Origin of the sequence: Enterocloster sp. OA13 (assembly GCF_022440595.1) — a bacterium.
Lineage (GTDB): Bacteria > Bacillota > Clostridia > Lachnospirales > Lachnospiraceae > Enterocloster > Enterocloster hominis.
The window spans coordinates 4,729,066-4,844,408 of the sequence record NZ_JAKNTF010000001.1; the positions used below are offsets into that span (position 1 = coordinate 4,729,066).

Consider the following 115,343-nt stretch of genomic DNA (forward strand, 5'->3'; position numbering starts at 1 on the left):
CAGCCCACATCCCCCATGCCATACGCAATCTTGCTGATTAGGGATACTTTAACGTCCGTGTCCGCTTTCACACCGGTTCCTGCAGCCGCACCGCTGCCTGCAGCCGTACCGCATCCTACAGCCGCACCGCTGCCTGCATCCACACCTGTCTCCATATTCCGTCCGGCCCGTTTCATTTTACATCTTAACGCCATCTCCGTCATATCCCCACATCTCCTTATATCTACTCCTGCACGTTGATAATTACTTTCATGGTGCTTTCCCTGTTCCCATCTATGTACTGGTATGCCTTCAGATAATCCTTAAACGCAAAATGTTTGGAGATAAGGGGGGACAGGGCCACCTTTTTCTCATTCACAAGGCGGATTGCATCCAGATAATCCTCGTTCCGGTACATCATACTGGTATTCAGGTCCAGTTCATGGTCATTGAGCACGGCCAGATCAATCTGCCCCAGGCCTGCGAACACTGCAACCAGGATAATGGTGCTTCCCTTGCGGGCATACTTGATTGCCTGGCCCATGGTAATGTTGTTGCCTGCACAGTCATAGATGACGTCCGCTTTATCCGGCCCGAAGTTCTCTGTCATGGCCTCCCCGAAGTCCTTATCCCTGGTGTTCACGCAGAAATCCACGCCGCACTCCTTTGCTTTTTCAAGGCGCAGGTCGCTGACATCCGTAATCATCACCTGTTCCGCTCCCAGGCCCTTTGCCGTCTGTGCCACCAGTATCCCGATGGGTCCTGCTCCCAGCACTGCAATCCTTGCGCCCTTCACATCCCCGGCCTGCTTCACGGCATGGACCGCAACTGCCAGAGGTTCAATCATGGCCCCCTCGTCATAGCTCATGTCCTCGGGAAGCAGGGTAACCTTTGCGGCATCCACGGCAAAATAGTGGGAAGCCACACCCGTGGTCTGGAAGCCCATCACCTTCAGTTCCTCGCACAGATTGTATTTGCCATGGCGGCATGGGTAGCATTCGCCGCACACCACCTGTGGCTGGATTGTCACCTTCTGCCCCGGCACTAACCCGGCCACTGCCCGGCCAACCTTCACCACCTCGCCTGAAACCTCATGTCCCTGGGTTACAGGATAGCTTGTAAATGGGTGTTCCCCATGGTACACATGGATATCAGAACCGCAAATTCCTATCTTCATAATCTTTATAAGCACTTCCCCCTCACTGATTTCCGGTACCGGAACCTCACGAAACTCAATTTTACCTGGCGCTGTCATTACCTGCTGTAACATATCCCATCTCTCCTTTTTCTTTTCTATATAATCTTTTATAAAATGTTTTATTAAAGTAATTACATTATTGCACTGGAACATACTTTTGTCAATATACCAATTGCATTTTCATCAACATGATGATTTTTCCGCCGTCCTTTTGTGCAGTCTGCACAGAACACATGGAACCCATACAGAGAATGCGGTCCCTGTGCCTTACCAGGAACCGCATCCCATATCCGTCCTATATCATTGTCCGAAAATACTCATCCATGAATGTCATGGCGATTCCCACCGCAGACGCCTCTTTTTCATAACTGCAGTTCCTCAGATAAAGGGTATCATTATCAAACTTATTATGAACCATCACCTTCCTGCCCAGCTGTGACATATAAGGCCTTAGATAACCGCCCACATATCCGCCCAGCACGATGTCGCAGTCAAAACACATCCTGAGGTTGGTAATCACAATGGACAGGTCCTCAAGGTATGTGTCCCAGACCGCCATGGCATCCCTGTCCTTCTCCTTTACAAGCTGGAAAAACTCAGCCAGGCCTCCATCCTCCCCCACAAAGGAGGACAATACCCTGGCGGAACAGTAAGGATCCGCGCATCCCCGCTTCCCGCAGTAACACGGCTTGCCCTCCGGATATATGATCATGTGCCCAAACTCCGCGCTGCGGAAATGGTCCCCGCCGTAAATATCATTGTCCAGATAGATGGAACCGCCCACCGTGTTGCTGAGGGAAAGATAAACCGCATTCCTGTCCGTGCCCTGAAGCTCCGCAACCGCTGCGCTGTTTGCATCATTTTCAAAATGTACCGGATAAGGAATCAGCCGGCTCAGGACCTCCAGGTTGATGTCGCTGACCTGAAGGATATGGGAGCGTATCAGACGGCTGTTTTCCTTGTCTATGATGCCCGGCAGGGAAATGCCCACTCCCAGTATCTTCTCTTTGTCCACCCGGCCTGCATCCAGGAACTGCTCCAGTTCCGCTGCCAGGCCCTCATAATATTCCGCCGTGTTCTCAAACCGCCTGCGGACCCTGGCGCTGTGCACCGCATCCCCCTTAAGGTCAATGATTACAAAACTTACATGGTTGGCCGTGATATCAACCCCGGCCGCATACCTTATATTCCTCACGACAGACAATGCCTTGGCCTTGCGTCCTCCCGTGGATTCATATTCCCCCACCTCCTCCACGATTCCGGCTTCCTGGAGTTCCTTCACATTCTGAAGCACGGTGGGCATGCTGAGTCCCAGTTCAACGGCCAGCTCCGGCTTGGATATCTGCTTTCTGTGCAGGATATGGCTGGCAATCCTTGCCTTGTTCTGACGTTTCTTTTCCATTGCTTTCTCATTTATCTTCATAATAGGTCAGCCCACTTTCATAAACTCTTTTCTAAAAGTAATCATACATCTAAAAAGGGCGGATGACAAGGGGTAATTCAGGAAACCGGGAAATGCAATTATGGTCAGTCACATGAGGTCATGAAACGGAATGGATTGTTTGACATTTCCACTCGCTGATATTAGAATGGAAAAAGTCAGGTTGTATTTGTTACCTTTGGCGGATAGGAGAAAAATAATGAAGCAAAAACTGCTAACTGGCAACCAGCTAAAGATGATTGCTATAATTGCCATGACCATCGACCATTTAACAAGTGTGCTTTATCCAGACTATCCAACGGATTGGCGGATCATCACCCTGCATATCATTGGCCGGTTGGCAGCGCCCGTCTTTTGGTATTTTATAGGGGAAGGCTATTACCATACACACGATATCAAACGATACGCCATCCGGTTGTTTGCTTTCGCAGTCATCTCGCATTTTGCTTATAATTTTGCATTTGGTATTCCTTTTGTACCATTCCAAACCTCAGTGTTTAATCAAACAAGTGTCATCTGGTCTTTGGCCTGGGGACTGATGGCGTTAGCTATAAATGACAATAAAAGGTTTAAGCCGTGGCAGAAGACAGTCCTCATTTTAGGGATTACAGTGATTACATTTTGTGCAGACTGGAGCTGTATCGCAGTATTGGCGATTGTACAAATTGGAAGGAACCGCGGAAACTTCAAAAAGCAAATGACGATGATGATGCTGTGGGTATCGGCATATGCTGCTGTTTATGCTGTTTTTATAAATCCCATCTATGGTGTCCTGCAACTGTTTGTGGTGCTCACCATTCCCCTGCTAAATATGTATAATGGAGAGCAGGGGACCTGGAAAGGTATGAGATGGTTTTTCTATGTTTATTATCCGCTCCATCTGATCATCTGCGGTCTGCTCCGTCTTACATTGTACGGTAATACCGGCGTAATGATTGGCGGGTAACCGTTTTATATTACTCTTGGAAGTGGGACGCACAGCCGACGGAAAGCAATTTTCAAACACGCTCTGGAATGGAAAAAGCTAAGTTAGGTCTGGCCGCCTTTGTTGGAGAAGACGTACTCAACAAATCAAGCATTAACAAGGAGGATACTATTATGGCATTTGATTTTAAGAAGGAAATGAAAGAGTTTTATATGCCCAAGAATAAACCTGAGATTGTAACTGTACCAAAGGCAAATTATATTGCAGTACGAGGCAGCGGCAATCCCAATGAAGAAGGAGGAGCATATCAACAGGCAATCAGCGTATTATACGCGGTGGCGTACACAATAAAGATGAGTTACAAGAGCGATTATCAAATGGAGGGATTTTTTGAATATGTTGTTCCTCCGTTAGAAGGTTTTTGGTGGCAAGATGGTGTGAGTGGTGTGGATTATTCTGATAAATCGGCATTTAACTGGATTTCTGTAATCCGTCTACCAGATTTTGTGAAAGAAAAAGATTTTGAGTGGGCGAAAGAGGTTGCGGCCAAAAAGAAAAAGCTGGATTGCTCATCCGCAGAATTACTTACTGTCGATGAGGGCATGTGTGTCCAGATCATGCACATGGGAGCATTTGATGATGAACCTGGGACTGTTGCAATTATGGACCGGTTTTTAGCCGAGAATGGGTATGAAAATGATATGGACATGGAACGATTGCACCATGAGATTTATATATCTGACCCACGAAAGGTTGCACCCGAAAAATGGAAAACAGTAATAAGGCATCCAATTAAAAAGGGGTAAGGAATTTAGCCAGGCTGCCTAAATCAGGCCCTCCCGGTTTGGCGTCCGCAAAGTCTCATTCTGCAAGGCTTTTTTCTGGCCTAAAGCGTGACGCCGTTCCCTTTAGCGGCGCTCCCTTCCTGCGGCCCCATCCGCGTGTGTGTCCCCCCTGCCCGCCCCCGCCCGCAAAGGCCGTCCCGCCTCTTGCGGTTTTAGGGAAAGTGTTGTAAACCATGCACGTCAGCTGGCCGGACAATGGCTTGCTGATTTTGTATTTCGTGGTGCCCAAATGGTGCCCAACTTTACAAAACCATGCTGTTACAGATTATTCCGCTTTATTCGTAGGATTTGAGAAAGCGCCCATTTCATGCGGGTTTTCGTAGTCTGCCTATGAAACAATCTGCCATCTTATGACGGCCAAAACAGCCACACAGGCAATAAAAAATCCCCAGGCACCATGTTGTTCCCAGTGCTTTGGGGATTATCTTGATATTTCATCATTCTCATTCTGTCATTCTGATTTTATGATTCCCATATCATGATTTTCACTCTATGCTTTCCTTGTCATGATTCCCATACCATGTTCCACTCTATGTTTCCCATACCATGTTTCCCACTCCAAGATTCCCAAATCATGATACCTGCATCATCAACCTCACACCTGCGTCCCGTAATCCTTCAGCCACTTCCTGCGCCTCTTATAATCCGGCAGGATCCGCTCCACCTCTGCCCAGAACCTGGCAGAGTGGTTCATCTCTTTCCTGTGGGCCAGTTCATGGACCACCACATAATCCAGTACCTCAGGCGGCATGAGAATCAGTTTCCAATGGAAATTCAGGTTTCCCTGGGCGCTGCAGCTGCCCCACCGGGTCTTGGCTGCCCGGATGGCAATGCGGTTATAGGTCACGCCCATCAGCCCTGCGTAATAAGCCGTCCTGGCTTCCAGCTGCATCCTGGCCTTTTTCCTGTAAGCTGCTTCCAGTTCCGGATGGGACACATAGTCGGGCTGGGGCCTCTCATCCCTGGCGCGCCGTTTTTCTTCCATAAGGAACCATTTCTGCACAATCCAGTCCTGGCGTTCTTTTATGAAATCCATCACTGCCTGGTTTGGGATTCCTCCCGGCATCCTGGCGCAGACCCGCCCGTCTGCCTTGATTTCAAGCCCCAGGGTGCTGCGTCTGGAATACAGCACCTCCACCGGTATATTCCCTTCCTCATCACCGCGGCGCCAGCCGATTTCCACTTTGCGTATCATATCAATGCCAGCCTTCTTTCCACAATCCGCCTCAGGCACACTCCGAAACAGCTCCTTTACAGCACATCAGAGAAATGGGGCCTTAAGCGCTTGAACATTTTCAGGCCCGCCAGGAATACAACAATGGTGACTCCCCAATAATACAGGGTCAGGGTGGGCCTTTCCCAGAACCAGTTCCCGGTCAGCATACTGTCCCTGTAGCCTGCCGCAATATAGTAAAAGGGATTCAGCTTTAAAACAGTGCCTATCCAGGGGATACGGTCCGTAAACATGGATTCATGATACATGATGGGCGTCATCCAGATCCCAAACTGGATACAGATGGAGACAATCTGTGCCATGTCCTTGAAGAACACATTGACCGCAGAGGTAAAGAATCCGATTCCCAGGGCCAGCATGGATGCCGCAAAGGTATAGTACAATGCCTGAAGCCAGGTAAGCCTGACCGCAACTCCCGTCACAAGGTACAGCCCCAGCATGATGAGGACAAAGAAGCCATGGACCATGAGGCAGCTCATCAGCTTGATGATTGGAAGGATTTCCACCTTAAACACCACTTTTTTTACAAGATAACTATATTCCTGCAGACAGTTGGTAACCGTATTCAGCACCTCGCTGTAGAAGAACCAAGGCACGATGCCCGCTACCAGCCAGGCCACATAGGAAGCCCCGGGCACTGGCGGGGGCGTCCTGAAACCCGCAGGTCCAAAGATGATTGCATAGATGGCAATGGTCACAATCGGCTGGATAAACATCCACACGATCCCAAAATAAGAGCCCACGAACCGTTTCCGGAAATCAGCCTTGCCCAAATCCCATATCAGCTTTCTCTTCTCAATAATCTCCTTACCAAGAGACAGTACATAATTCATATATGATTTCCTTTTCTCCACAAGCGTGTCCAGGGCGTTGTTTAAATTCCCGTGAATATGGCACCTGCTATCGATTCACAGGAATCTGCTCAACACAGTACCAGACGCTGTATCAGTTGTTTCAATCCACGCTCGGTATATTGTCGAAGTGCGACTGCATCCTACGTAGATGCGTGGTTGACCTCATGGCAGTGGGGGATACCGATTACTCTCCGCCCACCACTGCCATTAAGTTTGTTTTTGGCAATTCATCTCACCACCTTAGAGGATGGGAGAATCCTTGCTAATATTTGTTGAATGTATCCTTGAGGCCGCCCCACTTCCTGTCCTTCTCTGAGATAATCAGCTCCATGCCATCTGATACCGGCCAGTCAACCCCGACTTCAGGGTCATCCCACTTAAGGCCGCCTTCATCGCCGGGATGATAGAAGTCCGTGCATTTGTATGCGAACTCCGCCTCATCTGAGAGCACCAGGAAACCGTGGGCAAATCCTTCCGGAATATAGAACTGCTTCTTATTCTCAGCGGACAGGACCACGCCGAACCATTTTCCATAAGTCTCAGAATCAGAACGCAGGTCCACCGCCACATCGAACACGGTTCCGCGTACCGCGCGGACCAGCTTGCCCTGGGGATACTGTTTCTGGAAATGCAGGCCCCTTAACACGCCCTTAACCGACATGGACTGGTTGTCCTGGACAAATACCATATCAAGGCCGGCTTCCCTGAAATCATTCTGGTTGTAGGTTTCCACAAAATAGCCTCTCTCATCCCTAAACACAGTCGGCTCAATCACATATAACCCTTTGATATCACAGGGTGTCACTTTAATCTTTCCCATTGTCATCTACTCCTTTTATCTTATATCCCCGGTGCACCGCTGCCCCTGTTTTGCAGTCATCAGAGCCTGATGTCCGCATACGGCGGGTATCCATCATTAAAAGCACAGGGTTTTCCACATCCATCTGGCAATTTTATCACTTTATCCACTGTATGGCAATACCTTGTCCACTTTCCAGCCCATCTTGACACTAAGACACACGCAGGCACACGATACTGAAAATCCGGATGACAACATACATATCCATCACCATCATGAGATACAGCAGCGGCCTGTCCCCGCAATCCGTCCGCACCACCTTGTCATTCTTAAGCGTGAGTAAAAACATGGGCAGCAGCGGCAGCAGATATCTCCCCTGTACACCGTTAATCACATTGGAGGTCACCGGAGTCCAGGCTAACAGCATGGAAAACATCAGGGCGCCAAGGCAAAGGAAGCAAAGGAACCATATCCATATGCGGCTTCCCATTTTCATCACAATGCTCTCGCCGGGTTTCCTGAATGCAAGCATCAGCAGGATGGCGGTAAGCCCCAATATGACCACATACGGGGTATTAAGCACAGCGTCCATGTTGCCTAGGGATTCCCCCAGCATACCGGAATACAGTTTCTCCCCCTGCCACATCAGGGTGTTGTAACACATCTTAAGGACCAGAAGCGGGCTGTGAAGCAGCTGTGCAAATGTATATCCTGTCTCTTCAGCCCAGGAGATATAGCCCTCTGACGCCTCCGTATACATGGCCACGGTCTGCCGGTTCACCAGCACCATGGCGGCGCCAAAGGCGCCCAGCACGGCTGCGGCGGACGCGGCCCATTTCCCCCACCCGCCAAACTTGCGGACCGGAATCAGCAGGCAGAAGCCAGCTATGACCCCATACACCATCTTGCAGGGGCCCATCACCCCCATGACAAGGGCCAGTTGGATCACATCCCATATATGGACCTTTTCCGCCTTATAGGCCAGGTGCAGGCAGACCGCAGCAAAATAACTGCTAAGGGAGATAATCATCACATCATAGGAAAAGGATGACGCCAGGTGCAGGGTCATGGGAAGCAGGAACACCCCTGCCGCCACTTCTTTTCCAAATGGCATCCTGCGGATGGTAAGGTATCCCATGGCTGTAAAGAACATAAGGTTGAACAGCCTTCCCAGATAGAGAAGCCCCAAACCGCCAAGGCCCATGACCCGCGCCAGGGTGATACCCAGGGCCTGGGGAACATATGCAAGGGGGGTTGTCCTCACAGGCGGCTGATAGGAAACCGCAGTCCCCTCTTCGCCGGTGCTTCCAAGCCCCCGCTCCCTTATGGTCCTGTAGGTCCCCTCTGTCAGTTCCTGTCCGAGAACAACTGCCTGATGGGCTGCGGCACCGCTGTCTTCGCCGCCCTCACTGCCCGCTTTATCACGGTAACCGCTTCCGTCATCTTCCATCACATTATATAAGTCCTCGATAAATGCATCCTGCACCCGCGTCAGCACATGTCCGTCCGCTGCATTAGCCGTCCGCCCCATCATATGGCTGGACAGCTGGTATGCGCTGATATAATGGCTCACCTCGTCCGGCGCGGACAGCGGCGGGAGGATGAACAGGAACAGGATTCCCAGGCTCAGGGAGGCGGCTGCGAATATCTGTTCCATTTTCCACTTATCCCGGACAAAAATAACATATCCAAGGCCAGACGCGGTCAGCCCGGCCCAGACGCATACAGCAGCGTACCAGCCGTACAGCCACCGGTCCCCTGTCTCCAGGACCCCGGCCCGCACATCCAGGAAATGCCAGGAGGCCAGAATAAGGAGCACAATGCCGCACCCAGTCCACAGTGCCAGCCGCTTCCTGTCTGGCATATGCTTCCTGACCGGGATGTCCTTCCTGTCCCGCACAGCCTTCTTTCCTGGCACGTCCGTCCTGCCCGGCACAGCCTTCTTTTCCAGCTTATCCGTCATGCCCGGAACAGCCTTCTTTTCCAGCTTATCCGCACTGCCCGGCACAGCTTTCTTATCCGGCTTATCCGTCATGCCCGGCACAGCCTTCCTTTCCAGCTTATCCGCACTGCCCGGCACAGCTTTCTTATCCGGCTTATCCGTCATGCCCGGCACAGCCTTCCTTTCCAGCTTATCCGCACTGCTCGGCACAGCCTTCTTCCCCAGCACATCCGTTCTGTCCGGCACGCCCTTTCCGCCCGGCTCATCCCCCCCGCACGGCATGCCATTTCCACCTTTCCTACCTGCCATCCTCATCCTCCCCGGCCCCTTCGCTCCCAAGAAGTTCCTGCATCTTAAGCTCCAGTTCCTCCCTTTCCTTCTGGGCCAGGGCGATTTTCTGCACCAGTTCCTTCTGCTTACTCTCCATCTGGGACACCTGGAGGGTCATGCCAAAGACTTTGACCATGAGAAGGAAAATCATGAACAGGAACAGGAAATTAGGCGTGGAATAGATTCCAAGGAGCCTGGCGCATGCATCAGCCACGCCGGGGAACAGGGAGAACACAACCAGGATCAGGGCCACAATGACCCAGAACATGGCGGCTTCAATCTGTACCTTTGCCTGGCGTATTTTCCTCATCATAAAAGACATAGTCAGCAAAGAGACTATAACCAATATGACCCTGAATATAGGTTGCATCATAGGCCCACCTGCTTTCTTTGGTTATTTCTAAATATTTCCGATTATTTCCAATATTCTTTATTCATACTGCATTTGGCCGCAAGGCCGGAGGGCAGCAGGCGGTAACACCTGCCCAAGCGGTAGCCCATGTACTTAAAACCGCTCTTCACAATCATCCCGGGCACCAGCCACGGGCGGCGCTGCTTCACCAGATAGCGGGCGGTCTGCTTCACCAGGCGGATTCCCTCACTTTCAGAGTGGATTCCCTGAAATACCTCAGGATGGTCTGTCTGGGACACGGCCAGGTCAAAATTCCTGTGGAACTGGGTCATGCAACCGTAATTGTGGGAGTGGATGACCCTTGCCTCGGCCACGTAGGCCACCGCGTAATCATCCTGCAGCACGGCCTTTCCGGCAAATATCATATCCTCATTAAAAATCGTCTTGTTGATGAATCCGCCCTGGAACCAGAATTTCTCCCTGTCATAGGCGCAGCACACATTGGATGCAAAAAAGGTCTTGATGCCCATGCGCCCCAGGTCATCCTTTGTCTTGATGCAGCTCTCCTCCGGATAATTAAAGGACCTGGTATACCGCTCTGCCAGGGGACAGTCCTTATCCGGCAGCTGGCGGGCATATGCCATGATGACTGATTCCCCCTGTGGACCGCGCTTATCAAACGCAGCCACCAGATGTTCAATCATCCGGTCATCCGCAGGCACCGCATCGTCCGTCATGAATACCATGATATCCGCCCTGCTGTAACGCGCGCCCCTGTTCCTGGTGGCCCCGTGGTCAAACTCAGCCTTGGGCAGGTGATGGACCTGAAGGTTGTCAATCCCCTCATACCCCTTATCGTTCCAGTAAGCCTTCTCCGTGTTCATCACGATGATCCTTCCTATGGGGTATGTCTGCCGTTCCAGCATTTTTAAAAGCCTGGAAAACTTCTTTCCCGGTTTATAGGTCGGTATGATAACATCCACCCTGCGGCGGTATGTGTTCTCTGATGTCCTATTCTTCACTTCCTCCATTACCAGCATACTCCTTTTTTTCGTTCTGATAAACACCTGTCATGAACAGGCCGAATCCCACCACCAACATAACCATCAGCAGCAGATAGCAGGATGCCGCCCCGTTTATACCGAAGCTTGAAACCAGCGTCCCTGACAATAACACTGCCGCTGCCGCCGCGCTCAGATATACGATGAAAATAGCCTTCTGCTTACGCATGATGACCAGCGAGTAGTACATCAGGTTAGCCAGGGCATAGAACCCGCCTCCCAGCACAATCACGATGAACGCGCCGTGATATTGCACCAGCATACCGTCATACCGGACGCCTAACAGGAATTCCATCACCGACAGCACCCATCTGCCAAGCACTGCCGTGGCCCCCACGGCCAGGACCGTAAGTCCCAGGATGACAACGCCGATTCTGGAAAGTTCCTTCTTAAAGCTGTCAAAGTCCCGGGCCAGCCACATATTGGTAAGCTTGGTAAGAAAGGGGCGGATGATAAAGTTGGCTACCATATAAATAACAGAGGTGGGCATAAAAATCAAGTTAAAGTATCCGGAAGCAGCATCATTTATTTTCGCATCAATGGCATACTTGGCAGCGGAAAACACGTAAAAATCCAGGAAGGTGGAAACAAACAGGAATACGGTGCTGCTAAACAGCGCCCTGTTCTTCCCCTCCCCCTTATTCCAGTCCACATGTACCAGCGCATGGATTACATCCAGATTAAACAGGGCCACCCCAAGCATCTGTGCCGCCACCGCCACAACGCAGGCCAGCAGCAGATGTTCAAATGCAGCCAGTGTCACCAAAAATGCGGACACGGATAGAATAGTCCTGAAAAAATTGGATTTCCCGGTCAGGTAAAGGCTTCCCTGACGCTGGAATTCCGACTCATATACATCAGCATACCCATCTATTACCTTGTATATGACAAGCAGGATGAGAATCATGCACTTGGATGCACTGTACTGCCCGGCGCCATGCCGGAAGGTCAGGAGCAGCGCCCCAAAAATCAGGGCCAGGATACAGGTAATGTTACGGTACTCCAGGTATTCCCCAAAGGTAAACTCGCCTTTATTGTCCGTAATCTGAAACGGCCTAAGCCCAAAATACGCCACAATGAACATCTGCTGGCCCAGGGTGGAGAACCCAAAGGAGAAAATCCCTCCCTGTTCATCCCCCACCATGCGGATGACCAGAAAAGACAGAACCATGCTGGCAAATGCATAGACAAAGCTTCCTGCAATATTCCAGACCACGTTCTGCCGGTCAATATCCGTTCCCTTATATAGTAAATGTCTTGTCAGTTTCTTCATCTATACTCAACGCTTTCTAAAATTCTGTATCAGCAGTATGGACAGCAGCATACGGGTCATGTAGCTTACGGCGGTCAGGGGCTTCAGATAGCTCTCCCCTTCCAGCCTTTCATCAATGGTAACCGGCACCTCGGCCACCCTGGCCCCCTGTTTAATCAGGAAGGACACGGTATCCGGCTCCGGGCCGTAATTCAGGTTCAGGGCAAACTCCTCTATCATCTTCCGGTCAAACAGGCGCATACCGGACGTGGGATCCGTAATCCTGGCCCCGGTGGTCAGGCGGATTACAGCCGCAATCAGACGGCTGCCCACCATGCGCATGGACCAGCCCTTTTTCCCGGAAATGAACCTGGATCCAATGACAATATCAAATCCCTGCTCCATCTTCTCCTTCATGGATCCGATGAACTCCGGCCTGTGCTGTCCATCCCCGTCAAACTGGATGGCATAGCGGTAGCCTTTCTGGTAGGCATATTTCATGCCTGCCTGGAAACAGCCCGCAAGGCCAAGGTTCACCGGCAGGTCCAAAAGGTTGTAGCCGTTCTCCCTGCATATCCGGGCGGTGCTATCCCTGGAACCGTCGTTGACCACCACGTAATCCAGCTCAGGGAAATCCCTCACCAGGTGGTCCACTACCTTCCCTATATTCTTTTCCTCATTGTAAGCCGGTATCACCAGCAGTACCTTATCCATATCAATTCCTCTGTCAGATTATATTACGCCTGTGCCGTGGGTCCATCCGTGCCTTTGGCATCCATATCACCATACCAGAAGCCGTATATCCTTCTGCGCCCTGACGCCGGGCCTGGCGGACAGCACCTCATCCCCCGGCTCCCTGCCCATGGCCCAGAGAACCAGGGCCAGGGGCAGGTCCACGCCTGCCGCATGGCTGAAGGGATATCCGCCCCCAAAGCGGGCGTTCATTTCCAGAACATAATATGAGCCGTCTTCCTCCAGCACATCCACATCCAGGTTCCCCCTGTGGCAGAGCAGTGTGCCAAGCGTCCTGCCAAGTGCTGCAAGTTCCTGATTGTCAATGGTCCCGGCCGAATCCGTCTCGCCGGAACGCATGGCCATCTTTTCCTTGACAACGGTGGCACGGTATCTCCCGTCCAGGTCGTTCATCACATCCAGCCCATATTCCCGCCCCTTGATCCGCTGCTGGAATATGACGCATGAATCAGGGTCTGCCATGGATTCATATCTCAGATAGGAGTCCTGTATGCCCCTGCGGCATTTGCCTGCAAGCACCCTCATCTCCTCCGGGGCATCCGCCTGGTATACGGACAGGGAGCCCATACCCCAGCGTGGCTTGACCATCACGGGCCAGGAAATGCTCCCATTCCCCACGGCCTTAAGCGCCTCATCCATGGACAGCCAGGAAGCAGGCACAGGGATTCCCGCCTCCCTTAGTACTGTAAATGTCCTCCATTTATCATTGCAGATATCCGCTGCTTCCGGCTCAGCCGTCACAACCACGGTCCCCATCTCAGCAAACAGGCTCCTGTTTGCCGCCAGCACCGGCACATCGATATCAAACAGCGGTATCAGCAGGCCGATTGCCTCCTTTTTACAGTATTCCAGCAAAAAGGGAATATATCCCTTATCGTAGATAAGAGGCGTAATCACCGAACGGTCAGCGCTGGCAAAGGCAGGGCATTCACCGCTGTTAGCCGCATGGACCAGCCCGCCGCAGCCCGCCGTCTTAAGGGCCTCTTTAAAATATCCTGCAAGATAGCCTCTCCTGCCTGCACTTGTAAGTAAAATATTCATAATCACGGCTCCTCGTCATATTTTCTTCCAGCACCGCGCTGTTATTTGCCCAGACTAGTGTTGCATTCCTTCAGAATCCTGCATATCCGGTCCACATCCTCCATCGAAAGGTCGGCATACAGGGGCAGGGTCAGCACCCGCTCCGCCATATACGCGGCCACCGGCGTATCCTCAGGCGAGAACCGCCCTTCGTAGCACTGGAACCCGTTGGTCAGGGGATAAAAATATTTCCTGGGATAAATGTCATTTGCGGCCAGGGCGTCGTATACCTGGTTCCTGTCAGCCCCAAAGCCGTCAAATATAACAGGGAAATACGCATAATTCGGCGTAAGCCCTTTTTGGCAGCGCGGAAGCTTAAGCCCTGGAATGCCGTCCAGATGTTCCATATAACGCTCCACCACTTTCCTGCGTTTCCCAATCTCCTCATCCACATGGCGGAGGTTGCACAGGCCCATGGCGGCCTGGAACTCGTTCATCTTGGCATTGCCGCCCACCCAGACCACATGGTCCTGGTCCACAATCCCGTAATTCTTCAGACAGTTAAGCCTGTGGTCCATCCATTCCTCAGCAAACGTCACCGCGCCGCCCTCGATGGAGTTAAACACCTTGGTGGCATGGAAGCTGAAAATGCTGGCGTCCCCGAACTCAGCCACGCCCTTCCCATTGTAACGCTCCCCAAAGGTATGGGCCGCATCATAAATCACCTTCAGGCCATGCTTTTTGGCAATGGCCCCAATCCGCTCCACATCACAGATATTGCCGTACACATGGACCGGGATGATGGCCGATGTGCGTTCTGTGATCAGGGCCTCTATTTTGTCCGGGTCCATGGTATAGTCCGCCGGGTTGATGTCGCAGAACACAGGCGTCAGCCCGTTGCGCACAATCGCATGGGTGGTGGATGCAAATGTAAACGGAGTGGTTATCACTTCTCCGGTCAGCTCCAGGGCCTGGATTGCCATCTCTAAGGCCATGTGTCCGTTGACGAACAGCACCAGCCGGTCTGTTCCCATGTATTCCTTCAGCTCCTGTTCCAGCTGTTTGTGGAAATCCCCCATATTGGTCATCCATGCGCTGTCCCATATGGGCTTAATCATCTCAATATATTCTTCGTACGAAGGCATTGAAGACCTGGTAACCAGAATCTTCTCCCTTTTATCTTCCTGTCGGTTCATGAAACATTTCCTTTCCGGGTGGCGCCAATGCATGCAGCACAGTTCGTCATTTTCCATCCATGCACAATCCATTTACCACCGCAGCCCGCACACAACCGTGAGGAACCATACCTCTGCCAGTATGATGTCCAGTACCAATCCGGCTCCCGCCATCCGGGCAGGTCCTGCGTGCAGGTATTCCTTATAATAGTACATCTTACTCTGGTGAAGCAGCCTCTGCTTATCAACAATCCGCTTCAGGCTCTTGTCAATGGTGACGGAATGCGCATGGACATAGGATTCGTCCGTTACCAGCACAGTCTTTAACCCCAGCTCCTGAAACTTCCGGCCCAGCACCTTTTCCTCATAGTACAGGAAAATATGGCTGTCAAACAGCTCCTCTGTATCCTGTGGTGTCAAAAGCCCCGGCTTCAGCATAAAAAAAGACCCGGGCACTGCATCCACCAGGCGGCTGTCCTCATCCCCCGCGTTCTGAAGGCGGTAGGACGGGGTATTCAGCATGGCCTTAAACAGCCGTCTGGTAATAAGCCCGGTGTCCAGCAGGTCTTTCCACAAAGGCAGCAGGGTCCAGTAGGAGAACAGATCCTTCCCCTGCGGATCCACCACCCGGGCCGAAGCCATCACCGCGTCCTCCGTGTTATCCAGGGCATGCTTCACCCGCTCGATGCACCGGGGCGTCACGTGGATATCCGGGTTGGCGATGATGATATAATCCGCTTCCAGATATTCCACCGCATAGTTAATGCCGGCCTGGTTGCCCATGCCGTATCCGCCATTTTCCTCGGTCCTCAATACGTGGATCTTGTCCGTGTGCCGCAGTGTCTTAAGCTTTTCCCAGGAATCGTCCGTGGAACAGTTGTCCACCAGCACGATGGAATCCAGGCACGGATACTCCCTTATCTCATTGGCAAGCGCCATGGCGGTGGCGGCATCGTTATAGTTTAATATAATACAGCATATTTTGTCCATATCAATCCTTGTTCCCACTTTATTTCCAGATTCTCCAGCATCTGCCTGTCCCCAATCTATCCCCGCTTCCTCCGGACATCTGCCTGTCCCCAATCTATCTCCGCTTCCTCCGGCTGTCCACCAGCTTCATCCCCATGCTGCGGCTGACCCACAGCCTGAAGGGCGGACAGAGCCAGGTCAGGCGGTTGAACAGCCACCACATGTGCATATACCGTTCTTTCCCGGTCTGCTTGGGCGTGTCCTTCCATGGCGTCTTGGCAAGATAATACTCATACAGCTTCTTAAAATGATTATGGTTCCCGGCAATCCATGGCCGCTCGTCCCCCAGATAATGGATGATGGCCGGTGAACGCCTGGCCTCCAGATAGGCCTCCTCACCAATCTCCCGGTAGGCCGCACACATGGAGCACAGGGTGGAATACCGGAAATAGCGGTAATTGGTAAAATAATTGTATTTCACCGGAAGTGTCTTTATTCTTCCTTTCAGGGCGCCGTTGATGGTATCCTGGTCGCATGCAAAGAGCCTGCCATGACAGCTTTTGTAGAAATCCAATAGTTTCTGAAGCACATCCTCCTGGCGCCACCTGTCAAGGGCCATGAGCAGTACTCCTGAATTGTAATACGGGTCGTCCTTGCCCATACCGATGGATTCCTTCATCTCCTTATACACCGTGGGTTCCATTACCATCCCCACCAGCGCATCCCCTAATTCAGTTTCATAAAGGGGCCTTATGCTCTTGCATACAATGGTGTCGCAGTCCAGGTACAGGGCCTTCTTCACGGTGCCGGGCAGCACCTGGGGCGCAAAGAGCCTGCCCATGGCGCTGATATCAAACCCCCTGGTATCAATATCAAAGTCAAACCGCTGCTTTAAGTCCCCCAGCTCCACCACATGAAGGGTCCTGTGAAATGCCTCCGCCATGCCAGCAAGCCTTTCCTTATATTCCTGGCACATCTGGGCAGATAGTATATAAATATCCATATTCCTTATATTCCGGTTATTATCCAGTAAAGAATACATGGATGCGGCCAGATGTCCGGCATACCCGTCATTGGACGCATATATGATATTGGCTGTTTCTTCATTCCATTCCATATTATGCCACCTGTTTCTTACGTTCTTTGGTCTTTCTAGTGTCATTTTGTTTACAATTTTACATTATCACTTCTAAAAAGTAAATCACATCTGGAATTTTTCCCTTAAATATGATAAATTAGGACATGTATGGTATCTATAAAATTTAGGAGGATTTTTCCAATGCATAAGTACATGAAACGTACTGCTGCTGCACTGCTTGCCGGAGTCTTCATCATCGGACAGGCATGTACGGCATTGGCAGCACAGGATGATTCCAATTACGGGCCTGCATTCGGCACCACCAAGGCAGAACAGACTGCACCTGGCGGCGGACAGGCTTCTGGCGATAATCAGGCTTCCGGTGACAGCCAGGCTTCCGACGGCAATCAGGCCTCCGGTGACAACCAGGCTTCGGGCGGCAGCCAGACACAGCCCACCCAGGGCGCTGCCACGGAGACTCTCCCCGGAAACGATGCGGCAGCCAATGCCCAGGCGGATGCGGATGCGGCGGCAGCCCAGGCAGCGGCCGAACAGGCGGCGGCAGCTGAGGAAGCAGCCATGCAGGCTGCCATCATTGCCAACACGCCTTATCTTCAGCTTCAGGTACTGCGTCCCGATACCACCTGGACCGACCCGGTCATTGGTGACACAACCGTTGTTTCCGAAGGAGGATTCCGTTCCCTCTGTATCTATCTGAACAACATCGTGGGCAATGTACTTTACAGGACCTACACCAGCGCACACGGATGGAGTGAATGGGCCATGAACGGCGACCATACCACGGTATGGGAGGACGGCGCCCTGGTAGAAGCCATCCAGATCCGGTTCACGGGATTTGTAGGCAACACCTTTGACGTTTATTACCAGACTACCCTGACCGACGGCACAGAACTTAACTGGGCGCGCAACGGACAGACAGCAGGCACCATGGGCACAGGAAAGGTAATGCAGAGCTTCCGCGTATCCCTTTGGGGTAAGAATGGCGAAGCCGCATCCTACAACATGGATAAACCTCTGGAGGCAGCTGCCCCGGACGGCATCCAGACCATTGACGGGGCTGTTGTGTACAGCAGCGGGACCGGCGTACCCTTCACCGGATGGGGCTGGAATGACAGGGACCGCTACTACTTTGTGAACAATGTCCCGGTTACAGGATGGCAGTACATAGACGGCTACAAGTATTATTTTGATGAGACAGGCAAGGTTGTAACCGACTTAGAGCCGCTTATCGGCGCCAACGGTCCCTTCCTTATCCGCATCAACAAGCAGATGAACACTACCACCGTGTATGTACAGGACGGCGGAAACGGCTTTATCATCCCGCTTAAGACATTCCTCTGTTCCACTGGCGAGGATACCCCATTAGGTACGTTCAAGACACCTGAGAAGTACCGCTGGAGGCTGATGAACAGCGGCGTTTATACACAGTATGCAACACGCCTTGGTTCAGGTTTGAGCTTCCTGCTCCACTCCATTATTTACGACAGCCCCAATGTGAACACGCTGAAGCCCGAGACTTATAACTTCCTGGGCGTGGTACGTTCCGCAGGCTGTATCCGTTACACATCCGGTGATTCCAAGTGGATTTTTGACCACTGCGCACTGGGTACCACGGTTGAGGTTTACAATTCCTCCATCCCCGGCCCATATGACAGGCCTGCCATTGAGCAGCCTATCTCAGCCGACCAGCACTGGGATCCCACGGACCCGGTTGCAGTGGCGGCCATGAACGGCGGGCAGTAGGGACATAAGGACAGTACGTATTGTGGACTGGCCCGGATACAAAGATACATAGGTAATCATAAATTCAAAAGGCCGCAGCACACCAATTAATTTAAAGAGTGCTACGGCCTTTGCTTTGTCTTTCTTTCCAATCACATCCAGTTTTTAACTCCACCGTTTTCTAGGAACCGGTATCAGATTATAGGGCTTTGCAAACCTACGAAACTCATCTGTATTATCATATAATGCGGCTAAATCCCACAAATCGATAATTTTATGAAGATTCCTCAAACTCTCCCCAAATCTTTTCTCAACATCTTTGTCCGGTATTCCGTGGCCTGCTATTTTCACTCATTCTGCAATTCTCTTTTTCGCTATCACCGGAGAATCAACACAGGCATAATGTAATTCAATTACATACCCCAATTGCTTTGCCCTATATATTGTCAGTAATTATCGAAGTAAAGGACATCCTGTTTCTAAATATCTAAACAATAAATTCATGCTACTATTTTAATAATAAAGACAATACCTTGGGCCTTGCGCCCTTTTCATATCTGAATTTCAACGCATGTCTGATTATTTCCGGCAAATAATATTTATCATTCTCAACCTTTAAATATCCTTCTTGTTTCATAATTTTTTCTTCTGCAGGAGTAAGATTGAACGTGTCATTATAGAAAGGCAAAATTTTCTTTTCTTCTGCGGCGCTGTCCAGCTTATCAAATATTGGCTCAAGAACTTTTATTTCTTGTTTGACCTCAGAAATTTTAGCATTTGAGCAGTCAGACACTGCCTTTTTTATTTCAACAGGCATTAAATACCTGTCATCATACACACGTTTCCCCACCTCTTTCGTTGCATATTCTAAAAATCTGATGATATCTCTCGCCTGAAGCTGCCCATTAAAGTCTGACAATGCCGCCAAAATCCATCTCGAAGAATAGGCTTCATTGGATGTGGCTTTACCTAATTTTCTCCCCCACAATTTTATAAGGTTCCGTTCAATTATTTCTCCTGATGCCAACTCGATTGCAACTTCCTCCTGATAAAACTCAGGTGCGGCTTGACTCACGAGCCAAACTACCAGCCTTAACGCTTCCGTACTTGACCATTTTAATTCAACAGAGTTATAAAGAGAATTAAACTGTTCAAAATTAACCGTTATTGAATCACGTGCCATGTCCTTTCTGAGAAATACCATCAGCCCAAAATTTTTGTACCTGACTTTAATTTCATTCATCATATCCCTGCACAATGCTACTATCGCGTTTTGCTCTGTCTGAAAAGAAATTGTCTGTGTAAATATTTCCTCTAATCCATCAATAAGGAATATTACCTGAATTTTATGTTCTTCTAAATCGCTTTCTAATTCTTCAAACGATTGGTATGCATGATTTAAAGACTGTAAAATAATTTCTTTCCAAATTTCTTTCCAGCCTAAAATATCATGATTCCCCCTGTCATAATTTAACACTAAATCATGATTGTCAATATACACAGAACTGTTGATTTTTCCTTTTAAGTTATACTGATTATAGTTCTGCACCGCTTCCTGCATGATTTCACCAAATCCGGTTGCCGTTGCTGATGCCAGTAGGGGAACCGCTATCGTTTTCTTTCCTGTCTCCCCCTTCTCTTTTTGATCTACACTTAGTATAAAATTTTCCCAATACTTATTTCTCAATATTTCCCGATATAAAAACGTCTTACCAGACCCTTTTGCACCCATAATTACCGTATTAGGTAGATTGCTTCTATATTTCCTGATTAAATTCTGAATCGGTTCTGTCATCAACACGTCAAATGCTGCATTTCCTTCAGCAGTAATCTGGTTCTTTGCTAAACTATGAATACTTTTTATTACTGATTTCCGTTTGTTAAAATCTACTTCTGTACTTTTTCCTTTATCTGAAAAATAGTTATTTTGCACTATCAAATAAATTCTTTTATAAAATTCCCTCCCCTCTAAATTTTTCATAATATGTTGCAACGACTCCAAATGCACAAGTTCGCTTGCAAAGGGAAGCTCTGTCACCAAATTATCCGTTAAAGAAATATTTTCATCCGTTTCACTCTTTTCATATGCAGCAATTAAGTCGCTTATGATATCGGATGGTTTCAATCCTTCCGGAACCATAGTCAATAATATCTCTGGCAACAATGTATTCTCCGACAAAGGAAGCCCCTTGTTTAATTGCTGTAACAAGATTTCCGTCCCTTTTACAGACTGATAAGAAGTTGATGTTACCAGATACTTTTTTACTCTCGGATCGAACAATATCGGTGCCGAAAATTCACTTAAACCTGCGCGTAAATCAATTAAAACCATATCTGCATTTAATTTTTCCCCTAACTTAGACAAAACCTCCGCAAGAATATATTTTTTATTATAGCTAAGTGCAAGACTTTCAGGGCTAGAATACATATCCAGTAATTGTTCAATATATCTGTAGGTCGGTAAAACGATATGCTCAACTAAACTTTGTTCCGTCTCAATCTTTACAGTCAATTCCGCCACTTTATCAGCAATCAGTGAAATAATCTCATCCACATTATTTTTTCCCTGTGTCACCTCCAGTAAGTCCAAATAACTAAATAGAGGCTCCTCTGACTTGGTAGTCAACCATGTAATCCCCGGCGCCTCTATATCCGAATCAATAATAAGCAGCCGCTTTGAATTTTTTAGATTTTTAAGAGAAGACCACGCCTTAACGAATGCCAATAATGAAAGCGTACGGCCTACGCCCCCTTTATATGAATGAAATGCAATTACAGGAACACCTGGCAAATCTTCACTTAACATCTCATTATAATAAGCTGATTGCTGATATAAAACCTTTTTAAAAAGAGGAGTCCCGGATACGTTATGCTCCACTATATCTCCCTGCTCAAAAAAAACGTCTAAATATTCGCCTTCAAATTCCAGGTTTATTTTTTTATTTTGTTGATCATACTTATGATCCATCAACTCACAAAGTAACATTTCCACATCATTTATTACATCCATGCTTTTTATATATATAATAATTTCAGAAGAATACGTTTCTATTTCTAAAATCTTATCTTCCCACACTTTTTTATTTAATAAAAGTTTTCTCTCTACATCTTTCCAGGTATACAATAACATTAATTCACATCCCTTCCTCAATCCAATTCGCAATTTTTCTTAATTCTTCCTCATACACCGACTCTACACTTTTATCTTTTTCCTTGATTCTGATACAATATCTATATAACTGATGATAATTTTCAATTATTATACTGTCATTATGTATTGTCAATAATTGTGGGAATTTAAATACCCCCTGCTGTCCTAATTCTTTCAATATTCTGTCCAAATTATGAGTTTTCAATACGTTTTTTTTCTTTTCGTCTTTTCCTTCCAATATATTTTTGGGGTTCTCCTCATGCCATTTATCTAATAGTAAATACTTCAGACCACATTCAACGCTATAAACCAGTAATAATCTTCGACTATTCAAATCATCATTATCATCTCGTAGGCGCTTATATGTAACATAATGTTTTCTATATCCTTGTTTATAATCTCTTTTGTCTGCTAATATCATCTATTATGAACACCTCCCAACGACATTCTTTTTTTAGTATACTATAATTATTGCTTTTAAAAAAGATATAGCCCCTAATTTGCTATATCTTTTCATACTATTTCAATATACTGATTAATAAATCATTGCACCCATGGTCCTGGCCCACGGCCAGTCTTCAATCTGCACCATCCTACTACAGATGACTGAGGAAAAGCAGACCATCCTTGGGAAATACTACCAGTGTAAAGAACAGATTCCCGCTGCAACGGCGGCATTGCAACTCAGCGGGAATAAAATAGAAGATGCATTATGCAGGATAAAAGATAAAACCGGATCTGACCAGACACTATTTCTTCCGCTTCACCATCCCAAGCAGATACGTAAAGCTCTCCACCCTGAACAGGGCGGCCGCTCCCCCATAGATAAGCGCCCCTGCGCCAATCTGAAGGATCAGCTTCATCCATGGACCGCCGGGCAATACGAACTGGAGGGCATACACAGCAGCGCACATTCCCACGGAAAGGGCCATGGACGGCATGATATCCATCCACTGGCTGGATATGCTGTATCCCAGCAGCTTCTTGTTGGGCCACGCATTGATGAAGGTACACAGGAAATCAATGACAGCCTTGATGGATACAAGGATGAACGGGCCGAACTGGGCCCCGATCACAAGTCCCAGGATACCGATGGTCTTCTTTATGACCTCCAGTTTCAGGAAGATATCGCTGCGCCCCACCGCGTTGATGGCCTGGAGGTTGGTGATGTGGATGGGCCAGAAGGAGTATGCAATACACATGATCCTAAGATAAGGCACGCAGATCATCCATTTCTCCCCCAGCAGCGCCAGCACCATGGTATCCGCCACTGCAAACAGCCCGAACAGCATGGGAAGCACCAGGAAGGAACTGGTCCTGATGGCCCTGCGCACCATGCTCCTGACCTGGGCAATGTCCCCCTGCCTGGAGGAAAATGCCGGCAGCAGCACGGCCTGTATGGCTGCCCCCAGGTTATTGACAATCAGCTTGGGGAACTGGTCGCCCCGGTTATAGGCGCCCAGCAGTTCCTCATTATAAATCTTCCCCATGATTAATCCGTAAAGGTTGTTGAACAGGGTGTCTAAAAGGGCTGCCAGCAGCAGCTTCCATCCAAATGAGAACATGGAACGGATACGGCCCATGGCAAACACCAGGCGCGGTTTCCAGCTGACCGTCAGGAACAGGGTGGTCATAAGCGCCAGATAATAGGCAATCTGCTGGCCCACCATGGCCCAGACGCCCATTCCCCTGTACGCCATGAAGATACTGGCCGCGCCGGATATCACCACCGCCGCCATGGTGGCCTTAAACAGGCCCTTGAACTCCATTTTCCTGGACACATAGGCGGTCTGCACTGAAATCACGGCCCCAGGGAACAGCACCACGGCCAGGACCCTGACAATGGGCACCAGCACATCGTTGTGGTAAAATCCCGCGATGGAGGGCGCTGACGCGTACAGCGCAGCATACATCACGCCCGCAATCACAAGGCTGAAATAAAACACAGACGAGAAATCCGCGTCATCCGAATGCTTTTTCTGCACCAGCGCCGTGCTGAAACCGTTCTGCACCACCACGTTGGCAATGGTGATGAATATCATGATGATACTGACCAGGCCATATTCCGCCGGGCTTAGAAGCCGGGCCAGGATGATGGCAATCACAAACTGGATTCCCTGGGCGCCGCCATTTTCTAAAATTTTCCAAAACAGGCCTTTCAGGACCTTATTCTTTATCTCTGTCTCCGCCAAATCCTAACTTCCTTTCCGTTCCCCTGGATTCCCCTGAATCAACCTGCCTTAATTGCTCCCACGCACCATCCTCTGGAGCAGCCGGTACAGGCCGGGAGCCATGATTTCAAACCGGATGAAGAACCTGGTCCTGAGACTCAGCTCCCTGTAATATCTCCGGTACTCCTTCTTCCTAACCTGGTCATAGTGTTTCGTGTTGACCTGTGTAAGGAAATAAATCCGCTTGGCAGCGCTCATGGCCTCATTATGGAACCGCCCGAAGGTGGAGCGGTCAAATGTCTCATACATTTCCTTCATCTGCTCATAGTAGCGCTTTTGTTTATTTTCATAATCCCCCTGTTTCATCAGGCTGGTCCAGGAGCTTGCCACGCCCACCCGGTACACGCACATAGGCTCGTCCATATAGTAAGCGTATCCGGCACATGCCATCATCAGCTGCATGGGGATATCCCCCACCGGGCAGTGCAGGTAGTAGTCGGGCAGTGTTTTTACGATCCGCGTGGGAAACACAAGGGACGCCGTGGGATATCCCGTGGATTTGTCTACGATGGCCTCCGGCTCCACCTTCCGGCTCTCCCTGTAAGGCCGCATCATCCCTTCTGCCCTGGAACCGTCCACACTTATGATCCTGCTGCTGTGAAAACACAGGGAACAGTCCGGGTTGGCCCGGAGATAATCCACCTGCTTCTGGAGTTTATGCGGGTCTGTCCAGTAATCATCCCCCTCGCACATGGCGATGTATTCCCCCCTGGCCCTTGGAAAATTGAAAATACTGATATTGGAAATCCCCTTGGAATACTGGTTTTCCTCCCTTAGGATCGGTTTTATGATATCCGGGTACCTGGCCGTGTACTCCCGGATGATATCGGCCGTCCCGTCCGTGGACGCATCGTCGTGAATCAGGATTTCGTATGTGAAATCCGTCTTCTGCATCAGGAATCCGTCCAGGGCGCTCCTTATATAGGGTGCATGGTTGTAGGTGATGCAGCAGATGCTGACCGTGGGCCTGACATTTTCCATTCTATAATCATCCATATCTTAATCTCCCATAAACAACATCTGCCCAATGGTCCGAAGGGCTGAATTTTTAGTAAATCCGTAACGTATCATAAGCGCAATCCTGCCAAGCCTGCCCTTTCCCGGAAGTTCCGTGAACGCAGCCAGTATCTCCCTCTGCTCCGGATCCAGCTTATCGCGGAACATGGCCAGCAGGCATCCGGCCTGTCCAAACATAAGCCTGTAATTTTCCTTTGCCCTGCTGCCGTCCCTGATGCGCTCCCCGGCTCCTTTGAGGCTGTCCCCTTTTTCCGCCCCCAGGGTGTTGTCCCTGTGCTGGCGGTACAGATACAATGGCTGCCCCACCCATCCAATCCTTCCAAAACAGCTGGCAAGAAGGGCCAGCCAGGCGTCATGCATCAGGCAGACACTGGGCAGCTGTTCCAGGTACCCAAGCATGGGTCGGTTCATCATGACCGCGCCTCCGGTGACATTATTCTGTACCAGCAGCTGTGAAAGCCTGGTGCGCTCCGGCGATATCTTCTGATAACAAAAAAAGCTGGGGGCAATCTCATTGAGCTGTTCATCCACCACCTTAAGGTCGGAATGGACCAGCACCGGAAGCCTGCTGTCCGGTGGGTTGCCTTCCAGTTCCTGCATTTTCCCAAGAAGCATCTGCACCTTGCAGGGCAGCCACACATCGTCCTGGTCGCTGAGCATGAAGTAGTCTGAGGATGCGGCCCTTATAAGCCTCCCGCCTTCCTCAGGCGTCAAATCGTAATTTCCCTCCCAGGCAGCCTTCCCCTGTCCGGCGGCCAGGGAGGCCATCATTTGAAGGAGTCCCAGGAAATGGGCCGCGGCCCCTCCCGAGCCGGTGCGCCGGTGGAGTACAAGCACACAATCCCTGTGTTTAAGCCCATACTGGTCCAGAAGCTCACCTGTACCGTCCGTGGAGCCGTCGTCTGATACCACAAGAAGGATTCCCCCCTGGCCCTGGGCCAGGATGGAATCCATCTGCTCTTCAATATAATCCCTGCCGTTATAGGCAGCCGCCAGTACCGTTATTCCGTGGTCCATACCTGCCTCATCCAACATTTCCAATGCTTTCACCCAAAGATTTCCTCTGCCCGTTTCATGGCTGATTCAATCACCTTATCCATGTCATAATACTTATATTCTCCCAGACGGCCGCCAAACAATACATGTTCCTCCGCCCTGGCCAGTTCTTCATAGCGGCGGTACAGCTCCTGGTTCTTCCCGTCATTGACCGGATAATAAGGCTCCATGCCCTCCTGCCAGCTGACCGGGTATTCCCTTGTGACCACGGTCTTTGGCTGGGTGCCGAATTCAAAATGCTTGTGCTCAATCATCCTTGTATACGGCGTCTCCCTGTCCGTATAATTGACCACTGCCACGCCCTGGTGGTTCTCCTCGTCAAGCACCTCAGACTCAAAGCGCAGGCTGCGGTATTCCAGCTTGCCAAAACAGTAGCCATAGTAGGCGTCAATGGTTCCGGTATAGACCACGGTACCTCCCATGCTGTCATAATGCTCCCTGTGCTCCAGGTAATCCACCCCGGTCTCAATATCGCAGCCCTCAAACAGCTTATCTATGATGGCATTGTATCCGCCAATGGGAATGCCCTGGTATAAATCATTAAAATAGTTATTATCATAGGTATAGCGCACGGGTATGCGCCTGATGATGAATGCAGGCAGTTCCGTACAGTCCCGGCCCCACTGTTTCTCCGTATATCCCTTGACCAGCTTCTCATACAGTTCCCGTCCCACCAGGCTGATGGCCTGTTCCTCCAGGTTGCGGGGTTCCCCCTGTACCTCTGCCTTCTGCTTCTCAATGATGGCCTTTGCCTCATCCGGCGTGGAGATTCCCCACATCCTGCTGAATGTATTCATATTAAAAGGCATGTTGTACATCTCGCCCTTAAAGTTTGCCACAGGGCTGTTGGTATAGCGGTTGAACTCAGCCAGACCGTTGACAAATCCCCACACCTTCTTATTACTGGTATGGAAAATGTGGGCGCCGTACTTGTGCACATGGATTCCCTCCACATCCTCACAATATATATTACCGCCTATGTGGTTCCTTTTTTCCACCACCAGGCATGTCTTCCCGCTCTTTTTCGCATACCAGGCAAACACGCCTGCGTAAAGCCCGCTTCCAACTAATACATAATCGTAATGCTTCATTCCGGATTCTCCTCCTTCGGACACCACCCCCTGCTTCAGAGGGGTTTTGCTTTCACAATTGTACTATGTTTTGGCGGAAATGTAAATGATGGCATGGCACATCAGCAATCAAATAGAGAAGCACAACACGCCACCAGACAGGCGGCGTTACCTATTCCCACACGGGATAACAGGAACGCCGCTTTTTATGCCCTCATCTCATGCAGTAGGGGCAAGGGGGGTATACCTTTTCCCTCAAAAACACCTTTCTACCGCGTGACAGGACTCGGAAAGCAGCGCCCGGTCTTATTATTTTTTCGAAACGCTGCTAATTTTAATTATAAAATTATTCTCGTGCCGTTCCCACTTTGATTGAGAAATAGATGGAAGATTAAAAACTTTCACCATATTATCTTTTAATTCATTAATCCGTGCGGACATTTCAGGGTTATCTAACTTTATACTAACTCTATTTAGGTTAATAGCACTATGAATATTTTTAAATTCAACTTTAGGTAACAATTTCCAACCGCCGCAATAATTTCTCAAAGCCTGCCACTTGGGGAATGAGCGCGTCAACGGCAATCTTTATCTTCCCTTTCCAACTCGTCCCCGTCTTTTCCGTTTGATACTCTGCATAGCTTTTACCCTTGCTGCCTTTACCCGGAACGACAACGGATAAGCCGTGTTCCCGGCACAGCTTGTCGCTCATGTTCCGTATGCCGTAATATGTCCGCTTGTTGGAATTATACTTCACTTTGTCCTGCTTCATATTTTTCACCCTATTACATTTTGCCGTTCATCTTTCTTATTTAGACATGAATACACATATCATAGCATTGATAAGAATAGAGCATATCATTAACTTTCAGAAATGCAAAATCGGCTTGAAGTGTATGAAACTTCAAGTATAATTATATGCAGATGGTGATAAGATGTTTAAAATAGGTGAGTTTTCAAAGATAGCGCAAGTATCTATTCGTATGCTTCGGTATTATGATGAAGTAGGGCTGTTAAAGCCGGAAGAAGTCGGCAAATGGACGGGGCACCGAATGTACTCGGTAACTCAAATACCCCGCCTAAATAGAATAATATATTTGCGTGACATCGGTTTTAATATTTCTGAAATTGCGCTTGCACTCGAAATGAATGATTGTTTACTACTTGAAACCCTTGAACAAAAGCGATTTGAAATTATGGATACCATACAGAATGAGCAGGAAAAACTACGGAAAATCGCGATTGCTAAAAACGAAATAAAAGAAAACAAAGGAGAACTTCATTACAACATTTCCATTAAAGTAATCCCGGAGTATCAAGTGCTTTCTTTACGAAGAATTGTTCCTACATACTACTCCGAGGGTGATTTATGGAATGAACTTTCTGCTTTTGCCAAAGAACAGAAGATAGAAATATCCAGTCATACTTTTTCTGTTTATCACGACACAGAGTACAAGGAACAAAATGTGGATATTGAGTTATGCGTCCCGGTAAGTAAGCTATGTAAAGATATTGCCCCATTCTGTTTCCGTATTATCGAGCCTGTCCCCGTTATGGCTTGCACAATGGTATATGGTGACTTTTCAAATATCAAAGGAGCGTATATTGCTTTTGCTGAATGGCTGCAAAAAAACAGTAAATATCGAATGTCAAGCCCTATGCGGCAAATTGTGCATAGGGGATCGTGGAATGAGAGTAATCCGGCAAAGTACCTGACTGAAATCCAAATACCGTTGGAACTTAGTTAGCAATGTCCTGCAAAAATGCAGGGCATTTTTATTTTACCTCTTGTATCTCACATGATGTGAGGTATTATACTGAACTCAAAGCAGAAAACGAGGAGGTACAACATGAATGATTATCAATTAAAACCTATTGGAAAGGTAAAGAATGATGACAGCGGAGCATTTATTGAATTAGAGCCGGAGTATATTCCCGGACTGCAGGCATTAAACGGATTTAGCCATATCAACGTAGTATGGTGGTTTAGTGATTGTGATAATCAGACAGACAGAAATATATTACAAACCGAACAGCCCTATAAAAATGCACCAACAGTAATGGGCGTTTTTGCCACAAGGTCGCCAGTCCGCCCTAACCCTATTGCTTTGACAACATCAGAAATTATCAGCATTGATTTTAACAAGGGAATTATTCGGGTTACTTTTATTGACGCGAATGACAATACTCCCGTGTTAGATTTAAAGCCGTACACACCGAGTTTTGACAGAGTAGAAGCTCCCGGTGTTCCTGCATGGTGCAGCGAGTGGCCGAGAAGCACAGAAGCGTCCGGCTGCTTTAATTGGGAGCAGGTATTCAATTTTTAAGGGGGCTTTATGAAACTGAAAGATTATGTTCAGAATAAACCGAAACTTGAAACGGACAGGCTTTTATTACGTCCTTTGCAATATGATGATGTTGCCGATTTGAAAGAATGGATAGGCGACAGATCATTATATCAATATTGGGGGAAACGTCCCGGAAAAAGCGACTTAAATCCCGAATTGCTATTTCAAAAAAAGGAGCGTCCTACAAAGAGTTTCCATTGGGGGATTGTTCATAAAAAGGACGATAAAGTGATAGGTGAAATGTGGGTATATCTCATTGAAAATGACCGCATGGCAAAAGTGGCTTACCGTCTTTCTCCAATTTATCAAGGACATGGTCTTATGGCAGAAGCCTTAAGAAACGTAGTGATTTTCTGTTTTGAAAAAACAGAATTACAACGGCTATGGTCTGATGTTCATGTTCTAAATATCGCGTCATATAAAACACTGGAAAAAGCAGGATTTAGGCGAGAGGGGCATATTCGGAGCGGAAAAATGGTAAATACTTATTGCGATTATTATTTATATGGTATGACGGGAACCGATTATCATGAAACAGAAAGTATGACACAGCCACCCAACGGGAAATAAAAAAACCGTTGTTGAGGCGGTGGGGTTTTCATGCACCCAAACAAAATAAGGCGAGCCTATTTAAGTATACGGCGGTATCAAAGAGGTATCGCCGTGTTGCTTTTGTATTAACGGCTTTTGCAAACAGGCGTTGAATCGGGAAGCTATGAACGCCCACAGGGACACAAAGCGTCAGCAGTTACGCGAAGTTACTTTTTCCGATTTGTTGCCACAGGAAGAACATCAGCTCCACGTTTGCGACCAGTATTTCGCAGATGATGAAGCGGAACAGTTCGCTTAAAGCTGCCTTTTACACAGCCATACAGGACGATTGTATTCGGAAAAATCCGCATGAGCGCAGCCGTATATGAAGCGTTCAAGCGTGTGCTGAAAAACAGAGGGCGGACAAAGCCTATCGTTATCGACGGGTACGGGAAATTCCCTTTCCTTAACCGAAACGGCTTGCCAAAGGTGGCAGCAAATTATGAAATTATGTTCAGGGGGCTTGTGAAGAAGTACAACAAGTGCCATGAGAAAGCATTACAGTATATCATGGGACATTCCAACATCAACATGACGCTACACTGAACTATAACGCTCATGCAACTTCTGACAGTGCATTAGCAGAAATGGAACGGCTGATTGCTTAGTAGTAAATAGAGGTTTTACTACTCTTTCTACTACCTTTGAACGCAGAAACATGAGGCGATATGAGAATATTTAAGAACATCTTCCGATATGAAAGGTGCCGGAAAGCCTGTAAATACAGGCTATACCGGCATATAATAACTTCTAAAAAGATAATCAAAAAGTATAGTTTGATTTAATAATAAATCAGGCGATAATCCGATATCTATAGGCATGTCTGGCGCTTACCTATTCTTATCTGATACAAATCCTGAAATTCCTTAACCGCATTACAAGACCAGTCTTCTTTGAAATTGAATATGCTTTTGCTACCGTAGCATCTGATTCCTTTGTGAAAGAGAAGTGTATTTCAAGGTTCGAAGGCTTATGACGGATATAGACAAGATGCTTAAAATATTTTTTATTTGTCACGCATATAAACAACGCTTTCATAAGGGCGGAGACATGTAATCATCCGGCTGTCCTGAGAACCGCCTTCCTGCTCCCTGTTTCCCGTCCCTGAAGCATCTCCCCCGTCCGTAATATCCGCCTCATCCGCAGCATCTGTTCCAACTTTAACATCTGCCTCATCCCTATAATTACTAACCAAAAGCCTCCACCCCGTCCGGTCAAAGGGTTCCGTCAGCCCTATCACCTCACCAGCCATGTTATGGAAGGCCATCAGCTCGCTGCTGCCGTCAAAACGCCTGTATGCCAGAATCTGTGGATGGCTGCGGTCCACGAATTCTATCTCCCCTTCAGCAATCACGGGGTACTCCTTGCGCAGGGCGATAAGACGTTTATAGTGGCTGAGGATGGAATCTTCATCCTGCTGCTCCGATTCCACATTGATATACGTGTGGTTACGGGGAATGCCAATCCATGGGGCCACATCCGAAAAGCCTGCCAGTTCTGAACCGTCCCACTGCATGGGCGTCCTGCCATTGTCCCTGGAGCGTTCCTGAAGCACATGGATGGCCTCCTCCCTGGTGCTCCCCTGGTCCTGAAGGATTTTATAGTAGTTAATGCTCTCCACATCCCTGTACTGGGAAATGTCATCATAGTAAGCATTGGTCATGCCCAGTTCCTCACCCTGGAACACATAAGGGGTGCCCCGGAACATATGGATGGCGGTCGCAAGCATCTTAGCGGATTCCTTCCAGTACTTCCCATCATCCCCAAACCTGGAAACAGCCCTGGGCTGGTCATGGTTACACCAGAAAACCGCGTTCCAGCCTCCGCCCTCCTGCATGCCTTCCTGCCATTCCATGAACAACCGCTTCAGTTCCCTCAGGTCCGGCTGCATCAGCTTCCACTTATCCCCGTCTTTATAATCCACCTTCAGGTGATGGAAATTAAAGCACATGGACAGTTCCCTGTCCTCAGGACGGCTGTAGCGGATGCAGTTGTCCAGGGAGGTGGAGGACATTTCCCCAACCGTCACCATGCCGTCAATCCCGGTATCCCTTGTCAGCTCCTGAAGATACTCATGGACATGGGGGCCATCCGTATAGAAACCGCGCCCATCCCCTATACTGTCATCCCCGAATATCTCCGGCTTGGATATAAGGTTCACCACATCAAAGCGGAATCCCCTGACGCCTTTATCCTTCCAGAACCGGATAACCTCCTTAAGTTCCCGGCGTACCCTGGGGTTATCCCAGTTTAAGTCTGCCTGGGTCACATCAAACAGGTGCAGATACCACTTTTTCAGGTGCGGCACATATTCCCATGCACTGCCGCCGAACTTGGACTGCCAGTTGGTGGGCGGGGCGTCCGGCTCCCCGTCCCGGAAAATGTAGTAATCCATATACTCAGGATCACCCTCCATAGCCCGTTTGAACCACATATGCTCCGTAGATGTGTGGTTAAATACCATGTCAAACATACATCCCATATCCCGCCTTCCGGCTTCCCCAATCAGTTCCTCCACATCCTCCATGGTGCCGAACATGGGGTCCACGGACAGGTAGTCGGCCACATCATAGCCATTGTCGTTCTGGGGGGATTTGAAAAACGGGGTCAGCCATATATAGTCAATTCCCAACTCCTTCAGGTAATCCAGGCGGCTGATTACCCCCCTTAAATCCCCCTGCCCGCTGTGCGTGGTATCCTGGAAGGATTTTGTATATATCTGATAAATTGTGCTGCTTTTAAAGTCTCTCATGGATGGCTCCTCCTTCATACATACAGTCCATGTACATTTTCCTTTTATGTTCCACTGCTTCCCGCCGTGCCGGGCCAGTGACCGTCAGACACATTCCAGAAGCGCCACCGGGTCTTTGCCCGCCCTGGCATGGATACCGGACTTCCAGTCAATGGACGAGGCGGTACCGGGGTTGGTCACTACCATGATGACCATGTCGGGATGTCCGGCAGCCTTAATTTTGTCCCGGCTAAAGCGGATAAGGCAATCGCCCGCATCCACCCGGTCACCGGCCTTGACCAGGGCCTCGAACCCGTCCCCTTTCATCTCCACCGTATCCAGTCCTATATGCAGCAGTACTTCCATGCCATTGTCAAGCATCAGGCCGCAGGCATGGAGACTTCCCTCCATGACGACCGCCACGGTCCCTGGGGCCGGTGCCCTCAATACCTCATTCTCCGGGATAATGGCAACGCCGTCACCCAGGGCCTTGGATGCAAATACCTGGTCCGGCACTTCTTCCATGGGAATGACCTGACCGCTTACGCAGGCGGTAAGCTGGCTGGCGGCACAGGAAGTTGCACAGGCAGCAGGCTGGCCGTCTGCACATTCAGCTGGCTGGCTGACAGGCACCGCCCCCTGGACAAGCCCTTCTTTTACAGCGCCAATCCCTTTCCTCTTACCAATTATGAATGTAAGAGTAAACGGTATCACAATCACGATTGCCATTGCGATTGAAAATATGCCCATATAATGCGGGTTAATGGACAGGATTCCCGGTATGCCGCCTACGCCGATTGCATTGGCCTTTACGCCGGATACAACGGACAGCACGGCCGCTACGGCTGAGCCAGTCATACCACAGATAAATGGGAATCCGTACTTTAAGTTCACACCGAACATGGCTGGCTCCGTAACGCCCAGATAACAGGAGATGCAGGCCGGAACCGATATTTCCTTTGCCTTGGCATCATTTTTCTGAAGGCAGACCATGGCAAGGACGGCTGAACCCTGGGCAATGTTGGAAAGTGCAATCATGGGCCACAGGGTGGTGCCGCCAAAGTCGGCAATCAGCTGCAGGTCAATGGCATTGCTCATATGGTGGAGTCCTGTTATCACAAGGGGCGCATAGAAAAAGCCGAATACTCCTGCAAACACTCCCTTAAATGAGGACGTCAGCCCTGCGTTGACAAGGTCGGATATCACACCGCCAATCTTCCATCCGATAGGGCCAAGGATTCCGTGGGCGACAATAACGGATATGAGCAGGGAACAGAAGGGGACCACTATCATGGAAATCACTGCCGGACATATTTTCCTGAAAAACCGCTCCAGGTACACCAGGGTAAATCCGGCCAGGACCGCAGGGAGCACCTGGGCCTGGTATCCAATCATATCCACCTGCATAAAGCCGAAATCCCACTTGGGTATCTCTGCCGCTGCCGTGGATGCCACGCTGTACGCATTCAGGAGCTGGGGCGAGACAAGGGTGATTCCCAGCACGATTCCCAGGGCCTGTGTGGTCCCCATCTTCTTGGTGATGGACCACACAATACATACCGGGAGGAAATGGAACACGGCCTCTCCAATCAGCCACAGGAAGCTGTTCATGCCAGCCCAGAACACGGATATCTGGGTCAGGGTCTTGGTCCCCCCGTCAAACAGTGCAATCTCCCCGATGATATTGCGGAATCCCAGAATCAGGCCGCCCACGATAATGGCCGGAATCAGCGGGGCGAATATCTCCGCCAGACTGCTCATGATTCTCTGAAGCAGGTTCTGGTTCTGCTTGGCCGCGCTCTTCACCGCCTCCTTGGATACGCCCTCTATCCCTGCAACCGCCACAAAATCATTGTAAAACGTACTGACCTCGTTTCCGATAATCACCTGGAACTGCCCTGCCTGGGTAAATGTCCCCTTGGCGGAGGGCAGCGCCTCAATGGCACTGGTATCCGCCTTTGACGGGTCGTTCAGCACAAACCGCATCCGTGTGACACAGTGGGAAACAGCGGCTATATTCTCCCGTCCCCCCACATATGCAAGCAGTTTCCTGGAATCCTCAGTAAATTTCCCTGCCATAAATACCTCCTCAGACTGAAATGTCTTTTCTTGAATAAAAAATTTAATGCATCTGCCTCTCCATCTTGTTTAAACAAGTTTTTCATATTTAAATTATATCTTGTTTAAACAAGTTTGTCAAGAGATTTTAAAATTTAATTACCGGATATATGGGACCAGACAGGGCCTAATGGACGGGGCCTTAAGACTTAGCAGGATAACAATAGGCTGCATGCAGACTGTGAAATGAGCTGCTGACAAAAATAAAAGAGGACTTGAAAAAATCAAGTCCCCAGTATATAATTTATTAAGAAGTAATCAAAGGACTTCGGACCGTCCGATGATTGCGCTTCGGATAACTGGGTAATTTATAGTTACACGCTATCCTCTATTGCGAGTAGAGGATAGCTATTTTTTGTTCTGATGGTTATCTATGTAAGCAAGTGCCGTGAAAATCACCAGCACCAACGTCAATACCTCAAGCGTATTCATGCCACATTTCCACCTTCGTTTATTTCCGAAGGAAACCATCAGACTATCCTCTGACTCCTGTTCAACTATACATAGATATCCTATCATGGATGATGCGCAGATACAATGATAATCATGATCATGAAGAGGTGTCCCAGGAATGTATACGTTCCCGGGACACCTCTTTTCTGAGGGATAAAAACGATCGATAGAGTTTCCGTCCTGCTATCGTAATGTTGATAAAATATCCTCAATCAAGGTCATCGCCTGATCCGCCGCAGTTTCCACCTTCGTGGAGTCATAGGAAACCACCTCCACCGCGTCAATCAATACCGCTGTTATCTCTGCATTCGTGGAAGCTGTATTTTCGTAAAGCCCGGCATTTTCCTGTGCATACTGTGTTGCAATGATAACACTTTCATTTAAAACACCGGCCTGCATACACGCATCCTGAACTGCCTTATAGGGAGGAACTCCTCTGCAATCCCCCAGTTCCTTGCCCGCTTCTTCATCAGTCAGAAGAAAATTCAGAAAGTCCGCAGCCACCTCCGGATGCTCACATGTCTTTACAATCGCATACAGTTGTGAAGGTTTTACAACAATGGATGTGTCCTTTGCATCCCGGTGCATGGGAAGTCCCGTAGGCACAAAGGTATCTTCGGAATCAGAGGTTTCACTAGCTATAAGAGATGTCCATGATAATCTGGAGGTCAGTTTCCCGTTAATCCAGTCCGGATTCGTCCAGGTTGCATTTAAAAAGGTATTCCCCTCAGCAGCCGGAACAGCTACCCCTTCGGTATACAGACTGGCGGCATACCCCAACGCATCCACCAGATTCTCCCTTGTAAAGCCAAGATTAAAATTATCGTCAATCAGGAATTTTCCGGTTTGCTGGATTATATATGGACGCATTACAAACTCCACCATATCGCTCTTATCGATATTCAGAAAATACATTTCCGGATTCTTATCGTGTACGGTTCTGCCAATTGTAATCAAATCGTCCCATGTCCAAGTCGTATCCAAACCAGACGGTATGTCAAACCCGTCCAGCTTGGTCTTATTCATAATGTAACATCTGGCATTAAGACCACTTGGAAGTGTTATCAGGGTTCCGTTATATGTACAGTAATTTTCAATCAATTTTTTATCAAATCCCTCAATATCAAACCCATACTGTCCCAAATCCACAAAAAAATCGCCATTGGAAACAAAATCCCCCATCCACGGTGGATTCAGCTGTACAATATCCGCCGACGTACCGCTGCCCAGTTCGGTCGCAACTTTTTCCCGTTCTGACTTTCCCCTGTATTCCGGCTCGATTGTCACATTGGGATGTTTGTCCTGGTACATTTCTATTACTTTTATAGTTTTTTCGTGCCGCGCATCATTGCCCCACCAGGCAAAGCGAAGCGTGACCGGTTCCTCTGTTGCAGGAGTTTCTGATACTGATTCTTTCCGTGTATCCCCTTCCTTTGTTTCAAAAGCAGCTGTTGTTTCCTTGGTGCCTGTTGTACATCCAGACATAGTGGATGCCAGCATGATTCCTGAAAGCATTATACATACCATTTTATTCATTTTTTTCATACATACCCTCCTGATTCAATTGTTTATTCCCTGTTTTTCAAATACCCAAGTTCCACAGCCCGATGGTAATAATGTAAAAGAGGGAGCAGGGTCTGGGCGCACCTCTTTGGTCCGGACGGACAATCATAAATCACTGTATACTCATCATATTTATACTTTGAAAAATCATATAAAGGCGGCTGGTTTTCCTTCGTTATCCATTTAAACATCCCAAGCCCCTTCTCCATATATATCTGTTCCCCAGTAAGCTCATAGGCAATGGCAAGGCTTTCCAATACCATTCCATTCAGATTCAAAAACCTAACAGCTGGAAACTGTTTTCCAAAGAACACATCTGCCCTGGGAATATAACAATAGCGTATGATATCATCCACCACGGTTATAATAGTCTTTTTTATATCCTCTGACCGACAAACCTGATAATATTGATAAAGTCCCACAATACCCACGTGCATCATAAAAGGAACACGATCCATATAATTATCAGGATATGGTGTTGTCCATGTCCCCAGCTCTTTTGCCCATTTCAGGTATACATCCACAATGGATTCACAGGCCTTTAACCATCTCTGTTCCCAAGTCTCACGGTAAAGAGCCATGAACGCCCTCATTGCCCAGCCAATCTCACGTGGTTCTACCGTGGCAGTAGCATGATAGATAGGTAACTCCATCAATTCCAATAACCCCTGACCAATGGAATTTGCCGCCTCCAAACCGCAAGGGTTACCTGTCAGGTGATAATAATCCAGAAAACCCTCAACCCATTGATGGCTCGGTACCGGCTGTCCGCTAACATGGTCTACACTATGCGTATACAAAAGCCCTGTCCTGTTCGTCTGGCCACTATAGTGGCAGAAATCCACATCATACCAGTGCTCCGCAGCAGCTTTCATGTAATCAAAGTATCTCCTATCTCCAGTTCTTGCCAACATGACCATAAAATTATGGGGCATATCATATTCGTTATTAATCCAAATCAGTTCTCCCTTGGATCTTCCCTGTTTGATATACTCCCATTCAGGTCCATCGCCAAAGTTCAAAATCCCCAGCCCCTTGGCCCTTGAATCCACATAACGGTATAAAAAACGTTCCGTTTCATGGTGATAACGGTTAGAAACATATGGGTCAAATACTGCCGCATCCATGTAAACTTCAGGCTCCAGCACAGGCAGCGGAGGCATCTCAAACTGATGCACCCTGTCTACAAGCATCCTGTCTTCCAATTCTACCTCATGAAAATACAAATAGAATCTGGAAGTTTTTGCCACACCCTGAGGTACCTTGAGCATAGGATTATATTCCGGAAGGAAACTGATGCTGATTCCTTTCCCAGATGTCTCTAATGCTTTGGGGAAATTCTGGTACGCCTGATGAATACCCGCCGTAACCGCATAATCCCGATTCCTCCAATCTGCTGCAAAAATACTGAAAAGCACTTCTGGAAACATCTCATTTGCAGTATCCATGATTGTATCCGCAGTAATTATTTCTGACAGCGGTTCTTTATCCCCCTTTTTTACATGGTAATTAAAGCTGGATGTGTAAATACCATATCTTGCCTCCTCTCTGCCCTCCCCATTCCCTGGCCTGATTTCCAGTTTCATTTCCCTTATTACCTCATAGGGATAATCCTTATTATATTTAAGGCCTGCCTGTTCATTATTGATAACCATGCCCTGTCTGCCTGCAGCGGATTTGTCATCCTCTGTGTTAATAATCTGATAGTCCGCCAGAATCCATGGTTTCCCAGCCCATATGGTTATTATCATGGAATAACCAAACCAGCTATTTTTTCCTGAATAATGCTTCCCACTGGTTCTCATCATCACCCTGACCGGTCCATTTTCAATCATTTCCCATCCGCCGGCTCCTATTTCTACCTTAAACCCTTCCCCCTTCTGATTCTTAATTACCGGCCCAATTACCTCGTCCGAACTATATGTATGTCCAGGTGTAACAATTCTATGGAACAAGCATCTTTGACCTGTTTTTGCCAGTTCTATACGCATATATCCATTATCAATGGACGTATACCCACCTTCCTGCTTCACATAAACAACCGGAAACCCTGTACTTTCTGCGCCCTTTTGCTCTTCTGACAGGCAAAGCTCATAATCAGCCTCTTTATTTGCAGGTAAATCTCCAAGGAAATGAACCAGCAGCCACTTAATAGTTCCATCCTCCCAAAAGGCTGTCGCAGAAAACTGCGCGGGATAACACCTGCCTTCAGGATGACTTTTTAATTTAAGATAGTTCAAATTTCCATGGGATAGTTCTCCCTTTGGAAACGGGACAGCCACTGTGGCCGGCTCCAATTTTTTATCATATCTGGATACAATTTCAAAATGTATTTTTTTCTTCATTGTCCCCTACCTCTTCTCTTATCCAGTCTCACCCCTTTAATCCCGTGGTGCTGATACCTTCAACAAAGTACTTCTGTGCAAAGAAAAACAATATAATTAACGGCAGGATGCTGATCATGGACATAGCCATCACTTTATCCCACTGCACTTGGGCAGCGGTGTCAAGAGAGGCCCTAAGTCCAAGTGAAACCGGGAATTTTTTAACTGAACTGATATATATCAAAGTATTAAAAAAGTCATTCCATGTCCACATGAATTGGAATAGACCGGCTGAAAACAATGCTGGCTTTATGAGGGGCAGCAAAATTTCAAAATAGACTTTCAGGGATGAACATCCATCAATATATGCCGCCTCATCCAGTTCCTTTGGTACCCCCCGGAGAAACTGTATAATCATGAAAATGAAAAACGGAAAGCAGGCAAATATGGCCGGAAGATAAAAAGGCCAGTATGTATTCAAAAGTCCCGCCTTATTAAAAATCAAATACCGTGGAATAATGATAACAGAGTTTGGCAGCATGAGCGTGGAAATCATAAGTGCGAAAAAAAACTTTTTTAACGGAAACCTGAACCTGGCAAAGCCGTAAGCAACAAACGAACAGGAGAATACCGTCAGAATCACGGTAGGGATTACCATCACAAATGTATTTTTAAAATAAGTGGCAAAGGTAATGTTACCCACTCCCTTCCACCCTCTCGCAAATGCTGAAAAGCCAAAGGAATCAGGAAACAGCTTCGTGGATCCCAGTATTTCTGCATTGGTTTTAAAACAGGCAAAAAACATCCAGATAAAAGGAAAGGTTATAATCAGCCCTACCGCCGCCAGAAGGACATAGGCTATTACATTGTGCTTTTTCATTAAAAGTCACCTCCATCTTCATAATAAACCCATGCATCGGAGGATTTAAAAATAAACATGGTAAAAACCAATATGATGGCAAACAGGACCCAGGAGATTGCAGATGCGTATCCCATCTTAAAGTTGCTGAAGCCTTCGGTATACAGTTTCATTCCGATTAAATAAGTGGACTTAAGAGGACCTCCATTGGTAATGACAAATGCGGAGGTGAAATTCTGCAGTGCATTGATTGTCTGCATGATTAGATTGAAAAATATAATCGGTGTTATGATGGGAAGGGTTATATAGAAAAACCGTTTCATCTTCCCTGCCCCGTCAATGCTTGCGGCCTCATGAAGATCAATGGGAATCTGCTTTAGTGCGGCAAGGAATAACACCATCGATGAGCCAAACTGCCAGACCTGCAGCAGGCATATGGTAAACATAGCCGTTCCTGCCTGTCCCAGCCAGTTGACAGCCGGCAGCCCTATAAGTTCCAGAAGCTTGTTCAAAATCCCATCTGACATAAACATCAGGCGCCATAGCGCGGATACCGCCACACTTCCTCCAAGAATGGAGGGAATATAATAAACCGTCCTAAAGCCATTGATACCTTTCAGCTTCATGTTCAGGATTAGGGCTACTATCAGGGCAAATAAAAGTTTACTTGGAACGGAAATCAACGCATATTCCATTGTAACAAGAATTGATTTCTTAAAATCCGGATCTATGGTGAAAAGACGGATGTAATTACCTAAACCAATGAATTTGGGCTGTCCCAGTACACTATATTGGGTAAATGAATAATATAGTGAAGCTAAAAACGGATACATCTGCAAGAACAAAAAGCCAATCAACCAAGGCATGATAAAAAATAAACCCCTATAGTCTTTTAGCCTTCTTTTTTTCTGATTATTGACCATATATTTTGTGGCTTTCATATAATATCCCCCCTGGCCATTATTTCTTTACATTTTTTATAGTATCTAATATAATAATGATATAATTTATCGCGAATTCTGACAAGAATTACAAACAACGAAATGGTATCATTATCTATCTGTTTGGAGGAATGTATGTACAAGTTGATTATCGTAGACGATGAAAGCAGTATATGTGAAGGCATAGCCGCCTGCTATCCATGGGCCGAGATGGGATTTGAGGTATCCGGTACATTCCCTAATGGAAAAAATGCTCTGGACTACATAGAACGCTATCTTGTGGATGTAGTTTTAAGTGACATCCGCATGCCCAAAATGGATGGTTTGGAACTGGCAAGCGCTATTTCTAAAGGTTATCCTAATATAACGGTAGTCCTTTTAAGCGGGTATGCGGAATTTGAATATGCCCAGGAGGCACTGCGTTTCGGGGTAAAGGAATACATCCTGAAACCAATTAAATATGATACAATCATACGGGTTTTTTCTAAAATACATGAAAACCTGGATAGTTCCCGGGGAATCCGCAAAATAGATGAACAATCACCAGGGTATTATGACCTAATTGTTGACCAGGTAACCCGGTATGTGGAGGAGCACTATCAGGATGCCAATCTGGAGGATGCCTCAACCCTTGTCAGCCTTAGCCCCAATTATCTCTCCAAAATTTTCAAGCGGAAAAAAGGAAAAAACTTTTCGGAATATGTACTTGATGTTAAAATGGAAAAAGCAGCAGGATTGCTGAGGAATATCACCTTAAAAACATATGAAGTGGCAACTGCGGTGGGATATGATAATCCCAAAAATTTCTCCCGTGCATTTAAACAATATTGTGGAAAGACCCCAAAGGAATTCCGGGAGCAGGAGTATCCTCTATGAAAAAACAATTTTTTCGGTTAAAATTCATCATGTTCATAAGCTTAACGCTGATACCCATCTGTATTTTCGGATTCATTTCTGTATTTTTCATCAATATGAAGGTAAAACAGGAAGCCGAAGCTAAAACCATGGCCATCACTGATTTAATGGAACAATCCTTCAGTGAACTGACAAATACACTGGAATTTTACAGGGTCACAATGAACTCAGATGCGCAGCTTCATCTGGCATTAATCCAGGCCCTGAATAACGAACATCTTGACATGGAAATGATACAGAGGCTGGAACAGTCCATGCAAAATATCTATTATTCCCAGAGCACCAAGCCCTATATCCAGTCCCTGTATATCACAATGCAGGACAGCCCTTATTATATCAATGGCCTTAACCGTGAACGGTTCTCTGACTCAATCGATAAAAACTGGGCCGGCATCATGGATGGACGGGAGGAATCTGCTTACATACAGATTCGCCACATTAAAAAAAATAAATTTGATACCCATACAATCCCAACCGTAACCGTATACCAAAGAATGAAGTACAACGAACTTATGGCCGTTAATATCAACCAGGATTATTTTAACAAATGGCTGAATTCCGTCGCTGATTACGATGGGCAGGTCCTTATGATTTTAAGCCCGGATGGGCAGGTGCTCTTTTTTAATAAGAACGCCGGTCTCCTTCCTGAGGACATTAAATCCCAGGCTCTTGCCTATACCGCCGGAACCCAGCCGGATAATCTTCTTTTAAACGGGTATTATATAAGTTCAGAAACATTTCCAGGAAACTATGGTTTCCGCTACGTGTCCATGATTCCCCGCAGTGAAGTGTTTGAACTTTCCAACAAAATCCTGCAGCTGACCATTGGCGCAGGCTTATTGAGTATTTTTGCCTCTTCGGTGCTGGCATATTTTTTTACACGTCGTGATTACCAACAGATTTTTCAAATCATCGAACTGTTTGACCAAGCGGAAAAAGGCGAATTCCATTCCCAAAATGAGTTAAAAACCGTTCCCAACAGTCCGTATTTCCACATTATCAATAATGTGATTCATCTATTCATGTCCCAAACATATCTGAACGTGCAGCTGGATGCCAAAAAATATGCCCTGTCAACCGCCCAGTTGTCTGCGCTCCAATATCAGCTGAATCCACACTTTTTATTTAATACCCTTCAGAGTATTGATTTGGAGATTTTAAAAGCGTGCAGTAAGCCCACCCCAGCCAATCAGATGATTCTGGAACTCTCCTCCCTGCTGCGCTATTCCCTTGACGCCCCCATGAAACCGGTAACCGTGCAGGAAGAAATAGCCGTTACCAAAAACTATATCGGACTGCAGTCTTTTAAGTACCGGGACTATTTCCATGTCACCTGGGAATATTCACAGGACATACTGGATTTTCCCATACTACGTCTGCTGCTTCAGCCCATTATTGAGAATTCCATCATCCATTCAGGCAAAGCCGCGCCTGAAAAATTATGGATTAAAATCAAAATCCGACGTAACAATGGATTTCTTTCATTTTATATTATTGATAACGGTTATGGAATTGACAAAAAACGCCTGGCAGACTTACAGCAGGCGTTGACGGAAGAACAGGTAGACAGCTCTGGAAAACATATCGGTTTGAAAAATATCAGCCAGCGTATACGCCTTGCATATAAGAACGGCTATGTCAGACTCCAAAGCAAAAAGGGAATGGGGACAATTGTTGAATTAGGCGGGATAGGGTATTTTGCGAATGGTGCAGCCGGAATATATCCATCCGCAAAACTCCCGCCTTCTATTTAAAATCCTGGTTCCAGTATCCCCAGTTCCATCACATACTTATAAAAGTGCAGAAATGGAATCAGGGATTGGGCGCAGCGTTTTGGTCCCACAGGACAATTATATATGACCGTAAAAGCATCCCGCTTTATCTTTGAGAAGTCATAAACCGGCGGTAGGTTTTCAACTGATATCCATTGAAACATCCCCATCCCCGCGTCGATATATTTCCGGTCCCCCGTAAGCTCATATGCAATTGCCAGGGACTGTAGTGCCATTCCGTTTAAATTGAGATAGCGGACTGCAGGTGACTGCTTGCCATAAAAAGTCCCGGCCCGTTCCACATAGCACTCCTCCATCATTTCGTTAATCACGGCAAGGACAGTCTCCTTAATACGCTCGTCCGGCCGCAGCCTGTAATATCCAATAAGGCCTACAACTCCTACATTAATCATGAACGGCACCCTGGCAAGATGGTTGTCCGGATAAGGCGATGTCCATGACCCATAAGCATTGGCCCATTCAATATAAACCTCCACGATTGGCTGGCATGCATCCAGCCAGCGTTCCTCATGTGTCTCCTGATACAAGGCCAGGAATGTCCGCATGGCCCATCCAATCTCCCGGGGTTCCACCTTTCCCGTAGTCTGGTATAGAGGCAGCTTCAGCAGCTCTATCAGGCGGTTCCCGATAGTCATGGCTGCTTCGTACGCCAAATTGTTTCCTGTGAGATGGTAGTAGTCCAGAAACCCCTCCACCCATTGATGGCTGGGAACCGGCTGTCCGGTCACATGATCTACGCTATGGGTGTATAATAATCCATATTTGTCAGGATTCTGACTGTAGTGACAGAAATCCACATCATACCAGTGTTCTGTAGACGCCTTCAGGTAATCATAATATCTGGAATCACCTGTTCTGGCAAGCATCAGCATAAAATTATGAGGCATGTCATACTCATTGTTAATCCATACATCCAGTCCTTCTGAACGCCCCTGCTTCATATATTCCCACTCCGGCCCATCGCCAAAGTTCATCATTCCTAGTCCCTTTGCCCTGGAATCCACATAACGGAACAAAAAACGTTCCGTACTATGATGATACTGGTTGGATACCAGGCTTCCAAACACACCCGCATCACTATATACCTGAGGATCCAAAACCGGTACCACCGGGCGCTGAAACAACAGTTCCCTATCCACAATCCGATCCTCCGTCATATCCTGTGTACGGAACGAAAGATGGAATCTGGACGTTCTGGCCGCGCCCTGAGGCACCTTCAGCATTTCCCCGTATTCTGGGGGCATTAGCTTAAGAACGATTCCATCCCCGGAACTCTCAATTGCTTTTGGGAAATTCTGGTATGCCTGATATACACCAGCTGTAAGAGCATGTTTTTCATCCTGCCAATCCAATGCATAAATGCTAAACAGGACTTCCGGAAACATTTCATTTGCCGTATGGATGATGGTATCTGCTGAAACCTGATGATAAAGACGCTGGTCCCCCGTTTTTTTCTCAGCTGTATAGTGGAAACTGGATGTAAAAAGTGTATGGTGAAATCTATTTTCTTTGCCGCACCCAGGATTAATCCGAACCTCTATCCCCTTAACGTCCTCATATGCATAATCCTTGCTATACTTAAACCCAGCCGCTTCTGCATTCAATTTAAGATTATAATGTTCCCTGTGCGCCTTATCTTCCTCACAGTTAATAAACTGGTAATCAAATTTAAACCATGGCTTATTACGGTATGCATAAATAAAAAGATTATAATCAAACCAGCTTTTCCCCTGGTCATCATAATGCTTACCCTTTGTACGAAGAACAGCACGGACCGGCCCCTCCTCCAGTATATCCCAGCCTTCATCCCCAATATGGACCCGATATTGCCGGTTGTCCTTATCAATCATATACGGACCGGTCACTGCCTTTTCGTCATACAGGCACCCACCTGCTTCAATCACTGAAAAAATGTGGTCTGAACCTGCCGGATTAAGGACAGCTCTCACACTTCCCGTATCAATCAATATATGCCCATCCTTCACAAAAACAATTGGAGAGAGCGGACGGATTTGGACATCTTCCTGGCAGAACCAATAGTCAACCGCTTTGTTGGCTGGCAGATCCGCCAGGAAGTTAATAAGAAGCCATTTAATAGAGCCATCCTCCCAGTCAGCAGTCACCTTATACTGAGCCGGATAGAGTTCCCCTCCTTTCCTGATTGAAAACCGTGACAAATCTTCATAATCTGCTTTTCCTTTGGGAAATGGAATCGCAACCGATACAGGCTCTCCCTTCTGCTCGTATTTTGACATGATTTCAAAATGAATTCTTACCATAGCGCCCTCCCTATGTATGATACTGCATCACAACAGTATTCCAATAGTACCTACAGGAATATCATAGCATAGGGAATCATACATAGAGAATACCACAAGAAATCAAATGGTATCATAATCAGCCCTTTTCTATTTCCCCCTATGTGCCAAATCATAGAACACAAACCGGTCCGGCCTGTGCCGCGACTGGGTAAACTCAAACATGACGCCCTGGGCGTTGTATGTCATGCTGCTCACCACCGCCATACAGTTGTACCCCTTCATGTCCAGATACGTCTCGTCGATCTGGTTCATGCGTTCCACGGTCATCTTCCGCTTGGTGGTCACGATGCTCTCCCCCAGTTCCTGCTCCATGTACTCATAGATGGAACCCTCCGCAATCTCCCGGGTCAGGTTTTTCACCACGTCCTTCAGGAAATAGTTATGGTCAATGATCAGCGCCTCCCCGTCAATGTAGCGCACCCTCTGGATATAATATATCTGGGCGCCTATGGGAAACGTGGTCCTTTTCTGGATTTTTTCATCCACCGCAAGTTCGGCAAAACAGGCCACATGGGTTCTGTAGCTCTTTTTATTCCTGGCCACCGCCTCCTTCAGGCTCTCAATCCCGCTAAGAAGGAACTCCGACTGTTCCTGGGGCTGGTATATAATCTGGACCCCCTTGCCGTGGATGCTCTGCACATATCCTTCCAATGCCATCTGTCCGATTGCCCTTCGTATGGTATTCCTGGAACACTCAAATTCCCTGACCAGCATATTCTCCGAGGGCAGCATTTCCTGACAGGCATATACCCCATTCTCAATCCTGCCCCGCAGTTCCGTATATATCTGGTCATACTTCGTCTTAGCCATATCCACCTCACTATCCTGCATCCTCCCGGTTTACAGGAAAATGCACGCTTATACTAACACTTACACTGATTTTACCCTGCCGTCCCTCACATCATTGGAATGTTAAGGACAAGCAGGCGGATTAAGAACAATACCAGCAGGTGAAGGGGATAAAACCAGTAAAATATATATTTATTCCCCTGGCGTCCCTTCTCCCCGCTGTACATGAGCAGGGGGACCGCTGCCAGCGCGCCTGCCCCCATCCCTGCTCCCAGGGTATCTGCAAAGGACACCAGGCAGCCTCCCGCCACCCTGGCCGTACGGTCCTTCCTCAGAAGGTAGAATGCCGCTATCATCAGCATACCGCCCGCGCCGTAATCTGAATCCATAAGCCAGGTAAACCCGCAGGCGGCCGCTAGCACCAGCGCCATGTAAATATTCCTCCTGGCATCATAATAAGCTTCCGCCTTCTTAAACCCATGAAGCATCACAAGCCCTGCCGCCAGTTCCACATATATATTCCGGCTGCCTCCAATCCACCCATTGTACACTGCCAGAGAAAAGGGGATTTCCGACACAGCTGCAAATACAATCATGCGCAGGCAGTATTTCCTCCAGTCCCGGGTGTGGAGGAATCCCTCTGTCAGAAGGAACCCATATATAGGAAATGCTACACGCCCCAGAATCCTCATGCCATAAGCCACATTGCCAAGGGTATCCGGATTGATTGTCCACAGGAAACCGCCCAGCGCGCCCCCGCTTTCCCCATACTCCAGCCAGTACTGCAGTATCACAAGCCCTGTATGGTCAATCAGCATGGTAACCATGGCAATCCATTTCAATGCATTGCTGCTGAGCTTCATCTGAAATCCTCCTCAAGCGCTGCCAAAAGTCCCTGGTGGTCATTATCCAGTGTCACATGTGCCGCGCTGCGCCGTACCACAAGAGGCGCATTGGCCATGGCGTAGCTGTTTTTAACAGCCCTGAGCATGTCCATGTCATTGCATCCGTCCCCAAAGGCAATCACCTCGTCCAGGCTAACGCCGTAATGGCTGCAGAGGAAACCCACGCCCCTGGACTTACTCACCCTTCCATCCATCACTTCCAGATATACCGGCGATGAAGATGCAATGGACAGGTCCGGGAAATGTCCCTTCAGGCGTTTCTCCAGCCTCTGAATTGATTCCTCCTGCCCCATGAGGAGGAACTTGTGCACGCCCCGGTCCGCTGCGAATACTTCCCTTATGTCCCCGTTCATGGCCTTCAGTCCTGTAATCTCCTCTTCCTTCCTGACCCAGGGACTGCTGTCATCATCCACCACCCATCTGCTGCCCCCATAGGTATTGCAGCAGATTTCAGGAAATTCCTTCCCAATCAGGTCCTTAATCCTGACAGCCAGGTCCAAATCCATCTGGCAGCTGTACATTGTATTCCCGTCCGCATCCCGGATTAATGCCCCGCTGTAGCACACCATGGGCGCCCGGTTGCCAATCATGTCCTGGATTGTGGTCATTCCTTCGGGCATCCTGGCCGAGACCAGGACAAAGGGGACGCCTTCCTTTTCCAGTTCCAGGATCTTCTTACGGGTCGGCTCCGGTACCTGATGGCTGCTGTTTAACAGGGTGCCGTCAATATCACTGAAAATCATCTTGTATTTATGGGATGTTCGGACAGCTATCATACAGACTCCTTTATATTACGCGGTTATACCGCGGTTTTATATCACATCTTTATATTGCGGTTTTATACCGTATCATTATCACACCTTTATACCGCGCTTTTATTCCACGTTCCAATATCACGTTTTTTCTTCGTTCCATACATTTTTAATCCCTATTATCTTATCACTGACATGGGGGTTTGCAAAGTATTTTTTCGTCCTCTCCGCCTCCCTGCCCCTGTCCATTCCGGTCCATTGGTACCGAAAAGGCTGGCCGCCCAGCTTTTCCCCCTTGTATTTATTTCTACTTGTTATATAATCTTCTATAAGACATTTGTTAAAAAGCCGTTAAAATGATGGAGGAAATTCATGAGAAAAAAGACACAATTTTTGCTGAACCTGGTGCTGACACTGGTCTTTCTGGTGTTGATTGTCTTCCAGGCCCCGAACCTGAATCCAATGTATCCTGATGGTGCATTTTCCTGGTGCTTTATCATCAGCTGCTATGTAATCCTGAACTTTTTCGTTGCCCTTGGAAGCGTGCGCATCACTACCAATGAATACAACCGTCCCCAGTTATCCATTGACAAGAGCGTGGGCGGATATAAGGCAGGCTTTACCCTTTTAGCCATTCTCTGGGTCCTGTACTTTGCCGCCACCGTGCTCTCCATGCCCCTGTTCAATTACAAGGCTTACAGGGACCAGCTGGGGACGCCTGTCGTGTCGGAGTTTACCGACACGGTACAGCCCCTTGCCTTAGACCAGCTTCCCATCGTGGACAAAAGCCTTGCCAGGGAGCTTGCGGATAAGAAGGTAGGCGAAAACCCGGGACTGGGCAGCCAGGTAGTACTGGGCGTCCCGGTCATCCAGAAGGTGAACGGCAAGCTGGTCTGGGTGGTTCCCCTGGAACACTCCGGCTTCTTCAAGTGGCTTAAGAACATGGATGGCTCCGCCGGCTATATCGTGGTGTCTGCCAGCGATGTCAGCGACGTTAAACTTGTGACGGACCACAAGATCAAATACCAGGCCAATGCATATATCCTGGATGACCTGAACCGCCATGTCCGCCTGTTTGGCGGCGGCCTGTTCAAGGGACTTACAGACTATTCCTTTGAGCTGGACGATGACGGGGTACCCTACTGGGTCATCTCCACTTATAAGAACCGCTGGCTCTTTAACCTGCCGGAAGCAACCGGAGTGCTGACCGTCAACGCCACCACGGGCGAGACCACCCACTACACCATCGACACACTGCCGGAATGGGTGGACCGCGTACAGCCGGAGAGCTTTGTCATGGATCAGATACAGAACCAGGGTATCTATGTCCACGGAATCTTCAACTTCTCCAACCAGGATAAGTTCCGCCCCAGCCAGGGTGACATCATCATCTACAACGGCGCCCGCTGCTATTTGTTCACAGGACTGACCAGCGTTGGCTCTGATGAGTCAGCCATCGGCTTCATCTTAGTGGACATGGTGACAAAGGAGTCCAACATTTACCAGATGAGCGGCGCCACGGAAACAGCAGCCCAAAGCTCTGCCGAAGGAAAGGTGCAGCAGTTCGGTTACCGTGCCTCCTTCCCCATGATCATCAATCTGGACGGACAGGCCACTTACTTCATGACACTTAAGGATAATGCCGGACTGATCAAGCAGTATGCATTTGTATCTGTTTCCAACTACACCAATGTGGGAACCGGTGAAACCATTGACAGCGCCCTGCGCAACTACCGCCAGGTACAGGGCACGGTGAACAGCAACATTTCCGCAGGCCAGGCCACCTCCACCATAAAGGGAACCGTCCTGAGGATTGCCAGTGAGACAATGGAAAACACCATCACTTACAAGATCATCCTGGAAGAGCAGAAGGACCATATCTTTACCGTGTCCTATGAACTGAGCAATGAACTGGCCCTGACCCAGCCCGGCGACCGGGTAGCCATGGATTATATGGAGGACCAGACCGGGGTATGCTCGGCGTTCTCTTTTGATAATCTTGAGTTTAAGCAAAAAGGAAATTAAGGCAGCAACAGCTGGCGTCGGCAGGACGCAAAAGAGGGTGTCACAAAATCATCAAGATAGATGATGATTTTGCGGCACCTTCTTTTCTGCTTTTTGGACACAGAAAATGAGCTACTGTTCTAGCAGAATTATTTATCTGCGTTTGCAACAGCCTCTTTTAATATAATGATGATTACTTTTCCTATAAATCACTTTCTTTTAATATCTCAATAGAATAGCTATTCCATTTTTCTACTCGCTTAGCAATATTTACAGTATGTTCATACATTTCATCGGGAACAACTATTGCTAGAATCATATAGGGTATTCGATTTAACTTTTCAGAGAAATTAGTCCTCAATTTTTTCATCTGTTCTCTACATTGTTCTATTCGATGAAGCGATATATTATTTCTTAAATATTTAACTTCATAAACATAGTCTTTTTCAAAAGTTTTATTTGCGAACGCAACTATATCATATTCAAAAGTTCCAATCATTATATTGCTTTTTACAATATATGCTTTCTTCGAGTTTTTCACAATATCAAAAAACTTTTGTTCAATTAGGAATTTTTTCATTACAGTAGCACTTGGACCGTCCTCAAAAGTCGTCTTTTGAATAATTTGCTCATCGGACATTTTTACTGTATTTTTTTCAATAGCCTCCCTTTGTTTTTCAGCTTCACGTTTTTTGCATATATCATCAATTTTCTGTAATTCGTGCCATTTTATTAGTCCATATAAAATTAAACATACGCCACAAATACTGCACCCTCCAATAATCCACCATATACATTTTTCTTGGATTAGCAAAGGTAGCGATTGTCGCCAAGCGATAACTTTTTGAGCTGTTTGAGTATATTGGGCTAAATCGGCTTCTGTAATTTGTAAATCAAAAGAATTAGTTGTTAAAAATATCAAAACTGTCAATGGAAGAATTACAAGTATAATGCCTAATGAAACTAAAAATTTGTAAAAACTATCATAGTTTATATTTCCCATACAGTATTTCTCCTTTGTAATCTAATACATTATAACTATACTATATTTTTTTCATCATGGCTATATTTTAAATTTTAATATACAGTACTCCACACAAGGAGGCTGTTACAAAAGTAGATAAATAATTCTACTGGAACATCCGCTCCTTTTTTATGTCCAAAAACAGAAAAGCGAATTCCGAAGAGGCCGCCATCCGTGGTATAATTAAGTATGCGAACAAATAGTCAGATTCTCTTGCTGAGTATGGGAGACAATCTAAATAAACTACATGGAAAATCAAGAATGAGCAGACTAGAAGCCAATTGTTTAACCTAAAAGCGAATGCATAAATATAAGAAAAACCGTATGCTTATTAAAGTATACCAAACCCAGGAGAAGGTCTATAAAAAATGATTTTCTCCTGAGTTTTTTGTATGCAGAATGAAGGTGCCGCTCAATCATCATCTATTTTGATGATTTTGCGACACCCTCTTTGATTGCTTAAATCTTAATAAAACAGACGGTTCACCGCACTGAAGATACCGCGGATGGATGCCCTGGTGATGTTGGAACTGATGCCGACGCCATAGGTTGCCTTTCCTGTGACCTGGTCTACCAGGTGGATATAGGAGGCTGCCTCTGCCCCGGAACCGGATGCAAGCGCGTGCTCGTTGTAGTCCAGGACCTTAATCTGGATGCCAAGGGCGTCCTCAAGTCCTCTCTGGACAGCGTCAATGGGTCCGTTTCCAACGCCTTCAAAGGTTTTCTCAATACCGTGGTCTGAGAAGGTGACCTTTGCAAGGGTTGCAAACTCGCCGTCCCCTGTCTCCGTATCGGTTATGCGGCACTTCCTGAAATGCATGGGTTCCTTGCGCTCCAGATAGTTCTTCTTGAACTCTTCCATGATCTGCTCAGGCGCAACTTCACCCTGCTGCTCGGAAATCTTCTGGATGACATCTGCAAATTCCTTGTGCATCCCCTTTGGCAGCTTGAAGCCGTAGAAGGTGTCCATGACAAATGCCACGCCGCCCTTGCCGGACTGGCTGTTGATACGCACGATCGGCTCGTATTCCCTGCCGATATCGCTGGGGTCGATAGGAAGGTAAGGAACCTCCCAGTACTCCCCGTTCCTCTCGTGAAGCGCCTGCATGCCTTTGTTGATGGCATCCTGATGGGAACCGGAAAATGCAGTGAATACAAGCTTGCCTGCATACGGATGCCTGGGCGGGATGTCCATCTTGGTGCAGCGCTCACAGACCTCTGCAATCTCGCGGACATTCTCAATATTAAGTTCAGGGTTGATGCCCTGTGAGAACATGTTGTAGGCAACCGTCAGGATATCCACGTTACCGGTGCGCTCACCGTTGCCGAACAATGTACCCTCCACACGGTCCGCTCCTGCAAGAAGGGCCAGTTCCGTGGAAGCCACGCCCTCGCCGCGGTCATTGTGGGGATGTACGCTTAAAATGATGCTCTCCCTGTTCTTAAAATGCGTATTCATCCATTCAATCTGATCCGCATACACATTGGGGGTGGTCATCTCTACGGTTGACGGAAGGTTGATGATGATGGGTTTCTCCTTGGTGGCTCCCCATGTCTCCTGGACAGCCGTACAGATATCAAGGGCAAAATCCAGCTCTGTCCCGGTAAAGCTCTCAGGCGAGTACTCAAGACGGACCTGGGTGTCGCACTCTGCCGCGTACCGCTGTACCAGCTTGGTGCCGATGACCGCGATATCCTTAATCTCTTCCATATCCTTATGGAACACCACATCGCGCTGTAAGGTGGATGTGGAATTATAAATATGTACAATGGCCTTCTTGATTCCCTCTAATGCCTCAAATGTCCTTTTAATCAGATGCTCGCGGCACTGTACAAGGACCTGGACCTCCACGTCGTCCGGAATCAGCTTGCGCTCAACCAGTGTGCGTAAGAAATCATACTCAATCTGGGACGCTGCCGGAAAGCCGACCTCAATCTCCTTAAATCCCAGTTTAACAAGAAGGTTGAACATCTCCACCTTCTCTTCCACCACCATGGGTTCCACCAGGGCCTGGTTGCCGTCCCTAAGGTCAACACTGCACCATACGGGTGCCTTCATGATTTCCTTATCCGGCCATGTGCGCTCCGGGAAATTAACAACAGGGACTCTCTTATATCTCTTATAATTTAACATGCTTCTTCCTCCAATTCTGTCCATCATTTAAAAGTAACATACCAGTCCTACGGTTTTAATCCCTCAGCCCGTACCGGGCAGTCGCTCGATGACACCGTAGCGGCGGACGATGAACAGTACTACCCTTACTGATTCAGCCCCATTTCCACATCATTCCTTTACTGTTAAAATCGCTGTGTTTTTGCAACGTTAATTCATTATAGCACATTTAGAAATAACTGACAACATGGATACCGGCCCCGGCTATTCTCAATAGTTATACCTTTTATTCCTGTATTTTATGAACAATGGGCCTTTCAGGCCATATCCCGGGACACGGCCGACGAGACACAGTACACGTTCACGGTCCTGTCCATGCGGCTGTTGAAGAAAATCCTGTCCCCCGCATGGCTGTAAATGGGATGCGGATGGGCGTCCTGGCCAAGCCAGTCGCTTTCGTGTTTACAGAGGGGAATCCATGTAAGTGTACCTGCATCCCAGTCCGGAATCACCTTGCATATGTACTCCGCATCCTTCTTATGGGGATCTGGTCCGTTGTCCGTGCTGTTTTCCCTGACTTTCTTAACTTCCCACGGATATTTGAAATAGCCGTCGCACACCAGGTTTCCCTTGTGGTCCATGGTAAAGTGGCCGTAGGCGTCATAATCCTCCGGCAGGGCTATCTCCCAGTATCTGCCGGAAGCCGGCTCATACCTGCCCACCATGGCCGGGCCTTCATGATACCCGCCGTGGTAAATGATATACGTCCCGTCATCACTCCACATCTCATGGCAGACCCAGTCCTCAGCACTGCGCGCATACCCGGCCGGATTGCCCAGGGTATCCCCTCCCACGGTGCGCACAGGCCTGAGGGTGTCCTCTGCATGGTCATACAGCCAGATTCTGCGGATGCCGCAGGAAAAGCTGGACCACTCATGATTGTACATGATGATATCCGGGTTCACGGGATGAAACTGTACATGGGTTATCCAGCATTTTGGCACTGTCTTCTCATATAAAAGCGCACCCGAATCCGTGTCGTACACGCACAGATAACTGTTAAGCCCCTCCCTCTGTACCCTTTCGTCTATATCATAGGACGGGCGGCGGTCCAGACCGCTCCCCTCTGTCTCCGGGTCAAAATCCAGGCAGCGGCCGTCCGTCATGGGGACGCACAGGTATTTCCCATCCCCGCTCACATGGGTAAATGCAGTCATGCGACCGTCCGGCACCTGATTCAGGACGGTAATCCTCCCCTCCAGGTCCACTTTGCAGATACGGTCGTCCTGGATATAATAAATGACTTCCCGCTCACAGTCCAGGCATACGCTGGCCTTACCCAGCCCCTCATTCAACGTCCCGTCAAAATAGACATAGCTCTTAAGGATTCCCTTCCTGTTGTCCGTAAGGATCCGCTCCTTCCCGTCAGACAGGCTGCGCACCACCACGTTTGGACTGCCTGTCCTGTCGCTGAGCATGTAAATGCGTTCATCGCCCTTTCCCATGGATGAACATGTAAAATACAGGAGCTGGGTATTATATTCCTGGCCTTCAGGGCAGCCGCTGACCAGCATGCGGCCGTTTAATGGATTTTGATTCATATGTCCTGCCTTCCTTTTATCCGCCGGGGACAAAAAATGTATTTGATTCCTGCATCATATTCTACCACAGCAGGCCGGAAGAAAAAAGCTTTGCCAGTCATTTTACCGGCAAAGCTTCCATTGCAGGACCCATCTCCTCCCACCCCGTAGTACGCCTCAGCTTATGATGCTTAAAAGCTCATAAGCGCTGGCGGCTGCCTCTATGGCTTCCCGCTTTTTGGCGTCTCCCAGCACATCCACCAGTTCCTCCAGCACCTTGATATGGGCCGTGTTATGGTTGGACAGCAGCATGACTATCAGGTTTACCGGGTCGTTGTCCGCATGATTGAACCGGACCGGTTTATCCAGGGTAATGACGCTCATGCACGGCCCGGGCAGTTCCGGCGCCAGCAGATGTGGAAGGGCAACACCTTTGTCAATGACCATATAACCGCCCAGCCTGCGCTTGATGCGTATCATCTCGTCAATATGCTTCTGTGTGATATACCCCTGGTCTTTCAGAAGGTTTCCCGCTATCTGGATGGCATCATAGCAGTTCTTAGCGTGTACGTTAACCGCAATCAGGGACTCATCCAAAAGGTTCCTTAAGGCAGGCTTCCTGGTTTTATCCAGCCCTTTGACCTCGTCCTTAATATCCCTGGCAAGCTCGATTGACAGCTTGATGCGTTCCTCCGGTTTCAGTTCCAGGGAACGGGCCGCGATGTTGATGGTTGCGCTGATATATTTATTCAGGTCCACATTCTGCATACGCAGCATGAACATACCCATCAGCTTATTGATATCCTCCAGTTTAAGCAGAGGATTCACCGTGATGCACGGATACCGGCTGCTCTCCAAAGGCAGGGTGGAGATGATCAGGTCACATGGCAGGGGTTCGGTGGAATTGACAAATTCATGATAGGAAATGGCTTTCACCACGTTAATATTGGAAAAGATGGACCCCAGACGGTTTTCCAGTATCCGTGAGGTGGCAACCGTGCTGTTGCACACGATGATGACATTTTTCTTTGCCGCTTCCTCCAGCGGGTTCTTGAGGATACAGGCCACGATATACATGGAAATGTAGACAGCCTCCTTACTGCACACCTCCCGGTTCACATTGTCCATACGCATACGCAGTATGGACCACAGCTTCTCCCTTACCACCTGGCATACGTCCGGGAATGTCTCCTCTATCTCTGTCAGCGCCGCATTGTGTTCCGCGGGTATATTGAGGAACAGCCGGTACTGCATGACGCTCAGATGGGTAGCCAGCTCCAGCACCGTGTCATCCCCCTCCTCAAACTCCAGTTCCAGCGAATCCTTCACCTCTGCAATCAGTTCTTTGGCAATGAGGACATTTTCCACATTGATGTCCTGGGACGCCCCAAACTTGCGCAGGGACATCCACTGGGCATGGATAAAGAACATTTCATCCTCATCCATGTCTAATCCGGTCCGCTCCAGTATCAGGTCATGTATCGCGGTGAAGTCAAAACCGGACTGGGCCTTGATATGTGTATAATTCTGCCTTCCCACGCTGATCCTGCATCCCCTGTTCCTGCGGGCAAAGGCCGTGAGCAGATAAAGGAACATTGCGCAGAATCCGTTATCCGATATGGTCACCTGGGCACTGTCCTGCAGCTGCCGGATAAGGAACAGGATTTCCTCCCTCCACAGGATGATTGCTTCACAAAAGGTGTCCATCCCGTACTTTCTCAGCACATTTTCCACCTGGGTGAACCTCATGCCGATTAAATCCTGCTGGCGGGTTCCGGTTTCCAGCATTTCCCGAAGGAGCATGACACATCCCCTGCGTATGCTGCTCTCCGAATCCCGCAGGGCGATTCCTGTGTGGGGCCTGGATATCATGTGGATACAGAAGTGGTTCATCCACATCTTCACCTTCTGTAAATCATTGGAAACAGTGGCCGGGCTGACCTGAAGCCTGTCCGCAATCTCCGCAATGCTGGTGGATGGGCTTTCCGTCAGCAGCCATCCGGTGATGGCCCTGACCCGTTCCCTGGAGGACATTATATACACGCCCGCCCCCTGTTCCTCCAGTTCCCTCCTGATGCGCCCATCACTGTCATTTAAAAGTATCCCAAGTCCCGGCACCCTCACAACCGGTCCGTGTGAAAATTCAGACAGCCACTGGTCAATGACATCCAGGTCGCTGCGGATCGTACGCGTGCTCACGGACAGCTGTCCAGCCAGGTCACTGCTTGTCACGGCCTGCCTGGACTGTATCAATCGTTCAATTATATGTACGCATCGTTCATAAAGCATATGGCCATCCCTCATCCCTGTGCCTGCCGTAACATTGTTCCACTATCCCTTCCTGGTCCGACAGACGCCGGACCGAGGAGCATAAAAGGGCAAATCCCCACTCAGCCGACCAGCTCTCTATCACGGCCTCAAGGGCAGCATCCGCCGACTTATAACTTATCCAAATGACCCCTTCCGGTTTCAGGTACGCGCCAAGACGGGCCAACAGATCCCTGCCGTTCTTTGCATAAGGAAGGACCATGAAAAGACAGACCACGTCATAGCGGCGCCCGGCCAGCATTTTCCCGTCCTCAACAAAAGCAATATTCCCCCTGGCGAACATACTCCGGGCAAACCCAATCCGGTCCGCATCCGGGTCATATCCCGTAACCTGGCCAAAGGAATCCGAGAGGATATAGCTTCCCCATCCATATCCGCAGCCATAATCCAGCACACTGTCCTGTGTCCGGGCAGCAGCGGCATTTTCATAAGAAACCAGCATGGCATGAAGGAATGGATCGCTGCGGATCAGATCCAGATACTGCATTGCCTCTTCCATTGTCCCCCTCACTTCCTTCCATAAACAGACAAGCCAGCATCCCGGAACCCGGAATGCATGGCCTGCCAGACAAATGTTCATTTAATGAAAGATTGACATCATTTTTGCAATCAGGTAACCAATTGTATTAAAGTCCATTGCCTCATACGCTCCTCCGGTAGCCATAAGGTGTCCTGTCATGGGGAACGTGAGCGCTACCGCAAACTGCAGGATGAATCCCGTGACAAGGGCGCTGAATATACAGTTTTTAAGTCCTCCCCTTGCATTGGCATAGACACCTACCAGGGCGCCCTCAAAGAAATTAATCTGGACCCCGGGCACCACCACGGGGGAGAATCCGGTGAAGGCCATCACCAGGGTTGCTATGATGGAACCCAGGAGGCTGAAGATGAATCCCAGCATGACTGCTGTTCCCGCATAAGGAAATACCGTTGGATAGTCAAGGCCAAGCACCGCATTGGGCAGAAGGGATTCCGCCACGCCTGAGAAAGCAGGTATCAGTTCCGCCAGCATCATCCGCACACCGTAAAGGATGACTGCAATTCCTCCGCCAAAGGTCAGCGACTGGATGATGACGTAGAGGATCCACGGCATCCCCGCTGCCAGTTCCCTTACAACCCCGGGACCAGCGATGAATGTGAAGATAAAATTCATTGCCAGCACAGCCATACAGGTGGCGATAATGCTGTCCTTCAGCCAGTTGAGGGAACTTGGGAATTCGATTTCCTCCGTGGATTTCCCACCCTTCTTAAAGAGCCTTCCCGACTCCCCTGCTATGACAAGCGCAATGGCGCTGGGGACGAAGTTGGCATGCTCCGTGGTGACAGGTTTTAAGTAGTGGGCTGAGATTGTAGTGGCAATCCAGTAGTAAACCCCGGAAATCAGTCCGCCCACAAGAATCAGCGTGACCCCCGAAAATCCGAACCCAGCCATGATGCTTGCCATGAATCCAGCCCAGAACAGCTGCAGGTGGACGGTCATGGCCAGATTCTTCCACGGGGTGAATTTGGCCAGCAGGATATTGATGATGAAACCTGTGATGAATATCAGGGCTGCCTCTGTCCCAAACCTGGCCATGGACTCGGAATACACCACCCAGTACAGGGGCAGTACCCCGTCTACCCCCAGCCCTCTCTGCACAAGGGTTGTCAGCAGGGTGATGGGCGTCCCGATAATGGTTGTACCGGCGCTTAGGATCAGGTACCCCATCATGGTCTTCACCGTTCCCATTACAATGTCACTGACGCTTTTCCTTAAAAATATCAATCCGATACATGCGATGATACCAAGCATGACCGTGGGATTGCCAAGTACATTGGTGATAAAATCAATTACAAAATCCATAGTATCCCCCTCTCCATCTTCCCCTACAGTTTCCAGGCAGCCGTGGGCGTCTGTGTCGCCCATATCCCTCCATCCAGTCCTATGGTCTGTCCTGTGATATAGCCTGCCTGTTCTGAGCAGAAGAAGCTTACCAGATCAAATGCGTCATCCGGTTCCCCAAACCTGCGCAGCGGTATCTGGCAAAGTTTACTTTCCGCACGGTTCTTAATCACATCCTCCGCCATAGGCGTATTAAGCACACCCGGCGCATAGCAGTTCACGCGGATATGATAAGGCGCAAGCTCTGCGGCCCATACCCTGGTCAGTACCATCATTCCGGCCTTGGCCGCCCCATAGGCGCCTGAACCGGTATTGGGGAAGGTCGCCAGTATGGAAGCCACATTGACGATATTTCCTCCATTTTCCTTCATGTAAGGCACACAGGCCCTGGTGCAGTACATGGGTCCCAGCAGGTTCACGTTAATCATGAGCTGCATATGTGCATCTGTGGAATCCTCTATCATGCCTTTGTAGAGCACGCCTGCATTATTAATCAGAATATCAATTTTCCCAAACCGCCTGCCTGCGTCCTCTATGGACTGGTTCACCTGGCTGCTGTCGCTGACATCCACGGTGTACGTCAGGAAACGGTCCATGTCCGGTTTCACCTCATCCACCACAGCGGCCAGGTTATCTCCATTTAAATCCAGAAGACAGACGGCAGCGCCTTCCCTGTAAAACCGGATGGCCAGCTGTTTGCCGGCTCCCTGTCCTGCGCCTGTGACAATCACTACCTTATTATCGAATTTCCCCATATCTGAATCCTTTCTTAACTTTTCCACGATTCTTTCCATCGTGGACTTTCTGCTGCAAAAACTCCCCTGATTCCTGCTGATTCCTACTTGATTCCATTTGCTTCGCAGTATTCCCTCAACTTGTCCTTGATTTCCTGCTTATTCACAAAGCTGGTAAGCTGTATGACAGGTTTGTCAATATCCTGCACCAGATAGGCCAGTTCCTTGCCTATGAGCACCAAATCGGCGGTGCGGGCCGCTCCCTTTCCCGTCGTGATATCGCTGACCTCCAGTTTTGCCTGTATCCCAAGGTCCTTTAATGCTTTCTCAGCATTCATTTTCAGGATTACGCTGCTGCCCATTCCGCATCCGCATATTGTAACAATATGTAACATTATTCCTCCACCTCCACATTATTGAATATCCCGGCAACCGCCGCCTTGCTATTGCAGGCGGTTATCCTGCCCAGCATGCTGTCATCCTCAAAAATAGTGGCGATTGCCTGTATGATTTTGAGGTGAAGATCGTCATTGCTCCCTGCCAGCCCAATCAGCAGGCGCACCGGATCATTGCTCTCATTGCCAAAGGTTACGGGCCGGGATAATGTCATGATACTGATGCCGCTTTTTATGACGCCGTTCGTACTCCTTGCATGGGGCATGGCCAGTCCCGGGGCAACCACGATATACGGTCCAAGGGTCTTGACGGTCTGTACCATGGCGTCCACATATTCCCTGGTCACATATCCGTTATTCACAAGTATGGTCCCTGATTTTACCACCGCATCCTGCCAGTCTGCTGCAGACACATTCAATTCTATATCATCCAAACTTACCAGTTTCTGCATTCCCTTTCCTCCGCCATCTTACAGGCCGCCAATGATTTCCTCTCCCGCACTGGCGCCTATTCTTGTAGCCCCCGCTTCAATCATGGCCAGGGTGTCGGCAGTTGTACGGATTCCTCCGGCCGCCTTAACTCCTGTCTCCGGCTTTACGCAGCTGCGTATGAGCCTTACATCCTCCACGGAAGTGGACCGGGGCAGCATGGCTGAAAATCCCGTGGATGTCTTCACAATATCCACCCCATGTTTTTCGGCCAGTTCACATGCCTTTACAATCTGTTCCTCAGTCAGCAGCGGGGTTTCAATTATCAGTTTCACGATTGCCCCTTTGCCATGGCCCGCCTTTACCACGCCTTCCAGCTCCTCGTCCACGATATCATACCGCTCAGACTTTAGTGCGGACACATTCATCACCAGGTCAATCTCTTTGGCTCCCTTTTCCAGGGCGTCCTCCGTCTCATGAATCTTCACATCCGGCCAGTCAAATCCCAGCGGGAAACTGATGACCGTGCACACCTTTGTATCGGAGCCGTCCAAGACCCCGGCTGCCGTCTCAATCATATTGGGCAGTATGCAGACGCTGGCAAAATGATTTTCCTTAGCCTTTTCACAGAAACCGGTAACATACTCATAGGTCATGCCCGGCTTCAATGTTGTCTGGTCAATATAACGTGCCAATTCATTTCTGTTCATTATTCCATCCTCCTTGTGGCTCAATCAAATCTATCCCATATCACTCATTAAAGCTGTCTACAATCTTAAATGCCGAACTGGTGGCAATCCTCTCCGCTCCCGCCTGGATCATGGCGGCCGCATCTTCCCTGGTCCTCACGCCGCCGGATGTCATTACCTTGATTGCATCATGGTAATAGTCCTTAATCAGCCTTACCTGGTCCGTGGTGGTGACGAATCCAAATCCAGTGTTGGTCTTCAGGTACGGTATCCCAAGTTCAATGGCCATCTCAGCAGCCCTCAGCTGCTCATCCTCGGTCAGAAGACTGGCAAAATATATCATTTTCATGATTTTGCCTTCCATCATGTCCACAAATGGTTTCAGCTCCTCCTTGACGTATTCGTAGCGGCCCGACTTAAATGCGCTGACATCTATGGAGATATCCAGTTCGTCCGCCCCGTCCTTAAGCGCCTGTCTGGCCTGATAAAGCTTGGCTTCATGGGTCATCCCTCCCAGCGGATAGGAGATGACACTGACTAACTGCTTACCTGCCTGGTGAAGGATATCTGCGTTTCCCCTGATAAAAAACGGCTCGGTCAGCGTGGTGGCAAAGTCATAATCCAAGGTCTTCCTCACGAACTCCTCCACCTGCCCCAGGGTAGGCGCCGGCGTAGCCCCCAGAGAAGCATCAATCATCCGTTCCACATCGTTTCTTGTTACATCCATGCCCTTATTCCTCCTTTAAGATAATGTTTCTTTCCGCCTTCATTCTAAGGTCACGGACAGTGGAAGTCAATTTGAAATACCCCCTCCCAGTTGTGGAACTTTTATAATTAATCGGCAAAATTCATTAATTATTTTGTTAGATTTTATCACTGTTTTTACCAGTAATTTACTTTTATTTAATTGTTTGTCATGGGGATTGGTACTATCCGGGCGAGGACGGCGCCATGATCAAGGGGTTGCAGGCCGTGGACGGTAAGTGGTACATCATGGACGAATCAGGAAAAATGCTTATAAAACCGTTGGTTTTAACGCCTAATCAGGATAGCACACTGCAATTTGCAGGCTTGTCTGAATAAATCTAATTAGTGTTTCTTCTATATCAGATATACCTATCTACAAAAAACAAGAACCGCATCCATCAAAAGGCTGCGGTTTTGTGTATTAGGTATCTGGCTTCAGGATAGCAAAATAAGCCAAGGAAGTCAATTGTATTTATTGTTTTTACTTATAGGTAGTCAACCAAAAATGCATTGACAAGAGTTTTAGGAACCGATATAATATACTTAACAAGAGAACCGATTGCTAGCTGAACCCTAGCCACCTCGGTAGAAATATGTATAAAAAAATAACGCTACACTTTCCGGGTGAGGGCGTTATTTTTTATGCTTAACAAGAGTTATTACAGCTACAAGCATGATAACAAATGTAAATAAGTCATTAAAAGTAACGTACATAAGCACCAGCCCCTTTCTCTTATGAGTAGGCGGCTAGAATAGCGCCCCATCGGTTCCCCTATTAAATATATTATCGTGTGTCTGCCCCGGATTGACTTTCGGGGCTTATTTCATTCATTTTTTGCGGTATCATCTTTCTCTATATATTCCAACAAATCCCCTGGCTTGCAGTTTAACATTTCGCACAGCTTAACTAATGTATCAACTGTAACACTTTTGTTTTTTGTAAAACTATCAACTTAAGTATACATTAGTATAGTTAGTCTTTCAATAAATAAAGCGCCATTTGATACAACAAATATCACAGAGGTAAAAGCCTATGGTATCGCATAAAGTTGATATGCTCCCTTCTAGTGCTCCATCCGGCCAGAAACCATACTGCCAGTGCTGGATATTTTGTCAGCCTGCAAGGCGGAGGAAGGAAGCGGAGTGGGTCCTCCGCTGACTGACGACAACGCAGCAGATGGCAAAATAGGCAGTGCTGGGAGTATGGTTTCTGGCCGGATGGAGCACTAGCATTAATTTCAGGTTCTATACTGAATGTTGGGGTGTGCTGAAAAGCACACTTCCAACATTCTTTTGATTGTAATAAAATACATCTATAAGAAGCCTCCCAAACCCATTATTCCGACCAAAGTTTAATGTTATGGAGGTGACCCCTTATAGATGTACCCTAATTATACCAAGGCTTTCCTTAACTTGGAAGGTGTTTTTATTAAAAAAGTGGTTCAGGCAGACTCTTTCATTAAAATTTTCATCCAGTCCCAACCGGTAGAACAGACTTGCCCCTGCTGTGGGGCTAATACAAAACGGATTCATGATTACCGTTTACAAGAGGTCCAGGACATTCCCTTACTGGGAAAACAAGTTATCCTGCTCCTTCGCAAACGCCGCTACCTCTGCCCATACTGCCGCAAACGGTTCACGGAACCCTATTCGTTCCTCCCCAGATACCACCGCAGGACCCGCAGGCTGGCATTTTACATTGTCTCCCTGCTCCGGCAGACCTTTTCCTTAAAACAGATTGCAGAGCTTACCGGTGTTTCCGTCCAGACGGTCTGCCGCCTTCTGGACACGATTTGCTATTCTCCGCCTGACCAGCTTCCGCAAGCGCTTTCCATTGACGAATTCAAAGGCAATGCTTCTACCGGTAAATATCAGTGCATTCTGGTTGATCCGAAAAAGCGCAGGATCCTCGACATTCTCCCGGATCGGACCCAGAGCCATCTGGCTGATTATTGGCGGAACATTCCCAGGAAAGAACGCCTGAAGGTAAAGTTCTTCGTCTGCGATATGTGGCGCCCCTACACCGAACTTGCACAGACCTTCTTTCCAAACGCTACAATCATCGTGGATAAATATCATTTCATCCGGCAGGTGACATGGGCGATTGAAAATGTACGCAAACGACTGCAGCGGTCCATGCCGGTTTCTCTGCGTAAGTATTATAAACGCAGCCGGAAACTCATTCTGACCCGCTATAAAAAGCTGAAGGATGAGAACAAACAGGCCTGTGATTTAATGCTTCACTATAGCGAGGATCTACGTCTGGCACACCGGATGAAAGAGTGGTTCTATGATATCTGCCAGATGGAAGCGTATCGTCAGCAGCAGAAGGAATTTGATGACTGGATTGCGAATGCACAGAGCTGTGGGATCAAGGAATTTGAAGCCTGTGCTAAGACCTACAGGGCCTGGCGAAAAGAAATCCTGAATGCCTTTAAATACGGGTTGACAAATGGTCCCACAGAAGGATTTAACAACAAGATAAAGGTATTAAAACGGAGTAGCTATGGAATCCGGAATTTCAAACGGTTCCGAACCCGGATACTTCACTGTACATCATAGGATAAAAAGGTCGGTAATGCGGAGGCTTATTTGGCATGCCCAAAATCAGTAAAACCTGGAACTAAACATAAAAAGGGCCCTTTTCATAGAATTGGGGCGGGATTTTACAAATCCCACCCCAACTATTGACAAAGAGCCTAATTTCAAAAAGGTTGGGTTATCAGGGTTTCTGATAATCCAACCTTTTAAGATTAATGTCGGTAAACTATTAAGCAGGCATTGACATTAGTATTTTACACGCAGTGTCCCTGCCTCCCCATCACATCAATCACCTGGTCCACGAACCGTTCGCATGTATCCAGGTCCGGCGCTTCCACCATGACACGCACCACCGGCTCCGTGCCGGACTGGCGCAGGAGGATGCGTCCGTCAGACCCCAGGCTTTCAGCCACTTTGGCCACCTCTGCCTGGACCGCCTCATCGTCCTGGGCTTCCTTTTTATCCTTTACCCGCACGTTCTTAAGTACCTGAGGATAGATATCAACCTCTGATGCCAGCTTCTCCAGGGTCTGCTTTTTCTCCAGCACCACTTCCATCACCTTTAAGGATGTAAGGATACCGTCCCCTGTGGTTGCGTGCTTGCTGAAGATAATATGTCCTGACTGTTCACCGCCCAGGCAGTTGCCGGTGCCTGCCATGTTCTCATACACGTACTTGTCACCCACAGCCGTCTTTTCATAGGCAATGCCTTCTCTTTCAAATGCCTTGTAAAGCCCGAAATTGGACATGATGGTGGTGACCACGGTGTTATTGAACAGGGTTCCCTGCTCCTTCATGTACTTGCCGCAGATGTACATGATGACATCGCCATCCACAACATTGCCTTTACCGTCCACGGCAATGCAGCGGTCCGCGTCACCGTCATAGGCAAAGCCCAGGTCGCACTTCTGCTCCACCACAAACTTCTGCAGATACCTGATATGGGTGGAACCGCAGTCCGTATTGATGTTCAGGCCGTTGGGGTCGTTGTTCATCACATGTGTCTCCGCGCCCAGGGCATCGAAAACATTCTTGGCAATGGCGGACGCGCTGCCGTTGGCACAGTCCAGGGCCACCTTCATGTTCTTAAAGGAGCGGGTGGCAATGGAAATCAGATAGCCGATGTAGCGGTTACGGCCAGCCGCGAAGTCCACGGTGCGGCCTATGTTTTCTTTTCTTGCCAGGGGGATTTCGCCGATTTCCCCATCCAGGTATTTTTCAATCTCCAGGATGACGGATTCTTCCAGTTTCTCGCCTCTTTCATTGATTACCTTGATACCGTTATCATAGAATGGATTATGGCTTGCGGATATCATGATCCCGCAGTTAAACCCTTCCGTGCGTACCACGTAGGATACGCTGGGGGTGGTGGTTACATGGAGCAGATACACATCCGCGCCGGAAGCAGTAAGACCCGCCACCAGGGAATACTCGAACATGTAGCTGCTGCGCCTGGTATCCTTTCCGATTACAACGCGGCACCTTTCATCCGGGGCCTTCTGCCCATAGTACCATCCAAGGAAACGCCCCACTTTGTAGGCGTGCTCCACTGTCAGATCCACATTGGCCTCCCCGCGGAAACCATCCGTACCAAAATATTTACCCATTGTCTCTTAATTCCTCCCTGTCTCTAATTACGCTGCAAAAGCTGTCACATCATGCCATTTTCCTTTAGTACCTTCAGGTACCGGCCCAAGGCGTCCTGCCATGAGGGCATTCTCTCAAATCCGTTCTCAGTCAGTTTTTCCTTGCTCATCCTGCTGTTCTGGGGACGTTTGGCCTTTGCCGGGAAACCGGATGAGTCCACCGGAGTTACCTTTACCTCATCCATGCCTGCCTGGCGGAAAATCTCACATGCAAATTCATACCAGCTGCACAGTCCTTCATTGGTTGCATGATAGCGGCCGTATTTATCAGTCTGGATCATGTCGACCAGCAGGCGGGCCAGGTCATAGGTGTAGGTAGGGGAACCGATCTGGTCGTCAACAACGCTCACAGCCCCCTTTTCCTTTCCAAGGCGCAGCATGGTCTTTATGAAGTTCTTGCCGTTCACGCCGAATACCCAGGCAATCCGGACGATGAAGTATCTGCTCACATTCTGCTCCACGCTGATTTCACCCTCGTACTTGGTCAGGCCGTATACGTTGAGGGGTTCCCTGTGGTCATCCGGCTCCCATGGACGCTCGCCGCCGCCATTGAACACATAATCCGTGCTGATATACATCATCTTGATGTCCAGCGCCTTACATACCTTGGCGATATTGCGTGTCCCTTCCGCATTGACCTTGCGGCACAGCTCCAGGTTATCTTCTGCAGCATCTACTGCAGTATATGCCGCACAGTGGATGACTGCGTCAGGTTTTGCCCCGGTAATTACATTTTCGCAGGCTTCCTTGCTGGTGATATCCATTTCTTCCACGTCCACGCCAAATCCTTCTATGCCGCGGCTGGCAAGTTCATTCATCACATCATGGCCCAGCTGGCCCTTTACACCTGTTACAAGAACCTTCATAGATACATTCCCTCCATTCTTAATAATGGCCGGCAGGGAACGGAAGCGCCCTGTCACTCCATCCGGGCAGCCTCGTCCTCTGTCAGCCATATCTGTAAATTTACTGGTTACAGGCGGTTTCCATACATTTTATCAAAATAATTACTGTACTCGCCGCTCAGGATATTCTTCCACCATTCCTGGTTATCCAGATACCACTGAATGGTCTGCTCGATTCCTGTATCGAAATTATACTGTGGCTTCCAGCCCAGCTCTGTCTCTATCTTGGTTGGGTCAATGGCATAACGCATATCGTGGCCCGGACGGTCTGTCACGAATTTTATCAGACTCTCCGGCTTGTCAAGGGCCTTCAGGATGGTCCTGACCACTTCCAGGTTCGTGCGCTCGTTATGCCCGCCAATATTGTATACTTCCCCTTCACGTCCCTTGTGGATCACAAGGTCAATGGCCTCGCAGTGGTCCGCAACATGGAGCCAGTCGCGGACATTCTCCCCTGTGCCGTATACGGGCAGTTCCTCGTCCGCCAGGGCGCGGCTAATGATTAACGGAATCAGCTTTTCCGGGAAATGATAAGGCCCGTAGTTATTGGAACAGCGGGAAACGGTTACCGGCAGCCCGTAGGTCCTGTAGTATGAAAGCACGAACAGGTCGGCGCTGGCCTTGGAGGAGGAATAGGGGCTGGATGTATGAAGCGGAGTCTCCTCGGTAAAGAACAGGTCCGGCCTGTCAAGAGGAAGGTCGCCGTACACCTCATCCGTGGACACCTGGTGGTAACGCTTAATGCCGTATGTGCGGCATGCGTCCAGCAGGGTGGTGGTTCCCATCACATTGGTCCTGACAAAGCTCTCAGGGTCCGTGATGGAGCGGTCCACATGGCTTTCCGCTGCAAAGTTCACAACCACATCCGGCTTTTCTGTCTCAAACAGGCTGAAGATGAATTTCCTGTCGGCGATATCGCCTTTGACAAACTTATAATTCGGCTTGTCCTCCACTGGCTTTAAGTTCTCCAGGTTGCCCGCGTAGGTCAGCAGGTCCAGGTTGATGATCTGGTAGTCCGGGTATTTGTTCACCATGTGGTGCACAAAGTTGCTTCCGATAAAACCGGCGCCGCCGGTAACGATTATTTTCATCTGATGATTCCTCCTCTATGGTTAAAAGTCCTGGGGATGGATCTTATCCACATATTTGCCATCCAGGACATCCTTTAAATATTTTCCATACTGGTTCTTTTTGAGCACTTCGTAAGTCTCCAGCACCTGTTCCCTGGTAATCCAGCCCCTGAGATACCCGATTTCCTCCAGGCAGGCAATCTTGCGGTGCTGGTGGGTCTCCACGGTCTTTACAAAGTTGGTGGCCTCCACCAGGGATTCATGGGTTCCCGTATCCAGCCATGTGAAGCCCTGGCCCAGAAGGATGACATCCAGTTCGCCATTCTCCAGGTAAATGCGGTTCAGGTCCGTTATCTCCAATTCGCCCCTGGCTGATGGTTTCAGGTTCCTGGCATACTCCACCACACGGTTGTCATAGAAATACAGTCCGGTGACACAATAATTGGACTTTGGCTTCTCCGGCTTTTCCTCGATTGAGACAGCCTTCCCATCCTTGTCAAACTCCACGATGCCAAACCGCTCCGGGTCGTCCACATAATAACCGAACACAGTGGCGCCTGTCTCTTTGGCTGCCGCTGCCCTCAGGCGCTTTGCCAGCCCCTGTCCATGGAAAATGTTGTCGCCCAGAACCATGGCCACTGAATCATTTCCTATGAATTCCTCGCCAATGATGAACGCCTGGGCCAGGCCGTCCGGGCTTGGCTGTACGGCGTAGCTCAAATGAATGCCAAACTGGTGCCCGTCACCTAAAAGCGCCTCAAACCGCGGTGTATCGTCCGGAGTGGAGATGATCAGTATATCCCTGATACCTGCATTCATCAGCACGGACAGCGGGTAGTATATCATCGGTTTATCATAAATTGGAAGCAGCTGCTTCGATGTCACCTTCGTCAACGGGTACAGGCGTGTCCCGCTTCCTCCGGCAAGTATAATCCCTTTCATTCTTCCTCCTTCGCTATGGGCAGTCAGAAGCCGTATCCTGGTTCCTTACATGCAGCGCATGCATCCTGCCATCCCTGTGCCCATACCTATACGCTCTCATTTTTCTTTGTCCAATATACCATACTATCTCCGATTTTTCAAATAAACTGACAAATATTTCGTTATTATTCAGGAAGACTTAATATAATACACTTCCCCGCCATCCCCGCCGGATCCATCCCTGTATAGTATCTCATTTCTAATGGATTATACCCTAGGTTATCCGGTTCTGCAATTTTATCCATGAAAACAATGGACCGCTTTATGGAAGTATGGCATCTTTGAGCTTGTTTTGTATAACCGCATTCTTGCATTTGAGGTAAAAATGACATATCATGATACCATCAGATACTGATAGTGTCCAAACGGAGGTGAATGGAGTGATAGCAGTTCAAGGGTTATATGATAATGGAAAACTTCTATTGACAGGAAGCATCAAGCGTGAGATTGATGAAAAATTTGGACGGTTGAATGTGATTAATCAGAGGGAAAGCCATCATGCTTTTATCTGGCATAATGGCTTTCCCTATTCGTTTATTTTACTGCGTGTCATCCATCCTGCTGCAGCTCATCCATTCCTCCTGTCAATCTCCCTCATGAACCGCTGCGCAATCTCCAGCGGCCGGGTTATGGCCCCGCCCACAATCACGGCCCAGACCCCCATATCCAGCATATGCACCGCTTCCTCCGGCGTATGCACCCTGCCCTCGCCTATGACAGGTATGGGCAGGTCCTTTGCCAGCCGTCCCGCCAGTTCAAAATCAGGGCCGTCCAGTTTCGGGGTGTAGTCCGTGTAGCCGCTCATGGTGGTGCTTACAAGGTCAACGCCGTTTTTCCAGGCATCCATTCCCTCTTCATAGGTTGATATGTCGGCCATCAGAATCTGGTCCGGGTACCTTTCCCTGACCTGGCGGATATATTCCGCGGCCTTAAGGCCGTCCCCCCGCTTCCGGTCCGTGCAGTCCAATGCAATGATATCAGCGCCTGCGTCCACAAGGGCATCCACTTCCTTCATGGTGGGCGTGATATAACCCTCATAGCCTTCATATACCTGCTTTATCAGCCCAATCACCGGAAGGGCTGTCTCCTTCTTGATGCCTATCACATCCCTGACCGAGTTGGTCCTTATCATGGGGCTGCCCGATTGTTTGGCGGCCCTGGCCATGTATGGCATCAGGGAGCGCTCCGGGTCATAGAGGGGTTCTCCCGGCAGTGCCTGGCAGGAAATGATAAGCTTTCCTTTTATCCGGTCAAATAATCCTGTCTTGTCCATTTTCATCCTTTCCTTTCAGGCAGCAGGAGTCCTTCTGCTCCCAGGCTGCCTTGACTACACATTTTCTTATGGCCTCCGGCCGGCCCTTTAAGCCTCCCGGCGCATGGGCTTCACCCGGCATACAGATGATGAAACGGCCCGGCCCCATGGTGCAGGAGGCGTCCGTTCCTGCCCGCATTGCCTGGAAATCCGGACTGTACTCCCCTGCGGGCGTCACCCGGTCCAGCGCGGTCCCTATGATTTCGCACCCATCCAGGTCTATCTGGATATCCAGGTATACACGGTGTATCTCGTAACTGTCCTCCGTGAGTTCGTGGGTCACTGCGTCCATGACCTGCAGATATACCCTGTCCCCGTCTATCTCTGTCTTTCCCAGGGACAAGGCGTTTAAGTCCGTGTCCATGAGATAACGGATGGCTGTGTCCAGGTTTGGGCAGATTCCCCTGTAGTTTCCTATATTTTCCAGTAAATCATATATCATGTCAGCAGTACTTCTCCTTTGCCGCTTCTATCATGGCTGCCGCCTCTCCTGCAATGGCCCTGTCGCCCTCATCCACATCCGTAAGCGGTTTTCTTACGCCGCCTATGTCGATTCCCCTGCTTATACGCAGCACTTCTTTTATCATGCCGTACATGTTACCCCTGCCGGAGCAAAGCTTATATATGATTTCATTTACATCATACTGGATTACCTTTGCCTCCTGGTACCTGCCCTCCATGGCCAGTGTGTATATCTTTTCCACCAGTTCCGGCATGGCCCCGTAGGTGCCGCCGATTCCAGCGTCCGCGCCCATGACAAGGCCGGATACAAGCTGCTCGTCCGGGCCATTGAACAGGATGAAGTCTTCCCGCGTCTTCATGGCCTCAGCCTTAAACATCTGGATGTCCTGGACCGGCATGGAGGAATTCTTGACCCCCGCCACACGCGGATTTAAAAGCATGGTCTTAAGAAGGCCCATGGTCAGGGCCGTGCCTGCCAGCTGGGGGATGTTATAGATGATGAAATCCGTGTCCGGGGCAGCGGCTGATATGTCATTCCAGTACCCTGCCACTGAGTATTCCGGCAGTTTGAAGTAGATGGGCGGTATGGCCGCAATGGCTTCCACGCCCAGTTTTTCCGCAAAGGCCGCCAGTTCCTGGCTGTCCCTTGTGTTATTGCAGGCCACATGGGCAATCACGGTCAGGCGCCCGGCCCCTTCTTCCATCACGGCTTCCAGCGTCTTTTTCCTGTCCTCTACGGAGTGGTAGATACACTCGCCCGAGGAACCGCCCACATACACCCCCTTTACGCCCTGGGCCACAAAATACCGCGTCAGCTGCCTTACCGCATCCTTGCTGACCTCCCCGTTTACATCGTAGCATGCATAGAATGCCGGGATGATGCCTCTGTACTTATCAATCTTCATGTTTGCTTCCTCCCTGTTTTCCCGTGATTTCTGACAGTTTTACCTTCCTGTCCTCAAAACGCGACCTGGTGCAGGCATCGGCGGTGGCGATGGCGTTCCTGGCAGCTTCCCCGGTGAGCAGGGGCTTAAACTCCTCATCCGGCTGCGCCCCGTGCATGATGCCGTTCAGGTACTGCATTTCATCATACATGATGCTGTGCAGCCACATAGGAGGCTTTTTCCCCGGCTTTCCGTACATGATGGCCCCGTCCATTTCCGTCCCGTGATAAATCCTGGTGCGGTCATCGTCCTCCTCCTGGGTCTTGTGCATAAGGAAATGCTCCTCCCTGTCGCCCTTTTTCAGGGTGCCGCCGCAGTTGAACATATCCAGACGGATGGCGCCCTCTGTCCCCTGAACCAGCACATAGTGCTCGGGCCAGTGGAAGGCGGAGCCGTATTCCAGGATGGCATACCGGTTATCCGGGTACTCCATGGTAATAAACAGCATATCATCCTCATCCCCGAACTGTTCCCCCTGGTGGGCCACGTTGCCTCCTGCCATGGTCACTTTCTCAGGACAGCCTCCCATGAGGAACTGGATGCAGTCCAGTTCATGGATGTGATGGTACAGGTGGCCGCCTGATTTGGAACGGATTTTCTTCCAGCTGACCGAGGGCTGGATGTCCTCCCAGCCATTTCTGGCGGAGTGGCAGTACAGCACCTTGCCGATGACGCCGTCGTTGATCATCTTCTTTGCCGTGCGCACGCCGTGGAAGAAGTTCATCACATGGCCTGCCATGAAGGTGACATGATGGGCCACGCAGGCCTCCACCATTTCCACACAGTCCTGATAGGAAAGGGCAATGGGCTTTTCACAGAACACATGGACCCCATGTTCCGCTGCCTTGATGACCGGTTCCTTGTGAAGGTAGTTGGGAGAGGCCACGATTACGGCCTCCACATCCTCCCGGCTGTACAGCGTATCCAGATCCGTCTCCACCTGGCAGCCCAGCTCCTCTGCCACGGTCCCGGCATTTTCCGGGTCATACACAGCCACTACCCTGGCGCCTTCCTGTTCCTTCATGATACGGGCCAGCTCCGCCCCGAAATATCCTGTTCCAACCACTGCATATCCAATTGTTTTCATGAATGTTCTCCTTTATTGTTCAATGATTTCACTCAGTCTTACTTTCCTGCCCTCATTCAGGGACCGTGTACAGGCGTCCGCGGTTGCAATGGAATTCCTGGCCGCCTGGCCGGTGAGCAGGGGCTTAAACTCCTCTGTCACCTTGGCGCCGTGGAGCACTTCGTTCAGGAATCCCATCTCCTCGTCCATGATTCCCTGCAGCCACAGGAAGGGTTTCCTTCCCGGACGTCCGAACTGATTGCCGTTATCGGCCTGGGTTTCCCTGTATATCCTGGTCCTGTCCTCATCTTCTTCCCGGGTCCGGTGTACCAGGTAATGTTCTTCCCTGTCCCCGGCCTTAAGGGTCATGCCGCAGTTGCACATGTCTATCTTAATGGCGCCCTTGGTCCCCTGGATCAGCAGGTAATGTTCCTGCCACCGGAAGGCGGAACCATACTCCAGCAGCGCATACCTGTGTCCCGGATACTCCATGGTGATGAACAGCATGTCATCCTCGTCCCCATAAGCGTCTTCCCGGTGCGCCGCATTGCCGCCCGCCATGGTCACGGTGTCAGGGCAGCCTCCCATTAGGAACTGTACGCAGTCCAGCTCATGGATGTGGTGGTACAGGTGCCCGCCCGATTTGGAGCGGGTCTTTTTCCAGGTTTCGGATGCCCCTGTGCCCTCCCAGGCATTACGGGCCCCGTGACAGTACAGGATATCCCCAATGGCGCCCTGCCCAATCAGCTCCTTGGCCTTTCGCACACCCCGGAAAAAGTTCATCACATGGCCTACCATGAAGATTACATGGTTTTCCTGGCAGGCCGCGACCATTTCCCTGCAGTCACCGTAGGAAAGCGCAATGGGCTTTTCACAGAACACGTTCAGGCCGTGTGCGGCGGCCGCAAGCACCGGTTCCTTATGCAGGTAATTGGGCGTTGCTACAATCACTGCCTGTATATCCTTCCTGGACACCAGGGCCTCCAGGCTTGCCTCTGCCTCACAGCCCAGCTCCCCAGCCACCGCGGCCCCGTTTTCAGGGTCGTAGACCGCCCGGATCACAGCCCCGGGCTTTGTATTCATGATGCGCGCCAGCTCCGCCCCAAAATAGCCTGAGCCAACCACGCCGTATCCAATCATTTCCATAATATCCACCTCTTTCTTAGGGTTAAACCAATCCAGCCAATCCATCAGGATTTAACCGCGCCCTCCGACATCCCGCCTGCAATCTTATTCTGTATCAGACAGAAGAAGATAACGGATGGAAGCACCACCAGGGCCGACGCTGCCATCATATCGCCCCAGTCCAGTATCTCGGCTCCGTCCAGGGAGCGCAGGGCCACGGCCACGGTCATCTTGCTGGTATTATTCATCAGGATCAATGCGTACAGGAACTCATTCCACGTGTTGATGAAGGTATAAATAGCGGTTGCCACCACCCCGGGCGCCACCAGGGGCAGCACCACCTGGATAAAGGTCTGCATCTTGTTGGCCCCGTCAATCCTGGCAGCCTCCTCAATCTCCACGGGCACGGTCCTGAAGAATCCTGTGAGCAGCCACACCGCATAGGGCACGGAGAAGGACAGGTACACGATGATCAGGCCAATCCTGGTATTAATCAGGCCCAGCTTTCCCATGACCACGGAATAGGGAATGGCCAGCAGGATAGGAGGGAAAATGTATGTGGTCACCAGCACCTTTGACATGGCCGAGCCAAGTCTCTTAAAGAACCGGACAATGCCGTAGGCTGCCAGGGATGCCACGGTAATGGCGATGAGGGTTGTCACCAGGGAGATGATCACGCTGTTTTTTATGTTGACAAAGAATTTCAGGTCATTGATTACATGGGTATAATAGTCAAGGGTCCATGCCCTGGGCCAGAAGGCTGTTGGATTGCCTGTAAGCTCGCCCTTTCCCTTTACCGATGAAATCAGGATCCATACCAGCGGAAAAATGGACACAAAGGTAAGAAGTATCAGATACACATGGCTGATGACCGAACCGGATTTGATTTTTTTCATTTGCTGTCCTCCCTTTCCCACTTATTGATAACTGCAAAGTAAATGCCGCATATGAGCATCAGGAATATGAATAACAGGACCGTTACCGCTGAGGAACGCCCAATCAGCTTGGTACTCCAGCCCATGTTGTAAGCGTATAACGGTATGGTCTGTGTGGTTCCCGCAGGCCCGCCTCCCGTAATCAGGTAAATCAGGTCAAAGTTATTGAATATCCATACGGTCCTCAGCACCACCAGCAATCCCACCACCATCTTTATATGGGGCACGGTCACATAGTAAAATGACTGCCACGGCCTGGCGCCGTCTATCTGCGCCGCCTCGTACTGGTCCTTTGGCACGGTCTCCAGGGCGGAGAGCACATTGACCATGATCATGGGCGCGCCGAACCAGATGTTAATCATCACCAGGGTGATGAAGGCCATGGTGCCGCTGGTCAGGAACTGGGGCGCTGTCTGGCAGATGCCCAGTTTTATCAGGATATTGGGCAGGAACCCGTATACCCCGTTGAGGATCCATTTCCATGAAAATGCTATGACAATGGAGGGAAATGCCCAGGGAATGATTAACAGTGTCTTATAAAGGCCCTTGCACACCTTAATCCGTTTTAATGCCAGGGCGGCCGTGAATCCCACCACAATCTGTCCGGCCAGGGACAGTACCGTCCATTTCAGGGAATGGATGAATGAAAGCCAGAACCCGGCATCCTTAAGCACCTCGGCATAGTTCTTAAAGCCGATGAACCTGTAGGCGGGCTTAATCAGGTTTTTATTTGTAAAGCTGTACACTACACTGGAACAGATGGGATATATGAACAATGCAATGACAATGATGATTGCGGGAAGCACGAACATCCATCTGGTATAATTTTTCTTCCCCAAGTCTTCCTCCTCCTTTTCAATATGAGACCGCATTCAATATGAAGCTGCGTCCAATGCAAAAGCAGGACAGCATAAGCTATCCTGCTTTTAAATATCATTTTTCCAAATGACGGGATAACCGCTTACTCAGCCGTTTCAAACAATGCATTCAGTTTGTCTTCCGCCGCCTTGGCAGCAGTCTTAACATCCGTCCCATTGGTAATGATATCCTGGAACATTTCCTCAATCACATGGTTATTCTGCATGATTCCGGCCTGTACGTTGGGTCCGTGCTCATATCCGAATGCCGTCCCGATGTCAGCGGCTGCTGTAAGCACTTCCTCTGCGTGTGTAAACTGTTTGATGGTATCGTCATCCCTGTAGGCATCCGTGTCCGCAATCCCCTTGATGGCGGGAAGCATGCCCACCGGCGTTGCGTGAAGGAATTCCACGTATGTATCCTCGTCATATAATGTCTCCATAAATGCCTTGCAGATTTCAGGATGCTTGGATGCCTTCCATATCACCATCGGGGTATTGGTGGTCATGATTCCCTGTGTCCCATCACCTGTGTTAATCTTAGGTACCGGGTAGCAGTCCACATACTGCAGCAGGTCCGGCGAGTTAGCCGCGACGCCCGAAATCTGGAAACCTGAGTTAAAGTCAAATGCGGTCTTGCCCTGATAGTAAAGGGTTGCCTGGTCCAGCACGTCAAAGTTAATGGAGTCCTTGGGCGAACAGTCATTGTATACTTTCACCCAATAATTGATGCCGTCAATCGCAAGGTCGCTGGTCAGGTCGGCCTTCAGATCATCGGTCAGAAGGCTGCCCCCGCCGCTTCTCACATAGAAGTCCAGGAAGAACGTGGCCTGGAAGTCATTGGTCCCGCAGGGGAAGGATAAACCGTACACCCCGTCCTTAGTCAGCGCCTTGGCTGTCTCATAAAGCTCATCCCATGTGCCTGGCACTTCCAGACCGTTCTTCTCCAGAAGGTCCTTCCTGATCCACATCACATGGGCATGTCTGTAAAGAGGTACGGAATAATTGTTGCCGTCCATGGTTCCCTCTGCAATGGCTGCCTCTGCGAATTTATCCCTGCCGATATCATCAATCAGGTCATTGATTGGGGCCAGGGCGTCCACATTGATCATCTCAGCCACCTGGGCCGGAAGGGCCGTACTCATATCCGGTACATTTCCCGATGCAAGGCCCGTGGTCCATTTGGTGTAAAAGTCATTCCAGGAAAATGTCTCTATGTTGATTTTCACATCCGGGTTCTCGGACATGAACTTGTCAGCCGCCTTCTGGATGGTTTCCAGACGCGGGCCTTGTGTAAATGAATGCCAGAAGGTAATCTCCCCGGAAAGCTCCCCGTCCACAGCCGTATCCTGTGCGGACGCCTGTCCTGCTGTTTCCTTCCCCGCGGTTTCTTTTTCAGCAGGAGTTTCTGTCCCGGATCCCCCGCATCCGGCCAGTGCTGACGCTGAAAGTGCTGCTGCAAGAATAAGGCTTATGTAACGTTTTTTCATATCTCTTCTCCTTTTTGTGTTCGTCAATTTGCTGTTTCTAATGGTATTATATTCATTTTATTTATGCGTTTCAACATGCTAGGCAACTTATAATAGCATAAAACAACCATTAAACTATTTTTTTGTCTTGTTTTAGAAATGATTGGAAGCCCAAGACGCGAGATAATAAAAACAGGGGCTGCCGCACTCATGATTTACGTACGATAGTCCCCTGGCTTACCTCCATGGTTATAATCGAAATTAGCTGAACCCATTTGAACACAAATAGGAACCGGTATCGGATATCCGCTGAAATTGAATCACAAAATATTTGTCAGCGCCTCATCCGGCCAAGACTCATTCCTGTGACATTTTCCTATATTGATTAGGCGTCATCCCAAATGCCTGCCGGAACACCCTGGTAAAATGGTTTGCATCCTCAAATCCAACGTCATGGGCAATACAGTTCACCGGGTCGTTGGAAACAAGGAGAAGCCTGGCCGCCGTGGTCAGACGGACCTGGCGGATGAATTCAGTGACGGTTTTCCCGGTGGCCTCTTTAAACAGACGGCGGAATGTGGTTTCCGCCACCTCGGCCATGTCGCTCAATTTGGCGGAGGTATATTCCTCCGTGGGGTTCAGCATGATATAATCAATCACAGTCTGAATCCTTGGGTCGGTCTGGATTGTGGACTTTTTTACGCGCTTGCGGATCTGCTCCAGATTGTATTCCAGGCCGTTGATTTCCGCCTTCACGTCATCCGGCTCGTCCGAATTAAGGATATCTATCAGACTTGCAATCAGGCTGTCCAGGGCGCCGCGCACATGGAATACCTTAGACTTCTTATCCGTGCGCACCCATTTAAAGATATCGCTGAAATATTGCCCAATCTCCTCCCCTACATCCATTACCAGGGGAAAATTATAGTATTCCCTAAGGAAATTGGCCCCCTCATAGAATACGGAGGTGGTAAAGCGGATGCTGTAAAAGGAAAACGTATCCTCCAGCGCCCGGCAGGACAGGCGGCAGCCTTCCGGTATGTAGGAAACCTGGCCCTTTTTCACGATTACAATCTCATCGTCCACCATAAACTCCGCGCTGCCGTCAATTACATAGCGCAGCATGTTATAAGGTATGGCGCTTTCAGGATAAATCCAGGTCCTTCCAAAAGAATATTTGTCAATATAAAGAAAGTTAAAGCGGATTGTATTCATAAACGATGACAGAGACTGCATGCATTTCCCCCTCCCCAATCAATCGGCCCCAGCCCTTTTGACGGGCCGGCATCTTCTTATCTTCTTGAGATGATTCTACCACAAAGGGGCCTGAATTAACATCCTGACTCAGGGGAAATCTTTCAATCGTAAAGTAACCTAACCGTTCCCGGCATAGCCCGGAATGGTTCATAGAAAAAAATTCCCATATGAATAATTAGAGAATTAGCCATATCGGCGTAATATACCTCTTGATAAAATGATAAAGGTGCTGTAGTGTCGTAATCAAGAACACCCAATGAGTCAAAAGCATATGATATTATAGGAATATGGATAATTTTTTTAAAAATACTTTAATTATTTCTATTGTAATTTTCGTGGTTTTGTATATAATATAGGCAAAGATATATCTTCTCTATCATCTTCAATTAGAAGATTTCTCGTAGAGCCACGAGAAGTAAATTAAAGAAAGCTCAATGAGAATATTTGGTTGTAGGGCGCAACCAAGTAAAAATAAAGGAAAGTCCCACTGAGAAGATACTTTCCTCTGGTTAATTATAAACCAGAGGTTTTTTATTACTTAGGAGCCTTTAACATGGAATATACGTTTTTAACTGATAAATTTTACATTGATTATCCACATGACCAATATCCTCAATTGGAAATTTAAAAAGAGAAATGCGGAGTTGATTATTCAAAAGCAGTTGTTATTAATTCAGAGGATTATATAGACAGAACAAGAAAAGCTTTTATAAGACCAGACGAATATAAAAAATTAATAGGTAAAGATTTTAGAATTCGTGAACAGTTTGAATCATACATAGAATTATACAAACGTGCAAAGACAGACGATACGGTACCCCACAGAGAAAAAATTTTAAAGTATTCATCGCTGCAATATTTTGAAGAATATATCTTAAAAGATAGTGATTAAAATATATCCCTCTCAGTTTATGTCGAAACTGAGAGGGATTGTTTATTTTATAATACAGGATTATTTATATCTGGTTCATGATTCTTATCAAGATAAAGGGTGAAAAGTCCTACCAGCAATTAATTAGCGGACTTCCCTACTTTACGAATTTGAATAAGGAAATACGCCAAAAGAGGACACAGCAGCCGATTCCTCTGCTGTGTCCCCTCCCGACAGGATAACACCTATGATATTTAATTCCAGGAAAACTCCGACCAGTTATAACTCTCCATTGCCGGACATACCTTACAGTTTAAATCTTTGTTATGGGCAATATTGGAAATCATATAGAACAGGTTGATTCTCGGAACGTCCTCCGCCTCAATCTTCAGGGCTTCGGTAATCAGTTCCAGACGTTTTGCGCCGTCATCCGTGTTGGCCTGCTCCTCCACGATCTTGTCATACTCCGGATTGGAGTAGAAGGTCATGTTGGAATCTGGGATATTGTCCGTTGACAGGGTTCCCAGAAGGAAGGTGGAATCCAGGGTCATGCTCACATTGCCCACGGTGTAGCATCCCAGCTTGCCTGCCTTGATATCAGACAGCAGGGCGGCACGCTCCATCACCTGGATTTCAGCGTCCACGCCGATTTCCTTCCACTCGCTCTGCACAATGCTTGCAATCTTCTTGGTGTAATCTTCCCTTACATAGATGGTGGTCTTAAATCCATCGGGATATCCCGCCTCTGCCAAAAGGGCTTTGGCGCCTTCCAAATCGTACTTGGGCGTGTCAATGGCATCCGCTCCCGGATTGGGGGTGGTCTGGTCTGTCAGGATGATTTCCGCCGGCATTCCGGCGCCGTCCATTGCTCCGGCTATGATATCATCGCGTTTCACAGCCATTGCCAGGGCCTTCCTCACCTTCACATCATTAAACGGCTCCACATTCACATTAAACGCCAGGTTCCAGATAGATGTTCCGTTGGTCTCCTGGTATCCCAGCTTGTCATTGGACTGGACCGTCATGGCATCCAGACCGCCGATGTTGTAAACCAGGTCCACGTCACCGCTCTCCAGGGCAACCATGGCAGTTGTGGCTTCCTTGAGGACACGAAGTTCAATGTGCTTGATGGCCGGCGCGCCCTTATAGTAATCCTCGTTGGATTCAAGGATGATCTTGTTTCCCTTCTGCCACTCCACCAGTTTATATGGGCCGGTCCCGCATGGCTTTGCCGCATAGTTCTCATCCCCCACGGATTCCACATATGCCTTGGACACAATGGCGCTGTTGGTCTGGGTCAGATACTGGAGCGCTGCCAGTTCCTTATACTTAAGGTTCACCTTTACCGTGCCCTCGCCCACCGCTTCGGCGCTGTCCATAAAGGACGTATATAACTCGGACTGCGGCTTGTCAATGGCCCTGTTCAGGGAAAATGCCACGTCCTCTGCCGTCAGATCGGAGCCATCCTGGAACTTCACTCCCTGCTGCAGATGGAAGGTGATGGACAAACCGTCCTCCGCCACTTCCCATGTCTCGGCCAGACCTGGCACCACATTGCCGTCCGCATCCCTGCGCACCAGCGGGTCATGCAGGTTTAGGATAATCATGCCGCCGATGGAATCAGCTGCCAGCTGGGGATCCAGGGTCGTTGGCTCGTTGGTCAGGGCAATGGTCAGGGAATCCTTTGCCTCGCCTGCGCCGCTTCCCTGCGTGTTCTCAGAAGCGGCCGGAGCATCCCCTGATTTCTGTCCGCCGCCGCACCCGGTAAGGGCCAGGGCCAGCACTGCTGCTGCGACCATACAGTTCAACATTCTCTTTTTCATAACTACTCCTCCTTGTGTTATATAAGATTACAGGCAGCATAATGGCCTGCGCTTACCTCTCTTAACGGAATCTGGCTGCCCCAGCACGCGTCCGTTGCCTGGGGGCACCTGGCTGCGAAGCGGCATCCCGGCTTGGGGTCAATGGGGCTTGTGACCTCCCCGCGGATAATCGGCTTCTTCTTTCCCCTGAGGGAAATGTCAGGGACCTGGATGGCATCTAAAAGCGCCTTTGTATACGGGTGCAGCGGATTATCGAACAGCTCCTTTGAACCGCACCGCTCCACACACTGTCCCAGATACATGACAGCTATCTCATCGGAGATATGGCGTACCACGGACAGGTCATGGGTGATGAACATGTAGGTAAGTCCCATGTTGTCCTGCAGGTCCATAAGCAGGTTCAGTATCTGCGCCTGGATGGACACGTCCAAAGCGGATACCGGCTCGTCGCAGACAATGAACTTGGGATTTACGGAAAGTGCCCTGGCAACGCCTATCCTCTGGCGCCTTCCGCCATCCAGTTCATGGGGATATGCATTTTCCAGGCGAGGCGCCAGTCCAACGGTCTCCATCAGTTCCTCGACACGTTCCTTCAGCTGGTTCTTATTCTTCATGACCTTGTTCACCACCAGGGGTTCTGCAATCAGCTCGCTTACCGTCATACGCGGATTCAGGCTGGAGTATGGGTCCTGGAAAATAATCTGCATTTCCCTGCGCAGTTCCCGGAGCTGATGCGGGTTGTAAGAAAGGATGTCCCTGCCGTTGTAAAGGATCTGCCCTTCCGTGGCCGGCGTCAGCCTGAGGATGGTCCTGCCCAGCGTGGATTTACCGCACCCGGATTCCCCCACCACGCCCAGGGTCTTCCTTGGCTGGATGGTCAGGTTCACATCATCGACCGCATGGAGCACGCCGGAACCCGTGTCAAAATACTTCTTCAGATGGACGGTTTCTATTAACGGCACATCCTGTTTTATCTGATTCATACGCGTCCCGCCTCCTTTCCGGCAGCCCCTGCGGCGCCCGCGCCTTCTGTTTCGCTGCCCATTTTCCCACTCTCTCCACCAAAACCTTCGCTGCCCGGTTTCACATCTCCCCTACAGGAAGCTTCGCTGCCCGGTTTCACATCCTCCCTACAGGAAACTTCGCTGCCCGGTTTCCCATCTCCCCCATAAAGATGACATGCAATCTCATGCGTGCCTTCCCTGTAAACCTGCGGCAGGCGCTGCCTGCATACTTCCATGCAGTGGGGGCATCTGGTATGGAACTTACATCCATGGGGCAGGTTGGTGGGGTCCGGCATCAGGCCCGCGATGGGGTTCAGCCGCCTGGCATCCCCCGTCATACTGGGAATGGAACCGAACAGTCCCTGGGTATACGGGTGATGTTCCTTCCCGGTGAATATATCTTCTATGGTTCCATGCTCCACAATCTCGCCCGCATACATGATGGCCACGCGGTCACAGGTCTGGGCAACCACCCCCAGGTCATGTGTGATCAGAAGCATGGAGGTGCCGAACCGTTCCTTTAACTCTTCCATCATCCCCAGCACCTGGGCCTGGATTGTCACATCCAGCGCAGTGGTTGGCTCGTCCGCAATAAGAAGCCTGGGATTGCAGGCCAATGCCACGGCAATGACCACCCTCTGCTTCATGCCACCGGAAAACTCATGAGGGTAGCAGGTCTTCCTGGCCGCGGGAATACCCACCAGCTCCAGCATTTCCTCTACCTTTTTCCCCATCTGCGCCCTGGTCAGGCTGCTGTGGTTATGGAACTGAAGCACCTCCTGTATCTGGTCCTCCACCGTGAGCACCGGGTTCAGGCTGGTCATGGGGTCCTGGAATATCATGGCTATCTTCTCTCCCCGTACCCCAAGCATTTCACTTTCTTTCAAATCAAGGAGGTTTTCTCCCTCAAACAGGATTTCCCCCTGGCCCACCTTCCCAATCCGGTCCGGCAGGAGGCGCATGATGGCCAGCGCCGTGGTGGTCTTACCCGCGCCTGTCTCGCCCACCAGCCCAAGGGTTTCCTTGGTGTTCACATTCAGGCTGATCCGGTTCACTGCATGGACCGTCTCTTCGTCTGTCTGGTATACTATTTCCAAATCTTTGATTTCCAATAATGCGTCCGTCATGGCTGTCCCCCCTTAATTCTTAAGCTTCGGATCCAGGGCATCCCTTAATCCGTCGCCTAAAAGATTGAGCGCCAGGGAGGTCAGAATGATTGCCAGGCCCGGGAACAAGGTAATATACGGGGAATACCGCATGAAATCCCGTCCCTCGGCCAGCATGGAACCCCACTCGGGAAGCGGTGGCTGCACGCCCATTCCGATAAAACTCATACCGGCAGCTGTCAGTATCATCCTGCCCACGCCCATGGTGGCCTGGATGATGATTGGCCCCATTGCATTAGGAAGGATATGTTTCACGATGATGTAGGAATCCCTGGCCCCGCTGGCTATGGCCGACTCTATGTAATCCTGGTCAATCACGGTCAGGATGGAGGAGCGGATGACCCTGGTAAACGGAGGGATCCTTGCAATGGTCACGGCAATCAGCAGGTTGGTCATGCTTGGTCCCAGGGAAGCCACGATGGCCATGGCTAAAAGCTCGCCCGGGATTGCCAGGAACGTATCCAGCACCCGCATGATGACATTGTCAATGCGTCCGCCGTAATATCCGGCAATGGAACCCAGTATCCCGCTGATGCACACGCTGCCCACCGTGGCGGCAAGGCCGATGATGATGGAAATCCTGGCCCCATGCACCACCCTTGCGAAGATATCCCGCCCATATGCATCCGTGCCAAACCAGTGGGCGCTGCTGGGCGCCTTCAGCCGGTTCGCCACATCCTGGGCAATGACCTGGGTGTCGTAATCGCATATGACATCCGCGAACACGGCCAGCAGGACCATGACTGAAAATATGCCCAACCCCAGCATGGCTGCCTTGTTCTTCTTAAACCTTCTCCAAATCTCCCTGGCAGGACTGTTTCTCTTAACAGCCGCCGTTTTATCTCTTTCACTCATATCTTCGGCCCTCACTTACTGTATCTTGAACGGATACGCGGATCAATGAACGCATACAGCAGGTCCACGATCAGCATAATGATACAAAACAGGGCAGCCAGCATCAGTACCGCAGCCATTACCTGAGGCGTATCCTTGCTCCGGATGGCGTCAATGGCGAGGGTTCCCACCCCCGGCATTGCGAATACGGATTCCGTAATCACGGAACCGCCAAGCAATGCCCCGAAATGCATGCCCGCCACCGTGATGACCGGCAAAAGCGCATTCTTTAAGGCGTGCTTCCATATGACCACCATGCTGGACGCGCCCTTTGCCCTTGCGGTGCGGATATAGTCCTGCCTTATGACCTCCAGCATGGTGGAACGGGTCAGACGGAGGATTTCCGCTGCGCCCGGCAGGGCCAGGGTTACGATAGGAAGGATGAAGCTCTTCACCGAATCCGCCCCATTGGAAGGCAGCCATCCCAGCTTCAGCGCGAACAGAAGGATGGACAGAAGCCCCAGCCAGAAGGCGGGGATGGATGAAAAGAACATGGCCGTGACCGAGTTGATTACATCCAGCGCCGAATACTGCTTAACCGCCGACAGGATCCCAAGGGGGACCCCGATTGCAACCGACAGCAGCATGGCGCCCGCGGCCAGCTTCATGGTGGTTGGGAATCTGGAGAATATCTCGGTAAACACAGGTGTCCTTGTCCGGTAGGACAGGCCAAAATTGCCGTGGAGCGCGTTCCACACATAATCCACATAGCGCAGCCAGAACGGCTTGTCCAGTCCCAGCTCCCGGGTCAGCTCCTGTCTTGCGGACAGGGGCGCGTTATCCCCCAGGACCAGGGAAGCCACGTCCCCCGGAATCATATTCATGATTGTAAAGATAATAAAGCTTACCCCCAACAAAATGGGTATCAGCAGCAATAAACGTTTTATAACATACTTTCCCATACAGGCTTCCCCTTTTTTCACTGGCAGCAGCGGCCCTGCGGGTCATACTAATACCTAAGCCCTGCTGATTTTCGTAATGCAGCTTTTGTTTTGCCGGAAAATATCCCTTACCTCGTCCCAGCGCTTTGCCAGGTCAGGCCCTGTCTCCAGCTTTTTCTCCACGATTTCCGCCAGGCGCAGGCCCAGCGCCTTTACATTATAAGCGTGTACAACGGTCTGGTCATCCAGTATTTTCATGGAATAACCGGTATATGGCGGAATGTGCAGGATGTCCCTGGCATTGGCCACAAAGGTCCTGCCCAGTACGGATACCTCCACCCGTCCTTCCTTAACCACATATAAATCCCAGTCAGGATGGAGTGCGTCCCACTCCACGCAGACTCCCTTATCCATGACAAATTCCCAGACTTCCTTTACCCCGCCTGTCTCATGGCGTCCAACCTTCTGGTTGCACACAATGCCGTCAAACGCAAAGTGGGCAATGCTCTTTCCCTTTGGGCGGATCTGCGGCATCCCTTCCTTGGGTACCACCTCAGGCTCGGGTTCCCCAAGGCGTCTGGTATGGTGCTTTAAGCGGTATCCTGCCATGAATGCGTCATCCTGGAGTTTTTCAGGACAGCTCCTGTCAATGAGCTGCTTTTCCAGGATTCCGCCGTACATGTCCATGCCCAGGAACATTTCCCTCCATATGGTCCCTTCCTCCAGGAAACGGAATCCATGGGACATATATGGCTCGATGTGGATCATATCCCCAGCCTCGGCTATGGCGCGTTTTCCATTGATGGTAACCTCCACGCTGCCCCTGTCAATGGCAAATGTCTCATATCCCTTTGAATGTTCATGATAGGGCACAAAGGCATTTTCCTGATAGTACACATCGCTCATCTCATTGTTCAGGGTCTCCCCCACAGGGGCAATGAACAGATAGTCCTTACAGTCCTTTTCTTCCAGCTCGTGGATATAATCATCCGGTGTTATATGTATTTTATAATCGAACATACCCTTCCCATCCTTTACACAGTTATTTTGCGGATTCCGGTAACCCAGCAGTTGTTTTCACGCAGTATCTTCTCCACGTAGCCCCAGTCCTTCAGGTTTTCCGGCGTGCGTATCTTCTCTGCCTTCAGCCGTTCCATGGCATGCATCAGACAGGACTGCACGTTGTAGGCGTAAATGACCGTCCCCTCCTCCAATACAGTCAGCGTGTGCTTGTAATAAGGAGGAATGTTGATCACATCCCGCTTCCTGGCTGTAAAATCATGGCCGTCCGCCTTTACATGGACCGCTCCTTCCATGACCAGGTACACATCGTTGCCCGCATATGGATAGTTCCACTCAATCTGAAGGCCCTTCTCAGGAAGCAGTTCCCAGATTTCCTTTACCCCGTCAGTCTCCCAGCGGCCCACCTTCAGGTTCAGCTTCATGCCGTCTATCTCAAAGCCTGCAATGGCCCATCCCTTTGGACGCACGGCCGGGATATCATACTTGCTGGCAGGCTCCGGCACCGGGTCATCCCGGTACAGGGTTCCAAGAAGGGTGTACCTTCTGGCCTTGAACTCCTCGTCCTCCCAGTATTCAGGGCTGTAGGTGCGGATGACGTGCTTGTCCTCCACACAGTTGTACATGTCCATGTCCTGGAACATTTCCCTCCAGATGGTGTTCTCCTCCAGGTAGCGGTAGCCGTGGTTCACATAGGGACGGATATGTACGATATCGCCTCTCTCGATGATGCATTTCTTCTTGTTGATGCATACCTCGGCAGAACCCCCGTCAATCAGGAATGTCTCATATCCATTCTCATGATCGTGATACGGCACGAACGCATCTTTGATGTACACCGTATCCCCCAGTTCGTTTATCATACGCCCGCCCTGAGGGCGGATCAGCAGGTCACCGTGGTTGTCGCTGTCCGGAATGGAATACAGCACATCTTCCTTAGGATCAATGTGCATCACGCTGCGCAGATTCTCAACACTCATTATTGCTCCTCCTCCACATAATTATTTTACCGCTTTAACTCACTAAAATTGCAGGATTTAAAAAAAGGAAGGCTGCCTTGCCTCTCTGCAACTCTTCCAAAAATCCACTTTTCAGTTTATGAAAAGTAGTATATACTATTTTTATGATTATGTCTAATATATGTTTACTCATGTTTTCCATGATCTTCAGGTTATGGATTCTAAAAGGAGGGTATGAACATGGAATTGCTGCAGCTCCGCTACTTCTGCGTGGTGGCGAAACATCAGAATATGACAAAGGCGGCTGCCGAACTGATGATTTCCCAGCCCGCCCTCAGCAAGACAATCTCTGCCCTGGAAAGGGAACTTGGCACGCCCCTGTTCGTAAGGCGCAACCGTTCCATTTTCCTGAACCGGGCAGGGGAGATATTTTATCAGAAAATAGACCAGAGCATCAACCTGATTGACGACACGGTCTCGGAGGTCAGGGAACTGTCTAATGAACCCTTTGGCAATGTCAGGCTCCTGGTCCTGTCCGCCTCCTCTTATATGCCGGGCTTTTACATCGCCTTCCACCAGCGCTATCCCTTCATCAAGCTCCAGCTAAGCAATTACATACGTTATGAGCACATGTTCATGTATGACTGCGATTTCTGTATCACCGCGGACGCCGGCTTCACCCCGCTGGCCGGAAACAGCGTGATTCCCATCCTGACGGAACGGTTTGTCCTGGCAGTCCAGAAGCAGCATCCCCTGGCCGGGCGGGAGTCCATCCACCTGAAGGAGGCAGCCCCCTATCCCTTCGTGGCCTCCAACCGCAGGGAAGACCTGGAATTCTACTGTCTGAAGGCCGGATTCCGGCCCAACATCATTGCGGAATGCGACAACGGGACCACCTATGAGACCTTCCTGCGCAATGGGGTGGGGATATCCGTGGTTCCCGAGATAACCCTGGGTTCCGTGCTTCCAGAGGATATTGTATGCATCCCCCTCACCTATCCTGTCATAGAGCGCACCATCAGCCTGACCTATGATTCCAGGCGCCGTATGTCCAATGCGGGACAGCTGTTTTTACAGTTCTGTATGGAGTATTTTCATGCGGAGGCATGAGGATGTAAGAATACCAGGTCCAGCCATTGGGCGCACTGGTCAAACCATCCGGCCACATGGGGGTCCGCGTACCGCTGTTTTTCAGCTTCCTCTACCTCCCTGGTGGCCAGGGACAGCCCGTGCTCACCGTAGGGATAGATGTGAAGCTCAAAGGGGACGCCTTTTGCAGCCAGGCTTTCGGCAAAGCACAGGGAATTCTGGACCGCGACCGTGGAATCCCCGGCAGTGTGCCATATGAAAGCAGGCGGCGTCTGCGCGTCTACGTACTTTTCCAGACTATAATATCCCGGCCCTGCAGAATACGGCCCTGCAGAATTCCCCTCTGCTGCTACAGGATCCGGCCCCGCAGGATCCCCTTCTGCCGCCGCAGGATCTGACCCTGCAGAATCTTCTTCTACCGCCGCAGGATCCGGCCCCGCAAGCATTTCCATACTCTCCCTGTGGGCGTATTTCCCTGCCGTGATGACCGGGTATCCCAGGATCAGTCCATCCGGGCGGATTACAGAACAATCTTCCCAGGCAAAAAGATGTTCATCGTTCCAGTGCACGCCAAGGCTGGCAGCCACGTGGCCTCCTGCGGAAAAACCACAGAGGATAACGGGCCTGCCGGGGCTGGCAGCGCGCACCTTGCGCACTGCCGCGGCTGCCTGGCAAAGAGGCGCCGTACCAAGGACCTCGCCGTGGACCGATACCTTGTAGTACAGGATCCATGGTTTCCATCCCTGTGCGGCAAATGCCTTTGCCACGGGAAGGGCCTCCCTTGGGGAGTGCCACCGGTACGCGCCTCCCGGGCAGATAATCACATTTCCCTTGATGCATTCCGGACCGTATTCCGGACCACATTCCGAACCAGTATCGCTGCCATCCAGCTTTACCTCTGCCAGACGGACCGTGGAATCCAATCCTGCCTCTGTCAAGTTAATCGTCTGCCTCAATCCGTCCACCTCTATCCTTCATTTACATGAAAGCCAAAGAATTCATTCACATTGTTGAAGCACACATCCTCAATCACCTGTTTCAAGGCTGCCTCGCCGGAGAAATATTCCCCTCTGTCCACCAGCTCCCCAAGATAATTGCACAGTACCCGTCTGTAAAGTTCATGGCGCGGATAGGATATGAAGCTTCTGCTGTCCGTCAGCATGCCCACGGACAGGCTGACCGGATACAGGTTGGCGCATGCCTCAAACTGGCGCTTGATGCCAAATGCCTGATCATTGAACCACCAGGGCGCGCCTAACTGCACCTTTCCCCTCACGCTGCCGTCGCAGAAGCCGGCTGCAAGCACGGCCCATGTCTCAATCTTCATGCCGTCAAGGGGGTACAGGATGGTCTTAGGCAGTTCCCCGGCTATGGTCAGCCGGTTCAGCAATTCACCCACGCTGGTCACGGAGCACTGGTCGTCCGTACAGTCAAACCCGGTGGAATGTCCTGTCCGCCTGACCCCGTCCCTGTTGGCATCCAGGTAGGTACCGATATGGAGCTGCATCACATAGTTGTTCCGGCTGTACCTGCGCCCCATCTCATAAAGGAACGCGCTCTGGTACTGGTCCACCTCATGGGCCGACACAGGTTCATTCTTCCTCGCCTTTTCAAATATCCCGGCAATCTCCCCATCCGTATAATCAGCCCATGTAAAATGCGGCACCCCGTCATCGCTGACCGTGGTTCCGGTTGTTTCCTGGAAGAACTTAAGCCTTGCTTCCAGGGCATCCAGCATGGTTTCAAAGGAATCAATCCCAATGCCGGACACCTCCTGGAGCTGGTCCAGATAGTCCGAAAACCCATCCTGTTCAATGAACATGGCCTTGTCCGGACGGAAGGCAGTGATGACCCTTGTAAACATCTTCTCCTTCTGAAGGGCAATGTGGCAGTGCAGGTCATCCACCGGGTCCTCGGTGGTGCTGGCCAGTCTGACATTGGAGTGCTCCATGCACCAGCGCCTGGTCATGTGGCGCTTTACGATCAATTCCTTTGTCCTCTGGTAAATCTCCTCTGCATTGTCCGCTGTCAGCGGCTCATCGATGTCAAAATACCGCTTCAGTTCCAGGGCGCACCAGATATAGACAGGATTTCCGATAAGCATTGGGAACACGGAGGCAAAGGCAAGGTATTTATCATGGTAACTGGCCTCTCCCGTGATGTATTTCTCATCAATCCCAAAGGTACGCATGGCGCGCCACTTGTAGTGGTCACCCCGCAGCCACATTTCCCCCAGGTCCTCAAATTCCCTGTCATCGCATATCTCAGAGGTCTGGAGATGGCAGTGGTAGTCTATGATCGGCAGTTTTTCAGCATATTCGTGGTAGAGCCTGCTCCCTGTCCTGCTTGTAAGGAACAGCTCCTCGTCAAATCTTGTGTTCATCTTCTTATCCTCCGGTTAAAATCCAATCAGGGCGCCGCCGTCCACAGGGATGCAGCTTCCGCTGATGTAGCGGGCGGCATCGCTGCAAAGGAATGCCGCGCACATGCCCACGTCCATGGGGTCGCCCACGGTCTTGGCAGGAATCCTTCCCATGATCTTGGCCAGACGCGGCGGATCGTTGTCCACGGCCTGATGGAACATGGGCGTGTCAATCCATCCTGGCGCAATGGCGTTAACTGTTACGCCGAACTCGGCAAGCTCGGCTGTCAGGGTGTGGATCATGCCCAGGAAACCTGCCTTGGAAGTGGAGTATCCCGCCACTTGGGGCTGCCCGATGTAGCTGGTCATGCTGGCCTGGTAGATAATCCTTCCTCTTTTCTGTTCCTTCATGTAAGGAACCACTGCCTTTGTCATGGCAAATGAGCCTACCAGATGGACCTCCAGGACCCGTTTGTAATCCTCCACCGTCATATCCCAGATAAATTTCTTGCAATGGTTCCCGGCATTGTTAACCAGGATGTCCACACGCCCCTGCTCCGTTACGATCCGGTCCACCAGCGCCTGGGCATGGCTTGTATCCGTAATGTCAAACTGGTAGAACACCGTTTTATCCCCAAATTCTTCCAGTGCCTCAGCCGCCTGTTCCGGGGACTCGAAGCTCACAACGCACACCTTGGCCCCGGCGCTTACAAGGCACCTGGTAATGGCAAGTCCCAGGCCCGTGGAACCGCCTGTGACCACGGCCACCTGGCCGGAAAGGTCGTACCAGTTTGTTATTTTAAAATCCTTCATTTCATTTTCAGTAAATGCAGCCATTTTCTCTCTCCTGTCTCATAAGGCATGTCTGCCAATGGTTCCCTGTCCAGACATGCCTGTTTATATGCTTATATGAATCCTTCACATATCCGCTTATACGTCCATATCTATACAGGCCCTTCACATGCCCGTTTATACGCAACCTCTTTTTCCTGATACTTGTAAGGGATATAAAATTCCTTATGTCCCAGGACCTCGCTCTTCGTGGGTGTGCCTCCGGCTGTTCCAGCCACATATGCAGCCAGGTCAAGGGCCATCTCCTTCTGGCTCATCCCGCCATACAGGATAGGGCTTGCATCGAAGTCCATGTCCTCCTCCATGCGGCTGAATGTCTCATGGTTTCCCGTAATCTTGATACAGGGCGCAACCGCGCTTCCCACCACATTGCCCCTGCCGGTTACCAGGAACACGATGTGGGCGCCGCAGCTGATCAGGTCCATAAGGCCCTCATTGTCATTGGGGTTGGTAATCCCAAACTGCATGAAGTGCGGGTCCGGCGTGGAATCCAGCAGCCACAGGCCGCCGTGCTTCGGGGGGACCGAAACCTTCAACACGCCTTCAATGGGGCGGGAACCGCTTTTAATCACCGCTCCCATGCTCTTTTCCTCAATGGTGGACAGGCCTCCGGCAAAGTTCCCGGGGCTGACCGAATACTGGCGCACGGATCTGCAGTAATCCAGGGCCTTGTCGTAGGTGTAGCGCAGTTCCCTTGCAGCCTCCGGGTCTGCCGCCCTGCCCACCAAAAGCCCGTCCAGTCCGATGGCCTCCACAATCTCCTCAAATATGGCGCAGCCGCCCAGGTCCACCAGGCGGTCAAAGAAACGCCCAACCACGACATTGCCCGCCAGGCCGCTGGTATAATCGCTGCCTCCGCACTCCGCGCCGATGACCAGGTCCTTGAACCCCATCCTTACCCGCGGGGTGTGCTTAAGCCGTTCCAGGGTTTCCCTGACCCAGGCCGTGCCTTTTGTGACTGTTGGTTTCGTCCCGCCCTCCTGCTGTATGGACATCCAGGAAGCTTCCTTGCCCTCTTTGACCGCCACGTCCGCCAGCCACTGGGGCTGTATGTATTCACAGCCCAGTCCCACGGTCAGCACGGCGCCCACATTGGGATGCTTTATAAGGCTGATCAGCAGGTCCACCGCATACTGGTTGTCGGTACACCCGTCAAAGCCTACCAGCTCCACATCCGGATGCCCGGACTCCTCCACGATCCTCCTGGCCACGAACTCCGAGCATTTGACCGTATAGATGACCAGCACCCGGTTGCGTATCCCGGGCGCCCCGTGCTTTCTCCCATAGCCCTGCCAGGACCACTCCGTCAGTTCCATCCTCTTTTCCTCACTACTCATATTTAGTATCCTTTGGCGCACCGGTCCGGACGTCCAGGTGGCTGGACCGCTCGTCATAGATGCTCTGCATCACGTGGAGATGGACCCAGCTTCCCTTAGGTATGTCCGCCGTGGCGCGCCCAATCACAACACCGTATTTTACAATATGCCCGCCTGCCCCTATATCCTTAAGGGCAATCTTATGTCCGGCAGGAATATCCGTTGCCGCCTTGATGGATTCCTCACCGTGGTCCCCGGTCAGCCCGGCCTCCTGCCCCGCCTTAATCCCGGCCAGGGCAGTGGCCACATTATCCCCAAGGTCAATCTGAAACGCCTTAATCTCTTTTTCCATATAAAACCTATGCCCCCGGATTTCCTTTACAGTATTCCAAATTCCGCAAATGCGTCGGTAGCCGACATGCCGCCCTCGATGGCCCGGCGCACGGTCTTCTCTCCAGCCGCCTTAATGAGGGCCTTTTCAATCACCTCGTCCTTAACCTCAGCCGGAATGATCAGGACGCCGTCAATGTCGCCGAATACAAGGTCGCCGTCATGGATGGTCACCTGGCCGATCTCGATGGTGCATCGGTAATCACACACATAGGTGCGGACCGAGGAATCCTGTGCCCAGCACTGTGTACAGAATACAGGGAAATTCTGCTCCAGCACCTGGGGCGTATCCCTGCTGTAGCCATCCAGCACAGCGCCCACTGCCCCTCTTGCCTTGGCAGTCGCCGTCAGCAGTTCCCCCCACAGCGCGCTGTGATGGGCGCCAGTGGCAATGTAAATGTCATTGGGCCTTAACTGGTCCAGGGCCTCGGTCAGATAGCCGAAGGGCTTTTTAGGACTGTCAAATACATCGTTTTCCAGAACCGTACACGCATACCCGGCCAGCTTCAGACGGTTGTCCGGCTGGCTGCGGTCAACAAACGCATCCGCCGGTACCAGGGCCTCCAGGGGCCGGATGGCAGCCGGAAGGAACTGGTGCTTATATCCCATCTGGTCCAGGATATCCCCCACCACCGGGGTGTAAAGCTTTTCTTTCATCAGGGTAAATAATTCTTCGTCATTATTCCATTGTGACATGGTATGTCCCTCCATTCAAAACCTTATATTAAACCGTTATATCAATATCGCCATATCATACCGCCGCATTATACCGCCGCATTATATCGCCATATTAGGAAGCCACATAAAACTCTGCGGGAAGTAAGTAAGGATGACCAGCGCAATGCCCATTACAATGTAAAATGGAATCATTGATTTTGCCAGCTTCTCAATCTTAATCCCTGAGATGGCGCTTCCGATAAACAGGGTGGAACCTACCGGAGGCGTCAGAAGGCCGATACCAAGGTTCAGCACCATCACCACACCCAGGTGGATGGGTGATAACCCAAGGGACATCCAGATTGGAAGGATGACCGGTGTCAGCATCAGGATCAGGCAGGCCATCTCAATCATGCAGCCCAGCAACAGCATCAGGATGTTCAGCATGATGAGGATCAGGATCTTATTGTCCGTCAGGCTGAACAGGGCTTCGGATACAATGGACGGCACCTTAAGGTAGGTCAGAAGGTATGTAAATGCGCCTGACACGCCCAGAAGGATCAGCACCTTTCCAAGCGTCATGGTGACATTGTTGAAAATACGGGGAATATCCTTAAAGCTGAAACCTCTGTAAATAAACAGGCCCACCACCATGGACCACACCACTGCGCAGGCAGCTGATTCCGTCGTGGTAAACACACCGGTGATGACACCCACCACCACAAACAGCACGGAGAGCATACCCCATACGGCCCTGCTGAACGCGCGCAGGCAGGCCCTCAGGTCAAACCTTCCCGTTACAGGATAGTTCATCTTAACAGACACATAGTAAGAATAGACCATCAATACAATGGACAGCACCGCGCCGGGAACATAGCCTGCCAGGAACAGCTGGCCGATGGAAACGCTTGTGACGCCGGAAGCAGCCAGGGTGAAGATGACCATGTTCTGGCTGGGAGGCACCAGGATGCCTTCCACGGAGCTTGCCATGGTAAGACAGGTAGCAAAATCCCTGTCATATCCCTGGTCCTCCATCATCTTAATCTCAATCGGTCCAAGGGATGCACAGTCAGCCGAGGAGGATCCGGAGATGCCTCCGAAGAAAAAGGAGGCAACCACATTGACCATGGCCGCGCCGCCCCTGAACCAGCCTACCAGTTCCTTTGAAAAATCAATCAGGGTATCCGTAATCCCGCCGGCGCTCATAAGTTCCCCCATCAGGATGAAGAAGGGGACCGCCAGCAGCGTATAAGAGTTCAGGTTTCCCACAAACTTAAGGGCCATCTGCATGGGATTGATGCCCAGGTAAAAGAAATCAGCCAGGGACGCGATACCGATGGCGTATACGATGGGCACCCGAAGGAATACCAGAACAAGGAACAGACCTATTAATAACAATGTTGCAGCAACTGTCGTACTCATCACTCACCAATCCTCCTTGTCCACTGTGTAATCAATGCCAGAACATACAGGACCCCTGTCACCGGAAGGGACAGATACATCCACGCATAGGGAATATTAACGCCTGCCATGGTATTGGTCCTGGCCTGCTGCATCAGCTGTCTGCCGTACACGAACATGAACACGGCAAAGGCAAAGATACATGCGGTTGCAAGCAGGTCCGTCACAAGAAGGGCGCCCTTACTCATCTTCTCGTCAAACATGGTCACTTTCAGATGTTCATCCGTGCGCAGCACCAGGGAAGAACCAAGGATGCTCATCCAGGTCAGCAGGAACAGGGACATGGGCTCTCCCCACATCGGGGATTTATGTATGAAATACCGCCCCACAAAAATATAAAATACGATTGCCACCAGGGCGCCCAGCATAAGGACGCAGACATGTTTTACAATGCCGAATACCACCTTATCAACCGACTCCCATAATTCTTTGAATTTTTTTAATCCGTCCATAAATTTTCCTTTTCCTTAAAAGAAAAGGATGCTGCCGGGATTATCCGCAGCACCCTTTTACAGTTATTCACGTACCGTCAGGACCATCTCTGATTAATACTCTGCATTCCTAAGCTTTTCAATGATTGCCTGTGAATCCGCATCATAGGAGGAGTAGACGCTCTCACACGCCTCTGACCACTTGTCCAGGTCGGCAACCTCCAGCTTTGTCACGCCCTTTTCCTCAAAGCTGTCAAAGGTAGCCTGAATCTTCTCCTGGTTATACTCGTAACATGTCCTGCCTGCTGCCTCGGCCGCTTCCTTCATCCAGCCCTGCTGCTCTTCTGTCATGGAGTTCCATCTGTCCTTGTTCATCAGGATCACGCCGCAGCCAAAGGTATGTGCATCCGGAATGAAATAAGGCGCAACCTCATTATAGGAATTAGCCATGTAGTTAATCACGTCATTCTCCGCCCCGTCAACAACGCCTGACTGTAAAGAAGTGTAAAGCTCGGAGTATGCAATGGGTGTTGCGGATGCCTTTAATGCCGTCATGGTATTGACCATCAGGTCTGTCTCCGGAACCCTCATCTTTAAGCCGTTCATCATATCCAGTGAGAACTCAGAAGGGTTGCCTAACTTCTTATATGTATTTTCCGTGATGAACATGTGTCTCGGTCCTTCTGTGAGCCAGCCCAGGGCCACATAGCCGCAGTCCGCCTCGTCAACAGATGCCAGTAATTCCTGGCCCAGGCTGCTGACCGCCATCTCCTGGAACTGATCCATGTCCTTAAACAGGAAAGGGAGTCCGCTCAGGCTGATTTTATCAGCGCCGTAGTTGGAAAGGGAGGAAGCGTTTCCTCTGAATATATCCAGGGTGCCCATCTGGATTCCCTGCATGCTCTCCTTCTCATTGCCAAGCGTACCGTTGAGGTAAAGCTCAACCGTGATCTGTCCGCCGGACAGTTCCTCAATCTTCTTTGCAAACTCCTTTGCTCCCACAGTGGCGCCGTAGTCCTCGCCGTTTACCTCGCTCCATGTAAGCTTGATGCTGTCGCCGCTTGCCGCCGCTGCAGGCGCTCCTGTCTCTTCCTTCTTAGCATCCCCTGCTTCTTTTGCCGCCTCTGTTCCAGCCGCAGCTGTGGTATCTGTCTTTCCTGAACCGGAACCGCATGCTGCCAGCGACATTGCGGTGAAAGCTGCCATGGTAATTGCAAATAAAGTTTTTTTCATGTTCTGTACCCTCCTAAAATTTACAAAAACGTTTTTGTTATTGCGTATAGTATTTTCATGATTTAGCATACCACCATTAAAATACTTTGTCAATCCACAGGAGGTTTTAGTTTGTTTAGTTGATATTTTGGTAAAAATAGCACAAAATATCTAATTTATTTTCGACATAATCACAGTTCGAAACTAAACTTTATTCCTTCCTTTACTTTCCCTCCCCTTGTTGCTATAATTTTCTAAAACGTTTTTTTAGTTATTTATGCGTTAAATATCCATATTGGAGGTAATATTTGTATGATTATTACAAGATTTGAGAGTTGGTGGGTAGAAAGAGGAAAATGTCTCTTTGACGAACGACGCCAGGGCGGTGCGAAGATGGGCTGGGATGTGATTGTCATCAAGCTTACCACCGACACAGGCGTGGAAGGGATCGCCACCTGCATGGCGGCGAGAAGCGGGGCTGTCAGCGAATCCTACCTGCAGGAAAGCATTGCCCCTGTGGTATTGGGAAGGGACCCCCATGACAGGGAAGCCATCTTCCAGGAACTCTGGGTCATTGACCGGCACGAAGCATTTTTCCCCGTATTCCTGCCCGGCCCGGTGGATGTGGCCCTGTGGGATATCTGCGCCAAGGAGGCCGGGCTTCCCTTATATAAGTACATCGGCGCTTACCGCAGCAGCCTGCCCGTATATGCCAGCAGTAACTTCTTAAGTTCCGTCCAGGACTATGTGGACGAAGCCCTCTATTACAAGAGCAGGGGAATCAAGGGCTACAAGGCCCATCCCGCCGGGCCTGCGGAATTTGACATGAAAGTCCACGCAGCCGTCAGGGAAGCGGTGGGCGAAGATTTCGTGCTGATGACCGACCCCGTGGGCGACTATACCCTGGACGAGGCCATACGGGTAGGGCGGCAGCTTGAAAAGCTGGATTATAAATGGTTCGAGGAGCCGTTCCGCGATTTTGAGCTTTACAAATACACGGAGCTGTGCCGTACCCTGGACATCCCCATCGCCGCAACGGAAACCACACGCGGCTGTCACTGGGGCGTGGCCCAGGTCATTGCGCAGAGGGCTGCCGATATTGTCCGGGCCGACGTAAGCTGGAAGGACGGCATCACCGGGACATTGAAAATCGCACATATGGCGGAAGGTTTTGGCCTGAACTGCGAAATCCATACAACTACCATGAACTATATGGATATGGCCAACCTTCACGTCAGCTGTGCGATTAAGAACTGCGAATATTTTGAATATTTCGTGCCCGAGGACAATTACCGCTTCCCCATGAAGGGCGACCTTCCCATTGACGGAAACGGTATCATCCACGTGCCGGACAAGCCGGGCGTAGGGGCCGAGCTTGACTGGGAACTGATCCAGTCCGCCTGCCATAATTATATCTGCCAGGAGTATGGAAGATAGCACTATCTGGCGTAAATAGCGGGTATCATATTCATTGGTAATTGTGTAGGGCAGACCAGAAGGGAGGCAAGGGCAGCAGCCAGTAATCAGAGGAACATGTAGCGGTACTGCTCATGCTCATACATCACAAGGTTGCTCTTAAGTACCACTTCGCTTCCAACAAACACCCTTTTCTGCTCCGGCACCTTGCCGCTGATCAGGTATTCAGCCAGGGTGCGTATGCCCACATATCCCTGGGCATAGGGATTCTTCTGGATTACATTGTTAAGCACGGAGCGCCGGAGCCGTTCTGCCGTCACATCCGGGAGGTCGGAGCCTACCGCATATACCTTTCCGGCCTTTTTGCTTTCCTCCAGGGCCTGTCCCAGCATGACCGTGCCCTGGGAATAGACGCTGCAGCACGCCGCCACGTCCGGCCGTGTAAGCTTGTTAAAAATATTAAGATAATTCTGCCGGTTGATGGAGTAGGAATAGTCCTTATACACCATATTAGGGCAGCGGTTTTCAGCAAGATAATCATCAAACCCCTTTACGATCAGGGAGTGGGCATCCCATTTAGGATTGCCCGCACAGAGGAAAATGCTTCCGAACTCCGGAATCCGGTCAATGATCAGCTCCGCCATGGTCCGGCCTATGACATCATATTCCGGCTGGATACAGCAAAGGCTGTCGCAAAGCTTGTTCTCCGAATTAATGCTCACGACGGATATATCCCTGTCATGTATGTCCTGCCAGTCCTGGGCCGCGGAAAACCCATCCACATGCCCCACCGTAAGGATGCCGTCAATCCTGCGCTCCATGACAAGCTGTTTCAGCTTTGCAAATACTTCATTCTTATCAGACTCATAGTAAGGCAGCTCAATGCATTCAACATTGGCGTTGAGCTTGGACAGATAGTCATGGACCCCTCTCCACATGGGCTGGTAATAATATTTATTATCCCCTGCATCGCTGGGAAGCAGGATTGCAATCCGCTGGGTGCTGCGTTTCAGACTGGAGGCAAGGGTATTGGGCTGGTATCCCATCTCCTCGGCTGTCCTGCGGATTTTTTCGCGGGTTTCATCGCTTACCCCCGCCTTTCCGCTGAGGGCAAAATGCACTGAACTGATGGAAACGCCTGCCTTGGCCGCCACATCCCTGATTGTCACTTTTGTATTCACAGCGCTGCACCTTTCAAAGAAAAAGTATCATCCTGGGGCCTGTCTGAAAATCCATGCCCTAAAACAATCACTGTTATTATACAACAAATATGGATTTATTTACAAGGAGGAACAAAAAATGTCAGATTTACAGAATAAAGTGGGTATTGTCACTGGAGGAAGCAGCGGCATCGGATTCCAGACTGCCAACGTGCTGGCCGGTGACGGCGCCACGGTCTACTCCATCAGCCGTACCGGAGCGCCCAAGGAGGGCATGGGCGAAAGCGCGCCCGGAGTCATCCACCTGAAAGGCGATATCAGCGATATGGCCTCAATGAAAACATTGATAGATGAGATTGCAGCAAAGAACGGCGGCTGCCTGGATTTCCTTGTGAACAATGCCGGGGCCACCTTTAAGTGCCGGGCCGAGTCCTTCCCCTTAGACCAGTTTGACCGTGTCATGGACGTAAACGTAAAATATGTGTTCGGCATGAGCCAGCTCTGTTACCCATATCTGAAACAGTCCGCCGGAAGAGGCCGCATCATCAATATCACAAGCATGAGCGCCCACCTTGGTTTCTCCGAAGTTGTTCCCTACTGCACCAGCAAGGGCGCCGTATTATCCATGACCAGGGGCCTGGCCGTTGAGTGGGCCCAGGACAATATCTGTGTCAACAGCATTGCCCCAGGCTGGTTCCAGAGCAAGATGTTAAAAGAGGTGGCCGACCCTGCCAGGGAGCAGAAAATCCTCAGCCGCATGCCCCTTCATTCCTACGGTGACACCAGGGACTTAGGCGCCCTGGCAAGCTTCCTGTGCGGCCCTGGCGCCAGCTATATTACGGGGCAGGATTTTGCGGTTGACGGCGGGGCGCTGGCTTTTGGATATTGATGGAGTGGCGGCCGGCCTGGCCCTTTTATCTGTCACTGATTTCCAGTAAATCCAGAAGCGCCTGCACGCCCTCCGGGCTGTCTGCAAAGGACTTGACAGGGGCGCCTACATATTCGGAGCACTCCGCCTCTGTCATCCTGCCGCTTCTCTGAACCGGCCCGTCCTCAAGCTCCACTGTGTAATTCCATTGCACTTCCCCTAGGTTTCCCGTAAGCGCAATCAGCATACAGGAAAACGCCTTCATCTTTTCTTCAAACGTAGCTGAATTGGATGTACTGTCCTCAAAATTCAAGGTCCAGCCATACGGCTCTTCAGAGGTCTGGAGCTGATTCTTAAAAACACCCAGGGATTTTGATATTCCCACAAGCCCGGCCAGCTTTCCGTCGGCAGACGCATCCCCGATATACGGGTTCTTCGCCTTAAACAGCTCATTGGCCTGCCTGCCCACCACCTCCCCATTGCTTTTAACGGTCATGCCCCTGATATCCATCTGCATGCCCTCTGCCGGAAGGCCCATCTCCAGGTTGAAGGTGCCGTTGCGGTTCCAGGGCGAGGCAAGACATGCATAGACCACCATTTCCTCTGTCCCATCATCCTTCCTCACCATTTTATACCTGCTGAAAACAGAGGCCGAATTATAAAACGAGCCTCCTACCCGTACCTGGCTTCCATTGATATCCGTATAGGTTATTATATAGGCATCGGATGGATAACCAATGATAAACAGCTTCATGAACACGGCCAGCGCCATGGCCAGGAACACGGCTCCAGCGCCCAGAAGCACATTTTGCAGGTTTCTCCGTTTCACCTTTTTCAGATAATCGATTTCCTCTGCTTCAGTGCTGCCCACAGCTTCCTTCTCGCCTTCCACCTCCTGTTTCATGCGCTGATACATACGCCTGCATTCCCCACACTCTTTAAGATGCGCCTCAATCTCCCGCCCCGTAGCCTCCGATGTGAGGCCGTCCGCATACAAAGGCATCAGGTCTTTTATGATTTCACACGGTATTTTCCTGCTCATAATTTCTCCGCCTCCTTCACTATCCGCTCTTTTGCGCGGTAATAGGTCACCCTTGCCCAGTTCTCACTTCTTTCCATAATTTCGCCAATCTGACCAAATGTCAGGTTACCCACCAGCCTGAGATACATTACCTCCCGCATGGGATTCTCCAGATTGTGAATCAGCCTCAGGACCTGTATGCTGTCCCAGGAATGGAACAGCTGGGTTTCGGCGGAATCCACAGGGATTTCTTCCGCCTCCTCCAGCGGCATATGTTTCTTCTGCCTGCGCACATGCTCATACCACAGATTCTTCGCTATGCCGCACAGCCAGGTGGAGACACTGCTTTCCCCTTTATACTTACCAATATTCTTCACTGCCCGGTAAAATGTTTCCTGGGTCAGCTCCTCCGCCAGATCCGGGTCCTGTGTCCGGGTCAAGAGAAAACCATATACCATTTTTCCGTGCTTTAAATAGATTTCTTCCATGGAATCCATATATGCATTTCCTCCTTATGTTAATTGGTGTTGGAATGGGGCGGAACGTTACAGGGAAATTTTAATATTTTTATCATTCAAAAAGTGCCCGATATCAGCCATCAAAGCCGCCATCGGACACTGCTTTTTTTATCTCAACCATCAATTCTTCCGGCTCAAAAATTTTCCCAAGCCGTTTCCCTTACATCTCACTCATCTTAGCCAGCTTCGCCGCCTGATCCGCCGCAATCAGGTTATCCAGCAGTTCCTGGATATCCCCGTTCATAATGGAATCAATCTTATACAAAGTCAGCTTAATCCTGTGGTCCGTCACACGGCCCTGAGGGAAATTGTAGGTGCGGATTTTCTCAGAACGGTCGCCTGTGCCGATCTGGCTGCGGCGCTCCTCCGCCTCGGAGCTTTGGCGCTTCTCCAGCTCGATGTCGTACAGCTTGGAGCGCAGCAGGCGGAAGGCCTTTTCCTTGTTCTGAAGCTGCGACTTCTCTGTCTGGCTGTAAATCACGATTCCGGTGGGCATATGGGTCAGACGTACCGCGGAATCCGTTGTATTGACGCACTGGCCGCCGTTGCCGGACGCACGCATTACGTCGATACGGATATCGTTCATATCAATCTGCACATCCACTTCCTCTGCCTCAGGCATGACGGCAACCGTTGCAGTGGAGGTATGGATGCGGCCGCCGGATTCTGTCTCAGGCACACGCTGCACGCGGTGTACACCGCTTTCGTATTTAAGCTTGGAGTAGGCTCCCTTGCCGGTAACCATGGCCACCACTTCCTTGAAGCCGCCGATTCCGTTTTCATTCAGGCTGATGATCTCAACCTTCCATCTGTGGCTGTCCGCATAGTTGGAGTACATACGGTACAGCTCCGCGGCGAACAGGGCCGCCTCATCACCGCCAGCGCCTGCGCGGATTTCCAGGATGATGTTCTTGTCGTCATTGGGGTCCTTGGGAAGCAGGAGGATTTTCAGCTCATGCTCCAGTTCCTCGATACGCTTCTTGGCATCGGACAGTTCTTCCTTGGCCATCTCGCGCATCTCCTCATCGTTTTCCTCCTCAAGGAGGGCCAGGCTGTCCTCCACGTCCTGCTTGGCCTGCTTATACTGCTTATAAGCCTCCACGATGGGCGCCAGGTCTGCCTGCTCCTTCATAAGCCGGGTAAACCGCTTGGTGTCCTGGGTCACAGCCGGGTCCCCCAGCATCAGCATCAATTCCTCATAATGGATTAACATATCATCTAATCTATCAAACATAATTCCCTCCTGTCTCCTTCCAACCGGCACGCACCACCCGGTCCAGCCCGGCCATATCCTTCATCACTTCCACCTGCACATATCCCTGCATCTCAAACATCCGGCTTACCGCCTGTCCCTGGTCAAATCCAATCTCCATATACACACATCCCCCAGGGCAGAGATGCTTCCTGCATCCCTCTGCCAGTATCCGGTAAAACGCAAGTCCGTCAGCGGTTCCGTCCAGGGCCATCCTTGGCTCGTAATCCCTCACCTCAGGCTCCAGCCCTTCTATGTCGTGGCTGGGTATATAGGGCGGGTTGGAGACAATGATGTCATATCTGCGGTCAGGTTCCAGGCGTTCAAACATGTCGCTCTCAATCAGGTTGAACTCACCCTCATGCTCCTTCAGAAGACGCTGTGCGTTCCGGGCCGCAACTGCCAGGGCTTCCCTTGACACGTCCAGGGCCGTCACATCCCGGTAGCCGCCCATAAGGGCCAGGCTGATTGCAATGCATCCGGATCCGGTGCATACGTCCAGAAGCGCTGCATCTTTTCCCTTCTGCTCCTTTAACACCAGCTCCACCAGTATCTCCGTGTCCTGCCTTGGAATCAGCACATGTTCATTTACATAAAACTCAAATCCCATGAACTCCTGGACGCCTGTCAGGTGCTGGAGGGGAATCCGCTCCGCCCTCCGGTCAATCATTTCCTCGTACTTCCTGCACTTTGAAAATGTCTTCTCATCCTCAGGAAGGGCCTTATCCTTTACCGCCAGGAAGGAGGCCAGGCTCTGGCCAAATGCCTCCAGCAGAAGATACCTTGCATCCAGACCCGCGTCCGGCACGCTGCTTCTATTCAGTTTCTCCGTTCCCTGCCATAGCAGCTGCTGCATGGTCATGTCCTGCCGCTCCTTTGTGTTTCTTTTCATCACAGGCACTGCCTGTACCGCCGACCTGGATCCCGGCGCTGTTTTCCTTCCATCCGGGAAATGTCTCATCCAGGTAGTTCCTCCAGTCAAACACGGTTTCAACCGCTGCAATCGCAACCTCAATCATGCTGTCATCCGGCTCGGTGGTGGTCAGTCCCTGCATCCACATACCGGGACGGCTTAAGATATTCACCAGCTTGGAATCATGCCTGCCTGCAAAGCGCAGGAACTCATAGGACACGCCTGCGATTACGGGTATCAGCACGATACGGCTGACAATCCTAAGCCAGATGGTATCCACTCGGATTACCATGAAGAACAGGATGCTGATGATCATTACAATCATGATGAAGCTGGTCCCGCAGCGCTTATGCTCCTTGGAACTGGCCCTTACATTGTCCACGGTCAGCTCTAACCCGTGCTCGATGCAGTTAATGCACTTGTGTTCCGAACCGTGGTACATGAAGGTCCTCTTTATGTCCTCCATCCTGGATACCAGCTTGATATACGCAATGAAGATGACAATCCTGATCACGCCCTCCAGTATGGCCATCACTGTCTCTGAGTGGATGAAGCTTTTGCAGAAGCGCGCAATGAGAAGCGGCAGCACCATGAATATACCGATGGCCATGACAAAGGAAAATACCATCACCACACTCATGAGGATGCCCTCCAGCTTTTCCCCAAAGACCTTGTCAAGCCACGCCTCAAACCGGCTGGGCTGGGCCTCCTCGTCATCCTCGAAAAAACTGCAGGACCAGGTCAGGGCCCTCATGCCCACGACCATGGAATCTATAAAACTGAAAATACCCCTGATAAACGGAAGCCCAAGAAACTTATGCTTCCTGGTAATGCTTACGTAGGTATCCTTTTTCACCTCAATATCCCCGTCCGGCTTGCGGACCGCGATGGCGTAATCATTGCCGTTCTGCATCATGATGCCTTCAATTACGGCCTGACCGCCAATTCCTGAATATTTCATCCTTTCTTACCTTTCTGTGCTGTACCGCGCGGTTTTGGCGCCGCGCCGCATAAACCAGAAAGGGCTGAGCCTGATGCCAAGCCCAACCCTCATCTTTTTTGCCTATTAGTTAGCATTCATGCCATACTTACGATTGAACTTATCAATACGTCCACGGGCCTGAGCAGCCTTCTGCTGGCCGGTATAGAATGAATGGCACTTGGAACAGATTTCCACGTGGATGTCTTTCTTTGTTGATCCTGTTACGAACTCATTACCACAGTTGCAGACAACCTTTGCCTGGTAATAATTTGGATGGATTCCTTCTCTCATTTCTTTCACCTCTCTGATAATATTTGCGGTTTCCGACCGCGGCCTGTATGCCAATCTGCCTCTGTACATTACAGGCAGCCGGCTCCCGCCGTCACCAGAACGCACAGATATCAGCACTGTTCAAGTTAAACGCATCCTCACCGTAAGGTTCTGACTCACGCAGATGCTAAAACTGCCGTCAATCCAGACAGCTTACACAGTATAGCATAAATTGTCCGGGATTGCAAGATGTTTTTCAGCCTGTCCGAATAATCCCACAACAGGGCGGGCCGGACCATAAATATCTGAAAATCGGACGGCATGACCTGTCTTAAAGGTCTGCCGCCCGATGAAGCATTTACCGTTTTAAATCATTTTACATAAAATTATATTCCGTTACAATCTTCTCCCGGCCCGTTGTCACATCCGTGAAATATTCATAGCAGCTGATTCCCAGGAATGAGCCGGAAATGTTGATGATGTTATCAAAACCGCGGCCCTTTAACGCCATGATTGCATTATAGCTTCTCTGGCTGGTCCTGCAATGCAGGTATACGGGTCTGTCCCTGGGTATCTCCTCCGTGCGCTGGCGCAGCTCGCCCAATGGGATATTGACTGCCCCTATGAGGTGGCCTGCCTCGAACTCATCCCTGCCCCTCACATCAATGATGCAGGCTTTATCCTCCACCAGGCCGCGCACTTCGCCAACATGGACCTGCTTAAATACGCCGTGAAGCACGTTCAGTCCCACCAGGGCCGCCAGATTGACCACGTCCCTGGCAGTTCCGAACACAGGTGAATAACACAGCTCCAGGTCCTTTAAGTCCTCCAGGGTGCCGTTCATGGCTATCAGGGTTGCAACCACGTCAATCCTCTTATCCACATTGCCCTTTCCAATGGCCTGGGCTCCCAGGATCCTTCCCGTGGGCACCTCAAATACAAGCTTGAAATGCATGGGCGCGCTTCCCGGCATCAGCCCCACCTTATCCATGGACATGGTGTACACAGAATCGCATGGGATATTGCTGGCCCGGGCCGTCCTCTCGTTAAGCCCTGTGGCAGCGGCGTTCAGTTCAAACAGCCTTACCGCGCAGGAACCGATGACACCCCTGTTCCTGTTTGGTATGCCGTACATGGCATCGGCGGCAGCCCTTGCCTGGCGCAGGGCCGGGCCGGCCAGGGGCAGCTTCACCGGCCTGCGGGTCAGCTGGTTGTAAACTTCAATGGCATCGCCCACCGCGTAGATATGCGGGTCGCTTGTGCGGTAATCAGCTGAAACCCTGATGGCCCCGGTTTCCCCAAGTTCCAGTCCTGCCTGTCTTGCCAGTTCCGTCTCAGGCAGCACGCCGATGGAGAGCACCACCGCGTCGCAGGGCAGCTCCTTTCCAGAATTCAAGGTGACCTTATCCCCAGCAATTGCCTTTACGCCATCCCCCACAGCCAGTTGTACGCCCTTGTCATGAAGTTCCTTCTGCAGGATCTGGGCCATATCATAATCAAACGGCATCATGATCTGGTCCGCGGCTTCCGCCACAGCCACATGTTTCCCGGCTGCCTTAAGGTTCTCAGCCACCTCAAGCCCGATGAAGCCTCCGCCGATCACAACCACATTGCGGATTTCCTCCCTGGACACGTACTGGTCCAGCTTTGCGATGTCATTCACATTGCGCACCGTAAAGACATGGGGAAGGGATACTCCCTCGATTGACCTGGGGCGGATTGGATATGATCCAGGTGAAAGGACCAGCTCATCATAAGCCTCTTCGTATTCCCGGCCGGACACACTGTCCCGGACCAGGATGACCTGGCGCTCCCGGTCAATGCCATACACCTCATTGTTAACCCTTACCTCAATATCATAGGACGCCTTAAATCCCTCCGGCGTCATAAGCACAAGCCAGTCCTTATCTTCCACGGTCCTGCTTAAATAATAGGGAAGGGAGCAATTGGAGAATGATACATGCTCTCCCCGTTCAAATATGGTGATTGATGCGTCCGCATCCAGGCGCCTTACCCTGGCTGCCGCGGAAGCGCCTCCGGCAACTCCTCCTACAATGAGCACACGTTTTCCCATGTTCACACATCCTTTACAGTCTATTTTAACTCTCAGCCTTTTCCGGCCTATTGCCATTAAGCTTTCGCTGCAGGCTTCTTATCCAGATTCCTGGATTTATCATTATATGCATCCATATCAATATTCTTGGTCATCTTGGCGGATACCAGGGCCGTAACCATGCCGTCGCTTACATTCAGCGCGGTCCTTGCCATATCGATGACTGGCTCAATACCAACTAACAGTCCTGCGATTCCAACAGGAAGCCCAAGTGCGGATAATACCGTGATTCCGGCAAATGTCGCTCCGCCGCCCACTCCGGCAATACCGATGGAAGCAAAAGTGATGACAACCACCATCAGGATGAAGAAGGATGGTGTGATGGGCTGTCCTACGGCAGGCGCCACCATCACTACCAGCATGGCCGGATAAATCGCAGCGCATCCGTTCTGTCCGATGGAGGTGCTCAGGGAACCTGCCAGGTTGGAAACGCCATTGTCCACGCCCATCTCATCGGTCAGGGTACGGATGGTCAGTGGAAGGGTGCCTGCGCTGGTACGGGAGGTAAATGCAAATACCAGGGTGGTCATGGCCTTCTTAAAGTATACAAATGGGCTGAGTCCTGCAAAGGCCAGTATCAGTCCGTGGATTACGAACATGATGATGATGGCCGTATAGGAAGCAAGCACAAAGGTCACAAGCCGCAGTATACTGGTATAATCACTTCCCGCAATGGTCTTGGTCATCAATGAGAAGATGCCGAACGGAGTCAGCATGATGATCATCATGACCACTTCCACCACCAGGGTATTTAGCGAGTTCATCATTTTACTGAAGAACTCCGCCTGTTCCGGGGCATAGGTCCGCACCCCGATGACGCCGATTCCAAGGAATGCCGCGAACAGCACCACGGAAAGGGTTGCATTGCTTCCCTGTCCGGTCAGGGCATAGATTGGGTTGGACGGAATGATATCAATGATGGTATTCTCAATGGAAAGTCCCTCCTGGGCCTTTTCCTCCAGCTGGGCCGTCTTCTGTGTCTCGGCCTCGCCAATCTCCAGTCCCTCTGCGCTGACGCCGAAGGTCTGGGCCGTAACGCCGCCCACAACCGCTGCGACTGCCGCTGTTGACAGAAGGATTACCAGCACAAGGGCTGTAATCTTACCAAGGTTCTTACCAGACTTCTGGTTGATGATGGCACACACGATAGATACGAAAATCAACGGGATGACCATCATTTTCAAAAGCTTGGTATATGCGGTCCCCACCAGGCTGATCCAGCGCAGGCTCTCGGAAACAGCCGCATCGTCAGCCACTGACTTTAAGATTGCGCCAAATATAATACCGCCGAACAGACCGGCCACAACACGCACATTAAAAGATTTTCCTTTTTTTCCTAAATAAAACAAGAATCCCAGATACGCCAAAAAACAGATTACACTGATAGTGACAGCCATTTATTCCCCCAACCTTTCTTTGATGTTATTGATGATGCTTGCAACTGCAGTTTTAATATTCTTTGTATCTGTGGCAAGGTTGATACGGATGTATCCCTGTGCCATGACGCTGAACCACTCACCCACATCACAGGCCAGCCTGCACTTATCCTGGATGAACCTGGCTGTCTCATCTCCCGGCACATAGCCCTTAAGATCAATCCATGACAGATAGGTTCCCTCCAGAGGCGTAACAATGACCTCAGGCAGTTCCCTGGCAAATTCCTGCTTCATATAATCGTAGTTGTGAAGGATCAGGGCCTTGACATCCGAAAGCCACTCTTCCCCGCCTCTGAAAGCAGCGCCCATACCGGTGATACCCATCAGGTTCACTTCAGGGGAGCCGATACCCTTAATGTAGGCATCATACGCTTCCATCAGCTTCCCGTCAAAAATAATGACATGGGAATGGATGAGTCCGGCCAGGTTAAAGGTCTTGGAGCCGGAGTTCAGGGTAATCAGGATATCCTTGTATTCCCCGCCCTTCACACATGCAGAGGACACAAAAGGCTTCCCTTCGTATGTAAAGTCCTGATGGATCTCATCCGAAACAACCAGCACCCCATGCTTACGGCAGATGGAGAACATGGTATCCAGTTCCTCCTCAGACCATACGCGGCTTACCGGGTTATGAGGAGAGCACAGGATGAACATCTCTACCTTGTTATCAACAATTTCCTTTTCAAACTTCTCAAAATCCAGGCTGTAATATCCATGGTCGTTGTCAAGCTCGCATGTCACAAGCTTCCTTCCTGTATTTAAAATAGCATCATAGAATGGATAATACACAGGAGGACAGATGATTACAGATGCCTCCTCCTTGGTATAGGCCCTTACCGCCGCGTACAGGGAACCCACAACCCCAGTGGCAAAGCGGACGTTCTCCTTGGCAAGTTCTACATTATGATGCTTCTTCTGCCATGCAAAGAAAGAATCAAAGTATTCATCCTCCACCTTCCCATAGCCAAAAACACCGTGCTTCACACGCTCTGTCAGCGCCTCCCTGACAACAGCCGGGGACTGTATCTCCATATCAGCCACCCACAGCGGAAGCAGGTCTGCATCCCCAAAAATCTCCTGGAGTGAATCCCACTTCAGTGTACCGGTACCCCGGCGTTCCACACAATTCTCCCTACAGAACTTCTCAAAGTCCATCTTTCATACCATCCTTTCCCAAGCGTAAGCAAGCTTTTAAATATTGTTCACTTGATAAACTATATTATAAAATACTTGGTGCATAATGTCAATATACTTTGTATTTTTTTTAATAACAAGGGCATTCTGCACATTAAAACGACTATATTTTTTCAATATTGTTCTATAACTTTACTATTTTTCCTGTTTTGGTTAAAATAAAGCATTGAAGCCCTTTTCCAGATATGTTACTATAACATGTACAGACATTATATAAGAACAGGAGCCAATACCCATATGAGCCATCTTACAGATATCAACAGCGCGTACCAGAAGCTGAATGTAAGGGCGAATACATTGTATGAATTCGTCATTCTATATCACAATTACATCTATGCCCATCACACCTATGAGAATGAACATTTTAATATGATGGAGATACACACCCTTACATACATCGACGACTGCCCGGGAATCACTGCCACGGAACTGTCAAAGCTGTGGCACAAAAGCAAAAGCGCCATCTCACAGGTCATCAAACGGCTGGTGGATTCCGGATACGTTGAGAAGCGCTTCAAGGAGAACAACGAGAAATCCGTCTGCCTCTATGTGACGGATAAAGGCCAGAGGCTTTCCAGTGTCCACAAGGCATATGACGTGGCCGACATCACCCAGACCACATCTTATCTGATTGAACAATGCGGCCAGGCGGATGTGGATGCATTTTACAGGATTATTGATAAATACAACGAACTTCTCAAGTCAGACCTGGAGTCATAGGATTTTAGAAATGACCGCGCCTTACACGGGGAAGGATATGGTTTAAGAATGATAAATTATTAACAATTTGCCGGCTGGATGGAGCACTATACACAGAACACATGAAACTACAAATGATAGGAGGATTACAAAATGAGTAACCTGAACAATGTAATGAAAGAATTCAAAGCGTTCATACTGAAAGGAAACATCATCGACATGGCTGTGGGCGTCATCATAGGCGGCGCGTTCAGCAAAATCGTCACATCCCTTGTAAATGACATCCTGATGCCAATCCTCGGCGCCCTCACGGGCGGGGCCAGCTTCAATACGCTCAAATACGTGCTCAGCCCGGAAGTAAAGGCTGGCGGCGAGGTGGTAAAAGCAGAAGCCGCCATACTGTATGGCAGCTTCCTTCAAAATGTCCTTGATTTTATTATCATCGGGGCCTGCATGTTCTTCATGATCAAGACCGTTGCCGTCATCAGCTCACGCCTTCGCCATGAGGAAGAGAAAAAGGAAGAGGCGCCCGCGCCTGCCGGTCCCACCCAGGAGGAACTTCTGGCCGAAATCCGCGACCTGTTAAAAGAGAAAAATGCTTCCGCCTGACGCTGCGGCACAAATACGCCCGGGCGTGTTTGAAAATTGCTTTCCGTCAGATGTGCGTCCCACTTTGTGGGAAATCTGGTCCCGATGAGGGAGGCGTAGCGGGCTACGTTGACCGAATTGGGGCCAGATTTGCCGCGAAGCGGGGCGTGCAGATGGCGGGAATGAATTTTCAAACACGCCCTAATAAAACCTGATTCTCTTGGCGTTCTCCACAAACTCCCTGTTGTTCCTGGTCCTTGCGAACAGATCCAGTATCTTTTCCACGGCGTCCTCGGGCTTCATGGAGTTTGTTGCTTTGTGTATGATATCCACCGCCTCTGCCTCTTCCCTGGTCAGCAGAAGGTCATCCCTTCGCGTACCTGACTTAAGGATATCAATGGCAGGGAAGATACGTTTCTCTGACAGCTTCCTGTCCAGGACCAGCTCCATGTTGCCGGTTCCCTTAAATTCCTCGTATACAACATCATCCATACGGCTTCCGGTATCCACCAGCGCAGTTGCCAGCACGGTCAGGCTTCCGCCCTCACGCATGTTGCGGGCAGCGCCGAAAAAGCGCTTGGGCATATGAAGGGCCGCCGGGTCAAGACCGCCGGAAAGGGTACGGCCGCTGGGCGCAACCGTCAGGTTATATGCCCTTGCAAGGCGTGTGATGCTGTCTAAAAGTATGATGACATCCCGGCCGTGTTCCACAAGACGCTTGGCGCGCTCCGCCACCATCTCCGAAACCCTTTTATGGCGCTCTGGCAGTTCGTCAAAGGTGGAGTAGATTACTTCCACATTGGGGCCTACAATCGCCTCCCTGATGTCCGTCACTTCCTCCGGGCGCTCGTCAATCAGGAGGATCATCAGATGCATGTCCGGATGGTTGGTGGTGATGGCCTTGGCCACCTGCTTTAACAGGGTGGTCTTACCTGCCTTTGGCGGGGACACGATCATTCCGCGCTGTCCCTTACCGATGGGTGACAGAAGGTCCAGCACGCGCATGGCAACGGATGTCTTCACGCCAGGCATCTCCATATGCAGACGCTGGTTAGGGAAGATGGGCGTTAAATCCTCAAAATTAGGCCTTGTCTCCGTAGCGCTTAAAGGATATCCGTTCACCGTCTTGATATAAAGAAGGGCTGCGAACTTTTCAGTGGCTGATTTGACCCTTCTGTTGCCTGCGATGATATCACCGGTCTTCAAATTAAAGCGGCGGATCTGCGATGGCGCCACATACACGTCGTTCTCACCCGGCAGGAAGTTCTCACACCGGATGAATCCGAATCCATCAGGCATTACCTCCAGGATACCATTGGCTTCAATCCCGCTGTCCAGTTCTGCCATATCCTGGTTGGACAGACCTGTCGTATCGCTCCTGCCCTCCGCCCTGGAATCGGTCCTGGAGTCATTCCTGGAAGCGCGCTCGCCGCCTTCGGACTGCTGGTTCGACCCCTGGTTCTGGCTGTAATTGGTATGGGGCCTGTTCTGCTGGGACTTGTTAGCTGAATATTTATTATTCTCGTAAGACCGGTTGGTGTTACGTCTTGGCTCCTGGTTACGGCTTTCCTGTCTGTCCTGGGATTCCTGGGGCCTGGACTGGATGGTGTCCTGCCTGGACTGGATGTTATCCTGCCTGGTCTGGGCATTATCCTGTCTGGGCTGGATGTTATCCTGCCTGGTCTGGGCATTATCCTGCCTGGACTGGGCATTGTCCTGCCTGGACTGGGCATTGTCCTGTCTGGACTGGATGTTATCCTGCCTGGTCTGGGCATTATCCTGTCTGGGCTTCACAGTCTCCTGCCTGGGCTGGGCATTGTCCGGCGCCTGGCGTCTTTCCTCTTTTCTGATTTCAGTTGGCTTTACTTCCGGGTTCTTCTCTGCCGCCTCGCAGAGCAGGTCGATGATCTCAGCCTTGCGCAGGCTGCTGATTCCTTTAATACCCTGGTTTCTAGCCATTTCCTTTAATTCTGCAAGAGGAAGTGTCTGCAATTTTTCCCGCATAGTATCTCTCCTTATCCAATATTAATCAACTCATCCGTCAAGACAGACTGATGGTCTATTTCCAACACTCGGGGGTATTATCTTATGTTCAATCAAATTCGGGGTTTATTCCAGATTTGCGAATTGCTTGGGACTAACAGACTGCTGACAGCGTAAGAAAACTGTCAGCCAATCTATGTATAGCCCTATTATATACACGAATATTACGGAATGTAAAGTGAAAATTGAAATAATTTTAGTTTGTCAGCCAGCTCATATGGGTTTTTATACGGGCTTCATAGCCATTATCTGAAGGTTCATAGAACACCGCCCCCTCCATACCGTCAGGCAGGTACTGCTGTTTTACATAGTGCTTGGGATAATCATGCGCATACTTATATCCTGCCCCGTGCCCCAGCTTCTCAGCTCCCTTATAATGCTTATCCTGCAGATGGACCGGAACCGGCATGGTCCTCTGGTCCCTGATTGCATCCATGGCCTTGAATACAGCCATGCAGGCCGCATTGCTCTTTGGCGCGGTGGCAACATAGGTCACTGCCTGGGACAGGATGATCTGGGCTTCCGGAAGCCCGATCCGCTCCACGGCCTGTGCCGCATTCACAGCCACCACCAATGCCTGGGGATCCGCGTTGCCCACATCCTCTGACGCGCATATCATTATCCTTCTGGCAATGAATTTGATATCCTCCCCGGCATAGAGCATCCGGGCCAGGTAATAGACAGCCGCATCCGGGTCCGAACCGCGCATGCTCTTGATGAATGCAGAAACCGTGTCATAGTGGTTGTCCCCATTCTTATCATACCGCACCACCCGCTTCTGGATGCATTCCTGGGCCACTGCCAGATTAATATGTATCTTACCGTCTTCTGCGCGTTCCGTTGTCAGGACGCCAAGTTCCACTGCGTTAAGCGCCGCCCTGGCGTCCCCGTTGGCCGTATCTGCCAGGAAATCAGCGGCATCCTCATCAATCACCGGGTCGTAAGCCCCCATGCCCCGTTCCTTATCATACACCGCCCTGTGTATCAGCTCCCTGATATCCTCCTTCTCCAGCGGCTTAAGTTCAAATATCCTGGAACGCGACAGCAAGGCCCCATTCACCTCAAAATACGGATTCTCCGTGGTGGCCCCGATAAGGATCAGCGTGCCG

At 49.9% G+C, this 115,343-nt stretch carries 100 protein-coding genes and 3 pseudogenes (2 of these 103 only partly in view); 18 read left to right on the forward strand and 85 right to left on the reverse strand.

Annotation, left to right across the window (positions count from 1 at the left end):
• The 3 genes from MCJ35_RS20940 to MCJ35_RS20950 form a co-directional block, all read right to left on the reverse strand.
• On the reverse strand, positions 1-203 hold the 5' end (the start) of the coding sequence (locus MCJ35_RS20940; protein WP_275891642.1) for an MFS transporter. The gene continues 1,288 nt to the left of window position 1, outside the view; the window shows 203 of its 1,491 coding nt (coding positions 1-203); its start codon is at positions 201-203; its stop codon lies off the left edge, out of view.
• 20 nt (positions 204-223) lie between these two features.
• Entirely contained in the window at positions 224-1,249 is a 1,026-nt protein-coding gene (locus MCJ35_RS20945) for a zinc-dependent alcohol dehydrogenase (RefSeq protein WP_025485474.1), read from the reverse strand.
• A gap of 223 nt (positions 1,250-1,472) precedes the next feature.
• Positions 1,473-2,579, reverse strand: coding sequence for an ROK family transcriptional regulator (locus MCJ35_RS20950; protein ID WP_488473304.1), 1,107 nt, complete (start codon positions 2,577-2,579; stop codon positions 1,473-1,475).
• Positions 2,580-2,817: 238 nt separating this feature from the next.
• Between MCJ35_RS20950 and MCJ35_RS20955 the strand changes: the two genes are divergently transcribed.
• Entirely contained in the window at positions 2,818-3,564 is a 747-nt protein-coding gene (locus tag MCJ35_RS20955) for a TraX family protein (protein ID WP_025485471.1), read from the forward strand.
• Between the two features lie 152 nt (positions 3,565-3,716).
• Entirely contained in the window at positions 3,717-4,349 is a 633-nt protein-coding gene (locus MCJ35_RS20960; protein ID WP_025485470.1) for a GyrI-like domain-containing protein, read from the forward strand.
• A 634-nt stretch (positions 4,350-4,983) separates the two neighbouring features.
• Here the strand turns inward: MCJ35_RS20960 and MCJ35_RS20965 are convergent.
• The 12 genes from MCJ35_RS20965 to MCJ35_RS21020 all read right to left on the reverse strand — a co-directional run bounded on the left by MCJ35_RS20965 (position 4,984) and on the right by MCJ35_RS21020 (position 17,246).
• Positions 4,984-5,583 (reverse strand): M48 family metallopeptidase, encoded by a 600-nt coding sequence (locus MCJ35_RS20965; RefSeq protein ID WP_008719962.1) that lies wholly within the window; start codon positions 5,581-5,583, stop codon positions 4,984-4,986.
• A 56-nt stretch (positions 5,584-5,639) separates the two neighbouring features.
• Entirely contained in the window at positions 5,640-6,455 is an 816-nt protein-coding gene (locus tag MCJ35_RS20970; protein ID WP_025485468.1) for an ABC transporter permease, read from the reverse strand.
• Positions 6,456-6,738: 283 nt separating this feature from the next.
• A complete protein-coding gene (gene rfbC, locus MCJ35_RS20975; protein WP_025485467.1) occupies positions 6,739-7,296 on the reverse strand; it encodes a dTDP-4-dehydrorhamnose 3,5-epimerase in 558 nt (185 codons plus the stop codon).
• A gap of 190 nt (positions 7,297-7,486) precedes the next feature.
• Positions 7,487-9,139, reverse strand: a complete 1,653-nt coding sequence (locus MCJ35_RS20980) for a DUF2142 domain-containing protein (RefSeq protein ID WP_051400650.1) — start codon at positions 9,137-9,139, stop codon at positions 7,487-7,489.
• A gap of 376 nt (positions 9,140-9,515) precedes the next feature.
• Positions 9,516-9,920: a DUF2304 domain-containing protein gene (locus MCJ35_RS20985; RefSeq protein WP_008719971.1), complete on the reverse strand. Its 405-nt coding sequence runs from the start codon at positions 9,918-9,920 to the stop codon at positions 9,516-9,518.
• 41 nt (positions 9,921-9,961) lie between these two features.
• The gene (locus MCJ35_RS20990) at positions 9,962-10,930 is read right to left on the reverse strand and encodes a glycosyltransferase (RefSeq protein WP_025485465.1); all 969 of its coding nucleotides are present in this window, start codon (positions 10,928-10,930) and stop codon (positions 9,962-9,964) included.
• The gene (locus tag MCJ35_RS20995) at positions 10,911-12,233 is read right to left on the reverse strand and encodes a lipopolysaccharide biosynthesis protein (RefSeq protein WP_025485464.1); all 1,323 of its coding nucleotides are present in this window, start codon (positions 12,231-12,233) and stop codon (positions 10,911-10,913) included. Before MCJ35_RS20995 ends, MCJ35_RS20990 begins: the two co-directional genes overlap by 20 nt.
• 6 nt (positions 12,234-12,239) lie before the next feature.
• A complete protein-coding gene (locus tag MCJ35_RS21000; protein ID WP_025485463.1) occupies positions 12,240-12,926 on the reverse strand; it encodes a glycosyltransferase family 2 protein in 687 nt (228 codons plus the stop codon).
• A 66-nt stretch (positions 12,927-12,992) separates the two neighbouring features.
• Complete coding sequence (locus MCJ35_RS21005; RefSeq protein WP_025485462.1) at positions 12,993-14,006, reverse strand: ATP-grasp domain-containing protein; 1,014 nt, start codon at positions 14,004-14,006, stop codon at positions 12,993-12,995.
• Between the two features lie 41 nt (positions 14,007-14,047).
• The gene (locus MCJ35_RS21010) at positions 14,048-15,181 is read right to left on the reverse strand and encodes a DegT/DnrJ/EryC1/StrS family aminotransferase (protein WP_008719978.1); all 1,134 of its coding nucleotides are present in this window, start codon (positions 15,179-15,181) and stop codon (positions 14,048-14,050) included.
• A 72-nt stretch (positions 15,182-15,253) separates the two neighbouring features.
• Positions 15,254-16,150: a glycosyltransferase family 2 protein gene (locus MCJ35_RS21015; RefSeq protein WP_008719979.1), complete on the reverse strand. Its 897-nt coding sequence runs from the start codon at positions 16,148-16,150 to the stop codon at positions 15,254-15,256.
• A 94-nt stretch (positions 16,151-16,244) separates the two neighbouring features.
• Positions 16,245-17,246 carry a glycosyltransferase family 8 protein gene (locus MCJ35_RS21020; protein WP_025485460.1) on the reverse strand — a complete coding sequence of 334 codons (1,002 nt, stop codon included), beginning with the start codon at positions 17,244-17,246 and terminating at the stop codon, positions 16,245-16,247.
• Positions 17,247-17,408: 162 nt separating this feature from the next.
• Here MCJ35_RS21020 and MCJ35_RS21025 point away from each other — a divergent pair, with 162 nt between their 5' ends.
• Positions 17,409-18,971 (forward strand): L,D-transpeptidase, encoded by a 1,563-nt coding sequence (locus MCJ35_RS21025; protein ID WP_025485459.1) that lies wholly within the window; start codon positions 17,409-17,411, stop codon positions 18,969-18,971.
• Positions 18,972-19,458: 487 nt separating this feature from the next.
• On the opposite strand, the gene MCJ35_RS21030 is transcribed toward MCJ35_RS21025, so the two are convergent.
• The 7 genes and pseudogenes from MCJ35_RS21030 to MCJ35_RS21060 form a co-directional block, all read right to left on the reverse strand.
• Complete coding sequence (locus MCJ35_RS21030) at positions 19,459-22,080, reverse strand: KGGVGR-motif variant AAA ATPase (RefSeq protein WP_025485458.1); 2,622 nt, start codon at positions 22,078-22,080, stop codon at positions 19,459-19,461.
• A gap of 4 nt (positions 22,081-22,084) precedes the next feature.
• Positions 22,085-22,522 (reverse strand): hypothetical protein, encoded by a 438-nt coding sequence (locus MCJ35_RS21035; RefSeq protein WP_025485457.1) that lies wholly within the window; start codon positions 22,520-22,522, stop codon positions 22,085-22,087.
• Between the two features lie 328 nt (positions 22,523-22,850).
• Complete coding sequence (locus MCJ35_RS21040) at positions 22,851-24,293, reverse strand: lipopolysaccharide biosynthesis protein (RefSeq protein ID WP_025485456.1); 1,443 nt, start codon at positions 24,291-24,293, stop codon at positions 22,851-22,853.
• A gap of 48 nt (positions 24,294-24,341) precedes the next feature.
• Positions 24,342-25,328 (reverse strand): glycosyltransferase family 2 protein, encoded by a 987-nt coding sequence (locus tag MCJ35_RS21045; protein ID WP_008719983.1) that lies wholly within the window; start codon positions 25,326-25,328, stop codon positions 24,342-24,344.
• 3 nt (positions 25,329-25,331) lie between these two features.
• Positions 25,332-26,366 carry a glycosyltransferase family 2 protein gene (locus tag MCJ35_RS21050; protein ID WP_034577502.1) on the reverse strand — a complete coding sequence of 345 codons (1,035 nt, stop codon included), beginning with the start codon at positions 26,364-26,366 and terminating at the stop codon, positions 25,332-25,334.
• Positions 26,367-26,395: 29 nt separating this feature from the next.
• Positions 26,396-27,496, reverse strand: coding sequence for a UDP-galactopyranose mutase (gene glf, locus MCJ35_RS21055; RefSeq protein WP_025485453.1), 1,101 nt, complete (start codon positions 27,494-27,496; stop codon positions 26,396-26,398).
• A 502-nt stretch (positions 27,497-27,998) separates the two neighbouring features.
• Positions 27,999-28,238: pseudogene (locus MCJ35_RS21060) on the reverse strand (relaxase/mobilization nuclease domain-containing protein); the annotation flags it as partial.
• A gap of 172 nt (positions 28,239-28,410) precedes the next feature.
• Here MCJ35_RS21060 and MCJ35_RS21065 point away from each other — a divergent pair.
• The 4 genes and pseudogenes from MCJ35_RS21065 to MCJ35_RS21080 all read left to right on the forward strand — a co-directional run.
• A complete protein-coding gene (locus MCJ35_RS21065) occupies positions 28,411-29,223 on the forward strand; it encodes a MerR family transcriptional regulator (RefSeq protein WP_025485451.1) in 813 nt (270 codons plus the stop codon).
• A gap of 102 nt (positions 29,224-29,325) precedes the next feature.
• On the forward strand, positions 29,326-29,802 hold the full coding sequence (locus MCJ35_RS21070; protein ID WP_025485450.1) for an SAM-dependent methyltransferase: 477 nt from the start codon (positions 29,326-29,328) through the stop codon (positions 29,800-29,802).
• 9 nt (positions 29,803-29,811) lie between these two features.
• Entirely contained in the window at positions 29,812-30,393 is a 582-nt protein-coding gene (locus MCJ35_RS21075) for a GNAT family N-acetyltransferase (RefSeq protein WP_025485448.1), read from the forward strand.
• Positions 30,394-30,714: 321 nt separating this feature from the next.
• Positions 30,715-31,022: pseudogene (locus MCJ35_RS21080) on the forward strand (site-specific integrase); the annotation flags it as partial.
• A 398-nt stretch (positions 31,023-31,420) separates the two neighbouring features.
• On the opposite strand, the gene treC reads toward MCJ35_RS21080, so the two are convergent.
• The 6 genes from treC to MCJ35_RS21110 all read right to left on the reverse strand — a co-directional run bounded on the left by treC (position 31,421) and on the right by MCJ35_RS21110 (position 41,328).
• Positions 31,421-33,166 carry an alpha,alpha-phosphotrehalase gene (treC, locus tag MCJ35_RS21085; protein WP_025485446.1) on the reverse strand — a complete coding sequence of 582 codons (1,746 nt, stop codon included), beginning with the start codon at positions 33,164-33,166 and terminating at the stop codon, positions 31,421-31,423.
• Positions 33,167-33,250: 84 nt separating this feature from the next.
• The gene (gene treP, locus MCJ35_RS21090; RefSeq protein WP_025485445.1) at positions 33,251-35,224 is read right to left on the reverse strand and encodes a PTS system trehalose-specific EIIBC component; all 1,974 of its coding nucleotides are present in this window, start codon (positions 35,222-35,224) and stop codon (positions 33,251-33,253) included.
• Between the two features lie 675 nt (positions 35,225-35,899).
• Positions 35,900-37,261 carry an ABC transporter substrate-binding protein gene (locus MCJ35_RS21095; RefSeq protein WP_025485443.1) on the reverse strand — a complete coding sequence of 454 codons (1,362 nt, stop codon included), beginning with the start codon at positions 37,259-37,261 and terminating at the stop codon, positions 35,900-35,902.
• Positions 37,262-37,284: 23 nt separating this feature from the next.
• Complete coding sequence (locus MCJ35_RS21100) at positions 37,285-39,624, reverse strand: RIFT barrel domain-containing protein (RefSeq protein ID WP_025485441.1); 2,340 nt, start codon at positions 39,622-39,624, stop codon at positions 37,285-37,287.
• 28 nt (positions 39,625-39,652) lie between these two features.
• Positions 39,653-40,483: a carbohydrate ABC transporter permease gene (locus MCJ35_RS21105; RefSeq protein ID WP_025485440.1), complete on the reverse strand. Its 831-nt coding sequence runs from the start codon at positions 40,481-40,483 to the stop codon at positions 39,653-39,655.
• Positions 40,483-41,328 (reverse strand): carbohydrate ABC transporter permease, encoded by an 846-nt coding sequence (locus MCJ35_RS21110; protein ID WP_353656083.1) that lies wholly within the window; start codon positions 41,326-41,328, stop codon positions 40,483-40,485. Before MCJ35_RS21110 ends, MCJ35_RS21105 begins: the two co-directional genes overlap by 1 nt.
• A 210-nt stretch (positions 41,329-41,538) precedes the next feature.
• On the opposite strand from MCJ35_RS21110, the gene MCJ35_RS21115 reads away from it, so the two are divergent.
• Entirely contained in the window at positions 41,539-42,279 is a 741-nt protein-coding gene (locus MCJ35_RS21115; protein WP_025485438.1) for a response regulator transcription factor, read from the forward strand.
• Positions 42,276-44,072: a sensor histidine kinase gene (locus MCJ35_RS21120; RefSeq protein WP_025485437.1), complete on the forward strand. Its 1,797-nt coding sequence runs from the start codon at positions 42,276-42,278 to the stop codon at positions 44,070-44,072. The genes MCJ35_RS21115 and MCJ35_RS21120 overlap by 4 nt, the downstream gene beginning before the upstream one ends.
• Here MCJ35_RS21120 and MCJ35_RS21125 read toward each other — a convergent pair.
• The 4 genes from MCJ35_RS21125 to MCJ35_RS21140 all read right to left on the reverse strand — a co-directional run bounded on the left by MCJ35_RS21125 (position 44,069) and on the right by MCJ35_RS21140 (position 48,902).
• Positions 44,069-46,390 (reverse strand): RIFT barrel domain-containing protein, encoded by a 2,322-nt coding sequence (locus MCJ35_RS21125; RefSeq protein ID WP_025485436.1) that lies wholly within the window; start codon positions 46,388-46,390, stop codon positions 44,069-44,071. The genes MCJ35_RS21120 and MCJ35_RS21125 overlap by 4 nt on opposite strands.
• Positions 46,391-46,519: 129 nt before the next feature.
• Positions 46,520-47,242, reverse strand: a complete 723-nt coding sequence (treR, locus tag MCJ35_RS21130) for a trehalose operon repressor (protein WP_025485435.1) — start codon at positions 47,240-47,242, stop codon at positions 46,520-46,522.
• Between the two features lie 86 nt (positions 47,243-47,328).
• The gene (locus tag MCJ35_RS21135; RefSeq protein WP_025485434.1) at positions 47,329-48,084 is read right to left on the reverse strand and encodes a TraX family protein; all 756 of its coding nucleotides are present in this window, start codon (positions 48,082-48,084) and stop codon (positions 47,329-47,331) included.
• Positions 48,081-48,902: a Cof-type HAD-IIB family hydrolase gene (locus tag MCJ35_RS21140; RefSeq protein ID WP_025485433.1), complete on the reverse strand. Its 822-nt coding sequence runs from the start codon at positions 48,900-48,902 to the stop codon at positions 48,081-48,083. Before MCJ35_RS21140 ends, MCJ35_RS21135 begins: the two co-directional genes overlap by 4 nt.
• Positions 48,903-49,250: 348 nt before the next feature.
• Between MCJ35_RS21140 and MCJ35_RS21145 the strand changes: the two genes are divergently transcribed.
• Positions 49,251-50,903: a hypothetical protein gene (locus MCJ35_RS21145; RefSeq protein WP_025485432.1), complete on the forward strand. Its 1,653-nt coding sequence runs from the start codon at positions 49,251-49,253 to the stop codon at positions 50,901-50,903.
• Positions 50,904-51,084: 181 nt separating this feature from the next.
• On the opposite strand, the gene MCJ35_RS21150 is transcribed toward MCJ35_RS21145, so the two are convergent.
• The 11 genes from MCJ35_RS21150 to deoC (MCJ35_RS21200) form a co-directional block, all read right to left on the reverse strand.
• Positions 51,085-51,885: a hypothetical protein gene (locus tag MCJ35_RS21150; protein ID WP_025485431.1), complete on the reverse strand. Its 801-nt coding sequence runs from the start codon at positions 51,883-51,885 to the stop codon at positions 51,085-51,087.
• 487 nt (positions 51,886-52,372) lie between these two features.
• A complete protein-coding gene (gene leuA, locus MCJ35_RS21155) occupies positions 52,373-54,040 on the reverse strand; it encodes a 2-isopropylmalate synthase (RefSeq protein ID WP_025485430.1) in 1,668 nt (555 codons plus the stop codon).
• A 296-nt stretch (positions 54,041-54,336) separates the two neighbouring features.
• Positions 54,337-55,620, reverse strand: a complete 1,284-nt coding sequence (locus tag MCJ35_RS21160) for a hypothetical protein (protein ID WP_025485429.1) — start codon at positions 55,618-55,620, stop codon at positions 54,337-54,339.
• 156 nt (positions 55,621-55,776) lie between these two features.
• A complete protein-coding gene (locus MCJ35_RS21165) occupies positions 55,777-57,888 on the reverse strand; it encodes a BglG family transcription antiterminator (protein WP_162158539.1) in 2,112 nt (703 codons plus the stop codon).
• Positions 57,878-58,426 (reverse strand): class I SAM-dependent methyltransferase, encoded by a 549-nt coding sequence (locus MCJ35_RS21170; RefSeq protein ID WP_162158538.1) that lies wholly within the window; start codon positions 58,424-58,426, stop codon positions 57,878-57,880. Before MCJ35_RS21170 ends, MCJ35_RS21165 begins: the two co-directional genes overlap by 11 nt.
• Positions 58,427-58,507: 81 nt before the next feature.
• Entirely contained in the window at positions 58,508-59,833 is a 1,326-nt protein-coding gene (locus MCJ35_RS21175) for a PTS ascorbate transporter subunit IIC (RefSeq protein ID WP_025485425.1), read from the reverse strand.
• A complete protein-coding gene (locus tag MCJ35_RS21180; protein WP_081739183.1) occupies positions 59,794-60,603 on the reverse strand; it encodes an SDR family NAD(P)-dependent oxidoreductase in 810 nt (269 codons plus the stop codon). Before MCJ35_RS21180 ends, MCJ35_RS21175 begins: the two co-directional genes overlap by 40 nt.
• A gap of 44 nt (positions 60,604-60,647) precedes the next feature.
• Positions 60,648-60,938 (reverse strand): PTS sugar transporter subunit IIB, encoded by a 291-nt coding sequence (locus tag MCJ35_RS21185; RefSeq protein ID WP_025485422.1) that lies wholly within the window; start codon positions 60,936-60,938, stop codon positions 60,648-60,650.
• Entirely contained in the window at positions 60,938-61,390 is a 453-nt protein-coding gene (locus tag MCJ35_RS21190) for a PTS sugar transporter subunit IIA (protein WP_025485421.1), read from the reverse strand. Before MCJ35_RS21190 ends, MCJ35_RS21185 begins: the two co-directional genes overlap by 1 nt.
• A gap of 18 nt (positions 61,391-61,408) precedes the next feature.
• Positions 61,409-62,077 (reverse strand): deoxyribose-phosphate aldolase, encoded by a 669-nt coding sequence (gene deoC, locus MCJ35_RS21195; RefSeq protein WP_025485420.1) that lies wholly within the window; start codon positions 62,075-62,077, stop codon positions 61,409-61,411.
• A gap of 40 nt (positions 62,078-62,117) precedes the next feature.
• A complete protein-coding gene (gene deoC, locus MCJ35_RS21200) occupies positions 62,118-62,783 on the reverse strand; it encodes a deoxyribose-phosphate aldolase (protein ID WP_025485418.1) in 666 nt (221 codons plus the stop codon).
• A gap of 179 nt (positions 62,784-62,962) precedes the next feature.
• Here deoC (MCJ35_RS21200) and MCJ35_RS32260 point away from each other — a divergent pair, with 179 nt between their 5' ends.
• Positions 62,963-63,139, forward strand: a complete 177-nt coding sequence (locus tag MCJ35_RS32260) for a hypothetical protein (protein WP_353656127.1) — start codon at positions 62,963-62,965, stop codon at positions 63,137-63,139.
• Positions 63,140-63,627: 488 nt separating this feature from the next.
• Here the strand turns inward: MCJ35_RS32260 and MCJ35_RS21205 are convergent.
• Positions 63,628-63,732, reverse strand: a pseudogene (locus MCJ35_RS21205) (helix-turn-helix domain-containing protein); the annotation flags it as partial.
• Between the two features lie 451 nt (positions 63,733-64,183).
• Between MCJ35_RS21205 and MCJ35_RS21210 the strand changes: the two are divergent.
• Entirely contained in the window at positions 64,184-65,365 is a 1,182-nt protein-coding gene (locus MCJ35_RS21210; protein WP_240299643.1) for an ISL3 family transposase, read from the forward strand.
• A gap of 233 nt (positions 65,366-65,598) precedes the next feature.
• On the opposite strand, the gene glmM is transcribed toward MCJ35_RS21210, so the two are convergent.
• From glmM to MCJ35_RS21310, 20 genes are all read right to left on the reverse strand, one after another.
• Complete coding sequence (glmM, locus tag MCJ35_RS21215) at positions 65,599-66,951, reverse strand: phosphoglucosamine mutase (RefSeq protein WP_008720009.1); 1,353 nt, start codon at positions 66,949-66,951, stop codon at positions 65,599-65,601.
• Positions 66,952-66,995: 44 nt separating this feature from the next.
• Complete coding sequence (gene rfbD / locus MCJ35_RS21220) at positions 66,996-67,856, reverse strand: dTDP-4-dehydrorhamnose reductase (RefSeq protein WP_008720010.1); 861 nt, start codon at positions 67,854-67,856, stop codon at positions 66,996-66,998.
• Positions 67,857-67,963: 107 nt separating this feature from the next.
• Positions 67,964-68,986 carry a dTDP-glucose 4,6-dehydratase gene (gene rfbB / locus MCJ35_RS21225; protein WP_008720011.1) on the reverse strand — a complete coding sequence of 341 codons (1,023 nt, stop codon included), beginning with the start codon at positions 68,984-68,986 and terminating at the stop codon, positions 67,964-67,966.
• Between the two features lie 21 nt (positions 68,987-69,007).
• A complete protein-coding gene (rfbA, locus tag MCJ35_RS21230; RefSeq protein WP_008720012.1) occupies positions 69,008-69,907 on the reverse strand; it encodes a glucose-1-phosphate thymidylyltransferase RfbA in 900 nt (299 codons plus the stop codon).
• Positions 69,908-70,514: 607 nt separating this feature from the next.
• Positions 70,515-71,219: an N-acetylmannosamine-6-phosphate 2-epimerase gene (locus MCJ35_RS21235; RefSeq protein WP_025485416.1), complete on the reverse strand. Its 705-nt coding sequence runs from the start codon at positions 71,217-71,219 to the stop codon at positions 70,515-70,517.
• Complete coding sequence (locus MCJ35_RS21240; RefSeq protein WP_025485415.1) at positions 71,197-71,700, reverse strand: NanQ anomerase/TabA/YiaL family protein; 504 nt, start codon at positions 71,698-71,700, stop codon at positions 71,197-71,199. The genes MCJ35_RS21235 and MCJ35_RS21240 overlap by 23 nt, the downstream gene beginning before the upstream one ends.
• A 1-nt stretch (position 71,701) precedes the next feature.
• Positions 71,702-72,625 carry a dihydrodipicolinate synthase family protein gene (locus MCJ35_RS21245; protein ID WP_025485414.1) on the reverse strand — a complete coding sequence of 308 codons (924 nt, stop codon included), beginning with the start codon at positions 72,623-72,625 and terminating at the stop codon, positions 71,702-71,704.
• Complete coding sequence (locus MCJ35_RS21250; protein WP_025485412.1) at positions 72,615-73,751, reverse strand: Gfo/Idh/MocA family protein; 1,137 nt, start codon at positions 73,749-73,751, stop codon at positions 72,615-72,617. The genes MCJ35_RS21245 and MCJ35_RS21250 overlap by 11 nt, the downstream gene beginning before the upstream one ends.
• Before the next feature lie 12 nt (positions 73,752-73,763).
• A complete protein-coding gene (locus MCJ35_RS21255) occupies positions 73,764-74,876 on the reverse strand; it encodes a Gfo/Idh/MocA family protein (protein WP_025485411.1) in 1,113 nt (370 codons plus the stop codon).
• A 44-nt stretch (positions 74,877-74,920) separates the two neighbouring features.
• Complete coding sequence (locus MCJ35_RS21260) at positions 74,921-75,751, reverse strand: carbohydrate ABC transporter permease (RefSeq protein WP_025485410.1); 831 nt, start codon at positions 75,749-75,751, stop codon at positions 74,921-74,923.
• Entirely contained in the window at positions 75,748-76,629 is an 882-nt protein-coding gene (locus MCJ35_RS21265; protein ID WP_025485409.1) for a carbohydrate ABC transporter permease, read from the reverse strand. Before MCJ35_RS21265 ends, MCJ35_RS21260 begins: the two co-directional genes overlap by 4 nt.
• A gap of 122 nt (positions 76,630-76,751) precedes the next feature.
• Positions 76,752-78,137, reverse strand: a complete 1,386-nt coding sequence (locus MCJ35_RS21270; protein WP_025485408.1) for an ABC transporter substrate-binding protein — start codon at positions 78,135-78,137, stop codon at positions 76,752-76,754.
• Between the two features lie 336 nt (positions 78,138-78,473).
• Positions 78,474-79,352, reverse strand: coding sequence for a helix-turn-helix domain-containing protein (locus tag MCJ35_RS21275; RefSeq protein WP_025485406.1), 879 nt, complete (start codon positions 79,350-79,352; stop codon positions 78,474-78,476).
• A gap of 1,146 nt (positions 79,353-80,498) precedes the next feature.
• On the reverse strand, positions 80,499-82,067 hold the full coding sequence (locus tag MCJ35_RS21280; protein ID WP_025485405.1) for an ABC transporter substrate-binding protein: 1,569 nt from the start codon (positions 82,065-82,067) through the stop codon (positions 80,499-80,501).
• A gap of 17 nt (positions 82,068-82,084) precedes the next feature.
• Positions 82,085-83,050, reverse strand: coding sequence for an ABC transporter ATP-binding protein (locus MCJ35_RS21285; RefSeq protein WP_025485404.1), 966 nt, complete (start codon positions 83,048-83,050; stop codon positions 82,085-82,087).
• Positions 83,047-84,198 carry an ABC transporter ATP-binding protein gene (locus MCJ35_RS21290; protein ID WP_025485403.1) on the reverse strand — a complete coding sequence of 384 codons (1,152 nt, stop codon included), beginning with the start codon at positions 84,196-84,198 and terminating at the stop codon, positions 83,047-83,049. The genes MCJ35_RS21285 and MCJ35_RS21290 overlap by 4 nt, the downstream gene beginning before the upstream one ends.
• Before the next feature lie 12 nt (positions 84,199-84,210).
• Positions 84,211-85,092 (reverse strand): ABC transporter permease, encoded by an 882-nt coding sequence (locus MCJ35_RS21295; RefSeq protein ID WP_025485401.1) that lies wholly within the window; start codon positions 85,090-85,092, stop codon positions 84,211-84,213.
• Between the two features lie 11 nt (positions 85,093-85,103).
• Positions 85,104-86,033 (reverse strand): ABC transporter permease, encoded by a 930-nt coding sequence (locus MCJ35_RS21300; RefSeq protein WP_008720017.1) that lies wholly within the window; start codon positions 86,031-86,033, stop codon positions 85,104-85,106.
• A 54-nt stretch (positions 86,034-86,087) separates the two neighbouring features.
• A complete protein-coding gene (locus MCJ35_RS21305; RefSeq protein WP_025485400.1) occupies positions 86,088-87,032 on the reverse strand; it encodes a cupin domain-containing protein in 945 nt (314 codons plus the stop codon).
• A 14-nt stretch (positions 87,033-87,046) separates the two neighbouring features.
• Positions 87,047-88,012 (reverse strand): cupin domain-containing protein, encoded by a 966-nt coding sequence (locus MCJ35_RS21310; protein ID WP_008720019.1) that lies wholly within the window; start codon positions 88,010-88,012, stop codon positions 87,047-87,049.
• 219 nt (positions 88,013-88,231) lie between these two features.
• Between MCJ35_RS21310 and MCJ35_RS21315 the strand changes: the two genes are divergently transcribed.
• Positions 88,232-89,101, forward strand: a complete 870-nt coding sequence (locus MCJ35_RS21315; protein WP_025485399.1) for a LysR family transcriptional regulator — start codon at positions 88,232-88,234, stop codon at positions 89,099-89,101.
• On the opposite strand, the gene MCJ35_RS21320 is transcribed toward MCJ35_RS21315, so the two are convergent.
• The 9 genes from MCJ35_RS21320 to MCJ35_RS21360 all read right to left on the reverse strand — a co-directional run bounded on the left by MCJ35_RS21320 (position 89,086) and on the right by MCJ35_RS21360 (position 97,782).
• Positions 89,086-90,036, reverse strand: coding sequence for an alpha/beta hydrolase (locus MCJ35_RS21320; RefSeq protein ID WP_240299644.1), 951 nt, complete (start codon positions 90,034-90,036; stop codon positions 89,086-89,088). The two genes, MCJ35_RS21315 and MCJ35_RS21320, sit on opposite strands and share 16 nt — an antisense overlap.
• Positions 90,037-90,047: 11 nt before the next feature.
• Positions 90,048-91,463, reverse strand: a complete 1,416-nt coding sequence (gene uxaC, locus MCJ35_RS21325) for a glucuronate isomerase (protein WP_025485397.1) — start codon at positions 91,461-91,463, stop codon at positions 90,048-90,050.
• Positions 91,464-91,478: 15 nt separating this feature from the next.
• The gene (locus MCJ35_RS21330; RefSeq protein ID WP_008720025.1) at positions 91,479-92,279 is read right to left on the reverse strand and encodes an SDR family NAD(P)-dependent oxidoreductase; all 801 of its coding nucleotides are present in this window, start codon (positions 92,277-92,279) and stop codon (positions 91,479-91,481) included.
• A gap of 107 nt (positions 92,280-92,386) precedes the next feature.
• Positions 92,387-93,631: a UxaA family hydrolase gene (locus MCJ35_RS21335; protein WP_240299645.1), complete on the reverse strand. Its 1,245-nt coding sequence runs from the start codon at positions 93,629-93,631 to the stop codon at positions 92,387-92,389.
• Positions 93,624-93,962 carry a UxaA family hydrolase gene (locus tag MCJ35_RS21340; RefSeq protein WP_008720029.1) on the reverse strand — a complete coding sequence of 113 codons (339 nt, stop codon included), beginning with the start codon at positions 93,960-93,962 and terminating at the stop codon, positions 93,624-93,626. Before MCJ35_RS21340 ends, MCJ35_RS21335 begins: the two co-directional genes overlap by 8 nt.
• A gap of 26 nt (positions 93,963-93,988) precedes the next feature.
• Positions 93,989-94,696 carry an RraA family protein gene (locus tag MCJ35_RS21345; RefSeq protein ID WP_008720031.1) on the reverse strand — a complete coding sequence of 236 codons (708 nt, stop codon included), beginning with the start codon at positions 94,694-94,696 and terminating at the stop codon, positions 93,989-93,991.
• 81 nt (positions 94,697-94,777) lie between these two features.
• Positions 94,778-96,079 carry a TRAP transporter large permease gene (locus tag MCJ35_RS21350; protein ID WP_025485394.1) on the reverse strand — a complete coding sequence of 434 codons (1,302 nt, stop codon included), beginning with the start codon at positions 96,077-96,079 and terminating at the stop codon, positions 94,778-94,780.
• The gene (locus MCJ35_RS21355; RefSeq protein ID WP_008720035.1) at positions 96,079-96,570 is read right to left on the reverse strand and encodes a TRAP transporter small permease; all 492 of its coding nucleotides are present in this window, start codon (positions 96,568-96,570) and stop codon (positions 96,079-96,081) included. The genes MCJ35_RS21350 and MCJ35_RS21355 overlap by 1 nt, the downstream gene beginning before the upstream one ends.
• 93 nt (positions 96,571-96,663) lie before the next feature.
• Positions 96,664-97,782, reverse strand: a complete 1,119-nt coding sequence (locus MCJ35_RS21360; protein ID WP_025485392.1) for a TRAP transporter substrate-binding protein — start codon at positions 97,780-97,782, stop codon at positions 96,664-96,666.
• A gap of 291 nt (positions 97,783-98,073) precedes the next feature.
• Here MCJ35_RS21360 and MCJ35_RS21365 point away from each other — a divergent pair, with 291 nt between their 5' ends.
• The gene (locus MCJ35_RS21365; protein ID WP_025485391.1) at positions 98,074-99,198 is read left to right on the forward strand and encodes an enolase C-terminal domain-like protein; all 1,125 of its coding nucleotides are present in this window, start codon (positions 98,074-98,076) and stop codon (positions 99,196-99,198) included.
• An 86-nt stretch (positions 99,199-99,284) separates the two neighbouring features.
• On the opposite strand, the gene MCJ35_RS21370 is transcribed toward MCJ35_RS21365, so the two are convergent.
• Positions 99,285-100,358: a LacI family DNA-binding transcriptional regulator gene (locus tag MCJ35_RS21370; protein ID WP_008720042.1), complete on the reverse strand. Its 1,074-nt coding sequence runs from the start codon at positions 100,356-100,358 to the stop codon at positions 99,285-99,287.
• Positions 100,359-100,476: 118 nt separating this feature from the next.
• On the opposite strand from MCJ35_RS21370, the gene MCJ35_RS21375 reads away from it, so the two are divergent.
• Positions 100,477-101,226 (forward strand): SDR family NAD(P)-dependent oxidoreductase, encoded by a 750-nt coding sequence (locus MCJ35_RS21375; RefSeq protein WP_025485390.1) that lies wholly within the window; start codon positions 100,477-100,479, stop codon positions 101,224-101,226.
• Positions 101,227-101,251: 25 nt separating this feature from the next.
• On the opposite strand, the gene MCJ35_RS21380 is transcribed toward MCJ35_RS21375, so the two are convergent.
• From MCJ35_RS21380 to MCJ35_RS21420, 9 genes are all read right to left on the reverse strand, one after another.
• The gene (locus MCJ35_RS21380) at positions 101,252-102,247 is read right to left on the reverse strand and encodes a zf-HC2 domain-containing protein (protein WP_025485389.1); all 996 of its coding nucleotides are present in this window, start codon (positions 102,245-102,247) and stop codon (positions 101,252-101,254) included.
• Positions 102,244-102,723: an RNA polymerase sigma factor gene (locus MCJ35_RS21385; protein WP_025485388.1), complete on the reverse strand. Its 480-nt coding sequence runs from the start codon at positions 102,721-102,723 to the stop codon at positions 102,244-102,246. Before MCJ35_RS21385 ends, MCJ35_RS21380 begins: the two co-directional genes overlap by 4 nt.
• Positions 102,724-102,904: 181 nt before the next feature.
• Positions 102,905-103,978, reverse strand: a complete 1,074-nt coding sequence (gene prfA / locus MCJ35_RS21390; RefSeq protein ID WP_008720046.1) for a peptide chain release factor 1 — start codon at positions 103,976-103,978, stop codon at positions 102,905-102,907.
• The gene (gene prmC, locus MCJ35_RS21395; RefSeq protein ID WP_025485387.1) at positions 103,971-104,858 is read right to left on the reverse strand and encodes a peptide chain release factor N(5)-glutamine methyltransferase; all 888 of its coding nucleotides are present in this window, start codon (positions 104,856-104,858) and stop codon (positions 103,971-103,973) included. Before prmC ends, prfA begins: the two co-directional genes overlap by 8 nt.
• Positions 104,812-105,870, reverse strand: coding sequence for a DUF1385 domain-containing protein (locus MCJ35_RS21400; RefSeq protein ID WP_025485386.1), 1,059 nt, complete (start codon positions 105,868-105,870; stop codon positions 104,812-104,814). The genes prmC and MCJ35_RS21400 overlap by 47 nt, the downstream gene beginning before the upstream one ends.
• A 105-nt stretch (positions 105,871-105,975) precedes the next feature.
• On the reverse strand, positions 105,976-106,182 hold the full coding sequence (rpmE, locus tag MCJ35_RS21405; RefSeq protein ID WP_025485384.1) for a 50S ribosomal protein L31: 207 nt from the start codon (positions 106,180-106,182) through the stop codon (positions 105,976-105,978).
• Between the two features lie 355 nt (positions 106,183-106,537).
• Positions 106,538-108,235 (reverse strand): FAD-dependent oxidoreductase, encoded by a 1,698-nt coding sequence (locus MCJ35_RS21410; RefSeq protein WP_240299646.1) that lies wholly within the window; start codon positions 108,233-108,235, stop codon positions 106,538-106,540.
• A 56-nt stretch (positions 108,236-108,291) separates the two neighbouring features.
• Positions 108,292-109,587, reverse strand: coding sequence for a cation:dicarboxylate symporter family transporter (locus MCJ35_RS21415; protein ID WP_240299647.1), 1,296 nt, complete (start codon positions 109,585-109,587; stop codon positions 108,292-108,294).
• Between the two features lie 84 nt (positions 109,588-109,671).
• Complete coding sequence (locus MCJ35_RS21420) at positions 109,672-110,865, reverse strand: MalY/PatB family protein (protein ID WP_008720052.1); 1,194 nt, start codon at positions 110,863-110,865, stop codon at positions 109,672-109,674.
• A 276-nt stretch (positions 110,866-111,141) separates the two neighbouring features.
• Between MCJ35_RS21420 and MCJ35_RS21425 the strand changes: the two genes are divergently transcribed.
• From MCJ35_RS21425 to MCJ35_RS32270, 3 genes are all read left to right on the forward strand, one after another.
• A complete protein-coding gene (locus MCJ35_RS21425; RefSeq protein ID WP_025485382.1) occupies positions 111,142-111,624 on the forward strand; it encodes a MarR family winged helix-turn-helix transcriptional regulator in 483 nt (160 codons plus the stop codon).
• Positions 111,625-111,756: 132 nt separating this feature from the next.
• A complete protein-coding gene (mscL, locus tag MCJ35_RS21430) occupies positions 111,757-112,212 on the forward strand; it encodes a large-conductance mechanosensitive channel protein MscL (protein WP_034577480.1) in 456 nt (151 codons plus the stop codon).
• Between the two features lie 50 nt (positions 112,213-112,262).
• Positions 112,263-112,406, forward strand: coding sequence for a DUF6783 domain-containing protein (locus MCJ35_RS32270; RefSeq protein ID WP_488473320.1), 144 nt, complete (start codon positions 112,263-112,265; stop codon positions 112,404-112,406).
• Here the strand turns inward: MCJ35_RS32270 and rho are convergent.
• Together rho and MCJ35_RS21440 are read right to left on the reverse strand one after the other, a co-directional pair.
• Positions 112,393-114,195: a transcription termination factor Rho gene (rho, locus tag MCJ35_RS21435; protein ID WP_025485379.1), complete on the reverse strand. Its 1,803-nt coding sequence runs from the start codon at positions 114,193-114,195 to the stop codon at positions 112,393-112,395. The two genes, MCJ35_RS32270 and rho, sit on opposite strands and share 14 nt — an antisense overlap.
• Before the next feature lie 235 nt (positions 114,196-114,430).
• On the reverse strand, positions 114,431-115,343 hold the 3' portion of the coding sequence (locus MCJ35_RS21440) for an AAA family ATPase (RefSeq protein ID WP_008720060.1). Its footprint extends 404 nt past the window's final position; only the last 913 of its 1,317 coding nucleotides appear in the window; its start codon lies off the right edge, out of view; it ends in the stop codon at positions 114,431-114,433.

What these genes read in the sequence shown, in the direction of transcription:
- MCJ35_RS20950 (WP_488473304.1), bottom strand. Translation starts at nt 2,579, where the DNA reads ATGGAAAAGAAACGTCAGAACAAGGCAAGGATTGCCAGCCATATCCTG.
- MCJ35_RS21165 (WP_162158539.1), bottom strand. Translation starts at nt 57,888, where the DNA reads ATGCTTTATGAACGATGCGTACATATAATTGAACGATTGATACAGTCC.
- glf (WP_025485453.1), bottom strand. Translation starts at nt 27,496, where the DNA reads ATGAAGCATTACGATTATGTATTAGTTGGAAGCGGGCTTTACGCAGGC.
- MCJ35_RS21030 (WP_025485458.1), bottom strand. Translation starts at nt 22,080, where the DNA reads ATGTTATTGTATACCTGGAAAGATGTAGAGAGAAAACTTTTATTAAAT.
- MCJ35_RS21355 (WP_008720035.1), bottom strand. Translation starts at nt 96,570, where the DNA reads ATGGACGGATTAAAAAAATTCAAAGAATTATGGGAGTCGGTTGATAAG.
- mscL (WP_034577480.1), top strand. Translation starts at nt 111,757, where the DNA reads ATGAGTAACCTGAACAATGTAATGAAAGAATTCAAAGCGTTCATACTG.
- MCJ35_RS20985 (WP_008719971.1), bottom strand. Translation starts at nt 9,920, where the DNA reads ATGATGCAACCTATATTCAGGGTCATATTGGTTATAGTCTCTTTGCTG.
- rpmE (WP_025485384.1), bottom strand. Translation starts at nt 106,182, where the DNA reads ATGAGAGAAGGAATCCATCCAAATTATTACCAGGCAAAGGTTGTCTGC.
- MCJ35_RS21020 (WP_025485460.1), bottom strand. Translation starts at nt 17,246, where the DNA reads ATGGAATGGAATGAAGAAACAGCCAATATCATATATGCGTCCAATGAC.
- MCJ35_RS21330 (WP_008720025.1), bottom strand. Translation starts at nt 92,279, where the DNA reads ATGGCTGCATTTACTGAAAATGAAATGAAGGATTTTAAAATAACAAAC.
- uxaC (WP_025485397.1), bottom strand. Translation starts at nt 91,463, where the DNA reads ATGAACACAAGATTTGACGAGGAGCTGTTCCTTACAAGCAGGACAGGG.
- MCJ35_RS21035 (WP_025485457.1), bottom strand. Translation starts at nt 22,522, where the DNA reads ATGATATTAGCAGACAAAAGAGATTATAAACAAGGATATAGAAAACAT.
- MCJ35_RS21125 (WP_025485436.1), bottom strand. Translation starts at nt 46,390, where the DNA reads ATGGTAAGAATTCATTTTGAAATCATGTCAAAATACGAGCAGAAGGGA.
- MCJ35_RS21075 (WP_025485448.1), top strand. Translation starts at nt 29,812, where the DNA reads ATGAAACTGAAAGATTATGTTCAGAATAAACCGAAACTTGAAACGGAC.
- MCJ35_RS21340 (WP_008720029.1), bottom strand. Translation starts at nt 93,962, where the DNA reads ATGGAAAAAGAGATTAAGGCGTTTCAGATTGACCTTGGGGATAATGTG.
- rfbD (WP_008720010.1), bottom strand. Translation starts at nt 67,856, where the DNA reads ATGAAGGTTCTTGTAACAGGTGTAAAGGGCCAGCTGGGCCATGATGTG.
- MCJ35_RS21295 (WP_025485401.1), bottom strand. Translation starts at nt 85,092, where the DNA reads ATGAGTGAAAGAGATAAAACGGCGGCTGTTAAGAGAAACAGTCCTGCC.
- MCJ35_RS21095 (WP_025485443.1), bottom strand. Translation starts at nt 37,261, where the DNA reads ATGAAAAAAATGAATAAAATGGTATGTATAATGCTTTCAGGAATCATG.
- treC (WP_025485446.1), bottom strand. Translation starts at nt 33,166, where the DNA reads ATGAGAGACTTTAAAAGCAGCACAATTTATCAGATATATACAAAATCC.
- prfA (WP_008720046.1), bottom strand. Translation starts at nt 103,978, where the DNA reads ATGTTTGATAGATTAGATGATATGTTAATCCATTATGAGGAATTGATG.
- MCJ35_RS21120 (WP_025485437.1), top strand. Translation starts at nt 42,276, where the DNA reads ATGAAAAAACAATTTTTTCGGTTAAAATTCATCATGTTCATAAGCTTA.
- MCJ35_RS20990 (WP_025485465.1), bottom strand. Translation starts at nt 10,930, where the DNA reads ATGGAGGAAGTGAAGAATAGGACATCAGAGAACACATACCGCCGCAGG.
- MCJ35_RS21305 (WP_025485400.1), bottom strand. Translation starts at nt 87,032, where the DNA reads ATGTTCGATTATAAAATACATATAACACCGGATGATTATATCCACGAG.
- MCJ35_RS21175 (WP_025485425.1), bottom strand. Translation starts at nt 59,833, where the DNA reads ATGGGCGACACAGACGCCCACGGCTGCCTGGAAACTGTAGGGGAAGAT.
- MCJ35_RS21310 (WP_008720019.1), bottom strand. Translation starts at nt 88,012, where the DNA reads ATGAGTGTTGAGAATCTGCGCAGCGTGATGCACATTGATCCTAAGGAA.
- MCJ35_RS21250 (WP_025485412.1), bottom strand. Translation starts at nt 73,751, where the DNA reads ATGAAAACAATTGGATATGCAGTGGTTGGAACAGGATATTTCGGGGCG.
- MCJ35_RS21420 (WP_008720052.1), bottom strand. Translation starts at nt 110,865, where the DNA reads ATGGACTTTGAGAAGTTCTGTAGGGAGAATTGTGTGGAACGCCGGGGT.
- MCJ35_RS21400 (WP_025485386.1), bottom strand. Translation starts at nt 105,870, where the DNA reads ATGAAATATTCAGGAATTGGCGGTCAGGCCGTAATTGAAGGCATCATG.
- MCJ35_RS21135 (WP_025485434.1), bottom strand. Translation starts at nt 48,084, where the DNA reads ATGAAGCTCAGCAGCAATGCATTGAAATGGATTGCCATGGTTACCATG.
- MCJ35_RS21045 (WP_008719983.1), bottom strand. Translation starts at nt 25,328, where the DNA reads ATGGATGATTATAGAATGGAAAATGTCAGGCCCACGGTCAGCATCTGC.
- prmC (WP_025485387.1), bottom strand. Translation starts at nt 104,858, where the DNA reads ATGACCATGCAGCAGCTGCTATGGCAGGGAACGGAGAAACTGAATAGA.
- MCJ35_RS21190 (WP_025485421.1), bottom strand. Translation starts at nt 61,390, where the DNA reads ATGCAGAAACTGGTAAGTTTGGATGATATAGAATTGAATGTGTCTGCA.
- MCJ35_RS21115 (WP_025485438.1), top strand. Translation starts at nt 41,539, where the DNA reads ATGTACAAGTTGATTATCGTAGACGATGAAAGCAGTATATGTGAAGGC.
- MCJ35_RS21375 (WP_025485390.1), top strand. Translation starts at nt 100,477, where the DNA reads ATGTCAGATTTACAGAATAAAGTGGGTATTGTCACTGGAGGAAGCAGC.
- MCJ35_RS20995 (WP_025485464.1), bottom strand. Translation starts at nt 12,233, where the DNA reads ATGAAGAAACTGACAAGACATTTACTATATAAGGGAACGGATATTGAC.
- rfbC (WP_025485467.1), bottom strand. Translation starts at nt 7,296, where the DNA reads ATGGGAAAGATTAAAGTGACACCCTGTGATATCAAAGGGTTATATGTG.
- MCJ35_RS21185 (WP_025485422.1), bottom strand. Translation starts at nt 60,938, where the DNA reads ATGTTACATATTGTTACAATATGCGGATGCGGAATGGGCAGCAGCGTA.
- deoC (WP_025485420.1), bottom strand. Translation starts at nt 62,077, where the DNA reads ATGAACAGAAATGAATTGGCACGTTATATTGACCAGACAACATTGAAG.
- MCJ35_RS21260 (WP_025485410.1), bottom strand. Translation starts at nt 75,751, where the DNA reads ATGAAAAAAATCAAATCCGGTTCGGTCATCAGCCATGTGTATCTGATA.
- MCJ35_RS21210 (WP_240299643.1), top strand. Translation starts at nt 64,184, where the DNA reads ATGTACCCTAATTATACCAAGGCTTTCCTTAACTTGGAAGGTGTTTTT.
- glmM (WP_008720009.1), bottom strand. Translation starts at nt 66,951, where the DNA reads ATGGGTAAATATTTTGGTACGGATGGTTTCCGCGGGGAGGCCAATGTG.
- MCJ35_RS21345 (WP_008720031.1), bottom strand. Translation starts at nt 94,696, where the DNA reads ATGTCACAATGGAATAATGACGAAGAATTATTTACCCTGATGAAAGAA.
- MCJ35_RS21255 (WP_025485411.1), bottom strand. Translation starts at nt 74,876, where the DNA reads ATGGAAATGATTGGATACGGCGTGGTTGGCTCAGGCTATTTTGGGGCG.
- MCJ35_RS21110 (WP_353656083.1), bottom strand. Translation starts at nt 41,328, where the DNA reads ATGCCTTGGTTGATTGGCTTTTTGTTCTTGCAGATGTATCCGTTTTTA.
- rfbA (WP_008720012.1), bottom strand. Translation starts at nt 69,907, where the DNA reads ATGAAAGGGATTATACTTGCCGGAGGAAGCGGGACACGCCTGTACCCG.
- MCJ35_RS21100 (WP_025485441.1), bottom strand. Translation starts at nt 39,624, where the DNA reads ATGAAGAAAAAAATACATTTTGAAATTGTATCCAGATATGATAAAAAA.
- MCJ35_RS21240 (WP_025485415.1), bottom strand. Translation starts at nt 71,700, where the DNA reads ATGATATATGATTTACTGGAAAATATAGGAAACTACAGGGGAATCTGC.
- deoC (WP_025485418.1), bottom strand. Translation starts at nt 62,783, where the DNA reads ATGGATGTAACAAGAAACGATGTGGAACGGATGATTGATGCTTCTCTG.
- MCJ35_RS21365 (WP_025485391.1), top strand. Translation starts at nt 98,074, where the DNA reads ATGATTATTACAAGATTTGAGAGTTGGTGGGTAGAAAGAGGAAAATGT.
- MCJ35_RS21385 (WP_025485388.1), bottom strand. Translation starts at nt 102,723, where the DNA reads ATGGATTCCATGGAAGAAATCTATTTAAAGCACGGAAAAATGGTATAT.
- MCJ35_RS21380 (WP_025485389.1), bottom strand. Translation starts at nt 102,247, where the DNA reads ATGAGCAGGAAAATACCGTGTGAAATCATAAAAGACCTGATGCCTTTG.
- MCJ35_RS21005 (WP_025485462.1), bottom strand. Translation starts at nt 14,006, where the DNA reads ATGAATATTTTACTTACAAGTGCAGGCAGGAGAGGCTATCTTGCAGGA.
- MCJ35_RS20945 (WP_025485474.1), bottom strand. Translation starts at nt 1,249, where the DNA reads ATGTTACAGCAGGTAATGACAGCGCCAGGTAAAATTGAGTTTCGTGAG.
- treR (WP_025485435.1), bottom strand. Translation starts at nt 47,242, where the DNA reads ATGGCTAAGACGAAGTATGACCAGATATATACGGAACTGCGGGGCAGG.
- MCJ35_RS21335 (WP_240299645.1), bottom strand. Translation starts at nt 93,631, where the DNA reads ATGAGTAGTGAGGAAAAGAGGATGGAACTGACGGAGTGGTCCTGGCAG.
- MCJ35_RS20955 (WP_025485471.1), top strand. Translation starts at nt 2,818, where the DNA reads ATGAAGCAAAAACTGCTAACTGGCAACCAGCTAAAGATGATTGCTATA.
- MCJ35_RS21425 (WP_025485382.1), top strand. Translation starts at nt 111,142, where the DNA reads ATGAGCCATCTTACAGATATCAACAGCGCGTACCAGAAGCTGAATGTA.
- MCJ35_RS21070 (WP_025485450.1), top strand. Translation starts at nt 29,326, where the DNA reads ATGAATGATTATCAATTAAAACCTATTGGAAAGGTAAAGAATGATGAC.
- MCJ35_RS21245 (WP_025485414.1), bottom strand. Translation starts at nt 72,625, where the DNA reads ATGAAGATTGATAAGTACAGAGGCATCATCCCGGCATTCTATGCATGC.
- rho (WP_025485379.1), bottom strand. Translation starts at nt 114,195, where the DNA reads ATGCGGGAAAAATTGCAGACACTTCCTCTTGCAGAATTAAAGGAAATG.
- MCJ35_RS21150 (WP_025485431.1), bottom strand. Translation starts at nt 51,885, where the DNA reads ATGGGAAATATAAACTATGATAGTTTTTACAAATTTTTAGTTTCATTA.
- MCJ35_RS21350 (WP_025485394.1), bottom strand. Translation starts at nt 96,079, where the DNA reads ATGAGTACGACAGTTGCTGCAACATTGTTATTAATAGGTCTGTTCCTT.
- MCJ35_RS21140 (WP_025485433.1), bottom strand. Translation starts at nt 48,902, where the DNA reads ATGATAGCTGTCCGAACATCCCATAAATACAAGATGATTTTCAGTGAT.
- MCJ35_RS21010 (WP_008719978.1), bottom strand. Translation starts at nt 15,181, where the DNA reads ATGAACCGACAGGAAGATAAAAGGGAGAAGATTCTGGTTACCAGGTCT.
- treP (WP_025485445.1), bottom strand. Translation starts at nt 35,224, where the DNA reads ATGGCAGGGAAATTTACTGAGGATTCCAGGAAACTGCTTGCATATGTG.
- MCJ35_RS21290 (WP_025485403.1), bottom strand. Translation starts at nt 84,198, where the DNA reads ATGACGGACGCATTATTGGAAATCAAAGATTTGGAAATAGTATACCAG.
- MCJ35_RS21315 (WP_025485399.1), top strand. Translation starts at nt 88,232, where the DNA reads ATGGAATTGCTGCAGCTCCGCTACTTCTGCGTGGTGGCGAAACATCAG.
- MCJ35_RS20980 (WP_051400650.1), bottom strand. Translation starts at nt 9,139, where the DNA reads ATGCCAGACAGGAAGCGGCTGGCACTGTGGACTGGGTGCGGCATTGTG.
- MCJ35_RS21180 (WP_081739183.1), bottom strand. Translation starts at nt 60,603, where the DNA reads ATGGAAAGAATCGTGGAAAAGTTAAGAAAGGATTCAGATATGGGGAAA.
- MCJ35_RS21000 (WP_025485463.1), bottom strand. Translation starts at nt 12,926, where the DNA reads ATGGATAAGGTACTGCTGGTGATACCGGCTTACAATGAGGAAAAGAAT.
- MCJ35_RS21270 (WP_025485408.1), bottom strand. Translation starts at nt 78,137, where the DNA reads ATGAAAAAACGTTACATAAGCCTTATTCTTGCAGCAGCACTTTCAGCG.
- MCJ35_RS21300 (WP_008720017.1), bottom strand. Translation starts at nt 86,033, where the DNA reads ATGGGAAAGTATGTTATAAAACGTTTATTGCTGCTGATACCCATTTTG.
- MCJ35_RS20970 (WP_025485468.1), bottom strand. Translation starts at nt 6,455, where the DNA reads ATGAATTATGTACTGTCTCTTGGTAAGGAGATTATTGAGAAGAGAAAG.
- MCJ35_RS21015 (WP_008719979.1), bottom strand. Translation starts at nt 16,150, where the DNA reads ATGGACAAAATATGCTGTATTATATTAAACTATAACGATGCCGCCACC.
- MCJ35_RS21065 (WP_025485451.1), top strand. Translation starts at nt 28,411, where the DNA reads ATGTTTAAAATAGGTGAGTTTTCAAAGATAGCGCAAGTATCTATTCGT.
- MCJ35_RS21280 (WP_025485405.1), bottom strand. Translation starts at nt 82,067, where the DNA reads ATGAAAAAGAGAATGTTGAACTGTATGGTCGCAGCAGCAGTGCTGGCC.
- MCJ35_RS21160 (WP_025485429.1), bottom strand. Translation starts at nt 55,620, where the DNA reads ATGAATCAAAATCCATTAAACGGCCGCATGCTGGTCAGCGGCTGCCCT.
- MCJ35_RS21360 (WP_025485392.1), bottom strand. Translation starts at nt 97,782, where the DNA reads ATGAAAAAAACTTTATTTGCAATTACCATGGCAGCTTTCACCGCAATG.
- MCJ35_RS21105 (WP_025485440.1), bottom strand. Translation starts at nt 40,483, where the DNA reads ATGAAAAAGCACAATGTAATAGCCTATGTCCTTCTGGCGGCGGTAGGG.
- MCJ35_RS20960 (WP_025485470.1), top strand. Translation starts at nt 3,717, where the DNA reads ATGGCATTTGATTTTAAGAAGGAAATGAAAGAGTTTTATATGCCCAAG.
- MCJ35_RS21285 (WP_025485404.1), bottom strand. Translation starts at nt 83,050, where the DNA reads ATGAATCAGATAAAACAGGATGTGCCGTTAATAGAAACCGTCCATCTG.
- MCJ35_RS21145 (WP_025485432.1), top strand. Translation starts at nt 49,251, where the DNA reads ATGAGAAAAAAGACACAATTTTTGCTGAACCTGGTGCTGACACTGGTC.
- MCJ35_RS21025 (WP_025485459.1), top strand. Translation starts at nt 17,409, where the DNA reads ATGCATAAGTACATGAAACGTACTGCTGCTGCACTGCTTGCCGGAGTC.
- MCJ35_RS32270 (WP_488473320.1), top strand. Translation starts at nt 112,263, where the DNA reads ATGTGCGTCCCACTTTGTGGGAAATCTGGTCCCGATGAGGGAGGCGTA.
- leuA (WP_025485430.1), bottom strand. Translation starts at nt 54,040, where the DNA reads ATGTTAAATTATAAGAGATATAAGAGAGTCCCTGTTGTTAATTTCCCG.
- MCJ35_RS21235 (WP_025485416.1), bottom strand. Translation starts at nt 71,219, where the DNA reads ATGGACAAGACAGGATTATTTGACCGGATAAAAGGAAAGCTTATCATT.
- MCJ35_RS21170 (WP_162158538.1), bottom strand. Translation starts at nt 58,426, where the DNA reads ATGGAAGAGGCAATGCAGTATCTGGATCTGATCCGCAGCGATCCATTC.
- MCJ35_RS21410 (WP_240299646.1), bottom strand. Translation starts at nt 108,235, where the DNA reads ATGGGAAAACGTGTGCTCATTGTAGGAGGAGTTGCCGGAGGCGCTTCC.
- MCJ35_RS21050 (WP_034577502.1), bottom strand. Translation starts at nt 26,366, where the DNA reads ATGGACCACGGAATAACGGTACTGGCGGCTGCCTATAACGGCAGGGAT.
- MCJ35_RS21275 (WP_025485406.1), bottom strand. Translation starts at nt 79,352, where the DNA reads ATGCAGTCTCTGTCATCGTTTATGAATACAATCCGCTTTAACTTTCTT.
- MCJ35_RS20965 (WP_008719962.1), bottom strand. Translation starts at nt 5,583, where the DNA reads ATGATACGCAAAGTGGAAATCGGCTGGCGCCGCGGTGATGAGGAAGGG.
- rfbB (WP_008720011.1), bottom strand. Translation starts at nt 68,986, where the DNA reads ATGAAAATAATCGTTACCGGCGGCGCCGGTTTTATCGGAAGCAACTTT.